The sequence below is a fragment of the Frankia sp. QA3 genome, from assembly GCF_000262465.1.
In the GTDB taxonomy this organism is placed as follows: domain Bacteria; phylum Actinomycetota; class Actinomycetes; order Frankiales; family Frankiaceae; genus Frankia.
Genome location: NZ_CM001489.1, coordinates 6986540 through 7101882, shown reverse-complemented (window position 1 = coordinate 7101882; position 115343 = coordinate 6986540). Strand labels below are relative to the sequence as shown.

At 73.3% G+C, this 115343-nt stretch carries 94 protein-coding genes and 4 pseudogenes (1 of these 98 cut by a window edge); 64 read left to right on the top strand and 34 right to left on the bottom strand.

Translation table 11 applies throughout. From position 1 onward, the window contains the following. The 7 genes from FRAQA3DRAFT_RS29000 to FRAQA3DRAFT_RS28970 all read left to right on the top strand — a co-directional run. Positions 1 to 1045, top strand: partial view of an ABC transporter substrate-binding protein gene (locus FRAQA3DRAFT_RS29000; protein WP_009742622.1) — the 3' portion only. The gene continues 623 nt to the left of window position 1, outside the view; the window shows 1045 of its 1668 coding nt (coding positions 624-1668); its start codon lies off the left edge, out of view; its stop codon occupies positions 1043 to 1045. Between the two features lie 6 nt (positions 1046 to 1051). Beyond that, positions 1052 to 2008, top strand: a complete 957-nt coding sequence (locus FRAQA3DRAFT_RS28995) for an ABC transporter permease (RefSeq protein ID WP_009742621.1) — start codon at positions 1052 to 1054, stop codon at positions 2006 to 2008. Continuing rightward, positions 2005 to 2928 carry an ABC transporter permease gene (locus FRAQA3DRAFT_RS28990; RefSeq protein ID WP_009742620.1) on the top strand — a complete coding sequence of 308 codons (924 nt, stop codon included), beginning with the start codon at positions 2005 to 2007 and terminating at the stop codon, positions 2926 to 2928. The genes FRAQA3DRAFT_RS28995 and FRAQA3DRAFT_RS28990 overlap by 4 nt, the downstream gene beginning before the upstream one ends. Beyond that, positions 2925 to 5027, top strand: coding sequence for an ABC transporter ATP-binding protein (locus FRAQA3DRAFT_RS28985; RefSeq protein WP_009742619.1), 2103 nt, complete (start codon positions 2925 to 2927; stop codon positions 5025 to 5027). The genes FRAQA3DRAFT_RS28990 and FRAQA3DRAFT_RS28985 overlap by 4 nt, the downstream gene beginning before the upstream one ends. After that, the gene (locus FRAQA3DRAFT_RS28980; protein ID WP_009742618.1) at positions 5027 to 6028 is read left to right on the top strand and encodes an alpha/beta fold hydrolase; all 1002 of its coding nucleotides are present in this window, start codon (positions 5027 to 5029) and stop codon (positions 6026 to 6028) included. The genes FRAQA3DRAFT_RS28985 and FRAQA3DRAFT_RS28980 overlap by 1 nt, the downstream gene beginning before the upstream one ends. 12 nt (positions 6029 to 6040) lie before the next feature. Further along, entirely contained in the window at positions 6041 to 6868 is an 828-nt protein-coding gene (locus tag FRAQA3DRAFT_RS28975) for a DUF427 domain-containing protein (RefSeq protein ID WP_009742617.1), read from the top strand. Positions 6869 to 6941: 73 nt separating this feature from the next. Beyond that, entirely contained in the window at positions 6942 to 7973 is a 1032-nt protein-coding gene (locus tag FRAQA3DRAFT_RS28970) for a 2-oxoglutarate and iron-dependent oxygenase domain-containing protein (RefSeq protein ID WP_009742616.1), read from the top strand. A gap of 75 nt (positions 7974 to 8048) precedes the next feature. On the opposite strand, the gene FRAQA3DRAFT_RS28965 is transcribed toward FRAQA3DRAFT_RS28970, so the two are convergent. After that, a complete protein-coding gene (locus FRAQA3DRAFT_RS28965) occupies positions 8049 to 9227 on the bottom strand; it encodes a nucleotidyltransferase family protein (protein ID WP_157467739.1) in 1179 nt (392 codons plus the stop codon). Positions 9228 to 9347: 120 nt separating this feature from the next. Between FRAQA3DRAFT_RS28965 and FRAQA3DRAFT_RS28960 the strand changes: the two genes are divergently transcribed. The 7 genes from FRAQA3DRAFT_RS28960 to FRAQA3DRAFT_RS28935 all read left to right on the top strand — a co-directional run bounded on the left by FRAQA3DRAFT_RS28960 (position 9348) and on the right by FRAQA3DRAFT_RS28935 (position 15991). After that, the gene (locus FRAQA3DRAFT_RS28960) at positions 9348 to 9626 is read left to right on the top strand and encodes a PqqD family protein (RefSeq protein WP_009742614.1); all 279 of its coding nucleotides are present in this window, start codon (positions 9348 to 9350) and stop codon (positions 9624 to 9626) included. Beyond that, entirely contained in the window at positions 9623 to 10159 is a 537-nt protein-coding gene (locus FRAQA3DRAFT_RS28955; protein ID WP_009742613.1) for a lasso peptide biosynthesis B2 protein, read from the top strand. Before FRAQA3DRAFT_RS28960 ends, FRAQA3DRAFT_RS28955 begins: the two co-directional genes overlap by 4 nt. After that, positions 10156 to 11988 (top strand): asparagine synthetase B family protein, encoded by a 1833-nt coding sequence (locus FRAQA3DRAFT_RS28950; protein WP_009742612.1) that lies wholly within the window; start codon positions 10156 to 10158, stop codon positions 11986 to 11988. Before FRAQA3DRAFT_RS28955 ends, FRAQA3DRAFT_RS28950 begins: the two co-directional genes overlap by 4 nt. Before the next feature lie 92 nt (positions 11989 to 12080). Beyond that, a complete protein-coding gene (locus tag FRAQA3DRAFT_RS35535; protein ID WP_009742611.1) occupies positions 12081 to 12242 on the top strand; it encodes a hypothetical protein in 162 nt (53 codons plus the stop codon). Positions 12243 to 12268: 26 nt separating this feature from the next. Then, on the top strand, positions 12269 to 13354 hold the full coding sequence (locus tag FRAQA3DRAFT_RS28945) for a hypothetical protein (RefSeq protein WP_009742610.1): 1086 nt from the start codon (positions 12269 to 12271) through the stop codon (positions 13352 to 13354). A gap of 167 nt (positions 13355 to 13521) precedes the next feature. After that, positions 13522 to 15249 (top strand): hypothetical protein, encoded by a 1728-nt coding sequence (locus FRAQA3DRAFT_RS28940; RefSeq protein ID WP_198286988.1) that lies wholly within the window; start codon positions 13522 to 13524, stop codon positions 15247 to 15249. Between the two features lie 115 nt (positions 15250 to 15364). Continuing rightward, positions 15365 to 15991, top strand: coding sequence for a malonic semialdehyde reductase (locus tag FRAQA3DRAFT_RS28935; protein WP_009742608.1), 627 nt, complete (start codon positions 15365 to 15367; stop codon positions 15989 to 15991). Here the strand turns inward: FRAQA3DRAFT_RS28935 and FRAQA3DRAFT_RS28930 are convergent. Further along, complete coding sequence (locus FRAQA3DRAFT_RS28930; RefSeq protein ID WP_009742607.1) at positions 15975 to 19133, bottom strand: BTAD domain-containing putative transcriptional regulator; 3159 nt, start codon at positions 19131 to 19133, stop codon at positions 15975 to 15977. The two genes, FRAQA3DRAFT_RS28935 and FRAQA3DRAFT_RS28930, sit on opposite strands and share 17 nt — an antisense overlap. Positions 19134 to 19502: 369 nt before the next feature. On the opposite strand from FRAQA3DRAFT_RS28930, the gene FRAQA3DRAFT_RS32175 reads away from it, so the two are divergent. Then, a complete protein-coding gene (locus FRAQA3DRAFT_RS32175) occupies positions 19503 to 20258 on the top strand; it encodes an IclR family transcriptional regulator (protein WP_063820822.1) in 756 nt (251 codons plus the stop codon). Between the two features lie 17 nt (positions 20259 to 20275). Here the strand turns inward: FRAQA3DRAFT_RS32175 and FRAQA3DRAFT_RS28920 are convergent, their stop codons facing one another. Next, positions 20276 to 21118 (bottom strand): metal-dependent hydrolase, encoded by an 843-nt coding sequence (locus tag FRAQA3DRAFT_RS28920; protein WP_009742605.1) that lies wholly within the window; start codon positions 21116 to 21118, stop codon positions 20276 to 20278. A gap of 573 nt (positions 21119 to 21691) precedes the next feature. Here FRAQA3DRAFT_RS28920 and FRAQA3DRAFT_RS28915 point away from each other — a divergent pair. Beyond that, positions 21692 to 22432, top strand: coding sequence for a hypothetical protein (locus FRAQA3DRAFT_RS28915; RefSeq protein ID WP_009742604.1), 741 nt, complete (start codon positions 21692 to 21694; stop codon positions 22430 to 22432). 254 nt (positions 22433 to 22686) lie between these two features. Here the strand turns inward: FRAQA3DRAFT_RS28915 and FRAQA3DRAFT_RS28910 are convergent, their stop codons facing one another. Next, entirely contained in the window at positions 22687 to 23235 is a 549-nt protein-coding gene (locus FRAQA3DRAFT_RS28910; protein WP_198286987.1) for a hypothetical protein, read from the bottom strand. Positions 23236 to 23343: 108 nt separating this feature from the next. Beyond that, positions 23344 to 24111 carry a helix-turn-helix domain-containing protein gene (locus FRAQA3DRAFT_RS28905; RefSeq protein WP_009742602.1) on the bottom strand — a complete coding sequence of 256 codons (768 nt, stop codon included), beginning with the start codon at positions 24109 to 24111 and terminating at the stop codon, positions 23344 to 23346. A gap of 79 nt (positions 24112 to 24190) precedes the next feature. Here FRAQA3DRAFT_RS28905 and FRAQA3DRAFT_RS28900 point away from each other — a divergent pair, with 79 nt between their 5' ends. Then, the gene (locus tag FRAQA3DRAFT_RS28900) at positions 24191 to 25195 is read left to right on the top strand and encodes an LLM class flavin-dependent oxidoreductase (RefSeq protein ID WP_009742601.1); all 1005 of its coding nucleotides are present in this window, start codon (positions 24191 to 24193) and stop codon (positions 25193 to 25195) included. A 56-nt stretch (positions 25196 to 25251) separates the two neighbouring features. Here FRAQA3DRAFT_RS28900 and FRAQA3DRAFT_RS28895 read toward each other — a convergent pair whose 3' ends face one another. Beyond that, complete coding sequence (locus FRAQA3DRAFT_RS28895; RefSeq protein ID WP_009742600.1) at positions 25252 to 25776, bottom strand: CGNR zinc finger domain-containing protein; 525 nt, start codon at positions 25774 to 25776, stop codon at positions 25252 to 25254. A 14-nt stretch (positions 25777 to 25790) separates the two neighbouring features. Here FRAQA3DRAFT_RS28895 and FRAQA3DRAFT_RS36390 point away from each other — a divergent pair, with 14 nt between their 5' ends. Next, on the top strand, positions 25791 to 25988 hold the full coding sequence (locus tag FRAQA3DRAFT_RS36390) for a hypothetical protein (RefSeq protein ID WP_198286986.1): 198 nt from the start codon (positions 25791 to 25793) through the stop codon (positions 25986 to 25988). A gap of 66 nt (positions 25989 to 26054) precedes the next feature. On the opposite strand, the gene FRAQA3DRAFT_RS28890 is transcribed toward FRAQA3DRAFT_RS36390, so the two are convergent. Next, the gene (locus FRAQA3DRAFT_RS28890) at positions 26055 to 26810 is read right to left on the bottom strand and encodes an IclR family transcriptional regulator (protein ID WP_009742599.1); all 756 of its coding nucleotides are present in this window, start codon (positions 26808 to 26810) and stop codon (positions 26055 to 26057) included. A gap of 277 nt (positions 26811 to 27087) precedes the next feature. Between FRAQA3DRAFT_RS28890 and FRAQA3DRAFT_RS28885 the strand changes: the two genes are divergently transcribed. The 4 genes from FRAQA3DRAFT_RS28885 (at position 27088) to FRAQA3DRAFT_RS28870 (ending at position 32866) form a co-directional block, all read left to right on the top strand. After that, complete coding sequence (locus tag FRAQA3DRAFT_RS28885; RefSeq protein WP_035923713.1) at positions 27088 to 28452, top strand: FAD-linked oxidase C-terminal domain-containing protein; 1365 nt, start codon at positions 27088 to 27090, stop codon at positions 28450 to 28452. A gap of 100 nt (positions 28453 to 28552) precedes the next feature. Continuing rightward, entirely contained in the window at positions 28553 to 30730 is a 2178-nt protein-coding gene (locus tag FRAQA3DRAFT_RS28880) for a malate synthase G (RefSeq protein WP_009742597.1), read from the top strand. A 64-nt stretch (positions 30731 to 30794) separates the two neighbouring features. Then, positions 30795 to 31943, top strand: coding sequence for an acetyl-CoA C-acyltransferase (locus FRAQA3DRAFT_RS28875; protein WP_009742596.1), 1149 nt, complete (start codon positions 30795 to 30797; stop codon positions 31941 to 31943). A 134-nt stretch (positions 31944 to 32077) separates the two neighbouring features. Beyond that, positions 32078 to 32866, top strand: a complete 789-nt coding sequence (locus tag FRAQA3DRAFT_RS28870) for an enoyl-CoA hydratase/isomerase family protein (RefSeq protein WP_009742595.1) — start codon at positions 32078 to 32080, stop codon at positions 32864 to 32866. Between the two features lie 186 nt (positions 32867 to 33052). Here the strand turns inward: FRAQA3DRAFT_RS28870 and FRAQA3DRAFT_RS28865 are convergent, their stop codons facing one another. After that, complete coding sequence (locus FRAQA3DRAFT_RS28865; RefSeq protein WP_009742594.1) at positions 33053 to 33634, bottom strand: TetR/AcrR family transcriptional regulator; 582 nt, start codon at positions 33632 to 33634, stop codon at positions 33053 to 33055. A gap of 117 nt (positions 33635 to 33751) precedes the next feature. On the opposite strand from FRAQA3DRAFT_RS28865, the gene FRAQA3DRAFT_RS28860 reads away from it, so the two are divergent. From FRAQA3DRAFT_RS28860 to FRAQA3DRAFT_RS28840, 5 genes are all read left to right on the top strand, one after another. Further along, a complete protein-coding gene (locus tag FRAQA3DRAFT_RS28860) occupies positions 33752 to 35023 on the top strand; it encodes a cytochrome P450 (protein ID WP_009742593.1) in 1272 nt (423 codons plus the stop codon). Between the two features lie 182 nt (positions 35024 to 35205). Then, positions 35206 to 35649 (top strand): nuclear transport factor 2 family protein, encoded by a 444-nt coding sequence (locus FRAQA3DRAFT_RS28855; protein ID WP_009742592.1) that lies wholly within the window; start codon positions 35206 to 35208, stop codon positions 35647 to 35649. Then, positions 35646 to 36719, top strand: a complete 1074-nt coding sequence (locus FRAQA3DRAFT_RS28850) for a ResA-like WAxxUGC motif-containing protein (protein WP_009742591.1) — start codon at positions 35646 to 35648, stop codon at positions 36717 to 36719. Before FRAQA3DRAFT_RS28855 ends, FRAQA3DRAFT_RS28850 begins: the two co-directional genes overlap by 4 nt. Beyond that, complete coding sequence (locus tag FRAQA3DRAFT_RS28845; RefSeq protein ID WP_009742590.1) at positions 36716 to 38173, top strand: phosphotransferase family protein; 1458 nt, start codon at positions 36716 to 36718, stop codon at positions 38171 to 38173. The genes FRAQA3DRAFT_RS28850 and FRAQA3DRAFT_RS28845 overlap by 4 nt, the downstream gene beginning before the upstream one ends. A gap of 51 nt (positions 38174 to 38224) precedes the next feature. Then, positions 38225 to 39364 carry a ResA-like WAxxUGC motif-containing protein gene (locus FRAQA3DRAFT_RS28840; protein WP_009742589.1) on the top strand — a complete coding sequence of 380 codons (1140 nt, stop codon included), beginning with the start codon at positions 38225 to 38227 and terminating at the stop codon, positions 39362 to 39364. Positions 39365 to 39540: 176 nt separating this feature from the next. On the opposite strand, the gene FRAQA3DRAFT_RS28835 is transcribed toward FRAQA3DRAFT_RS28840, so the two are convergent. Continuing rightward, positions 39541 to 39783, bottom strand: coding sequence for a hypothetical protein (locus FRAQA3DRAFT_RS28835; protein WP_009742588.1), 243 nt, complete (start codon positions 39781 to 39783; stop codon positions 39541 to 39543). A 336-nt stretch (positions 39784 to 40119) separates the two neighbouring features. On the opposite strand from FRAQA3DRAFT_RS28835, the gene FRAQA3DRAFT_RS28830 reads away from it, so the two are divergent. Beyond that, a complete protein-coding gene (locus FRAQA3DRAFT_RS28830; protein WP_009742587.1) occupies positions 40120 to 41136 on the top strand; it encodes a glycosyltransferase family 4 protein in 1017 nt (338 codons plus the stop codon). Beyond that, entirely contained in the window at positions 41133 to 43298 is a 2166-nt protein-coding gene (locus FRAQA3DRAFT_RS28825) for a glycogen debranching N-terminal domain-containing protein (RefSeq protein ID WP_009742586.1), read from the top strand. The genes FRAQA3DRAFT_RS28830 and FRAQA3DRAFT_RS28825 overlap by 4 nt, the downstream gene beginning before the upstream one ends. 49 nt (positions 43299 to 43347) lie before the next feature. Here the strand turns inward: FRAQA3DRAFT_RS28825 and FRAQA3DRAFT_RS28820 are convergent, their stop codons facing one another. Together FRAQA3DRAFT_RS28820 and FRAQA3DRAFT_RS28815 are read right to left on the bottom strand one after the other, a co-directional pair. Beyond that, on the bottom strand, positions 43348 to 43920 hold the full coding sequence (locus tag FRAQA3DRAFT_RS28820; protein ID WP_009742585.1) for a flavoprotein: 573 nt from the start codon (positions 43918 to 43920) through the stop codon (positions 43348 to 43350). 33 nt (positions 43921 to 43953) lie between these two features. Continuing rightward, positions 43954 to 46413: a serine/threonine-protein kinase gene (locus FRAQA3DRAFT_RS28815; protein WP_009742584.1), complete on the bottom strand. Its 2460-nt coding sequence runs from the start codon at positions 46411 to 46413 to the stop codon at positions 43954 to 43956. Positions 46414 to 46986: 573 nt separating this feature from the next. Here FRAQA3DRAFT_RS28815 and FRAQA3DRAFT_RS28810 point away from each other — a divergent pair. The 7 genes from FRAQA3DRAFT_RS28810 to FRAQA3DRAFT_RS28780 all read left to right on the top strand — a co-directional run bounded on the left by FRAQA3DRAFT_RS28810 (position 46987) and on the right by FRAQA3DRAFT_RS28780 (position 56608). Further along, entirely contained in the window at positions 46987 to 48951 is a 1965-nt protein-coding gene (locus FRAQA3DRAFT_RS28810) for a TIR domain-containing protein (RefSeq protein ID WP_035921670.1), read from the top strand. A 3-nt stretch (positions 48952 to 48954) separates the two neighbouring features. Then, the gene (locus tag FRAQA3DRAFT_RS28805) at positions 48955 to 49893 is read left to right on the top strand and encodes a hypothetical protein (RefSeq protein ID WP_009742582.1); all 939 of its coding nucleotides are present in this window, start codon (positions 48955 to 48957) and stop codon (positions 49891 to 49893) included. Continuing rightward, positions 49890 to 53156: a helicase HerA domain-containing protein gene (locus tag FRAQA3DRAFT_RS28800; protein ID WP_009742581.1), complete on the top strand. Its 3267-nt coding sequence runs from the start codon at positions 49890 to 49892 to the stop codon at positions 53154 to 53156. Before FRAQA3DRAFT_RS28805 ends, FRAQA3DRAFT_RS28800 begins: the two co-directional genes overlap by 4 nt. Positions 53157 to 53348: 192 nt before the next feature. Next, positions 53349 to 54278, top strand: a complete 930-nt coding sequence (locus FRAQA3DRAFT_RS28795) for a ParA family protein (RefSeq protein WP_009742580.1) — start codon at positions 53349 to 53351, stop codon at positions 54276 to 54278. Continuing rightward, the gene (locus tag FRAQA3DRAFT_RS35530) at positions 54271 to 54807 is read left to right on the top strand and encodes a hypothetical protein (protein WP_009742579.1); all 537 of its coding nucleotides are present in this window, start codon (positions 54271 to 54273) and stop codon (positions 54805 to 54807) included. The genes FRAQA3DRAFT_RS28795 and FRAQA3DRAFT_RS35530 overlap by 8 nt, the downstream gene beginning before the upstream one ends. Positions 54808 to 54941: 134 nt before the next feature. Then, positions 54942 to 56153, top strand: coding sequence for a PIN-like domain-containing protein (locus tag FRAQA3DRAFT_RS28785; protein ID WP_009742578.1), 1212 nt, complete (start codon positions 54942 to 54944; stop codon positions 56151 to 56153). A gap of 41 nt (positions 56154 to 56194) precedes the next feature. Continuing rightward, complete coding sequence (locus FRAQA3DRAFT_RS28780; RefSeq protein WP_232291815.1) at positions 56195 to 56608, top strand: NUDIX domain-containing protein; 414 nt, start codon at positions 56195 to 56197, stop codon at positions 56606 to 56608. Here the strand turns inward: FRAQA3DRAFT_RS28780 and FRAQA3DRAFT_RS28775 are convergent. After that, positions 56546 to 57496 (bottom strand): NmrA/HSCARG family protein, encoded by a 951-nt coding sequence (locus FRAQA3DRAFT_RS28775; protein ID WP_009742576.1) that lies wholly within the window; start codon positions 57494 to 57496, stop codon positions 56546 to 56548. The two genes, FRAQA3DRAFT_RS28780 and FRAQA3DRAFT_RS28775, sit on opposite strands and share 63 nt — an antisense overlap. 104 nt (positions 57497 to 57600) lie before the next feature. Between FRAQA3DRAFT_RS28775 and FRAQA3DRAFT_RS28770 the strand changes: the two genes are divergently transcribed. From FRAQA3DRAFT_RS28770 to FRAQA3DRAFT_RS28755, 4 genes are all read left to right on the top strand, one after another. Continuing rightward, positions 57601 to 58656: a GlxA family transcriptional regulator gene (locus tag FRAQA3DRAFT_RS28770; protein WP_009742575.1), complete on the top strand. Its 1056-nt coding sequence runs from the start codon at positions 57601 to 57603 to the stop codon at positions 58654 to 58656. Positions 58657 to 58660: 4 nt separating this feature from the next. Further along, positions 58661 to 59815, top strand: a complete 1155-nt coding sequence (locus tag FRAQA3DRAFT_RS28765; RefSeq protein WP_009742574.1) for an esterase-like activity of phytase family protein — start codon at positions 58661 to 58663, stop codon at positions 59813 to 59815. A gap of 524 nt (positions 59816 to 60339) precedes the next feature. Then, a complete protein-coding gene (locus FRAQA3DRAFT_RS28760) occupies positions 60340 to 61683 on the top strand; it encodes an ATP-binding protein (RefSeq protein WP_009742573.1) in 1344 nt (447 codons plus the stop codon). A 157-nt stretch (positions 61684 to 61840) separates the two neighbouring features. Next, positions 61841 to 62395, top strand: a complete 555-nt coding sequence (locus tag FRAQA3DRAFT_RS28755) for a flavoprotein (RefSeq protein ID WP_035923706.1) — start codon at positions 61841 to 61843, stop codon at positions 62393 to 62395. 54 nt (positions 62396 to 62449) lie between these two features. On the opposite strand, the gene FRAQA3DRAFT_RS28750 is transcribed toward FRAQA3DRAFT_RS28755, so the two are convergent. The 4 genes from FRAQA3DRAFT_RS28750 to FRAQA3DRAFT_RS28735 all read right to left on the bottom strand — a co-directional run bounded on the left by FRAQA3DRAFT_RS28750 (position 62450) and on the right by FRAQA3DRAFT_RS28735 (position 67702). Next, positions 62450 to 63559 carry a hypothetical protein gene (locus FRAQA3DRAFT_RS28750; protein ID WP_009742571.1) on the bottom strand — a complete coding sequence of 370 codons (1110 nt, stop codon included), beginning with the start codon at positions 63557 to 63559 and terminating at the stop codon, positions 62450 to 62452. A gap of 336 nt (positions 63560 to 63895) precedes the next feature. Next, entirely contained in the window at positions 63896 to 65296 is a 1401-nt protein-coding gene (locus FRAQA3DRAFT_RS28745; RefSeq protein ID WP_232291814.1) for a sensor histidine kinase, read from the bottom strand. Positions 65297 to 65586: 290 nt separating this feature from the next. Further along, on the bottom strand, positions 65587 to 66429 hold the full coding sequence (locus tag FRAQA3DRAFT_RS28740) for a CoA ester lyase (protein ID WP_051054673.1): 843 nt from the start codon (positions 66427 to 66429) through the stop codon (positions 65587 to 65589). Positions 66430 to 66850: 421 nt separating this feature from the next. Beyond that, on the bottom strand, positions 66851 to 67702 hold the full coding sequence (locus tag FRAQA3DRAFT_RS28735) for a glucose 1-dehydrogenase (RefSeq protein ID WP_009742568.1): 852 nt from the start codon (positions 67700 to 67702) through the stop codon (positions 66851 to 66853). 45 nt (positions 67703 to 67747) lie between these two features. Between FRAQA3DRAFT_RS28735 and FRAQA3DRAFT_RS28730 the strand changes: the two genes are divergently transcribed. Both FRAQA3DRAFT_RS28730 and FRAQA3DRAFT_RS28725 read left to right on the top strand, forming a co-directional pair. Continuing rightward, complete coding sequence (locus FRAQA3DRAFT_RS28730; protein WP_009742567.1) at positions 67748 to 68170, top strand: MerR family transcriptional regulator; 423 nt, start codon at positions 67748 to 67750, stop codon at positions 68168 to 68170. 86 nt (positions 68171 to 68256) lie between these two features. Next, positions 68257 to 69300, top strand: a complete 1044-nt coding sequence (locus FRAQA3DRAFT_RS28725; protein ID WP_232291812.1) for an alpha/beta fold hydrolase — start codon at positions 68257 to 68259, stop codon at positions 69298 to 69300. 104 nt (positions 69301 to 69404) lie between these two features. Here the strand turns inward: FRAQA3DRAFT_RS28725 and FRAQA3DRAFT_RS28720 are convergent, their stop codons facing one another. Further along, on the bottom strand, positions 69405 to 70088 hold the full coding sequence (locus tag FRAQA3DRAFT_RS28720; RefSeq protein ID WP_232291811.1) for a M50 family metallopeptidase: 684 nt from the start codon (positions 70086 to 70088) through the stop codon (positions 69405 to 69407). 251 nt (positions 70089 to 70339) lie between these two features. Beyond that, positions 70340 to 71671 (bottom strand): annotated as a pseudogene (locus tag FRAQA3DRAFT_RS28715) (AMP-binding protein). A gap of 385 nt (positions 71672 to 72056) precedes the next feature. Between FRAQA3DRAFT_RS28715 and FRAQA3DRAFT_RS28710 the strand changes: the two are divergent. From FRAQA3DRAFT_RS28710 to FRAQA3DRAFT_RS28700, 3 genes are all read left to right on the top strand, one after another. After that, positions 72057 to 73103: an aldo/keto reductase gene (locus FRAQA3DRAFT_RS28710; protein ID WP_009742564.1), complete on the top strand. Its 1047-nt coding sequence runs from the start codon at positions 72057 to 72059 to the stop codon at positions 73101 to 73103. Positions 73104 to 73384: 281 nt separating this feature from the next. Continuing rightward, entirely contained in the window at positions 73385 to 74443 is a 1059-nt protein-coding gene (locus tag FRAQA3DRAFT_RS28705) for an ATP-binding cassette domain-containing protein (RefSeq protein ID WP_083873699.1), read from the top strand. Positions 74444 to 74449: 6 nt separating this feature from the next. Further along, positions 74450 to 75292, top strand: a complete 843-nt coding sequence (locus FRAQA3DRAFT_RS28700; RefSeq protein WP_009742562.1) for an ABC transporter permease — start codon at positions 74450 to 74452, stop codon at positions 75290 to 75292. A 47-nt stretch (positions 75293 to 75339) separates the two neighbouring features. On the opposite strand, the gene FRAQA3DRAFT_RS31900 is transcribed toward FRAQA3DRAFT_RS28700, so the two are convergent. Further along, entirely contained in the window at positions 75340 to 78795 is a 3456-nt protein-coding gene (locus tag FRAQA3DRAFT_RS31900; protein WP_083873698.1) for a BTAD domain-containing putative transcriptional regulator, read from the bottom strand. A 190-nt stretch (positions 78796 to 78985) separates the two neighbouring features. Between FRAQA3DRAFT_RS31900 and FRAQA3DRAFT_RS28690 the strand changes: the two genes are divergently transcribed. The 3 genes from FRAQA3DRAFT_RS28690 (at position 78986) to FRAQA3DRAFT_RS28680 (ending at position 80422) form a co-directional block, all read left to right on the top strand. Then, positions 78986 to 79501 (top strand): DUF664 domain-containing protein, encoded by a 516-nt coding sequence (locus tag FRAQA3DRAFT_RS28690; protein ID WP_009742560.1) that lies wholly within the window; start codon positions 78986 to 78988, stop codon positions 79499 to 79501. Between the two features lie 85 nt (positions 79502 to 79586). Next, positions 79587 to 79775, top strand: a complete 189-nt coding sequence (locus tag FRAQA3DRAFT_RS28685; protein ID WP_009742559.1) for a hypothetical protein — start codon at positions 79587 to 79589, stop codon at positions 79773 to 79775. Between the two features lie 74 nt (positions 79776 to 79849). After that, positions 79850 to 80422 (top strand): GNAT family N-acetyltransferase, encoded by a 573-nt coding sequence (locus FRAQA3DRAFT_RS28680; RefSeq protein WP_009742558.1) that lies wholly within the window; start codon positions 79850 to 79852, stop codon positions 80420 to 80422. Between the two features lie 37 nt (positions 80423 to 80459). On the opposite strand, the gene FRAQA3DRAFT_RS28675 is transcribed toward FRAQA3DRAFT_RS28680, so the two are convergent. Both FRAQA3DRAFT_RS28675 and FRAQA3DRAFT_RS28670 read right to left on the bottom strand, forming a co-directional pair. Beyond that, positions 80460 to 80897: an SsgA family sporulation/cell division regulator gene (locus FRAQA3DRAFT_RS28675; RefSeq protein ID WP_009742557.1), complete on the bottom strand. Its 438-nt coding sequence runs from the start codon at positions 80895 to 80897 to the stop codon at positions 80460 to 80462. 166 nt (positions 80898 to 81063) lie between these two features. Beyond that, on the bottom strand, positions 81064 to 81942 hold the full coding sequence (locus tag FRAQA3DRAFT_RS28670; RefSeq protein WP_009742556.1) for a DUF3710 domain-containing protein: 879 nt from the start codon (positions 81940 to 81942) through the stop codon (positions 81064 to 81066). Positions 81943 to 82232: 290 nt separating this feature from the next. On the opposite strand from FRAQA3DRAFT_RS28670, the gene FRAQA3DRAFT_RS28665 reads away from it, so the two are divergent. The 4 genes from FRAQA3DRAFT_RS28665 (at position 82233) to FRAQA3DRAFT_RS28650 (ending at position 85555) form a co-directional block, all read left to right on the top strand. Further along, positions 82233 to 83147, top strand: a complete 915-nt coding sequence (locus FRAQA3DRAFT_RS28665) for a mechanosensitive ion channel family protein (RefSeq protein ID WP_009742555.1) — start codon at positions 82233 to 82235, stop codon at positions 83145 to 83147. 31 nt (positions 83148 to 83178) lie between these two features. Next, positions 83179 to 83652 carry a hypothetical protein gene (locus tag FRAQA3DRAFT_RS28660; protein ID WP_009742554.1) on the top strand — a complete coding sequence of 158 codons (474 nt, stop codon included), beginning with the start codon at positions 83179 to 83181 and terminating at the stop codon, positions 83650 to 83652. 438 nt (positions 83653 to 84090) lie between these two features. Beyond that, positions 84091 to 84411, top strand: a complete 321-nt coding sequence (locus FRAQA3DRAFT_RS37820; RefSeq protein ID WP_232291810.1) for a lipopolysaccharide assembly LapA domain-containing protein — start codon at positions 84091 to 84093, stop codon at positions 84409 to 84411. 136 nt (positions 84412 to 84547) lie between these two features. Then, positions 84548 to 85555 (top strand): YihY/virulence factor BrkB family protein, encoded by a 1008-nt coding sequence (locus tag FRAQA3DRAFT_RS28650; protein WP_009742552.1) that lies wholly within the window; start codon positions 84548 to 84550, stop codon positions 85553 to 85555. Positions 85556 to 85673: 118 nt separating this feature from the next. Here the strand turns inward: FRAQA3DRAFT_RS28650 and FRAQA3DRAFT_RS31895 are convergent, their stop codons facing one another. The 5 genes from FRAQA3DRAFT_RS31895 to FRAQA3DRAFT_RS28625 all read right to left on the bottom strand — a co-directional run bounded on the left by FRAQA3DRAFT_RS31895 (position 85674) and on the right by FRAQA3DRAFT_RS28625 (position 91159). Further along, complete coding sequence (locus FRAQA3DRAFT_RS31895; protein ID WP_009742551.1) at positions 85674 to 86075, bottom strand: hypothetical protein; 402 nt, start codon at positions 86073 to 86075, stop codon at positions 85674 to 85676. 441 nt (positions 86076 to 86516) lie between these two features. Continuing rightward, positions 86517 to 87023, bottom strand: a complete 507-nt coding sequence (locus tag FRAQA3DRAFT_RS28640; protein ID WP_232291808.1) for a universal stress protein — start codon at positions 87021 to 87023, stop codon at positions 86517 to 86519. A 90-nt stretch (positions 87024 to 87113) separates the two neighbouring features. Further along, complete coding sequence (locus FRAQA3DRAFT_RS28635; protein ID WP_009742549.1) at positions 87114 to 87446, bottom strand: hypothetical protein; 333 nt, start codon at positions 87444 to 87446, stop codon at positions 87114 to 87116. A gap of 109 nt (positions 87447 to 87555) precedes the next feature. After that, positions 87556 to 90381, bottom strand: a complete 2826-nt coding sequence (locus FRAQA3DRAFT_RS28630; RefSeq protein WP_232291807.1) for a WD40 repeat domain-containing serine/threonine protein kinase — start codon at positions 90379 to 90381, stop codon at positions 87556 to 87558. Positions 90382 to 90445: 64 nt separating this feature from the next. Continuing rightward, the gene (locus FRAQA3DRAFT_RS28625; RefSeq protein WP_232291806.1) at positions 90446 to 91159 is read right to left on the bottom strand and encodes a hypothetical protein; all 714 of its coding nucleotides are present in this window, start codon (positions 91157 to 91159) and stop codon (positions 90446 to 90448) included. A gap of 16 nt (positions 91160 to 91175) precedes the next feature. Between FRAQA3DRAFT_RS28625 and FRAQA3DRAFT_RS37815 the strand changes: the two genes are divergently transcribed. The 3 genes from FRAQA3DRAFT_RS37815 to FRAQA3DRAFT_RS28610 all read left to right on the top strand — a co-directional run bounded on the left by FRAQA3DRAFT_RS37815 (position 91176) and on the right by FRAQA3DRAFT_RS28610 (position 94486). Beyond that, positions 91176 to 91775, top strand: coding sequence for a hypothetical protein (locus FRAQA3DRAFT_RS37815; protein WP_232291805.1), 600 nt, complete (start codon positions 91176 to 91178; stop codon positions 91773 to 91775). Between the two features lie 772 nt (positions 91776 to 92547). After that, positions 92548 to 93183, top strand: a complete 636-nt coding sequence (locus FRAQA3DRAFT_RS28615; protein ID WP_009742545.1) for a hypothetical protein — start codon at positions 92548 to 92550, stop codon at positions 93181 to 93183. A 235-nt stretch (positions 93184 to 93418) separates the two neighbouring features. Then, entirely contained in the window at positions 93419 to 94486 is a 1068-nt protein-coding gene (locus FRAQA3DRAFT_RS28610; RefSeq protein ID WP_232291804.1) for an HAF repeat-containing protein, read from the top strand. Between the two features lie 43 nt (positions 94487 to 94529). Here FRAQA3DRAFT_RS28610 and FRAQA3DRAFT_RS28605 read toward each other — a convergent pair whose 3' ends face one another. Then, a complete protein-coding gene (locus FRAQA3DRAFT_RS28605; RefSeq protein WP_009742543.1) occupies positions 94530 to 95423 on the bottom strand; it encodes a class I SAM-dependent methyltransferase in 894 nt (297 codons plus the stop codon). Between the two features lie 471 nt (positions 95424 to 95894). Here FRAQA3DRAFT_RS28605 and FRAQA3DRAFT_RS28600 point away from each other — a divergent pair. Further along, positions 95895 to 96675: pseudogene (locus FRAQA3DRAFT_RS28600) on the top strand (enoyl-CoA hydratase/isomerase family protein). A gap of 27 nt (positions 96676 to 96702) precedes the next feature. On the opposite strand, the gene FRAQA3DRAFT_RS28595 reads toward FRAQA3DRAFT_RS28600, so the two are convergent. Next, positions 96703 to 97191, bottom strand: a complete 489-nt coding sequence (locus FRAQA3DRAFT_RS28595) for a hypothetical protein (protein WP_009742542.1) — start codon at positions 97189 to 97191, stop codon at positions 96703 to 96705. Continuing rightward, positions 97188 to 97634, bottom strand: coding sequence for an AAA family ATPase (locus tag FRAQA3DRAFT_RS28590; protein WP_035921661.1), 447 nt, complete (start codon positions 97632 to 97634; stop codon positions 97188 to 97190). Before FRAQA3DRAFT_RS28590 ends, FRAQA3DRAFT_RS28595 begins: the two co-directional genes overlap by 4 nt. A gap of 1239 nt (positions 97635 to 98873) precedes the next feature. Here FRAQA3DRAFT_RS28590 and FRAQA3DRAFT_RS28585 point away from each other — a divergent pair. After that, a complete protein-coding gene (locus tag FRAQA3DRAFT_RS28585) occupies positions 98874 to 99716 on the top strand; it encodes an LLM class F420-dependent oxidoreductase (protein ID WP_035921660.1) in 843 nt (280 codons plus the stop codon). Positions 99717 to 99786: 70 nt separating this feature from the next. Here FRAQA3DRAFT_RS28585 and FRAQA3DRAFT_RS28580 read toward each other — a convergent pair whose 3' ends face one another. Beyond that, positions 99787 to 102306, bottom strand: coding sequence for a diguanylate cyclase domain-containing protein (locus tag FRAQA3DRAFT_RS28580; RefSeq protein WP_009742540.1), 2520 nt, complete (start codon positions 102304 to 102306; stop codon positions 99787 to 99789). Between the two features lie 233 nt (positions 102307 to 102539). Further along, positions 102540 to 103976, bottom strand: coding sequence for a PLP-dependent aminotransferase family protein (locus tag FRAQA3DRAFT_RS28575; RefSeq protein WP_009742539.1), 1437 nt, complete (start codon positions 103974 to 103976; stop codon positions 102540 to 102542). A 49-nt stretch (positions 103977 to 104025) separates the two neighbouring features. On the opposite strand from FRAQA3DRAFT_RS28575, the gene FRAQA3DRAFT_RS28570 reads away from it, so the two are divergent. Continuing rightward, entirely contained in the window at positions 104026 to 104904 is an 879-nt protein-coding gene (locus tag FRAQA3DRAFT_RS28570) for a DMT family transporter (RefSeq protein WP_009742538.1), read from the top strand. A 654-nt stretch (positions 104905 to 105558) separates the two neighbouring features. Continuing rightward, positions 105559 to 106824 (top strand): ABC transporter substrate-binding protein, encoded by a 1266-nt coding sequence (locus tag FRAQA3DRAFT_RS28565; RefSeq protein WP_009742536.1) that lies wholly within the window; start codon positions 105559 to 105561, stop codon positions 106822 to 106824. A gap of 120 nt (positions 106825 to 106944) precedes the next feature. On the opposite strand, the gene FRAQA3DRAFT_RS28560 is transcribed toward FRAQA3DRAFT_RS28565, so the two are convergent. Continuing rightward, on the bottom strand, positions 106945 to 107274 hold the full coding sequence (locus tag FRAQA3DRAFT_RS28560; protein WP_157467728.1) for a hypothetical protein: 330 nt from the start codon (positions 107272 to 107274) through the stop codon (positions 106945 to 106947). Between the two features lie 483 nt (positions 107275 to 107757). Between FRAQA3DRAFT_RS28560 and FRAQA3DRAFT_RS39010 the strand changes: the two are divergent. After that, a pseudogene (locus tag FRAQA3DRAFT_RS39010) lies at positions 107758 to 107805 on the top strand (hypothetical protein); the annotation flags it as partial. A gap of 126 nt (positions 107806 to 107931) precedes the next feature. Here the strand turns inward: FRAQA3DRAFT_RS39010 and fabG are convergent. Beyond that, positions 107932 to 108714, bottom strand: coding sequence for a 3-oxoacyl-ACP reductase FabG (gene fabG / locus FRAQA3DRAFT_RS28555; protein ID WP_009742534.1), 783 nt, complete (start codon positions 108712 to 108714; stop codon positions 107932 to 107934). 129 nt (positions 108715 to 108843) lie between these two features. Beyond that, positions 108844 to 110046 (bottom strand): phosphotransferase enzyme family protein, encoded by a 1203-nt coding sequence (locus FRAQA3DRAFT_RS28550; RefSeq protein WP_009742533.1) that lies wholly within the window; start codon positions 110044 to 110046, stop codon positions 108844 to 108846. Between the two features lie 122 nt (positions 110047 to 110168). Here FRAQA3DRAFT_RS28550 and FRAQA3DRAFT_RS28545 point away from each other — a divergent pair, with 122 nt between their 5' ends. The 4 genes and pseudogenes from FRAQA3DRAFT_RS28545 (at position 110169) to FRAQA3DRAFT_RS37800 (ending at position 115323) form a co-directional block, all read left to right on the top strand. Beyond that, on the top strand, positions 110169 to 110651 hold the full coding sequence (locus FRAQA3DRAFT_RS28545) for a hypothetical protein (RefSeq protein ID WP_035921657.1): 483 nt from the start codon (positions 110169 to 110171) through the stop codon (positions 110649 to 110651). A gap of 319 nt (positions 110652 to 110970) precedes the next feature. Next, positions 110971 to 111444, top strand: a complete 474-nt coding sequence (locus FRAQA3DRAFT_RS28540) for a toll/interleukin-1 receptor domain-containing protein (RefSeq protein ID WP_009742532.1) — start codon at positions 110971 to 110973, stop codon at positions 111442 to 111444. After that, positions 111444 to 114935 (top strand): annotated as a pseudogene (locus tag FRAQA3DRAFT_RS39005) (pentapeptide repeat-containing protein); the annotation flags it as partial. The gene FRAQA3DRAFT_RS28540 and the pseudogene FRAQA3DRAFT_RS39005, both read left to right, overlap by 1 nt. A 97-nt stretch (positions 114936 to 115032) precedes the next feature. Beyond that, complete coding sequence (locus FRAQA3DRAFT_RS37800) at positions 115033 to 115323, top strand: WD40 repeat domain-containing protein (RefSeq protein WP_232292179.1); 291 nt, start codon at positions 115033 to 115035, stop codon at positions 115321 to 115323. Positions 115324 to 115343 lie beyond the last annotated feature (20 nt).

Below are 115343 nucleotides of genomic sequence, written 5' to 3'. Positions count from 1 at the left end.
GTCCGCGGGCAACTACAACTCGGCCGTCCTCAAGGCGGACTACAAGGTCGGCACGTTCCCGCAGAAGCCGATCGGCACCGGCCCGTTCCTGCTGACCTCCTACAACGTCGGTACCGGCGCGTCGTTCACCCGCAACCCGAAGTACTGGGATGCCGGCAAGCCCTACCTCGAGGGCGTGAAGGTGACGTTCCGCAAGGACGCTCAGGCCGACCTGCTCGCGTTGCAGAGCGGCGCCATCGACGGGCAGATCCTGTCCCAGGCCGACCTCGTCATACCGCTCGCCGGCAGCAACTCGATCGCCGTCGACAAGGTCGGCGGCACCGGTGTGACCGTGCTCACCCTGCGTGTCGACAAGCCGCCGTTCACCAGGAAGGAGGTCCGGCAGGCGGTCGCGTACGCGCTGGACCGGCCGGGCGTTCTCACCTCGGTCTACAACGGGATCGGCGTCCTGGGCAACGACCACCTCATCGCGCCGGCGTTCCCGGCCGCCCCCACGGACCTCCCGCAACGCGCCAAGGACGCGGCGAAGGTCACCAGTCTGCTGTCGGCCGCGGGCATCGACCACCTGCGTTTCACCCTCAGCTTCGACGTGCCGAACAAGTCCTACGCGCTGGTGATCCAGGATCAGCTCAAGCGGGTGGGCATCACAGTGGACCTCGACCAGCAGCCATCCGACAAGTTCTACGGCGGCAACCAGGACACCGACACACCCTGGCTGTTCACCACCGCGAACCTCGTCGGCTGGGCGGGCCGCCCGACGCCGAGCCAGTTCATCATCCCGATGGTGAAAAGCCACGGCGTGTGGAATGGATCGAAGTACGCCAACCCCGCGCTCGACGCGGCCGCGAACGCCTACGACGCGGCGACCGACCCGGCCGAGCGGAAGAAACAGGCCGGGATCATCGCGCGAGCCCTCAACGAGGACGTGCCGATCATCGTCAACGTGTGGAACGGGGCGGCCCGGGCCTACCGGTCCGACCGGATCAAGGGGCTGCGCTCCCACCCGTCGGGGTTCCTCGACCTGACGACCGTGACCAGGGCCTGAGCCGGCGTGGCGAGCTTCCTGACCCGGCGGCTGCTGACCATCCCCGCCACCCTGCTGGCGGTCAGCTTCCTGGTCTTCATCGCCACCGAGCTGATCCCTGGCGACGTGGCGCGGGTGGTGCTGGGCCGGGAGGCAAGCCAGGCGTCCGTCGACGCGCTGCGCCACCAGCTTCGCCTCGACGAGCCGCTGCCGAGCCGCTATCTGCACTGGCTGGGCGGGTTCGTCACCGGCGACTGGGGGCACTCCTACACGCTCGGGGTCGCCGTCCGGCCGCTGGTGATGAGCCGGCTGCTGGAAAGCGCGCTGCTGGCGCTGCTCGCCTTCGTCCTGCTCGTGCCGTTCGCGCTGGCCCTCGGTCTCGCGTCGGGACTACGGGAGGGGAAACCAGCCGATCGGGTACTCAGCGTGACCGGCCTGGTCCTCGGCGCCATTCCGGAGTTCGTCACGGGCGTCGTGCTCCTGGTGGTCTTCACCGTGCAGCTGCACTGGCTGCCGTCCTCGGCGCAGGCCCCGTCCGGGGCGGGGTTGGTGACCCGGGTGCAGCATCTGCTGCTGCCCGCGGTGACCCTGGTCCTGCTCTGCACCGGGTACGTCGCGAGGCACGTGCGGGCGAGCACGGTCGCCACCCTGACGAGCCCCTTCATCCGGGCGATGCGGATACGCGGCATGTCCGAGGCGCAGCTGGTGCGCCGGCACGTGTTGCGCAACTCCCTGGTGCCGGCGACGAGCGCGCTCGCGGTGCAGCTGCAGTTCCTGCTCGCCGGGCTGGTGACCGTCGAGCTGCTGTTCGGCTACCAGGGCATCGGTGACCTGCTGCTGTCCTCGGCGACCAGCAAGGACGTGCCGACCCTGCAGGCGACCGCCGTCGTCCTCGGGGCGGTCGGGATGCTCGTCTACCTCGTCGCGGACGTGGTGTACGCGCTGCTCGACCCGCGGGTCCGGGTGGGCAGGGCGCGCCGGTGAAGGTCACCGACCTCAAGGGCGCGGTGACCGCCGCCCCGCCCGAGCGGGGCGGCGAGCCCGCGGCGGGCACGCTGGCCGACCCGGTTCGCCGGGCCCGCGGGCCGCTCGACCCGCGGCGGCTGGCCCGCCACCTCTCGTTCGCGGTGGGCGGGTTCCTGCTGGTCGGCTGGATCGTCGTCGCGTTGTTCTGGCCCCACCTGGCGCCCGCGGACCCGATGGCACAGCATCCGGACCTGCGGATGCGCGCGCCGGGTGCGGGGCACCTGCTCGGCACCGACCAGTTCGGCCGGGACGTCCTGTCGCGGGTGCTGGCCGGCGCCCGCCCGGTCCTGGAGGTCGCTCCGCTCGCGACCGCGCTCGGGGTCGGCGTCGGGAGCCTGCTCGGGCTCGTGTGCGGCGTGCGGCGCGGCCTGTTCGACGAGATCGCGATGCGTGTCCTCGACGTACTCGCCGTGTTCCCGAGCCTGATCGGGGCCGTCGTGGTGGTGGCACTCGCGGGCCGCTCGACGACCACCCTCGTCCTCGTGATCGGGACGTTCTTCGTCCCGATCGTGGCGCGCAGCGTACGGGCCGCCGCGCTGACGGAACGCGAGAAGCCCTACGTCGAGGCCGCCCGGCTGCGCGGCGAACCGTTCTGGTCGTTGCTGTGGCGGGAGGTGCTGCCCAACATCGCCGGAACCGTGCTGGTGGAGGCGACGTCGCGGCTGGGTGACGCGGTCTTCGCCGCCTCGACCCTGTCCTTCCTCGGGCTCGGCCAACCGCCGGGTTCCCCGGAGTGGGGTGCGTCCGTGGCCGACAACCGGGTCTTCCTTCAGCAGGGCTGGTGGACGGTGCTCTTCCCGGCGCTGGCCGTCGGCAGCCTCGTCGTCGGCGTCGCGCTGGTCGCCGACAATCTGCGCGAAAGGGTGGCGGCGCGATGACCGGCGGCGGGAAGACAGGTGGCGGGGAGAGCGGGGAGACAGGTGGCGGGGAGACAGGTGGCGGGGAGACAGCAGTACCGGCGGGGGGCGGCGGCGGGCTCGTCCTCGAAGGGCTGACCGTCAGCTACCCCGCGTCCGCGACACGGGCCGTCGCCGTCGACGGCGTGAGCCTGCGGGTACCGCCGGGGCAGATCTACGGCCTGGTCGGGGAGTCGGGCTGCGGCAAGAGCACGCTCGCCGCGGCGCTCGCGGGCGTGCTGCCCGGCGGCGGGACGATCGACGGCGGACGCATCCTGCTCGACGGGGTCGACGTTCGTGGTCTGCCCGCGCGCGACCGCCGGCGGTGGCGGGCCAGCGCCTTCGCCATGGTCCACCAGGGCACGAGCAGCAGCCTGGATCCCACGGTCCGCGTCGGCGCACAGGTCGCGGAGGCATGCCGCCTGGCCGGCCTGTCCCGCGCCGAGGCTCGTTCCCGGGCCGTCGAACTGCTCGAAGCCGTGCGGCTGCCGGAGCCCGCGCTGATCGCCCGGCGCTGGCCGCACCAGCTGTCCGGCGGCCAGCAGCAACGGGTCGGCATCGCCGCGGCGCTCGCCGGCAGACCCCGCCTGCTCGTCCTCGACGAACCGACCACCGGGCTGGACGCCAGCGTCGAACGGGAGGTCCTCGACCTGATCGAGGCGCTGCGGCGGGAGATCGACGCCGCCATCCTGCTCGTCAGTCACGACCTCGCGCTGGTGGCGCGCCACTGCGACCGGGTCGGCGTGCTGTACGCGGGCCGCCTGGTCGAGCAGGGGGCGGCGGCCGACCTGCTCACCACGCCCCGGCATCCCTACACCGCCGCCCTCGTCGCGGCCGCCCCGTCGATCGGGGTCAGCAGGCGTGAGCGCAGGCTGCTGGCGGTACCCGGGCAACCACCGCCGCCCACCGACCGACCGGCCGGCTGCACATTCGCCGACCGGTGCCCGCTTGCCGACGAGGCCTGTCGTGCGTCGGAGCCACCACTCGCCCCGGCAACCGGCGCCCCGGACGGGCACACGGTGCGCTGCCATCACCATGACCGTCTCGAACCGCCGCACCGTCACCTGCCGCAGCGTCCCGGGCAGCCCGTCGGCGCGGGCGCGGTCCAGGCGGACGCCCGTCCGGGGCTGCTGACCGTGCGGGGGCTTTACCGCGCCTACGGCCGCACGCCGGTGCTCGCCGACGTCGACCTCGACATCGCGTACGGGGAGGTGCTCGGTCTCGTCGGCGAATCCGGCAGCGGCAAGACGACTCTCGCCCGAGCCGTGGTCGGTCTCGGGCCGGACGGTCCCGGCGAGATCCGGCTCGCCGGGCGCCCCCTGCCGGCGAAGCTGTCGCGCCGCTGCGCGGACGACCGCCGGCGGGTGCAGATGGTCTTCCAGGATCCCGACACCACCCTCAACCCGCGGCACACGGTCGCCGGCGTGCTGGGCCGGGCGCTGGTGACCCTTCGCGGCAAGGGGACGGTCGCCGATCTCGCCCGCCGCGTCCAGGTCGACCCGCGGCTGCTGCCGACGCGCACCCCACGGCTGTCCGGCGGCCAGAAGCAGCGCGTCGCGATCGGCAGGGCGTTCGCCGGCGAGCCGGAGCTGGTCGTCTGCGACGAGCCCGTATCGGCGCTGGACGTCAGCGTGCAGGCCGCGGTGCTCGAGCTGCTCGCCACCGCACGGGACACCGACAAGGCGTCCTACCTGTTCGTCTCTCACGACCTGGCGGTCGTCGGTTACCTCGCCGACCGGGTCGCTGTCCTGCACCGGGGCCGGATCGTGGAGGTCGGCCCCGCCACAGCCGTGCTGGCCGGCCCTCATCACCCGTATACCCACACGCTGACCACGGCGGCGGCCCCGCCACCACCGCGGCATCCGTCCGCGGGCGTCCGGGGCTGCGGGTTCGCCGCCAGCTGCCCCCACCGCCTGGAAGACCGCTGCGACACCCTCGACCCCCCCGTCCGTCTGCTGGCAGGGCCCGCGGGAACGGCTCCGCACAGCGTGCGCTGCCACCTCGATCCGGCGCAGCTTCCCGTGGTCGCGCCGCCCCCGCTGCCGGGCGCCGGCGCGCCGGCGGAGAAGGAGACCGTCTGATGTCGAACAAACCCCCGGTCGTCGACCACGACCGCCCCGACGCCGTCCCGCTGGACGACGTCACGCTGGACGACGTCACGCTGGACGACGTCACGCTGGAAAACGAGTTCGCGCTGCTGGCGGACGCGGCCACGGACGCGGGGCTCGACCGGCACGCGCTGCCGCCGGTCGGGCGCCGCTGGGTCAACCCGACCGTCGGCGGGCATCTGAGCGCCGTGGTGTGGGGACAGGGCTCGCCCGAGGTGGTCTTCCTCCACGACGCCGGCCGCGGGGCGCGTCAGTGGGATGCCGCGATCATCGCCCTGGGCCGCTCGGCAGCCGCGCTGGACCTGCCCGGTCACGGCCGCTCGAACTGGCGGCGGGACGGCCGGTACGAGCCGGCCCGCCTCGCGCCCGCCGTGGCCGAGGCGATCGCGTCCTTCGCGCCGCGGGCCCGCCTCGTGGTGGGTAGCGGCCTGGGCGCCCTCACCGCGCTGGCCGTCGCCGCCCGCCGGCCCGACCTCGCCGGTCAGCTCGTGCTCCTCGACACGCTGCCCGGGGCAGGGCGCGCCGGGCGACCGGTGGTCGGCGGCGTCCCGGCGTCCCGCGCCGACGCGGTCCGCCTGCTGGCGGGAACGCTCCCCCCGGCCGGGCTTCCCAGGGGGGCGCTGCTGCGCGAGGTGCTCTACGGCACGGCGCGCGAGCCCGACGGGTCATGGGCGTGGCGGCACGACCCCGCCCTCTGCGCGGCCTCCGCCGGCCCGGCGCCCGCCCTCGCGGCCGACCAGGCGCCCCTGTGGGACCAGCTGGCGGCCGTCCCCGCCGCCGTGTCCGTCGTGCACGGTGGGCGGTCGCTGTCCGCCGACGACCTCGGCCTGCTGGCCCGGCGGGCGCCGGGAGTTCGGGTGGTGGCCACCGACGGAACCGACTCCGACGTGGAGACCGCACGGCCCATGGCGCTCGCTCGGATTCTCGACCACGTTCTCGACGCCGCTCGCGCTCGGCGCGGAGACGAACACTAAGGAGAGCCAGTCTTGACCAGCTCACCATCACTCGATGCCGGCACCGCGGGTCCGACCGAGCGGGACCCCTTCTCGCCACTGCCTCGCGACACCCGCCCGGTGCGGACAGAGCCCAACGACCGGCGGGTGCGGGTGTTCTTCGACGGCGAGGTGATCGCGGACAGCGCCAGGACGTTGTACGTCTTCGAAACCGGGCACCTGCCCGTGTACTACTTCCCGCGCGCGGACGTCCGGTTCGAGCTGCTGACGCCCACCGACCACCACACCCACTGCCCCCGCAAAGGCGACGCCTCCTACTACACCGTCGCGGTCGGAGAGCGGCAGGCGCAGAACGCGGTCTGGGCCTACCCCCGGCCGCTCCCCGAAGTAGCGGAACTGGCCGACCACGTCGCCTTCTACTGGGACAGGGTCGACGCCTGGTACGAGGAGGACGAGGAGGTCTTCGTCCACCCTCGCGATCCCTACAAGCGGGTCGACGCGTTGCCCTCGTCCCGGCACGTCGAAATACGGCTCGGCGACACGCTGCTCGCCGACACCCACCGCCCCACCCTGCTCTTCGAGACCGGCCTGCCAACCCGTTACTACCTGCCGAAGCTGGATATCCGGTGGGACCGGCTGATCCCCTCGGCGACCCGTACCCGGTGCCCGTACAAGGGCGAGGCCCGCTACTGGTCCTACGTCGGGCCGGACGGTACCCGCATCGACGACCTCGCGTGGAGCTACCCCGAAGCCATTCCGGAAATTCCGAAGATCGCCGGCCTGGTCGCGTTCTACAACGAGCGGGTGGACATCGTCGTCGACGGGGTGCCACGGGAACGTCCCGTCACGCCCTGGTCCTGACCTCCAACGCCCCATGCCGCCAACGCCCCATGCCGCCAACACCCCGTATCCGTCGCACCGAAAGGACATGGCCATGACCGACGAGATCCCCGTCATCGACCTGGAAGCGGCCCTCGCCGAGGACGATCCCCAGGACCTGCTGTCGCGGGTGCGCGAGGCGGCCGAGCGCATCGGCCTGATCCAGGTGGTCAACCACGGCGTCCCACTGGAGCTGATCGACGACTTCGAGCGCCGCATCGAGCGGATCCTGCGCCTGCCGCGCGCGGAGAAGGCGAAGCTGGCCAGCCCCACCGGCCACCCCTACCGGGGCTGGCGGCAGTGGCCCGACGACTTCGGGCGCCTCGAACTCGAGCGTTACAGCATTTCCCAGTTCGACAACCCGGCCGACGCCGCGGCCGCGGGTGTGTCCCCCCGATGGCTCGGCCTCTACGAGGACGCCAACGTCTGGCCGCCGCAGGACCCCGGCCTGCGCGCGGTCGTCTTCGCCTACGCCGACGCGGCCGCCGCCCTGGCCCAGCGGGTCCTCGGGCTGTACGAGCGAATCCTCGGGCTGCCCGCCGGCAGCTTCCCGCACGGCGAGCCGTACCACACCTCCTTCGTCGTCAACGACTATCCGACCTGGACCTACCCGGACAGCGCGGCCGACGAGGACAAGCTCCTGCTGCTGGAACACGCGGACGGCTCGGCCGTGACAGTCCTGCACCAGCGCGGCGACTACCCCGGCCTGCAGGCGCAACGGCCCGACGGGACGTGGATTCCGGTACCCGTCGTGCCCGGAGCGTTGCAGGTGTTCTCGGGCACGATCCTCACGCGGTGGACCAACGGGCTGCTGCGTCCCGCCCGCCACCGAGTCGTGGCCGGCGGCAGCGTGACCAGGCAGTCGACCGGAATCTTCTACCACCCGAGCCTCGACACCGTGCTGGAACCGCTGCCGGCCTTCGTCGGCGAGAACGGCACCGACTTCGAACCGGTCGTGCTGGGCGAGCTGACCGAAAACGCGGTGGAGGACTACCTGAAGGTCTTCGGCCGCCCCGATCAGGTGGCCGCCCGGCGGGAAGGGCGCCCGTACATCTCGGAGTTGGCGGAAACCTCCGCCGGCCGCTGACCCACCGGTCGGGCTGGCCACCGCCGGCCAACCAGACCGGCCCCGCCAACCGTCTGCAACCCTCGCGACGATGCCTCAATCAGGCTGCTGGTCCGGCGGATCGGCGTAGCAGGTGTGCGACGGGTGGACAGGGGCGCTGAATAGCCGTGACCTGGATGCGCTGATGTCGAGGGCGCGGACCGCGTGGGGGGCGAGTCGGGTGATCTGCCCTGCGCGGAAGAGCATCAGCCGCAGGCTGGGGGGCCAGCCGGCCGGGGTGGTTCCGGCGATCTCGGGGCGGAGCACATACGCGGCGATCTCCGCCCGGGTCGGGGTGAGCCAGCGACGCAGCAGCACCCGGCGGTGTGACCCGGGGACCAGGCGCAGGAGCCTGGCGGCGCCGTACAGGGCACCGGTGGAGTCTTCTCTGATCCGGAGCTGTTCGGTGAACCGGATGCGGCGTGGCAGGCCGAGAACGTCGGCGAGCGTGTCGGCCTTCGGCGAGGTGGACCGTAGCGCGGTCGTCAGGGGGGTCTCGGCCCCGATCAGTCGAGCCACCTCCAGCGCCGCGGCCCAGACGGGAAGGGGGAAAAAGGTGACGGCGCGTTCGAGGTCCTGCCGCGCCGTGTGTCCCTTCCGGGGGTTCTGGACGGCGTGGATGGCAAGGTGACAGGCGTGGGCGGGCACGTCGACCGTCTCCACGGCGTGTCCGTGGAGGTCGAAGCCGACGATGTGCGGTTGTAGGCGTGCCCATATCGCTGCGGGCGAGGCGGCTGTGAGTGGCAGCGTCCAGTGCAGGTCGACTGTTTCGGCGCCATCGCGGACGAAGGTGTGGGCGTGGGGCGCGGGATCGAGTCGGCGAAAGCCCTGGCCGATGAGGAGCTGCGCGGCGTCGGCGAAGCGCGCCGGGTCGATGAGCAGGTCGGTGTCGCGCCACACCCGTGGGAGGTCGGGGTAGAGGCGGCGTGCGGTCACCGGCCCCTTGAGCAGGACAGGTCGGATGCCCGCCTCGGTGAGGGTGCCGATGACCGCGGCTGCCCTGCGGTTCAGCAGCAGCGCCAGCGCGACGGTCGCGGTGCGCCGGGCGTGCTCCGGGTCCGTCACCGGGTCCGTCACCGGGTCCGTCACCGGGTCCGTCACCGGGTCCGTCACCGGGTCGGGGTGGGTACGAGCGCCGGCCGGCGTCGCCGCCGCCGGTGCCGGTACGCCGACGTCAGCGGGGCCGACGCCAGCGGGGCCGACGTCAGCGGGGCCGACGTCAGTGGGTTGGTACACCACATCGCATCCCAAGCATCCGGGGGCCACGTCCGCGACACACCCACCCTGCCACGCAGTGAGGAGACTAGCACCTAGAGTAATCTGCTCATCCCGTGGAGCCAAGGAGGGGGTGGAGAGGTGATCCAGGTGCGGGCGGGTGTCCTCGCCGCGGACCTCGGTGAGGAAATCGTCCTGCTCCACCCGGACGACGGCGCCTACTTCTCGCTGAACGAGACCGGTACGCAGCTGTGGCGGCTGCTGTGCGCCGGCCCGGTCGCCGAGAACACGCTGATCGGCGCGGTCGCGGACCAGCTGGCCGCCGGCTGGATGGTCGAGCGCCGCACCGCCGAGAGCGACGCGCGGGCACTTCTCGCGGAGCTCGCCGAGTGCGGCCTTGTGACCGGCGCCGAGCCGTGACCTCTACGGTCGGGTTGCTGGCCCGGTCCCGGCGGCTGGCCCGGTCCCGGCGGCTGGCCCGCGCCGCGGCGCAAGCCGCGGTCGGCGTGCAGCTGTGGCTTGCCGCCGCCGCGGTCGAAGCCGGGCTGCGGGTCCGGCCGCTACCGGCCCTGCTCGCCGCGTGGGCGTGGGCGGCGAGGTCGCCTGCGCTGCGGTGGTTCCCGGCCGGCAGGGCGCACCTCGGCGACGCCCGGCTCGACCGCCTCGCCGTGGCGGCGAGCCGGCGGTGGCGCGGCGAGCAGGCGTGTCTTCCCCTGGCGTTGCTGCGCTGCTGGCTCGCCGCGAGCGCCGGCCACCACACAGCCGTCGTCCTCGGTGTCCGACGCACGGTAGCCACCCCGTTCACCGCTCATGCCTGGGTCGAGGTCGACGGCGAGATCCACGGCGAGCCCGTGGACCCGCACCACGGGTTCCACCGCATCGCCCGCTTCCCGCTGACACCACCGGCAGGACAGCGGCTGGCAGGAGCGCAGCCGGCCGGAGCGCGCCCATGACGTTCTGCGGAGTGTTCCGGCTCGACGGCCAGCCGGCGGCGCCGAAGGTGGCGGACGCGATGCTCGCCGCTTCGGTCGTGCCGGTGAACCAGGCATCGGTGCGCAGGTATGCCCACGGGCCGTTGGCGCTCGCGGCCGCCCCCGAGCCCGCGCACGGCCCGGACCCCACCCTCGCCGCCTCCACCGCGGGGCCGCTCGCCGTCATCGACGGGTGGACCCCACAGCACGGGACAGCCGGGGCGGACCGTGGCCGGGTGGGCGCGGCGGCCCGGCTCGCTGCCGCCTTCGCCGCGCGGGGCACGGCCTGCCTGGATGAGCTGCCCGGCGACTGGGTGGCGCTGCTGTGGGACCCGCACGTGGCACGGCTGGTACTGGCCCGTGCGGTGCTCGGCTGGCGCCGGGTGGCGGTCTACCGCGACGACACCCGGCTGATGTTCGGCACCGAACTCGGCCAGCTGCGCGCCGCCGGCATCCCGCTGCGGGTGGACGACGCCGCCGTGGCCGAGGCCCTGACACTCACCCAGACAACCGTTCACCAGACATTGATGCGGGGGGTGGAACGGATCGGCGACGGGAGCCTGCTCGACGTCCAGGGGGGCCGGGCGCCGGCGCGGCGCGCGTTCACCTCGCTCACCTCGATCGTGCCGCCGAGGCGCCAGACGAGCGTCGAAACGTCAGCCCGCCTCCTACGCGCCGCCCTGGAAACGGCTGTGGACGGCGCCGTCCCCCACACCGGTGCGGCCGTGCAGCTCTCCGGTGGCGTGGACTCCAGCATGGTGACCGGCCTGGCACACCAGCTCGTCGCCCGCCGCCGGACGGGGCGACTGCTCCCGGTCAGCATGATCTTCCCCGGCCAGCCACACGACGAGTCACCCTGGATCGAGGCGGTGGAGGCCCACCTCGGTATCACCTCGCTACGGGTGACACCGGGACCGTACGACTGGGACCGCTGGCGGGCCTGGACCGCGGCCACCGGCGAGGTGCCGCCCCGGCCGAACGCAGCCCTGCTCAGCCACGTGCTGGAGGCCGTGCGGGCCGAGGGACTCACGGTGGCGCTCAGTGGAGAGGGCGGGGACGACTGGTACGCGGGGTGGCGCCACCACTGGCCCGACCTGCTGCGCGCCGGTCACCTGGCGCCGCTGTGGCGGGAAAGCGGGTCGGGGCACCACCCGCGGGCCCTGGCCCGCCGGCTGCGCCTGATCCGCCGTAGCGCCTGGGGCCCCCTGCGGACGCCGGGAGTCCGACCGGTCCTCCCCTGCTGGATCCGCCCGCAACGGCTGCGCGGTCTCGACCTCGACGAACGCCAGATCCTGGTCCGGGCGGCCGACGCAGCCGGTTTCGCCTCCCACGACCACCGGCAGCGGTGGGCGCTGGCGGCGAGACGGATGGGCGCCTCGCTCCTGGACTCGATCCAGCTCGCCGCCACCGCCGCCGGTATCGACTGGCGCCACCCCCTGCACGACCCGCGAGCGGTGCGCTGCGCCCTGACCACCGCCGGTGGAACCCTGTACTCCCCGGGGCTCACCAAACGCGTGCTGCGCGCCGCGGCCGGCGACGCGCTGCCGCCGGCGGTGCACACCCGCCGCGACAAGGCACGGTTCGACCTGGAGATCGTCCACGCAGTGGACGCCGCCGGAGGTCTGCGGATGCTCGCCGCCGGGCCGCTGGTCACCGGCGGCTGGATCGACCTCACCGCGGCCGAGAACGCCTGGGCCGATGCGGCCGCCCTGGCCCGCCGTGGCCGCACCCCCACGGTGCCCCAGCACAGCCTGCCCTATCTCTGGCAGCTCATCGAGCTCGACACCTGGCTGACGCACGCCGGCGGGTAGGAGCAGACCGTACAAAACTGCTAATTTCCGCAATTACTAATCAATATAAGTTACTAATTGGTGTGAACATTGGTATGAACTCGGAGGTACACATGACCGCCGCAGGAGATACCGGCACCGAGACGGCTGTTTCGCCCGCACGCAGGCCGTACGAGACGCCGAGCCTCACCCACCACGGCAGCGTGGCCGTGCAGACCGCGGACAATTCGGGACCTCCTACGACCGACGCCAACTTCTTCTCCAACGTCTCGTAGCCGACCGACCGCCTCGTAGCCGACCGATGAACGCTTCGGACACCGAGCTGGCAGGTGAGGAGAAAGAGGGCGACACACCTGTGATCCGACCGGCCTCGACGGCGCCGGACCGGTACCGGTTCGGCGCCGTCGAGGTCTGCTCGGACGTCGGGCTCACCGGATACGAGCGGTACCGGGCTACCGTGAACAGACCGCTGCTTTCCGTCACCGTGCGCCGCGGCGCCCACCCCCCGAGCACGGGCCGGCTCCTGGGTCGCGGCCACGGCCGCCGCGGCCCGCTGGAGATCCGCGCCAGCCCCGACGGCGGGCGGACGATCGCGGCCGAGGGACTCGCCCCGTGCACGCTCGGCCCCAACACCACGGTGACCTGGCACCTCACCGGCGAACCGACCGCCGACGACACCGACTTCCTGGTGTCCACGATCGTGCCCTGGACATTGACGACGGCACCGGGGACGGCCGTCCTGCACGCTGCCAGCCTCGTCGGTCCACGCGGCGCCGTGCTGCTCTGCGGACCGTCCGGCGCGGGGAAGTCCACGCTGTCCACGGCACTGCACCACCACCGTGGATGGCGCCTGTTCGGGGACGACGCCGCCGTGATCCGCATCGACGACCGCCGGCCGGTCGTCCTGTCCTGCAGCCGCGAGGTCCGGCTGTGGGCGGACGCCGCCGACCTGCTCGGGATGGGCGCGGGGATTCCCCTGCCGCGCTACAGCGCGAAAAGCCGCCACCCGGTGGCGGAACCCGCGACCGAGCCGGCCCAGGTGGTGGCCGTCGTCCAGCTCGTCGACCCGGTCGCCACCCCACCCGTCACGCTCACGGATCGTTCCCCCGCCGTCTGGTCCAGCCCGCATACCGGGGTCTCCCTCAGCCGGCTACGCGCGGCCGACGGCATCGCCGCGCTTCGCGGACACCTCATGCGCCTGGCCCTGATGAGCGTTCCGGAAGCGGCGGCCGAGTTCGCGTTCCTCACCAGTTGGCACCGCACGGTGACATGTGCGGCACTGCACTACCCGCATATCCCCGAGGCCCTTCCCGAGGCCGTAACCGCCTTGTCCGAATTTGTGGGATCCGCACCCCGCAACACGCACCCCGCATCACCCACACACTAAGAAACATCAAAACTACTCTGTGCAATGTTCGGGTGTGAGTGGTGGCGCGTCCACCGGCACGGGGAGCGGGAATGTCTGATCGACGATGCCGAGCAGCGGTCTGGGCGACGGTGTTGACCGCCATCGGCGTAGTGCTTCTGCCGCCGGCGGCGTTCGGGTCCCCGGTCGTGTCCAGGACGCAGGCGCCGGCCGCCGCCGCCGCGCGGCTACCCGCCCTCGCCGGCGGTGATCGCACCGGGTATTCGCTGCGGTCCAATGGCACCGTCTGGGCCTGGGGGCTCGGCTCCTTCGGGCAGCTGGGTAACGGCGCCACCGCCGACAGCTCCGTGCCGGTGCAGGTCTCCGGCCTGACCAGGATCACCGCGGTCGCCGCCGGCCAGGACATGGCGTATGTGCTGCGGTCCGACGGCACTGTGTGGGCCTGGGGGCGCGGGCTGGATGGCGCGCTGGGCAACGGCGTCAATGCCAACAGCTCGGTGCCGGTGCAGGTCTCCAACCTGACCGGGGTCACCGCGATCGCCGCCGGCGGGTTCACCGGGTACGCGCTGCTTGGTGACGGCACCGTGCGGGCCTGGGGACGCGGGCTCGCCGGTGCGCTGGGCAACGGCGGCACCGCCAACAGTTCGGTCCCGGTGACGGTGACCGGGCTGAGCGGGGTCACCGCGATCGCCGCCGGCGACAACCTCGCCGCGTATGCGCTGCTCGGTAATGGCACCGTACGGGCCTGGGGACAGGGCAACTTCGGTGCACTGGGCAACGGCGGCACGGCCGACAGCTCCGTGCCGGTGACGGTGACCGGGCTGACCGGGGTCGCCGCGATCGCCGCCGGCAACAACACCGGGTATGCGCTGCTCGGTGTCGGCACCGTGCGGGCCTGGGGACAGGGCGGCGTCGGGCAGCTGGGCAACGGCGGCACCGCCAACAGCTCCGTGCCGGTGACGGTGACCGGGCTGAGCGGCGTCGCCGCGATCGCCGCCGGCCTGGACACCGGGTATGCGCTGCTCGGCAACGGCACCGTGCGGGCCTGGGGGCGCGGCAACTCCGGTGCGCTGGGCAACGCAACCACCACCGACAGCGCGGTGTCGGTGCAGGTGCAGCTCCCCGCCCTCACCGGGGTCACCGCCATCGCCGCCGGCACGTACACCGGATACGGGTTGCGCTCGGACGGCACCCTGCGGGCCTGGGGCCGCAACAACTACGGCCAGCTCGGCACCGGCACCCTCCTCGACAGCGCCGTGCCCGTACAGGTCTCCGGCCTGACCGGGATCGCCGCGATCACCGCCAACGCCGGTGCCTACGCCGGGTACGCGCTGCGCTCCGACGGCACCGTGTGGGCCTGGGGCAACAACTACGCCGGCCAGCTGGGCGACGGCACCACCACCAACCGCCCGACACCGGTGCAGATCTCCGCCCTGAGCGGCTCGAACCAGGTCAGCGCCATCACCGCCAGCGGACTCACCGGGTATGCGCTGCGCTCCGACGGCGCCGCACGGGCCTGGGGCTACAACCGCGCCGGCCAGCTGGGCAACGGCACCACCACCAACAGCCCGCTACCGGTGACGGTCTCCGGTCTGGCCGGGGTCAGCGCCCTCGCCGCCCGCGCGGACGGCGCCAGCGGATACGCGCTGCGCTCCGACGGCACCGCCTGGGCCTGGGGTTACAACCGCGACGGCGAGCTGGGTAACAACTCCATCATCAACAGCACCGTGCCGGTACCGGTCTCCACCGCCACCGGCCTCAGCGGGGTCAGCGCCATCGCCGGCGGTGGGCGCAGCGGGTATGCACTGCGCTCGGATGGCACCGCGTGGGCCTGGGGCGACAACCTCTACGGCCAGTTGGGTACCAACAACACCCCCACCGACAGCCTCGTGCCAGTGCAGGTCAACGGGGCTTGACGTGCGTCCGCGGTGGCGATGTGGCGCAGCGGACAGCGGGCGGGACGCGCGGGATGGGCTGACTAGAGTTACGGGCGTAGTACGGGGGGCCCACACATACTCAGGGAGCTCATGCATGACCTCTGCCGTGGAGAGCACCGAGGCGCCGGCGGTTCCCGGCCTCGACGAGGCGGGCCGCGCCCTGCTGTTCACCGAGGCGCGGACGGCGAACGCCTTCGCCGACACCCCGGTCAGCGACGAGCAGCTCGCCGCCATCTGGGAACTCACCCGATGGGCGCCGACCGGCGGCAACCTGCAGCCACTGCGGGTGACCTTCGTGCGCACGCCCGAGGGCCGGGAGCGGCTGCTGCCGCTGATGAACGAGGGCAACCGGGCCAAGACCGCCTCCGCGCCCGTCACCGCCATCCTCGCCGTCGACTCGCGCTTCCACGAGTACGCGCCGACGGTACTGCCGATCCGGCCGCAGATGAAGGACGCCCTCGAGGCGGACGAGGCCGGGCGCAGCGCCATCGGCCAGCTCAACGGGCCACTGCAGGCGGGCTACTTCATCCTCGCCATCCGCGCCCAGGGCCTCGTCGCCGGGCCGATGGCCGGCTTCGACGCCGCGGGGATCGACGCCGAGTTCTTCCCGGACGGCCGCTGGAAGTCCCTGCTCGTCATCAACATCGGCCATCCCGGGGAGAACCCGTGGTTCGCGCGACTCCCCCGGCTCGACCCCACCGACGTCATCCGCTGGGCCTGACCGCCAGCCCCGTCCCTGAGCCGGCCGCCGGAAGAACCGCTGCCACCCCGGCGGTCGGCTCGGCCGGGCCACCGGTGAGCCGGGCCAGGGCTTCCTTCGTGGCGGTCACCGCCTCGTCGGAATCCCCCAGAACCGCCAGTTGGTCGGTGAGGACGGCCTGGAGGTCCTCGGCCGCCTGGTGCTGGCGACCCATCCGTTCGTACACGCAGGCGAGCTCGTAGCGCCGGTGGAGCGTGTCGGGATGCCTCGGCCCGGCCAGCTGGGACATTCCCTTGATCACCTCGTCGAGTTCCGCGGCGGCTCCGGCGAAGTCCTCGAGGTCGACGAGCACCTGGCTGAGACCGTGGCGGGTGGCGACGGTGTCGCGGTGGTAAAGGCCGTGGGACTTCATGCGCTCGGTGACCAGGTCCTGGAGGACGGCGGCGGCCGCGACCCCGTCGCCGGCCTTCCACTGATGCATCGCCAGGTTGTTGCGCAGAACCGACACGTCGCGGTGTTGCGGACCGAGCACCCGCAGCATGTCATCGAGGACCTGCTGCATCTCCAGGACCGACTGGGCGTAGCCGACGGTCTGCGCGCGGATGGTGGCCAGCAGGCCGCGCAGGTCGAAGGTGTCCCGATGTTCGGGGCCGTGAATCCTCGTCGCGAGCTGTACCAGGGATTCGAGCTCGGCCACCGCGCCGGCGGTGTCTCCGGTCTTCGATCGCCAGTACACAAGTTGGCTGCCGATGGTGAGCACCGCCGGGTGCTCGGGACCGAGCACGCGCACCTGGTCGGCCAGCACCGTCGTCAGCTCGGCCACGGCCTGCGCCGGATAGCCTGCCTGACCCCACTGATAACCGAGATTGCGCCGAGCGGCGGTGGTCGTCGGATGATCGCGGCCGAAGACGGCGACCATATCCGGAATCAGCGATCCGAGGCTGGTGATCGCCTCCTGCGTCTGCCCCGCGTCACCCAGCCACATGGCGAGCTGGTCGCGCAGGATCAGGGTGTCGGGGTGGCGCGGCCCGAAGTACTCGACGGCCTGCTGGCTGAGCTGTCGACACAGCCGTATCGCCTCCTCGAGTTGCACTGCCGTTCCGAGGCTTTCGATGGTCCGCATCATGATTTTGTGTATGCCGTGGTCCGGATTCCAGATCGCGGCCGCCCAGTTGTCCTGGAGGGCCATCGCATTGGCCCGTAGGAGCTGACCCCTGTCCTCGTTGTTGTCGTCGGGCGGCCAGATCTCCAGCAGAGCGTCGGCGGACGTCCGGGCGACCTCGGTTGACCGGACCTCACCGAGATCCTCCCGCACGGCTCGTTGCACGAGCGCATGGACCCGGATCATGCCCGACTGATGCGTCACCAGGTGGAAGCGGTGCAGGCCACGCAGCCCGTCGTGGATGTCGTCCGCGGTAGGTTGCCTGGGCACTCGCCCGGCGAGGTACCTCTGCGCGGTCGGTGCCTTCGTCAGCACCCCGTCCGGGATACCGTTGGGGTTCAGCGAGCTGACGATCTCCAGCAGTGGCCGGGCGAGCCCGACGGGAGGTAGCCGGTTCGCGGCCTCGATGGACAGGGCCCAGGTCGTGGCGACGGTGTGGGAATACCCGTCATAGACGGTGTCCAGCGTCGGAAACAGCTCCGTCAGCCGCCGTCGGCGGTCGGCGAACCGCCCTCGGTAGAGGCTGCAGGGCAGATCCAGGTCGATCATGTAGGCGGCGGCATGGCCGAGCGCCAGCGGCAGCCCACCCAGATCGGTCACGACACCACGGACCGCCTCCTCGGTGTCGGCCAGATGCGGGTGGTCCCGAAACTTCCGGTAAAGGTACTCGACTGCCTCAGCCACGGTGAACACGTCGAGTTCGACGAGATTCCGGCCGGCGAGGAGATCGGCGTCGCGTCGCCGGGTGGTGACGACGGTGCGCCCGTTGGGTCGATCCGGGGGCCACAGGTCGCGGATGTCGGCTGGTCCCGCCAGGTCGTCCAGGACGATCAGCCAACGCCGCCGAGTTCTTGCCAGCCACGTGAGCAACCGGGCTGCGGTGCGTTCCGGCGCCTCGTTCTCCGGCCCGAGCGCGAGATCTGTTCCCGCCCGCACGAGCTCTGTTCCCGCCTGCACATAGTCGGATACCACCGAGTCGCGGCTGAGCGCCGACACCCAGAGCATCAGGTCCAGTTCTCCGGCGTCCCACAGCTGGCGGGCGAACTCGGCCGCCAGCTGTGTCTTGCCGACCCCGCCCAGGCCGGCGACCACCTGGGTGAGCACTGTGGTCTGCCCTGGCCCGGTGGCGCCGTGCAGTTTCCTGAATTCGGCGCGATCCTGAAAGCTGTCCGCTCGCGGAGGAAGGTTGCCCACCATCAGCGGCGTGCTCGGCGCCTGTCCTCGCGACGTGGTGGGCGCGCGGTGCTGCGGAGCCTGCACGTCGAGATCGCCACGGAGGATCCCGACCTGTACCCGCATCATCTCGGGGTCGAGCTCCAGGCCCTCGTTCTTGACGATCTGGTCGTACGCCGACTGGTACAGAGCCTGAGCCTCGCGTGACCTGCCGGTCGCGTACAGGCCTCGCATCAGTACGGTGACCAGACGCTGGTGGTGGAGATCGTCATAGGCGAGCTCCCGGAGCGGCTCGATCACGGCCGGCGCGTTCCCCGCGCTCAGTTCGGCGGACGCCCAGGCCACGACCACGTCCCTGCGTTCCTCCCAGCAGCTTTGCCGGATCCGGTCGACCCACGACGACGCCAGCCCTGCCAGCGGTTCGCCACGCCAGAGCCGCACGGCCTCGCGGAGCAGGGGCAGCCGTGCGTCGTCACCAGCCGCGGCCCTGGCCTGTTCCAGCAGCCCGCGCATGCGGATGAGATCAACCTGCTGGCTATCGAGATCAAGGACGTAGCCCTCGACCCGGCGCACGATCCGCACCGTGCGCTGCTCGTCCGAGTGCCGTTCGAGCAGCCGGCGAAGCCGACTGACATGAGCGTGCAGGCTGCGGCGGGCGTGATCGGGCCCGTCGTCGCCCCACACCCGCTGGATCAACGTCTCGGTGGATACGGGCCTGCCCGCATCGGCCGCCAACGCCGCGAGCACCAGACAGCGCTGCGGCCGTCCCACGTCGACGACCAGCCCCGATCTCAGGAGCTGTACCGGACCAAGCAGTCGGATGTCCACAGTGTTCTGCCCCGAATCAGATCACAACCTGCCGCGATCCCGCTCCGATCAGCATAACCAGCGCTGATTCGAACCGAGCAGATCGGCAGCCACCTCCGCCCGTGGGACGAGACCGCCAGCGCGAGGATCCCGACGCCCCGCACAGCCCCTGACCAGGGCGACAACATTGTGGCAACGTTCCGCACTACCCGCCTGTGGGAGGTTGCCAGGAAACGGCACGCGGATCGACACCCGCGGCACGCCACCGAGCGGCGCATTCACCCAGCCATTTCCTGAGTCCGAAAGAAAGTATTAGCCCGAGGAGACCCCCCGGTGTTCCACTCTTCACCATCCTCACGTTCTCCGGATCCGGTCGGCTCGCCCCGACAGATGGCCACGAGAAATGGTCTCGCCGGGCCGCGGCCCGACAGCTCGGGCCGGACTGTTCTGGAAGGTGCCTTCAAACTTCTGGAGGCGCTGTCCGGGGTGGAAAACGCCGGGCTTTCTCAACTGGCCCGCCTGGCCGACCTCCCCAAGGCTACGGCGCACCGCCTGCTCACGCAGCTCGCCGCTCTCGGGATCGTCGAACAGAAGGGTGTCACGTATCGCATCGGTAGCGGTCTGCGACGGCTGGCGAGTCCGGTACGGCCTTTCCGGTGGTTGCTCATTGCGGGGAGGAAGCCCTGTCATGCGCTGGCCGTCGCCTCCGGAGCGGACGTGTCCCTGTCGGTACTCCGCGACGGGGAGGCGTTGACCGTGCTGACCGAGAGTGTGACCCGCGGCCTGGTGTTCCCCGAGCCGACCGCGTTGCCGTTGGCCACGGCGGCCGGGCAGATCCTCCTCGCCGAGCTTCCGGACCTGGGCCCGCCGGCGGGATTTTCGGATCACGAATGGCGCCGGCGCCGGGCCGCGATCCGCCAGCATGGCATCGCCTTCGACCGACACGAAGTGATCAACGGGATGTGCTGCGTCGCCGTGCCGGTGCGGGCGTCCGACGGTCGGGTGGTGGCGGCTCTCGCCGCCCGGGTGTCGGCCGGTTCCCTTCCTCGCGGGCTGCCGGACACCGTTCGTCGTAGCGCCGTGGCGATCAGCCGCCACCTGCCGGAACCACCGCTGCCAGTCCAGGATCGACGCTGCGCCCACTGACGCGGCGGCTTCGCCGATCACGCGCTTTTCGACCGTCCGGCGGGCACGGGATAGCGGTTTAGGGTGGCCTGCAGGCCCGCGGGCGGGGGCGTTCTCGCCGGGTCGTAGAACGGCGAGAAGGTGCGGACGAGCCGGCGGAGGTTCGCGGCGCCGAGTTTCCTGGCCGTGGCCGACTCCCGCTCCTCGGACAGTCGGCGCTGCTCGTCCGTCATCCCGCGCCGGTCCACGTCCAGCAGGTACCTCCGTAACGCGGCGGTGCGCCGGTTCAGGTGCCGGGAAGCGGTGATGATGCCGTGGGCCCGGTACAGCCACGCGAACAGCCGGGGTCGGCCGTAGAGACGGTGGTAGACGCGGTTCACGACGGTCCGGTGTTCGTACTCCTCGGCCAGATGCCATTTCCACAGCTCGACCGCGGGCGACGGCGCGGCGCCGAGTTCGGTCTCCATCTGGCCGTCGACCCACAGCTCGGCGCCGGTGGAGCCGATGCTCTCGAAGCCCTCGCAGTAGGCGAGCAGCCAGCGCAGCGACCTGGTCCGCAGGAAGTGCTCGTAGTCCTGTTCGAAGACGGCCTCGTGGTCGGCCATGTCCGGGTAGCCGCCGTCGCGGACCATCGCGTTGAACGCCCGGTGCAGCCGGTAGTGCTGGCCTTCCTGGCGGTTGAACAGGTCGATGTCGCGCAGCAGCTCGGCGTCGGCCAGCGGATCCAGCTCCTCGGCCGCGCGGCGCATGACCTTGATGAGGAACGGTTCGATGTAGGCCGGGATCATGCCCTGCGCGTTGACGAGATGGACGGCCTCCAGGTTCGATCCCCAGCGCGGCGAGACGTCGGTGAAGTCGAATTCCGGCGAACGGACACGCATAACCGCATCAGACCTTTCCAAGCGCGGACGGTACGGCCCAGGGGCGGCAGTGATCTCGGCAGCCACTCCGCCGACAGTGATCCAACGCCACCGGGCCGCAGGAGAGCGATCACGGTACGCCGGCCCGTCCGCGTACGCGACCCTCGTCGGGGCCTGGCCGCCGGCGCCGACCGGAAGGTGGCTCTGCGCCTACCAGCCTCCACCCGGCCTCCCCTCGGTGGGCCCACGAGGGCATCCCGGCCCTGGAGCAGCCTTCCCGCCGGTCGGAAAGCGGAACCAGGCACCACGCCACCGGACGTGACCCTCGGCGTCGGTGACGTACGCGCCCCACGCCGTCTGCGGACCGGCCGAGCTCACCGGCTCCGGGCGTCCACCGGTCGGGGAAACCAGCCCCTGTCAACACGGGTACCGCCGGGCCCTCCCTCAGGGCGACGCCCCAGCCACGCCTCGCCGCCCTGGGGCGCGGCCGAGAATCTGGCGCCTCTTTGGACCGGTTCGCCGAAACCGGCCGCCGCGATGGCAGCGGCTGCTAGTTTCGGCTCCCGGACGACGGCGGGGACCTTGGGGGCTGACATGGCGGAGACGAATCTGGAGCAGTTCAGCTGGCCGGAGACCATACGGCGGGTGAACGAGGCGATAAAAATTTCGGTGCTGGGGGCCAACAGTTATATCCAGAACGCCTTCCCGGCGGTGTTGGAGAAGGCACCGGAGGGCCATCGGCGGACCCGGGAGCAGTTGAAGGCGCCCGGCTGGAAAAGCCTCAAGCCGCCGGCGATGGACACCTGCCAGTACCTGCCGGCGTCGATCGCCCCCGGTGGCAACGCCCGAGCCAGGTACCTCGCCGAGGGCCTGGCCAAGTTCGAGAAGAACCCGAAAGACCAGTTCTTCTACGGCGTGTGCAACGACTTCGCGTGGGCAGTGAACGGAGCGCTCGTCGCGACCACCTTCAAGCGGCCGGAGCTGAAGGTGTACGCGCCGCTGCTGCCCGCGGGCACCAGGGTCGAGCTCTACGGCATCGTGGGGCTACACGAGGACAAGCACCTGTTCACCGTCGTGAACCGGCCGGCCGACAGCTCCCCCACCGATTTTCGGACCTGGGGTCGCGGCTGCTTCGTGGTCGACCAGTGGTATGGCCTGCAGACCACGACACCGGCCGTGAAATCGTTCGACCCGCACGACGACCTGCCCGGCGAGGGTTTCCACGACCTCACGTTCATCGGGTGGTGGAACGAGGTCCTCGCCAAGGTACAGCCGAAGTCGGGGATTGGAAACAAACTCGCCCCCCAGGCGGAGTTCTCCGCCGGCGGAGAATAGCGCGCACACCCAGGCCGGTCCAGGCCCGGCCAGGTCCGCCAGGCCGGCGGCGGACCTGGCCGGGGTAGCACCCGCGCCGCCCTGCTGTTTAGCGGCGCCCGATCGCCCGCTGATATTCCTTCATCAGCTTCTCGCGACCACGTCCGGTCGCGACCACTGGCCACTGGAACGGGCCCGGCCCCGCGCGGTCGCGGTCTCGCGCACATGACCGAACGCGAGCATTCTCGTATCGAGATCGCTCCGGTACCAGTCGACTACCAGTCGACGAACGGCTGGTAGAGCTCGGACTCTCGGCGGACCAGCTGTCCAGGGCCCGCCGGGGTGAGGCTCACGTCATTCACCGACGGTTCAGAAACCTCGGCGTCCGGCCCTTGGACCGTCTCGTCCACACGGGCGACCGTGCCGCCTCGCCCCCGCCCGAGTCGAACGAGACCGGCGGCCTTGAGCTCGTCCACGGCTGACCGATACCGGTCATTGCCGAGCCTGACCAGACTGCGCAGCCGCAGACCACCGATGGTGCTGCCATCGGGCGGAAGCCAGTCGAAGATCTGCCTGGCGTCGGCGGATATCTTCAGCCGATCCTGGGCGCTGCCGGCCGTCACGCGGCGAAGAAGCCGCCCCTCCAGAAGCACCAGCCCGGCCGCGACAAGCTCCTCCACGGCCTCGGCGAATCGCTCCTCCCGCATACCGACGCGTGATTGCAGTGGACCGCGGTTGGACCAGCCAGTGCCAATCTCCGTGTACAGCCGCTCCGCAGCTCGAGAAACACCCATCGGCCCCCCACCGTCCATCGGACTCGCCACCCGGATAGATCCGGCGCGTCAGACAGGACACGGATCCCGGCCTGTTCCTCATCGAGGGGGGCGTCTCCCTGGAGAAGTGGGCCACGGCAACCAGGAGTTTGCCCACCGCTACCGGGGTGCCGAGCGGCGCAGGAGGGCGGCGGTGGGCTGGTCGGCGGGGAGGAAGGCTTCGAGCTTCAGTTCGGCGACGGTGACGTCGACGGCGGTGGCGAACGTGGTGATCGTGCTGATGAGCCGTAGTTCCCCGTCGGCCGAGCGCAGGTGCAGGGGAACCGCGAAACCAAGGTGATCCGGCCTGAGCGGGCCGTCCGGCACGTACCGGCGGAGTTCGGCGTGGAGATCGGAGAGGCGGTCGTCGGGATTGCGCAGGATCTCGGCGTGAATGCCGTCGAGGATGTGCCGGGACCATTCGGCGAGGTTCACGATGCGCGGCGCCAGGCCCGCGGGATGCAGCGCGAGGCGGTAGACGTTGGCGCCGGGCCCGAGCAGTTCTGGCGCCGCGCCGTCGGTGAGGAGAGCGAACGCGTCGTTGGCGGCGACCAGGTCGCCGTGGCGGTCGACGACGATCGCCGGGTAGGGCTGGTGCCCGGTCAGGATGTGCGTCAGCGCGGCGCGCACCGGGGCCAGTGGCGGGTCGTCCAGGGAGGTCCGCGGGTAGGCGGGGGCGTAGCCCGCGGCGAGCAGCAGACCGTTGCGCTCCCGCAGCGGCAGGTCGAGGGATTCCGCCAGCCGGACGACCATGGCCCGGCCCGGCTCCGACCGGCCGTTCTCCAGAAAACTGACGTGCCGCTGGGTGGTCCCCGCGCGCTCGGCCAGTTCGAGCTGGCTGAGCCGCCGGCGGAGCCGACGCTCGCGCAGAGCCTGTGGGAAGTCCACGCGCCCCGTTGTACCGCCCGGGATCGACCGCCGGCCATTCCTCCCGGGGAATTGCCGCCCTTCCCCGGCCGCCGCCACGATGCGGCGCATGAACGATGACATCCGCCTCGGCGTGCTCGTACCGATCGGAAAAGCCCAGTGGGGCGCGGGAACCGACCCCCGCGAGCTCGTCGACTTCGCGGTCCGGGCCGAGAACCTCGGCTACGACTCGTTGTGGGTCAACGACTCGCTGCTCGGCCCGCGCATCGAGGCGCTGACCATGCTCGCCGCCATGGCACCGGTCACCGATCATGTCGCTCTCGGCACGGCGACGCTTCTGCCGGTACTTCGCCGGCCCGTGCAGGCGGCGCAGACCCTCGCCTCCCTCGACCTGCTGTCCGGCGGACGCCTGACCGTAGCCGTGGGCGCGGCCTTTCCCGGCCGTTTCGGCCGGCCCCTGCACGACCTGTCCGAGGTTGCCTGGGCCGACCGGTTCACCCGGCTCGACGAGACCGTCGCCCTGTGGCGCCACCTGTGGACCGACGACGGTCCGACCTCCTTCCACGGCGACCTCCTGCACTTCGACGAGATCCCGCCGGCCACGGCGCCCAGCCGGGCAGGTGGCCCACCGATCTGGCTCGGCGGCGCCGCCCCCGCGGCGCTCACCCGCACCGGTCGCCGCTACGACGGGTGGCTGCCCTACCCGCCCGACCCGGCGGACTACCGCAGCGGTCTGGCTCAGGTACGGCAGGCAGCCGCCGACGCGGGCCGCGTCCCGGACACGATCACGCCTGCCCTGTTCGTGTCGGTGCTGATCGCCGACACCGTGGAGAGCGGGCGCCGCGCCCTGGAGGACTACAGCCGGGCCAACTACGGACTCGCGCTGCGGGACCTCGAAGCCATCCAGGCCGTGATCACCGGGCCGTCGGCACAGGTGGCCGCGCATCTGGCGCGCTACGTCGCCGCCGGCGCGCGCCACCTCGTCTGCCGAATCGGCACCGTCGATCTCAGGTCCGCCCGCAACCAGCTCGAACAGCTCGCCGAAATCCTCCCGTTCATCCGCCACGCACGACCTGCCGCACCGTCAGGAAGCCGCAGTGGATGATGCGGGTCGCTGGGCCGAAAGGCACGGACGCCATGCCAAGATCGCGCAGAGTCCCTTCAGCGGGGGCCGATCCGCTGCCGATACGTCCGGGTCTTGTGCCGATTGCCACACGCCTGCATCGAGCACCAGCGCCCGGTACGCGGTTTGGAGCCGTCGTAGAAGATCACCCGGCAATCGGGGGCGGCGCACATCTTGACCCGCCGCCAGGTTCCCTCGACGGACGCGGTGATCGCCACGGCGACGATCCTGGCGAGCGCTTCTGTCGTCGCGGTGCCGGTCGCCGGCTCGAGGCCGAGCTGTCCGTCCGGATTCATGCTGGCGCGTAGCGGAAGGTGCGCCGCCAGGTCGGCGAGGTCCGGTGCGCAGTCGCCGTCGCCACGGTTCGCCGCGGCGGCCCACCGCAGCGCTTCCCGTAGTCGCAGGGCAAGTGTGAGCTCAGTATCGCTCGCCGTCGTCCCTTCGCCGACCAGGCCGTGCGCCACAAGCCAGCTCGCCAGCGCCGCGGGGCCGGTCAGCTCGTCACTCGTCCGATGCGAGCCGAACGCCCGCTCATCGACGGAGTTGACGAACGAGCCCAACACGTACAGCTCCGGCGGTGTGCCGATCGCCGAGTGGATGGCCTTCGACCTACCCCGACCCGCGGATCGTCCCGCCACCCGCCGACTTCGTCGCGCGTTCCCGCAACCTCGTCCGCTGCTGCGAACCACCGCGTGGCGGCCATTTCCCCGCCCTCGAGGTGCCCGATCTCCTCATCGAGGACCTCGCCGAGTTCATCGTCAGCACGCCGCGCTAGACCCGGTTGCGGGGACGCCGAGCGCCGCGGCTGCCCTCAACCCCCGGGCTGGGCGCGGACGGCGGTTCAGGTGAGGATGGTGGCGAGGGCGGCGCAGGCGCGTGACAGTGCCGGCGCCGCGCGGCCGGTGAGATCGTCGCTCATGCGCACCGCGGGTCCTGACACGGACAGCGCCATCGGCGACATGCCGGGCACGGACACCGGCATCGCGACGCAGCGCACCCCGACCTCCATCTCGCCCTCGTCGAGGGCGTAGCCGCGGGCGCGGATGCCGGCGAGTTCGTCGAGCAGCGCGTCGACCTCGACGATGGTCGTGGCGGTGTGGGTGGACAGCGTCGAGCGTTTGAGGATCGAGCGGGCCTCGTCGTCCCCGAGCGTCGACAGCAGCGCCTTGCCGACGCCGGTGCAGTGCAGGGGGACCCGCCGGCCCACCTCGGTGAAGGTGCGCATCGAGTGCAGGCCCGGCGCCTGGGCGACGTACTCGGCGCGCTCGCCGGCCAGGACCGCGAGATTGGCCGACTCGCCGAGCCCGTCGGCGAGCTCGCGCAGGATCGGGGCGGCTCGCTCGCCGAGCAGCGCGTTCGCGCCGGCGCCCAGCGGGACCAGCCGGGAACCCAGGCAGTACCGACGGTCGGGCAGGCGGCGTAGGTAGCCGCGGGTGGTGAGGGTCTGGACCAGCCGGTGGATCGTCGGCAGCGGCAGGCCGGTCGCCGCGGCCATCGCGCTGATCGAACAGCCGCCGCCCGCCGCCTCGACCACCTCGAGGAGGTCCAGGGCACGCTGGACCGACTGCACTCCCGCCGCGCGCTGTTCGACCGGCATCCCGCACGCCTTCCTCTCATCTCGGGGCGGGCATCGGCCCAGGGCACCCGCGCCCGGCCCGCACTCCGCCACCCGCGACCCACCCGCGGCCCGCACTCCGCCTGCACATCGACTGCACATCGGCGTTCGCCTTGACCGAGGCGGCGGTCCCGCCCTACGTTCGTCTCACGATACAGATTTCTTTTTCCGTATGGTGGAAGCCGGCAGGGTCGCCAGCGACGTCGTGCGGACCCTCCCCCCGGAAAGGCTGGCCCCTTTGACCGTGGAGGACGTCACCATCGCCCCCATCGCCGAGCTGGTCGACGCGCTGCCCGCCGGAGTGGTCGTCACCGATCCGGACCTGCTCGAGAAGTACCGCCGCGACCGCGCGGCAGACCCGCTGGCCGGGCAGCCGCTCGCGGCGGTGCGCGCCGAGTCGACCGAACACGTCCAGATCGCCGTGCGGTGGGCGGCGCGGCATCACGTCGCGGTGGTGCCGCGGGGGGCGGGTACCGGGCTGTCCGGCGGCTCCACCGCCGTCACCGGGGGCATCGTGCTGTCGACGGAGCGGATGCGCGCGATCCGCGTCGACCCGCTCACCCGGATGGCCGTCGTGCAGCCGGGTCTGCTCAACGCGGAGGTCAAGGCCGCGGCCGCGGCCCACGGGCTGTGGTATCCGCCGGACCCGTCGTCGTTCGAGATCTGTTCCATCGGGGGCAACGTCGCGACGAACGCCGGCGGCCTGTGCTGCGTGAAGTACGGCGTCACGACCGACTACGTGCTCGGGCTCGAGGTCGTGCTCGGCGACGGGCGGGCGGTGCGCCTCGGCGGCCCGCGGCTCAAGGACGTCGCCGGGCTGTCGCTGACCAAGCTGTTCGTCGGCAGCGAGGGAACGCTCGGCATCATCACCGAGGCCACCCTGCGGCTCATCCCGGCCCAGCCGCCGTCGAGCACGCTGGTGGCCACCTTCCCCACCACCGAGGCGGCCACCGCGGCCATCCTGGCGATCACGTCCGCCATCCGGCCCGCGATGCTGGAGTTCATGGACCAGACGTCGATCAACGCCGTCGAGGACGTCCTGCACATGGGGCTCGACCGCGACGCGGCCGCGCTGCTCGTGGCCCGCTCCGACAGCCAGCACCTCGCCGCCGAGTGCGAGATGAAGATCATGCGCGGCGCCTGCGTGGCCAGCGGCGCCACCGAGACGCTGGCCACCGACGACCCGGACGAGGGCGAGGCGTTCGTCGCCGCGCGCCGCGCGGCCATCCCCGCGGTGGAACGGCGCGGCGCCCTGCTGCTCGAGGATGTCGGCGTCCCGTTACCGCGGCTGCCGGAACTCGTCCGGGGCATCGAGACGATCGCGGCCGACCGCGCCCTGACGATCGCGCTGATCGCGCACGCCGGGGACGGCAACACCCATCCGCTCGTCGTCTTCGACCCGGCGGACGCGGCCATGGCCCGGCGGGCCGAACTCGCCTTCGGCGAGGTGATGGACCTCGCCATCAGGCTCGACGGCACGATCACCGGCGAGCACGGCGTCGGCCGGCTCAAGAAGGCCTGGCTGCCCGACCAGCTCGGCCCGGAGGTGATGGAGCTGTCGGCGCGCATCAAGCAGGCGCTCGACCCCCTGGGCATCCTCAACCCCGGGGCGATCTTCCCCTGACGGCCGAAGGCCACCGGCGGACCGACCGCCCCGCACATCCCCCGCCCCGCACATCCCGACCGCCCCGCTCGGCACCGCAACCACACGACAAGGACAGACGATGACCGAACGGATCCAGATCGGCACCCTGCAGGTGGCGGCGAGCCTGCACGAGTTCGTGCAGACCGCCGCCCTGCCCGGCACGGGAATCGAGCCCGCGGCCTTCTGGCGTGGCGTCGAGGAGATCGTCACCGCGCTCACGCCCGTCAACCGGGCCCTGCTCGCCGAGCGCGACGAGCTGCAGCGGCAGATCGACGACTGGCACCGCGCCCGCGCCGGCGAAGCGCACGACGCGCAGGCCTACCACGACTTCCTCGTCGAGATCGGCTACCTGCGGCCCGAGCCCGAGCCGTTCGCGATCTCGACCGAGAACGTCGACGACGAGATCGCGCTGACCGCCGGCCCGCAGCTCGTCGTGCCGGTCCTCAACGCCCGGTACGCGCTCAACGCCGCGAACGCGCGCTGGGGCTCGCTGTACGACGCGCTCTACGGCACCGACGCCATCGCCGAGGACGACGGCGCGCACCGCGACGGGCCCTACAACCCGGTCCGCGGCGCGAAGGTCATCGCCTACGCGCGGGCGCTGCTCGACGAGATCGCGCCGCTGCGCGAGGGCGGCCACGCCGACGCGGCGCACTACGCCGTGGTCGGCGGCGAGCTGGTCGTCACGCTGACCGCCGGCACCAAGACCGGCCTCGCCGACCCCTCGGCACTGCGCGGGTACACGGGCGACGCGGCGTCGCCCAGCGGGATCCTGCTGGTCCACCACGGCCTGCACGTGGAGATCCGCATCGACCGCGCGGGGGCGATCGGCGCCGGCGACCCCGCCGGGGTGCAGGACGTCGTCCTCGAGTCCGCGATCACCACGATCGTCGACTTCGAGGACTCCATCGCCGCCGTCGACGCCGAGGACAAGGTCGCGGCCTACGCCAACTGGCTGGCGTTGAACCAGGGCACCCTGACCGCGAAGGTGACCAAGGGCGGGTCGTCGTTCGACCGGGCGCTGGCCGCCGACCGGACGTTCACCGCGCCGGGCGGCGGGCAGGTCGTGCTGCCGGGGCGGGCGCTGCTGCTGGTCCGCAACGTCGGGCACCTGATGACCACCGACGCGATCCTCGACGCCGACGGCGAGGAGGTGTTCGAGGGCATCCTCGACGCGATCATCACCTCCCTGGCGGCGCTGCCGAGCCTGCGCGCGGACGCGGCCCGGCGCAACAGCCGCACCGGCTCGATCTACATCGTCAAGCCGAAGATGCACGGCCCGGCCGAGGCGGCCCTCACCGTCGAGCTGTTCGCCCGGGTCGAGACGCTGCTCGGCCTGCCGGCCGACACCCTCAAGATCGGAATCATGGACGAGGAGCGCCGCACCACGGTGAACCTCGCCGCGTCGATCGAGGCGGCGCGCCGGCGGGTGGTGTTCATCAACACCGGCTTCCTGGACCGGTCGGGCGACGAGATCCACACCTCCTTCGAGGCCGGGCCGATGGTGCGCAAGGCCGACATGAAGACGCAGACCTGGATCACCACCTACGAGGACAACAACGTCGACCAGGGGCTGGCGGCCGGGCTGTCGGGCCGCGCCCAGATCGGCAAGGGCATGTGGGCGATGCCCGACCTGATGGCCGACATGCTGACCCAGAAGATCGGCCAGCTGCGGGCCGGCGCGACGACGGCCTGGGTGCCCTCGCCCACCGCGGCGACTCTGCACGCGCTGCACTACCACCGGGTCGACGTGTTCGCCCGCCAGCGCGAGCTGGCCGACCGGCCCCGCGCGGACCTGCGCGCCATCCTGCGCATCCCGCTCGGCGACCCGAGCGCGTGGAGCGCCGAGGACCGTCAGCAGGAGATCGACAACAACGCGCAGTCGATCCTGGGCTACGTCGTGCGCTGGATCGACCAGGGCATCGGCTGCTCGAAGGTCCCGGACATCCACGACGTCGCGCTGATGGAGGACCGGGCCACCCTGCGGATCTCCAGCCAGCTCATGGCCAACTGGCTGCGCCACGGCGTCGTCACCCCGGAGCAGGTGCACGCCAGTCTGCAGCGGATGGCCGCCATCGTCGACAAGCAGAACGCCGACGACCCGGCCTACCGGCCGATGGCCCCGGACTTCGACGGCGTCGCCTTCCGCTGCGCCACCAGCCTCGTCTTCGACGGCGCCCGGCAGCCCAACGGCTACACCGAGCCGATCCTGCACGCCCATCGCCGGGAGGCGAAGGCGCTGGCCGCGAGCCTGTGACGCCCCGACATGTGACGCTGGCCGGTAAGGAGAAACGGACGACTATGGGCAAGGTGGTGGGGTCATGCGGGACGCAGTGATCGTCGAAGCGGTACGGACGCCGGTGGGCAAGCGGAACGGGGCGCTCGCCGGGGTCCATCCCGGCGACCTGTCGGCGCACGTGCTGACGGAGCTGGCCGCCCGCAGCGGGATCGACCCCGGCCTCGTCGACGACGTCGTGTGGGGGGTCGTCTCGCAGGTCGGCGAGCAGGCCCTCGACGTCGCCCGCACCGCGGTGATCACCGCTGGCTGGCCGGAGCACGTGCCCGGGACGACCGTCGACCGGCAGTGCGGCTCGTCGCAGCAGGCGGTCCACTTCGCCGCCGCCGGGCTCATCGCCGGGCACTACGACGTGGTCGTCGCGGGCGGCGTCGAGTCGATGACCCGGGTGCCGATGGGTTCCGCGGTCGGCGACGCCAAGCCGCATCCCGCCCGGTTCATCGAGTACTGCGGCGGAGTGCGCCCGAACCAGGGCGTCGGCGCCGAGCTGATCGCCGAGAAGTGGGGCTTCTCGCGGACCGACTGCGACGAGTTCTCCCTCGCCAGCCACGAGCGGGCGGCGGCGGCCCAGGACGGCGGCCGGTTCGAGGCGCAGATCGCCCCGCTCGACCTGCCCGGCGGCGGCGTGTTCACCGCCGACGAGGGCATCCGCCGCGGCGGCACGGTCGAGACCCTCGGCAAGCTGAAGACCGTCTTCCGCCCGGACGGCGGGGTCGTCACGGCCGGCAACGCCTCGCAGATCTCCGACGGTTCCGCCGCCCTGCTGCTGACGACCGGCGAGAAGGCGGCCGAGCTCGGGCTCACCCCGATCGCCCGCGTGCACACCGCGGTCGTCGTCGGCTCCGACCCCGTCATGATGCTGACCGGCCCCATCCCGGCCACCCACAAGGCGCTGGCCCGCAGCGGCCTGTCCCTCGGCGACATCGGCGCGTTCGAGGTCAACGAGGCGTTCGCGCCGGTCCCGCTGGCCTGGCTGGCCGAGTTCGGCGCCGACCCCGCGACGGTCAACCCCAACGGCGGCGCGATCGCGCTCGGCCACCCCCTCGGCGGCTCGGGGGCGCGGATCATGACCACGCTCGTCCACCACATGCGGGACAACGGCATCCGCTACGGCCTGCAGACCATGTGCGAGGGCGGCGGCCAGGCCAACGCCACCATCCTGGAGCTGCTCTGATCCTGGAGCTGCTCTGATCCTGGAGCTGCTCTGATCCTGGAGCTGCTCTGATCCTGGAGCTGCACCGACCCTGCGGGCGGCCACGGCCAGCTCCGATCCTCACCCTTCCGTCCTCACGAAGTGGACCAACCCCAGTGGTAGACGACGCCCACGACCTGCTGCGTTACGAGTCGGTCGGCCCGATCCGGGTCATCACGCTCAACGACCCCGACAAGCTCAACCCGATGACCGACGCGCTGCACGAGGCGCTCACCGACGTGTGGGTGAAGGTCATGCGCGACCGCGAGGTGCGCGCTGTCGTACTCACCGGCGCCGGGCGTGCCTTCTCCGCCGGCGGCGACGTGCCGGGCTTCCTGGCCTGTGTCGAGGACCTCGACCACCGCCGGTCCAACATGCGCACCGCCCGGCTACTGGTCGACCACATCCTCGGCTGCCACGTGCCGGTGATCGCCGCGGTGAACGGCCCGGCGGTCGGCCTCGGCTGCAGCATCGCGGTGTCCTGCGACATCGTGCTGATGTCGGAGAAGGCCTACCTGGCCGACACCCACGTCAACGTCGGCCTCGTCGCCGGTGACGGCGGCGTGGTGACGTGGCCGTTCATGATGAGCCTGCTCAAGGCCAAGGAGTACCTGTTCACCGGCGAGCGGATCCCGGCCGCGACCGCCGTCGAGCTGGGCCTGGCCAACCGGGTCGTCCCGCACGACAAGCTGCTGGACGAGGCGATGGCCCTGGCGGAGAAGCTGGCCGGGCAGCCGGCCCAGGCGCTGCAGGAGACCAAGCGCTCCCTCAACCTGCACCTGCAGCACGCCGCCCTGAAGGTGCTGCCCTACGCCCTGTCGACCGAAAGCGAGTCGTTCTCCTCGCCGGAGGTCGCCGAGCGGGCCCGCGCGTTCGCGGCCCGTTCCAGCAACGGCAAGGGCTGATCGGTCCGAACCCCCGACGGGCGGGTTCCTGAAGCGGCCGCGGCCAGCACAGGACTCCGCCCGTCGACGTACGCCTGCACCGACACCGGCCGGGTGTGCTGCGCGGGAAGCCAGGTGCGGTGCGATGTGCCCGGTCCGCAGGCTCAGACCGGGCAGAACGTGCCGCGCTCGGCCCCAGGTTCGGCCCTACTCGCCTGGCTGGGACGGGGGGCCGAGGGCGGCGTCGACGATGCGGTCGGCGAAGGCGCGGTCGACGGGGGCACGTTGAATCGTCACCCGGAAGATCAGCGGGCCGAGGATCTGGGCGAGCAGCTCGTCGTTGTCGCGCTCCGCCACCGTCTCGCCGGCGGCGACCGCCCGGTCGATCGCGCCGCGCAGCAGCGACGAGATGCGCCGCAGGAGATCGTCCCGGAGTTTGGCCACGGCGGGGTTCTGGTCGGCGGTGGCGATGACGGTGGTGAGGAACTGCCGCGCGACCGGCTGAGCGAGATCGGCCCCGGACCGGATCAGCTCGCGGCTGAGCCATTCCCGCAGGGGGCCTTCGCCGGCGCGCAGCAGCGGCTGTTCGGTGATCTTCATAGCTTCGGTGATCAGGTCGACCTGGCGTGGCCAGTGCCGGTAGATCGTCGCGCGGCCCACCTCGGCCCGCTGCGCCACGCGCTGGTGCGTCAGCGCCGCGGGCCCCTCCTCCTCGAACAGGGATCGCACGGCCTCGCGCACCGCGGCGCGCGTGCGGGCGATTCGGGCGTCCTCGACCGCCGTCTCCACGGCTCGAAATTCTATGAGACACCTTGACTCACATTAGAGATATGAGACACTCTGCCCCACATACCCGGGATGAGTCGTGGGTCACACGGCGCCGGTGGACGAGTCGAGGGGACAGCGATGAGTGACGACCTCAACAGCGGGAAAATCACGCTCGACGATCTTCCGATCTCGAGGGATCGGGACGCGGCCTGGCGCCAGCTGCGCGAGCACGGCCGCACGGTGCTCCTCGACGGCGGCCTCGCGGCGACCGACGTCGACACCGTCGAGGCCGTGTTACGGCAGCCGACAATCTTCTCGTCGAAGAAGGCGTTCGACGTCCTCGGCAGCCCGCTGCCGCTTGTGCCCATCGCGTTCGACCCGCCCGACCAGACCCGTTACCGGCGTATTCTTCAACCGTTCTTCAGCCCGCGGGCCATCCGACCGCTCGAGGAGGAGCTGCGCCGGCAGATCATCGAGATCATCGAGCCGTTGGTACAACGCGGGTCCTGCGAATACGTCTCCGAGGTGGCGGGAATCTTCCCGGTCCAGGTGTTCCTCACGCTGTTCGGTTTGCCGCTGGAGATGCGCGACCAGTTCATCGAGTGGAAGGACGCCATCCTCGGGCTCAGCGACCCCTCCGGCAACACCGCCCTCGACGAGGCCGCGACCGAGGCCGCCATGGCCACGGCGCTGGGGCTGTTCGGCTACCTGTCCGACCTGGTCCCGACGCGTCGCGGCGTCGCGGGCGACGACGTCCTGAGCCAGCTTCTCTGCTTGGCGGGCGAGGAGGCGCTGACGGACGAGGAGGCCGTCGGCCTGTGCTTCCTGTTCGTCCTGGCGGGCCTGGACACCGTGGTGGACGCGCTCTCGTTCGGCATGGACCGGTTGATCCGCAACCCGGACCGACGCCGCGAGATCGTCGACGATCCCGCGCTCATCCCGGCCGCGATCGAGGAACTCCTGCGGCTCGACCCGCCGGCGCCGTTCGTGCCCCGGGTGACCACCGAAGAGACGGTGCTGGACGGGCGGACGCTGCCCGCGGGCACCCGGGTCACCACCAACCTCGCCGCCGCGAACCGGGACGAGACCCGCCATCCCGACCCCTACACGGTGAACTTCCACCGCGGCGAGAGCCCGCACCTGAGCTTCGGCGCCGGGGTGCACCGCTGCCTGGGATCGCACCTGGCGCGGTTGGAGATGCGGCTGGTGTTCGAGGAATGGCACCGGCTGATTCCCGACTACGACCTCGCCCCGGGCGCGTCGCCGCAGGTGAAATGGCCGCGCGGCACGCTCGGGCTGGACGTTCTGCCGCTGGTCTTCCCCGCGTCCGCCGGGTCCGCCGGGTCCGCCGGGTCCGAGGCTTCCGCCAGGTCGGGGGCGTCCGCCGGGCCGGAGGCGTCCGCGTCATGAGATAGGCCGAAGAGTTCATTTATCAACCTGATCCTTGCGGATCGTCAGGGGCGGCGGTTACGGTTCACCCGGGCCTGCCCGGAGGATCCCGCTGCCCCCGGACACCTCGCCGGATACCTGGCGTGCGGCCCTGCAGGAGCCGACCCAGCGGGCCGACCCGACACCGAGGAGGGCTCCCCGCCATGGGCATACGGCAGGAAGCACCCGTCCGAGAACTCCTGCGCCTGTTCGACGAGGGCGACTTCGTCGGCAACATGGACCGGCTGCTGGCCCAGTTCACCGAGGACGCGACCTACCAGATGAGCGTGCCCGGCCGGGAGGCGCTGCGCGGGCGGGAACTCATCGCCAAAGAGCTCGCCCGGCAGGCGGGCGACTACTCCGACTGCGTCTGCGAGATCCTCACCGTGGTCAGCGACGACCGCCACGTCGTCACCGAGCGGATCGACCACGTGACGATGCTGCACGACGGCACGCGGGTGTCGAACCCCCTGCTCGCCATCTTCGAGGTCAACGACGACGGCCGCATCGTCGCGTGGCGCGAGTACTGGGATGCCCTGTCGCTGTCGCACCGCATGGGCGTCGATCCGGGGACCATGCTCGGCCTGATGGGGCTGGAGACGGCGTGATCCTCGACGATCTCACCGTGGACCCGGCCGGCTTCCAGGCCGGCACCGGTTGGGCGATCAAGCCGCAGGGCGCCTGCAAGGGCGACGTGTGCGTGCCGTTACCGGGCTCCGTGCGCCGCCCCGACGGCCGGCTCGACGTGACCGGGCTCGCCGAGCGCCTCGGCATGGGCCTGGTTGCGGACGAGGCGCACGGCGTGTGGGCGCTGGGCCCGGAGTCCGCCGTCACCGGCCGGGCGCTGACCACCGCGCAGGCGCCGCCGCTCGAACTGCCCCGGCTGGACGGGACGCCGTTTCGGCTGGACAGCCTGCGCGGGCAGAAGGTCGTCCTCGTCGCCTGGGCCTCCTGGTGCGGCTGCCGGGAGGACCTGCGGCTGTGGAGCGCGCTGCGCGAACAGCTGCACCCGCTCGGCCTCGAGGTCGTCACGGTCGCGCTGGACACCGGCGGTCCCGACGCCGCCCGGCCGTGGATCGAGAAGGCCGGGCCGAAACATCCCGCGCTGATCGACGCCCGGCACGAACTCGGGGCGAAGTTCGGCGTCGTCAACGTGCCCAACGGGCTGTGGATCGACGAGGACGGCGTCATCGTCCGGCCGGCGGAACCGGCGTGGATCGAGGATCCGCACGCCAGCTCCGAGGTTGCCGCGCAGTCGCTCGACGAGCTGCCCGCCGACCACCGCGACGTCCGCGCCGAGATCGCGAAAATGGCCATCGACCCGGCGGTGTACCCGGCGATGATCCGGGACTGGGTGACGAACGGCCGCGCCAGCCGGTACGCGCTCGAACCGCACGAGGTGCTCGAACGCGCCCGGCCGCGCGACGGCGCCGCCAGCCAGGCGGCCGCCCGCTTCGAGCTCGGCGAACACCTGCACCGCGCCGGCGACCACGCCGCCGCCGTCGCCCACTGGCGCGAGGCGCACCGCCTGCAACCCGACAACTGGACGTACAAGCGCCAGGCCTGGAACCTCGCCGACCCCGAATCCGTGCGCACGATCGACGCGTACGGCACCGGCTGGCTCGACGACGTCCGCGCCCTCGGCGCCGAGAACTACTACCCCGAGATCAAGCCGTGACCGGGGCCGGGGCAGCCGACGCCACCGAGGACGCTGCCACCGACGCCACCAGGGGCACCGACGCCACCAGGGGCACCGACGCCACCGGGGGCACCGACGGTCCGGTGCCCGCCGCCCGCACCGCGGAGGAGGACCGCCTCGTCGCCCGGGTGGAGGAGCTGGTCGGGGGCAGGGTCACCGCGATCGAGCGCCAGCCGCGCTGGCGCAAGGCCTGGTACCTCACCGTCGACCGGGACGGCGCCGAGCTGGCGCTGTACGTCCGCGGGGACAAGCAGATCGACGCCGAGCCCTACCCGGGGCTGGACCGCGAGGCCGCGATCCTGCGGATCCTGGAGCGCAACGGCGTCCCGGTCCCCCACGTCCACGGCATGAGCAGCGATCCGATCGGCATCATCATGGACCGGGTGCCCGGGACCCGCGACGTCGCCGAGGCGGCGGACGACGCCCAGCGCCGGGGCATCGCCGAGCAGTACATGGAGATCCTCGCCCGGATGCACAGCATCGACGTGGCCGAGTTCGCCGCCGCCGGCATCGAGGTTCCGACCACACCCGAGGGCGCGCAGCTCGCGTTCGTCGACGCCAACGAGCGGCTGTACCGGCGGACGAAGAAGGCTCCCGAGCCGCTCGTCGAGTGGGCGCTGCGCTGGGCGCGTCGCCGGCTGCCCACCGCCGGCAACCGGGCCCGGTTCATCCACGGCGACACCGGCCAGTTCCTGTTCGTCGACGGCCGGATCACCTGCGTCTACGACTTCGAGGCGTCGCACATCGGCGACCCGCTGTCCGACCTCGCCGGGCTGCGCACCCGGGCCGGCACCGAGCCGCTCGGCGCCGACATCGAGCACATGATCCGCCACTACCAGCGGGTGGCCGGCACGACCATCGACCCCTCGGCGCTGTCGTTCTACACGGCCACCTACATGCTCACCGCGGTGATGGCGCTCAGCGGGCCGCTGACCGAGCTGCGCCCCGCTGATCAGCAGGCCGAGTACCTGACCTGGGATCTGATGGTGCGCCGGGCGATGCTGTGGGCGATCGCCGAGGTCGAGGGCGTCAAGATCGAGCCCGCGCCGCCGGTGACCCTCCCGACGGGCTATCCCGCCCGCGTCACCACGGTGCTCGAGGGCACCGTGCGGCGGATGGTGCCGGCGACCGGAGTCGACGAGGCCAACCAGAGTGCGGCGCTTGCCCTGGCCCAGTGGGCGGGGGCGATGGTCGCCGTGGGGATGGCGAACGTCGAGCGCGACCTCGACCGGGCCGCCGTCCTGCTCGGCCACCGCCCCGCAGACCAGGCCGCGGCCGACGCCGAGCTGGAACGGTTCGTGCTGGCCGCCGGTCCCGAGCACGACCTCGCCCTGCTGGAGTACTTCGCCGCCCAGACCGAGGCGCGGGTCGCCGAGGCCGTACCGATGCGGACGCGGCTCGAGCAGTACGCGCTCCCGAAGGTCGTCCTCTGAGGCAAGCATCCCCTGACCCCAGGGAGCATCCCCTGACCCGAGGAGGAACGAATGCTGGTGAGCACGGACACCGTGGACCCGGCGGTCTTCGCCGCGGGAACCGGATGGTCGATCAAGCCGCAGGGCGCCTGCAAGGGCGAGCACTGCGTGCCCCTGCCGGCCGAGGCCCGGGACGCGGCCGGTGACGTCGTCGTCGAGGTGGTCGCCGGCCGGCTCGGGATGCCGCTCGTCGTCGACGCCGAGCACGGGCTGACGGCGGTCGGGCCCGAGGCCGCCGTCACCGGGCGGATGCTGTCCACCGCCGAGGCGCCGGAGCTGACGCTGCCGACGTTCGACGGCGCGACGTTCCAGCTCGCGCGGCTGCGCGGCACGAAGGTGCTGCTCGTCGCCTGGGCATCGTGGTGCGGCTGCGCCCATGACCTGCCGCTGTGGGCCGAGCTGCGGGAACGGCTGCGCGGGAGCAACCTGGAGATCGTCACGGTGGCGATGGACGTCGCGGGGCCCGAGGCCGGCCGGCAGTTCGTGGAGCGGGCGGCGCCGCGGCACCCCGCGGCGATCGACGCCGAGCACAGCCTCGGCCGGCTGTTCGGCGTCGTCAACGTGCCGAGCGGGGTGTGGATCGACGAGGCGGGAATGATCGTGCGCCCCGCCGAGCCGGCCTTCCCCGGCCGGGTCGTCATCTTCGACGAGCTGCGCAGGGCCGACCTGGAACGCGAGGCCGCCGCGAGCGCCGGCACGCTGGACCGGATGCGCGAGGTGCTGCGCAGCGACGAGGGGCTGTCCGACTCGACCGTCTCGCTGGTCGAGATGACCCGGATCATCGCCGACAACGCCGAACCGGAGCTGTACCTGCGGATGCTGCTCGACTGGGCGGAGAAGGGTTCGGCCAGCGAGTACGTCCTGGCGCCGGACCAGGTCGTCGAACGCTCGGCTCCCCGCCCGCCCGACGTCGCGACGGCGGCGGCCCACTTCGAGCTCGGCCAGCACCTCGAACGCCACGGCCACCACCTCGCCGCGGTCGGGCACTGGCGGCGGGCGCACGAGCTGCAACCGCTGAACTGGACCTACAAGCGCCAGGCGTGGCGCTTCGAGTACGGCCCCGACGGCCAGCCGGACCGCTACGACGGCTCGATGGAACACGATCTACGCGCCGTCGGCCCGGAGAACTACTACCCCAGACTGCGGCCCTGACCGGCGCCGAGAGGGCGGCGGGAACAGACGTGGCAGGCCGCCAGATCGTTCCACGCCGGACGATCCCAGGTGAGCCCGGCGGGGACGCGGCCGCGAGCGCCCGCCGCGCTACTCGGCCTCGACGATGGCGATGATGACCGCGTCCTCGTCCGGGAAGATCCCGTCCGGCAGCCGGGTCACGTGACGGCGGGACCGGCGGCCGGTGTGCCCGAAAGGTGGGCGAGGTACCGGTGGCAGGCCCTCGCCCGCTCGGAGTCCTCCTTCATCACGGTGCGGAAGAAATCGGCGATCTCCCGCTGGTCGGCGTTCTCCGCGTCGCGGACGTACTGGCCGTAGTCGTGGCCGGCCTTCAGCGCGTGGTACTGCACCGAGATCAGGTCGTAGACGATGTCGCTGAACCCGGTCTCACCAGTCGCCATGGGATGCCTCCTTCCCGGGGTCCCGGGAGGTTGCAGGGAACATCCTCGGCGTTCCGCGGCGGCGCGGCCGCCAAACCTCCGGCCACCGGCCCCGCCGCCGGCTGGCCGGACGTCGGCGGTCGGTGCCCGCGTTTGCCTGCCGGGCGCCGGCCGGCGCCGCCGGGTGCGCGCCCCGGACAGGTGTGAGACGCTCGCGAGGCGACGATGACGCAGGGTGATCACCAGCAGCGTCAGGTGCCCGGCGTCCCTGTGCCGCCCAGGCGGAAGGGCCTTGAGGCAGTCGCCCTCGCCGCCGCGTTCGGCGGGTCGCTCTTTCTCCCGGGACGGGGGTGACTGATGCGGATCGGGCTGCTCGCCCCGCCGTGGATGCCGGTACCACCCGGGTCCTACGGCGGTACGGAGGGGGTCGTCGACCAGCTCGCCCGCGGCCTCGCCGCGACGGGGCAGCAGGTACGGCTCTACGCCCTGGAAGGCAGCTCGACGCCGGTCCCCACGATCTGCCCGCCGGCGATCGGCGGGATGCCGCAGATGGGCAACGGGCCGGTGGAGCTGCGCCACGTGATCGACGGGTACGACGCACTGGCCGACTGCGACCTGATCCACGATCACACCATCACCGGGCCGGCCTGGGCCCTCGCCTGCCGGCGCCACCCGGTCGTCGTGACCTGCCACGGGCCGATCGCAGGCGCCCTGCACGACATCTACCGGGCCTACGGGAGGCGGCTGCCGCTGATCGCGATCTCCCACGACCAGACCGCCCGGGCCCCGGACGTGCGGATCGCCCGGGTGATTCACCATGGGCTCGACCCCGTCCACTTCACCGCCGGGCGGGGGGACGGCCACTACCTGCTCTTCCTGGGTCGGATGACCCCGGAGAAGGGCGTCCGGGAGGCCGTCGAGGTGGCCCGCCGGGCCCGGTGTCCGCTGAAGGTGGCCGCGAAGATGCGCGAACCCCGCGAGCTCGCCTACTTCGCCGAGCAGGTCGAACCCCTGCTCGGCGACGACATCGAGTACCTCGGCGAGGTGGACGACCCGGCCCGGCTGCGGCTGCTCGGCGAGGCGCTCGCCCTGCTCAACCCCATCCGCTGGGCCGAACCGTTCGGCCTGGTCATGATCGAGGCGCTGGCCTGCGGCACGCCCGTCATCACCCGGTCGGCCGGAGCGGCCCCGGAGATCGTGCAGGACGGGGTCACCGGTTTCCTGTGCGCCGACGACGACGCGCTCGTCGACGCCGTGAGGCACGTCGGGGAGCTGGACCGCACCAGGTGCCGGGCCGCCGTCCGGGACAACTTCACGACCGACCGGATGGTGGACGACCACCTTCGGCTGTACGAGGAGATGCTGGCAGCATGACCCATCCCGCAGGCGGCAACCCGGGCAACCAGGGCAACCCCGGGCACGCGGGCGCGTGGGCGTCCGGCTCGGCGCCGCCCGTCCTGCCGTCCGAAGGCGGCACGGTCACGGTGCTGGAGGGCTCCGTGTTCTGCCTGTCGTCGACCGTCGGCGACGTCCACGCCGGCCGCCCGCACGGGCTGTTCGTCGCGGACACCCGCGTGCTGTCCCAGTGGCATCTGCAGCTCGACGGTGTCGACGTCGAACCGCTGGCCACGCTCACCTCGGAGCCGTACACCGCGACGTTCGTCGGACGCTCCCCGCCGCGGCCGGGATCCGCCGACAGCGCCCTGCTGGTCGTGCGCACCCGCGTGATCAGCGACGGCATGCGGGAGGACATCGCCGTGCGCAACCTCGGGCGGGAGGCCGCGGCCGTCGTCGTCACCCTCACCGTGGACGTCGACTTCGCCGACCTGTTCCAGGTCAAGGAAAACCGGGTGCCGCCCATGCCCGCCGTGGACGCCGACACCGGCACGGACACGATGACGTTCACCCACTCCACCCCCGCCGACACCCGCACGGCGCAGCTCACCGTGACCGGCGAGGCCGAGCTGGACCCGCGCACCATCACCTTCCGGGAGATCATCCCCGGCCGTTCGGAATGGTCCACCCGCCTGTCGGTGCAGGCGGCGATGCCCGGCCGGGCGGCACTGCCGCGCTACCGCAGCGGCGAGGAGCTGGTCCCCGCGCGCCGCCGGCAGGCCTGGCGGCTGGCCAACCCCGTCGTGCGCACGGGAAGCACCCAGTTCATTCGCACGCTGCGCCGCAGCAGCCAGGACCTCGGAGCCCTGCAGGTCCACGACCCGATGAATCCCGACCGCCGCGTCGTCGCGGCCGGCGCCCCCTGGTTCATGACGCTGTTCGGACGGGACTCGCTGCTCGCCGGCTGGATGGCGCTCCCGCTCGACCAGCAGCTCGCGGCCGGCACCCTGCAGACCCTCGCCCGCTACCAGGGCGACAAGATCGACCCGCTCACCGAGGAGGAGCCCGGCCGCATCCTGCACGAGATCAGGCTCGGCCAGGAGGCCACCCTCGCGCTCGGCCACGGCCAGGTGTACTACGGCACCGCCGACGCCACGCCCCTGTTCGTCGCCCTGCTCGGCGAGCTGCACCGGTGGGGCCTGTCCCGGGCTGAGATCCACAGCCTGCTGCCCGCCGCCGACCGGGCGCTGCGCTGGATCGACGAGTACGGCGACCGCGACGGCGACGGCTTCGTCGAGTACCACCGCGCCACCGACCGCGGCCTGTTCAACCAGGGCTGGAAGGACTCCTTCGACGGCGTCAACGACAGCGCCGGCCGGCTCGCCGAGCCCCCGATCGCCCTGGCCGAGGTACAGGCGTATGTCTACGCCGCGTTCCTGGCCCGGGCGGACATCGCCGCGGCGGACGGCGACGACGGCCTCGCCGCGCGCCACCGCACCCGGGCGGCGGCGCTCAAGGAGGCGTTCAACGACCGGTTCTGGCTGCCCGAGAAGGGTTGGTACGCCATCGGCCTGGACCGGTACAAGCGCCCGATCGACTCCCTCACCTCGAACATGGGGCACTGCCTGTGGTGCGGCATCGTCGACCGGGACAAGGCGGCGGCCGTGGCCCGCCACCTCGTCGACGCCCCCCTGTGGACCGGGTTCGGCGTGCGCACCCTCGCCGCTTCGATGGGCGCCTACAACCCGGTCAGCTACCACAACGGCTCGGTGTGGCCGCACGACACCGCCATCGCCGCGACGGGCCTGATGCGCTACGGGTTCGTCGCCGAGGCGCAGCGGATCGCCCTCGGCCTGTTCGACGCGGCCGACCGGTTCCTCGGCCGTCTGCCCGAGCTGTTCTGCGGCTTCGACCGGGCCGACTTCCCACGCCCCATCCCCTACCCCACGTCCTGCTCGCCGCAGGCATGGGCGGCGGCCGCCCCCGTGCAGCTCGCCCGCACGCTGCTGCGCTTCGAGCCCGACCTCCCCGCCGGGCGGCTCACCGTCGCCCCGGTCGTGCCCGAGCGTCTCCTCCCGCTGCGGGTGGAGCACCTGCCCCTCGCCGACGCACGGCTGACCATCGCCGTCGACGCCGACGGCGTCACCGTCGACGGCCTGCCGGCAGGCATCACCCCCGTCACCACGCCGCCACCCCACTGAACGCGGCGGGCGCGGCGGGCGCGGCGGTCCGTTGGCCGGGGGTGGGTAGCTAGCGGATCCCTTGCTCGCGCCGCGGCGGGAGCGCGGCGAGCGCGGCGCGCAGGTCGTTCCAGGGGAAGGCGGTGTTCTCCCGGCCGGGCTGGTCGGCGCCGGCGCGCGGATCGCCGGGCCGGCCGAGGACGAGGCGCACCCCCCAGGAGCGCAGCGTCTCGATGCTCGCGGCGAACGCGGGGTGGCCGGCCAGCGCGCTGTTCGGGTAGGGCGCCATGATGATCGGCAGCCCGGCGCCGAGACCCTCGTTGAGCAGGCCCAGCGCCAGGGTGTCCGAGATGCCCACGACGATCTTGTTGACGGTGTTGAACGTGGCCGGGGCCACGACGAAGGCATCGGCCGGCGGCAGCACGTCGGGCTCCCCCGGACGCTTGTACTCCGAACGGACCGGATGGCCGGTGAGCTCGGTGAGCTCGGCGAGCCGCGCGGCGTCGAGGAACCTCGTCCCCGCCGGGGTGGCGATCACGCACACGTCCCAGCCGGCGGACCGGGCGTGCTCGACGAACGCCGGCAGGTCTGCCGCGGGATACCCGCCGCAGGCGACGACGTAGAGCACCCGGCCATCGACCATCACGAACACCCTCTCCGGGACGCGGTCAAGCGGTCAGTACAGCAGGCGCTGGCCCGGACCGGACCCGCCGGCGGCGAGCGCACGCGCGGACATCCGGTAGAGCGACGCCTGGCTGGCGTCGTTGCAGGTGTAGTACAGGTCGCCGCTGCGGTCGGCGAGGATGCCGAACAGCCGCTCGGTGTCCCCCACGCAGGCCTCCCGCAGGACGGGACGCGCGGCGCCGGTGCCGGTGCCGGCCGGCCGGTCTCCCACCTGCCAGACCGTCCCGTGCCGGGCGTCCGTGAACAGCACGCCCCCGCCACCCGGGGCCGGCGTGAGGCTGGTGATGCCGGCGTCGTCGAGCTCGCGGTCGACGACGGTCCTGATCCTGCCGTCCTCGACGGCGTGGATGCGGGCGTGCCCGTCCGCGTAGGACAGGACGAACACCCGGCCGGCGGCGTCGACCGCGACGCTGTAGGCGTTGTCCAACGGGACCTCGGTCGCCCGGTCGGTGCCGTCGTCGTACCGGCGTTCGCGGGCCGCCCGGTGGCCGCGCGCGGCGGCGGCGCCGTTCCCGGCGACGAGCTGGGCCGCGGTCGTGCGGTAGTCACCCGACCCGGCGGCGGGATCGATCTTCCAGACCTGGCCGGCGTAGCCGGTGGTGAAGTACAGGGCCCCGGTCGGGCTCACCGCGACGCCGGTCGGCGTGCCGATCTGCGCGCCGACGTTCTTCGGCCCGTCCGGGCCGCCCGCCGGGCAGATCGTCGCCGGCGCCACGGTCGCACCGCGGTCCGCCGCCCCGGCCAGCACCCGGTCCACCGCCTCCGTCGACGGACGCCCCGCGACGGTCTCGACCCGCCACGGCTGCCCCGCGGGGCGGTGGACCCGGCGGACGACGCAGTTCCACTCGTCCGCGACGAAGACGGACCCGCCGCCGGCGGCGATGCCGGCCGGGCGGCGCAGCGCGGCGACCGCGGCGGGTTCGTCCCGGGCCGGCCCCGGCTGGCCGCTGCGGTCGGCGCCGGCCCGCCCGACGACGGTGCTGGCCGTCCCCCGCGCGAACATCGTCAGCGCGTGCTGGCTGGAGTCGGCGAGCAGGATGCCGCCGCTGCCGTCCGCCGCCAGGCTGACCAGGCCGCGCAGCGGCAGCGGCGCGCTCACCGGGTACGCCGGCGGGGCGCTCGAGTGGGCGGGCTCCGGCCCGGGACCGGCGGTGTTCGCCGGCCCGACGCGCAGGACTCCCGTGGCGAGCAGCACGGCGACGGCGAGGACGACCGCGGTCAGGGCCGCCGCGGGCCAGCCGCGGGACCCGGCCCGGTCCCGCGCGGACCGCAGGAACCCGGCGTACCGGGAGCCGGACGCGTCGCCGCCGGCAGCGGAGCCCCGGCCCGCCCCGTTCCCGCCGGCCAACCCATCGCCGGTCAGGCCATCGCCCGTCGGCCCGTCGTCGGCCTGCCTGCCGTCGGCCAGCCCACCGTCGGGCAGTCCACCGTCGGGCAGTCCATCTCCGCCCAACCCGCCCCCGGCCAGCCCACCGCCGAGCGGTCCAGCACCGTCCTGCCTGCTGCCGGTCGGGACGTCCGTGCCCGCCAGTCGATAGCGCCGCGTCGGCGGCAGCGATCGGCGGCCGCGGCGGCGCAGGTCCTGCTCGCCGCGGAAGCTGATCCCGGTGCCCGCCAGCCAGTCCGCTCCGAACGCCTGCCCGGCGGCGGCGATCAGGTCCTCGGCGAAGCCGAGCGCGCTCGGCTGGCGGTCGGCCGGATCCTTCGCCAGCGCGCGCAGGGTGACGGCCGCGAGCTCCGCGGGGATCCGCGGCAGCGGGAGGGGCACGGCGCGGCGGTGCCGTTCGGCCATGACGTGCGGCCGCGGGTCGGCCCCGAACGGGGGCGAGCCCGCCAGCAGCTCGTACAGCACCGCGCCGAGGGCGTAGACGTCGGCGGCCACCCCGGCGGCGGCGAGGTCGAACTGCTCGGGCGCCAGGTACGGCGTCGAGCCGACCACGCTCGTCGGCGTGGCGGTACCCGTCACCTCCAGCAGCCGCGCGATGCCGAAGTCGGTGAGCTTGGGCGCCCCGTCCGCGGCGAACAGGATGTTCGACGGCTTGATGTCGCGGTGCAGCAGGCCCTCGCGGTGCACCCGGTCGAGGGCGACGGCGACCGCCGCGACGGTGGCGCAGGCGGCCGGCGGCGCGAGCCCCGCCCGCGCGCGGCGCGCCAGCGTCCCGCCGGGCAGCAGCTCCATGACGATGAGCGCCATGTCCGCGTCGCGCACGTAGTCGAAGACCCGGACGATGTGCGGATGGTCGAGGCTGGCGACGATCCGCGCCTCGGCGTCGACGCCGTCGACGCCGTCGGCGGGCAGGTCCGGCGCGGGCACCGCCAGCGCCTTGACCGCCACGTCCCGGTCGAGGCGGCGATGCCGAGCGGCGAACACGCGGCCGAACCCGCCGCGGCCGAGCTCGGCCCCGATCTGATAGTCCGGCAGCACCGCTTGGACGTGCCCCTGCACGATCACGCGCTACTCCGCGTCCGCCGCGTTCCCCCGCCACCCCGGCCCGCCACCAGGCCGGGATCATCCGTGAGCCGACTATAACCGAGCGCCTGCGGCCGATCCGCCACCGAGCCGCTCAGGGCGCCGAAGCGCGGTCAGGGTGCCGGGGCGAGGACGACGATCGGGACGGTGACGGTGTCGACGAGCCGTCCGCCCGGCAACGGCCGGCCGACGTGCAGGGTGTAGGCGCCGGGCGTAAGACCGCCGGCGTCCTATCCGCACGGTCCTCGACGCGGGCGGTGTGCGTTCGGCGGAACGGCCGCGCGGTGCGGGAAGACTCTCCCGCGGTTGTTCTCCCAGCAAACACCCCGGGTTTTTCACACCGGAGGTCGGCGGATTTCCGGGAACACCGCATCGGTCGGGTCGCGGGAAAAGGCGCTGCGTAAGCGCGGGCCGTTCGACGGCCGGCGGCGGGTGGCTGGCTGCGGGCTGCGGGCGGGCCCGCGGGAACCGGAACCACCGGCCGTCAGGGGCCTCGCGGACCGGTGGCACAATCGACGCCGAGTCCGAAACGGGGGTGAGGACGGCGTGTCGGCCATGGGACGATGGGACTTCTTCCTTTCGTATGCGGCCGAAGATCTTCAGTGGGCCGAGTGGCTCGCCTGGCAGCTGGAGTCCGCGCATTACCGGGTGCTCATCCGAGCCTGGGACTTCGTCCCCGGATCGAACTGGAGCCGGCATATCCAGCAGGGCGTCGTCGGCGCGGAACGCACGATCGTCGTGCTGTCCTCGGCATATCTGCGGTCTGTCGACGATGCCCCGGAGTGGCAGGCGGCGTTCGCCGCCGACCCGTCCGGGGCCGGCCGCCGGCTGCTACCCGTCCGCGTCGAGGACTGCGAGCTGCCCGGCCTGCTCAAGCAGCTCACCTCCATCGACCTGTTCGATCAGCCCGTCGATGCCGCCCGCGACACGCTGATCGCCCTCGTCCGGCAGGCGATCGACGGACGCGCGAAACCCACCGTCGAACCGGCCTTCCCGGCGCGGGCGGGAACCCGGCAGGCCGAACCCGCCTTCCCCGCCGCCCCACCGGCCGAACGAGCACCGGCGCCGGCCAGAACGGGCGACCGACCAGCCGCGGCGGCAACCGATACGGCGGCGACCAGCGCGGCGGCAACCGCGTGCCGGCGGGGAAAGGCACGCCGAGCGGACGGCCCGCACCGCCCGGCGCCACCCTCGTCGGCCGGTGCGGGCGGGGCTGCGAAGCCGCGGCTCGCGACGATGCTGGCGGCCCGCCCCACGGCCGGCGGGCATGAGTCGCCGCCGTCCGCCACGGGCCCGGCACTGGCGGACCCGCCCCACCGCCAAGGCCGGCCGGCGCCGACAGCACCGAACGGGCCAGCAGCGCCGGATAGGCCGGATAGGCCGGGCGAATCCTGGGCTGCGCTGCCCACGGACCGGCTGATCCGGCTGGCGAGGACCGTCGAGCCGGCGGTGCGGGCCGCGCTCGACCCGCTGCCCGCGGATGCGCCCGCCGTCATCGGCTACCGCCCGGCCGGGCGGCCTACGCTCGCCGCCTGCCAGCTCGCACTGCTCACCGATTTGGAGTCGGTCGCGGTGACGCTGTTCCCCGACTGGCTGCCCGGCGCCGAGGTGATCGAGTCGGCGGGCGGGGCCGGCGTGGCCGCGGTCCGGGCCCTCGCTAGCCGAGCCGCCGCCACGATCGAGGTCTTCGGGCCGTACCTGGCGGACCTGGCCGAACGGGCGCTGCGCGGGGCGCCGACGGGCACGCGGTTCACCCCCGAGGTGCGGGCCGCGGGCGTCGCGAGGGTCATCGCCGCCGGGCTCGGCCGCGACCGGCTGGCGCTGCTCGTCGATCCGGCGGCGCCCGGCGGGCGGCCCCGCGACCAGCGGACCGCGCTCGACGCGCTCGCATGGTTCGCCTACACGGCACGCGCCGGGGTGTGGTTGACCCGACTCCCCGACGGCCCGGACGCCGATCGCATCAGGACCTTGCCCTGCCCCGCGAGCGGCCACCCGGACCCCGCTGGCCAGGCATCCGAGTCAACGTCATCCCCACCGCCGTCGACCCCACTGCCGCAGGAACCTGCGACGCCGGCCCACGAGGAGCCGAGGCCGACGCGGACCGCCGGGACACCGCCGACGGGTGGCGGTGACCGGCCGGACCGGGTGGTGCTGCCCGGGGTCGTCGGCCGGCCGCATCCGGCGAGTCGGGCGGAGAAGCGGCTCGAAGGCGCGTTGCGCGCCCGGGAATGGGCGCACGGCCGGGCGTGGAACCAGCCCTACCGCTCGGGCCCGCTGACCGGGCTGCACTACCTCGACCTCATGTGGGCGGCCGAGCGGGTGGTCATCGAGGTGGACGGCCCGGAACACCGCGGGGTGGCGCACTACGAATCCGACCGCCGCCGCGACGCCGAACTCGTTCTCGACGGCTTCGCCGTTTTGCGGTTCACCAACGACCAGGTGCTCGACGACGTGGACGCCGTCGCGAGCCAGATCGAACGATGCGTCGAGGCGCGACGGAAGACTCCGAAAGGGGCATAGGACATGACCCCCGACAACTCTGCGACCCGCCCCAGCCCCACGACCCGCAAAGGCTCGGCGCCCCGCGACCGCTCGGCCCTGACCGCCCGGGAGGCGGCGATCCTGCTGGCCCTGCTCGCCCAGGACCGGCCGATCTCCAACGAGGAGCTGCGCGAGCGGTTCCGGTTCACCCTCGTCGGCGCCGAGCGCCGCCGGCTCAACGAGCTCCGGCTCGTCGAGAGTGCGAAGGTGCCCGGCCACGGCAACTTCCTGTTCCATCAGGTCACCGACACCGGCTGGGCTCGGGGCCGTCAGGAGCTGGCGCCGCGTCCGATCGAGACGGGCACCCTGCCCGCCGGGGTCTTCTTCGCCGTCGCCGAGGGCCTGCACCGGTTCCTGGAGCGGGAGCGGATCACCATCGGGGAGATGTTCCGCGCCGACCCGTCCGACCCGGCCGATTCCCCGCCGGCGCGTGCCGCGACACCGGCACCGCCCGACCCGGGCACGGAGCCGGCCGCGGGCACTGCGACGGCCCCACCGACAGCGACCGAGACGGCGACGGCAACCGCGGAGAACGCTGAGGCGGAGAAGGCCGCGACCGGGGCGGCGGCGAAGGCGACTCGGACAACGCCAGCCCAGGCTGTCGGACCCGCGGACGCCACCGGGCCCGCCGATGGCGCGGTCGACGAGGACGGCGGCGTGGACGTCGAGGCGGCGATCCGGGCGGCGTATGTCAGCCTCGCCGCCGGGCCGTACGACTGGGTGCGGCTGGCGAAGGTCCGCCCGCTGCTCGGCGGCACCGCGAAAGCGCAGGTCGACCGGGCGTTGCGGCGGATGGCGCGCCAGCCGGACGTGCGGGTCGTGCCGGACGAGGACCAGAAGTCGCTGACCGCCGCCGACCGCGCGGCGGCCGTCCGGATCGGCGAGCACGACAACCACCTGCTGCTGATCGGACCGGCGTGATCACCGATCTGGACGCCCTGGCCGCCATCAGGCTCGACTGGGTGCACGCGCTGGAGGACGTCTGGCGCACCTCCCCCGTCCACGTCGACGGCCTGCACACGGGGCCACGGCGGCGCATCCTCGCCGCCCTGATGGAGGCCGACACCCGCAAGCCGCTCGGCGTCGTCGTGCAGGGCCATGCCGGCACGGGCAAGACGCACCTGCTCGGCTGGGTCCGCCAGCAGGTCCAGGACCTCGGCGGGTACTTCTTCCTGGTCGGGCACGTCAGCAGCAACGCGTTCCACGACAGCGTCGTCGGGTCGATGCTGACGGACCTGTTCCGGCTGGTCGACGGGGAGAGCCAGCTTCAGCGGTTCCTGCGGTCGCTGTGCGAGCTGCTGGGCTCGCCCGCGGACCTCACCGCCTCCGTCGTGGGTGAGACGGCGTTGGAACCGGGGCACCTGAAGGACCTCATCGTCGCACTGGGCGACCACGACCGGGCTCTGGCGCGGGAATGCCAGCACACCCTGCGGGCCCTGGCGCTGTACAACTCCGAGGACTACGACGAGCAGACCATCGGCGAGACCTACCTGCGCTCGATGGACGAGCAGGAGCCCGGTGAGCGGGCCCGGCGTGGCATCCGGCCCGCGACCCGCCGCCCGGCCGACATCGTGCACGAGCTGTCCCGGCTGCTGGCCCTGACCGGACCGAGCGTGATCGCGGTCGACCAGGTCGACACGGTCGTGGCCGAGGCGGCGGTCCGTGACGACGATCCGGATGGGCGGCGCGGCGGGTCGGTGGCGTTCAACGTGCTCGCCGACGGGCTGCTCATGCTGCACGAGCGGACCGAGCGGACGCTGTGCCTGCTGGCCTGCCTGCCAACGAGCTGGATCCTGTTCCGGGAGAACGCGGTCACCTCCGTCCGCGACCGTTTTCACGAGATCATGCCGCTGAACCGGCTGGAGGATCCGGCGATCACCGTCCGGATCATCGAGCAACGGTTCCGGGAGGACTTCGACCGGATCGGCTTCACCCCGCCGTACCCGACGTGGCCGGTGACCCGCGCGGCGTTCGACCGCGCCCCGCAGTACACCCCGCGTGAGCTGCTGCAACGCATCGACCGGCACCTGGAGACCTGCCTGTCCGCCGGGGCCGTCCGCGAGCTGGACGACTTCGCCGCGGAGCCCTCCTCCTCCGCCCGACCGGCCGGCCACGCCCCCACTCGTCACACCCGACCCGCCGGATCCGCCGAACCCGCCGGACCCATTCCGGGAGGGCCCACCCAGGCCGACACCGAAGCGGGGGCCGGTCCCACGCCGGGCGAGGAACGGGCCGGCTTGGCACCGGAGCCGGACGAGAGCTCGACCGATCCAGCCCCGAGCGTGGTGACGCCGCAGGTGGCCGGGCCGTTCCTGGCGGAGCTTGACGCGCTGTTCGCCGAGCTGGTGGCGACCGTGCCCAGCGTGACGCCGGCCAACGAGGACATCCTGATGCCGGAGCTGCTGAACGCGGGACTCACCGCGTGGATCACCGAGAACGGCGGGACGAGCCGCGGCTTCAGCCTCGAACCGAGCCCGAGCACCCGCCCGCCGCTGCACGCCCGGCTGTCCCACACCCTCAACTCCGAGACCGGTGAGCAGGCGCAGTGGTCGTTCCGGGCGATCACTTCCGGCCACGGCCGCGCGATCCTGCCCCGCATCACCAGCGCCTGCGTGATGGCCGGGATCGCCGTCGGCAACCCGCGTCGGCGGTTGTTCCTGCTGCGTAACACCGACTGGGGCCACGGCGCGAAGACGCACGAGGCGCTCGCCGCCTTCACCGCCGCGGGCGGCGTCCTGCACCGTCTCGACCGCGACGACCTGGCCACCTTCGCGGCGCTGCGGGCGCTGTTCGAACGCCAGCATCCCCACCTGCGCGAATGGCTGACCGCGCGGCGCCCCGCCAGCGGGACGTCCCTGCTGCGCACCGCCCTCGGCGACGCCGCCACCGGACCGCCCGACGGCACCGAAGCAGCCCTCCCCGCCTGCGGCACAGAACCGGTTGTGCCGGCGGAGCCGTCAAGCTTCGTCCTCGGCAGCTCGCTGGCATCGGCGGCGCCGGCCCGGCTCGACCTGGCCGTCCTGCGCCGGCACATTGCGATCTTCGCCGGGTCCGGGTCGGGCAAGACCGTGCTGATCCGGCGGCTGGTCGAGGAGGCGGCGCTGCGCGGCGTGTCCTCGATCGTGCTGGACCCGAACAACGACCTGGCCCGCCTGGGCGAGGCGTGGCCGAGCCCGCCGGCCGGCTGGCGGGATGGGGACAAGAGCCTCGCCGACGACTACCTCGCCGGCACCGACGTGGTGATCTGGACGCCGCGGCGCGACGGCGGCCGGCCGGTGAGCTTCCAGCCGCTGCCCGACTTCGCCGGCCTGCGCGACGACCCGGACGAGTTCGCCGCGGCGGTCGACGCGGCCGTGGCCACGCTCGCGGCCCGCGCGGGCGTGACCGGCGCGACGTCCCGGGCGAGCATCGGCCGGGCGATCCTGACCGCCGCCCTGCGCCACTTCGCCCGGGGGAACCGGTCGGGCCTGACCGCGTTCGTGGAGCTGCTCGCGGAGCTGCCGGACGGGGTGACCGACCTCGACCCCGCCGACAAGCTCGCGAAGGGCCTGGCGCAGACGCTGCGCGCGGCGATGGTGAACGACCCGCTGTTCGGCGGCCAGGGCGAGCCGGTCGACCCGGGGGTGCTGCTGCGCCCGGCGCCGGGACGCCGCGCCCGCGTCTCGGTGATCAGCCTGATCGGGCTGCCCCAGGACGAGCAGCGCCAGAGCTTCGTCAACCAGCTCCAGCTCGCCCTGTTCGCCTGGGTGAAGCGCAACCCCGCGGGCGAGCGTCCCCTCGGCGGGCTGTTCGTCATGGACGAGGCGCAGACGTTCGCCCCGTCCGGGCCGACCACCGCCTGCACCGCCAGCACGCTGGCGCTCGCCGCCCAGGCGCGCAAGTACGGCCTCGGGCTGGTGTTCGCCACCCAGGCGCCGAAGAACCTGCACAACGGCATCCCCGGGAACGCGACCACGCAGCTTTTCGGCCGGCTCAACAGCCCGACCCAGATCGACGCGGCCCGGCTGATGGCGCGCGCCAGCGGGGGCGACGCGGCGGACATCGGCCGGCTCGGCGTCGGCGAGTTCTACGCCACGAGCGAGGCGCTGACGTTCGAGAAGATCCGCACCCCGCTGTGCCTGACCCATCACCCCGCCTCCCCCCTGACCGACGAGGAGGTCATCGACCACGCGAAGAGCGACTGAGCCGGCAGGACCCGCTACCAGCGACGGAACCGCTGCATACATCCACCAAGCCTTCAAAGCACACATATCGGGGCTGAGCGGGCACCCGATGACGCCGATGTCCGGGATGTTCCGAACGGCAGGCGGAGTCGGCCCCGCCGATTAGCGTTCGGCCCGTGGCCCGCTGTGGGGGCGGCACAGCCGGAGGCGGACATGCGCGTTGTCACCGTCGTCAACTACAAGGGCGGCGTCGGCAAGACCACCGTGACCGCGAACCTCGGCGCCCAGCTCGCCCGCGAGGGCCGCAGGGTCCTGCTCATCGACCTCGACCCGCAGTCCAGCCTCACGCTGTCCTTCTATCCGCCCGAGCACTGGGGCGACCGCCTACGGCCGAACCGGACCATCGCGCACTGGCTGGGGGCGTGGCGATCCCGAGGCGACCCGCCCAGCCTGGCCGACGTCGTAGTGACGCCGGAGCAGGCCAACTTCTACCTTGACGGCGGACGGCTCGATCTCGTCGCCGCCGATCTCCAGCTCAGCGACGCCGAGGAGCGGCTCGTCTATGAACTGGGCAGCCCGACGCCCCCGCGCACGCCATTCCTACGGGTCTACGGACGTCTTGTCGCCGCTGTGGCATCAGTGCGGGCGGAAGGCTACGACCTCGTGCTCCTCGACTGCGCGCCGAACTTCGGCGTTCTGACTCGCGCGGCGGTTGTCGCCAGCGACGGCCTGGTGGTGCCGGCCCGGCCAGACGAGTTGTCGAGGCTCGCAATCGGCCATCTCCGGGAGCGCCTCGGATTCTTCCAGGCTCGGTATAACGCGATGGGTGGCGGCGCGGCCGCCCGCCGTGGAATGCCCACGCGGCTGCTGCCGCGAATCCTCGGCGTGGTCTTCACGATGGCCCGCCGCCAACGGGGGAACGAGGTGTCCGCATCGCTGCGGACCTTCATCCATATGGTGCGTGAGGAGTACCCCACTTTCGAGTCTGTCATCTTCGACAACCCGGTCCCGTACGCGAAGGCGGCCGCGGACAATGTGCCGCTCGTCCTCGCCGACCCGCCGCCAGCCGGCGATCTCCTCGCACAGTGGCAGGGACTGGGCACGGAGTTCACCAAACGACTGGAGGCCCTGGGCCATGCCTGACGATCGGCCAGCGGCGTTCGCGGCGATCCTGCATCGGCTAGCCGTCCTCGTCGAGGGTCTCGACGAGGACGGCCTGCACGACCTCGTCTCCGGACGACGCGCCCTGATCCTCGACGCGCCGCCGACACCGCCGCAGGCCCGGCCGGCTGGCTCGGGCAGCGGGCACGTGTTCCTCGGCCCCGCCCCACCAGCCCGTGCCGCCCCGGCGCAGTCACCGCATCAAGCGAGACGACCGGGGCCCACGAGCCGCTCGGCCACTGGTCGTCGGCCCACCGCCCCCGTCTCGGCAGCGGAGGCAACCGAGGTCCGGGGCGTGCTGCTGGCCATGGCGAGCCGCGCCGAGGCGCACGACCATCTTGACCGGTTCGGCACCATACCCAGGCTGACCTCCCTGGCCGACGCCCTACGTATCCCGCATCTTGCCAAGGAGAACCGGGAGCGGCTCATCCGCAAGATAATCGACGCGACCGTGGGCGCCCGGCTGAGTGACCGAGCAATGCAGGGGGACTCCCCGCTGTTGTCTTCCTAGCAACATTCTAGACTGTCGGCATGGGGGAATCAATAACGGCTTCGGAAGGCTCGGCACCGAGGACGCCACAAAAGCGCGGGCTGTTTGATGGGTTCGAGGCATACCGTACGCCCTCAGCCGAGGACTATCGGCGGGTGCTCACCACCGGCATGGTCGTGCCGGACACGAACGTCCTGCTCAACCTGTACCGTTATCACCCGGAGGCGCGCGACAACCAGTTGGACGTGCTCACCGGGCTCGGGGAGCGGGTCTGGGCGCCACATCAGGTCATTGCGGAGTTCTGGACCCAGCGCAACAACGTGCTGCGCGACCCGCGGGGCACGACGGCGACCCAGAACGAGCTGCACAAGCTGCACGACCAGGCCGAGAAGGTGATCCGCACCTGGACCAACCGACTCTCCCTCGACAGTGCGGAGGCAACCGACCTGCACAAGGCCCTCGCTGCCGGATTCAACCACGTGTCGGAGCAGATCGCGGCCGCCCACGACCGGGGAATGGCGCGGTATTCCATCGATTCCAATCTGGACCCGGTGGTGCAGCGGCTGGGGGCCATCCTTGACGGGCGGGTCGGCCCCGCGCTGCCGCCCGACGAGCATCAGGCGGCGCTCAAGGAGGGACTGCGCCGAGTCGAGCAGCAGATCCCGCCCGGTTACAAGGACGGCGCGAAGAAGGGCACCGCTCCCGCCGGCGACTACGTGCTGTGGAAGCAGATACAGGTGGAGGCCGCGGCGCGGCGCTGCGCCGTCCTGTTCGTCACCGGGGACGTCAAGGAGGACTGGTGGCGCCTCGACCAGGGGCTCCCCATCGGCCCGCGGCCCGAACTCGTCCGTGAGCTGCTCGACACGGCCGGGTGCGCGCTGTTCATGGTCCGGCCCGACGAGCTGCTGCGGCTGGCCGGCGAGGTGCTCAGCGTCGAGGTTCCCGCCGCCGCCCTGGCCGACGTCGGTCGCGTCCAGCAGCTCCAGCAGGAGCAGGACGATCGGGACGACGAGTCTGAGGAGCAGGAGCCCGGCTGGACCGCCGCGGCGGTCGACGCGGTCCTCAATCGGCTGCGCCAGGAGGCGGCGGTGCAGGCGCGGGCGATCGAACGGGCCGCCGAGTCCGACGGTTTCATCAGCCGCGACGAGGTGTACCGGATCGCCGGTTACGGCGCCGACCGCAGCCTACGCGGGTTCACCCGTCCTGTGCGCCGCATTGTCGCCTACTTCCAGGGCCGGGGGCGCATCCCGCTCGACGCCGAGCCGCTGCTGGACGCCGTCTACGACGACCAGTCCGGCCAGGCCATCGGCTTCCGGATCCCCGCCTCCGTGGCCGCCCTGCTCAGCTCCCCGGCCGATGAGGACTGAATCCGGGCGGCCCCGGGCGTGCAATGACCTACACGATTCCTGTGGACGTTTTCCTGCTCCTGGTCCGCGACGACCAGGTGCTGCTCGCCCTGCGCGCGGGAACCGGATTCGCCGACGGCTGGTGGAACCTGCCGAGCGGGAAGCTCGAACAGGACGAGGACGCCGCCTCCGCGCTCGTGCGCGAGGCCCGAGAGGAGACCGGCCTCGTCCTCGACCGGGCCCGGCTCACCCTTACCGCCACGGTCCACTCCCGCAATCACCGCGGCATCGCGCGCCTGGGCCTGTTCTTCCGGCCCGCGAGCTGGCCGGGCGAACCGGTCAACGCCGAACCGCACAAGTGCGCCGGGATCGCCTGGTTCCCCCTCGGCGCGCTGCCGGCGCGGACGTACGCCTCATCCCGCACCGGCATCGAGCTGTTCCGACGCGGCGAGAACTTCGCCGCCGTGGGCTGGTAGGCGACCGCTGGCGAAGAACCCGGCGAGCCTGGCTCGGCCGTGGCGATCGAGCCAGGTGTCGAAGTCCATCAGACCGGGGTGCAGCTTGCGGGCCTCGGGGATGCTGACACCGTACCCGCCCCCGGCGTTGAGGAATTCCAGCGCGTCCGCAGAGTCCGAGGACTGGCTTCGGACAGCTTCGACCGGAATCTGCGTGTACGGGATTTCACGCCCGACGGCCTGTCCAAGCGCGGCCGCCAGTTGCGGCGGTGTCAGCTCGTCGCCCGCCAGCGCGATCGTCCGGCCCAGGTGTTCATCCGGTTCCCCGAACGCGAGCGCGGTGAAGGTCCCGATGTCCTCCAGCGCGATGAGCTGTTCGGGTGTGTCGGGGTGCAGCGCGGTCGCCAGCGTCCCGCTCTGGACGCCGAACGCGGGGTTCACGTAGTTCTCCATGAACGACGCCGGTCGCAGGATGGTGAACGGGACACCGATCTCCCTGATGTGCTCCTCGATCTGCCACTTCGCCTGGAAGGCACGCAGGTGGCGACTGCGTTCGATCCCGGCCACCGATGCGTACACCAGATGCTCGACGCCGGCGGCGCGTGCGGCGTCGGCGACGTTGCGTCCCCACCGGGCCTCCTCCTGCGGGGTCACCGGGTCCGGGGCCAGCGGGCTCGGTTGCACGCTGAACACGCCATGGACGCCGGCGACGGCGCCGTCCAGGAACGCTCGGTCGGCCGGACCCCCGGCGATGATCTCGGCGCCCGCGATCGCCAGCGCGGTCGCGGCGGGCCCGGCCGGAGCCCGGGTGAGGGCCCGGACCCGCCAGCCGTCGGCGAGCAGTCGCAGCGCTGCCGCACCGCCCTGGTTCCCGGTCGCGCCGGTGACCAGAATGATCTTCTCGGTCATGGAGATCCTTCCTGTCGTCTCGGGTACGAGCCTCGCCGGCCGCCGCCGATCACAACAGTGGCCGTGCAGCCACGCATCGCAGTTTTCGTGCCAGGATGTGGCGCATGGCCTTCCGCACGGTCGCCGCGTACGCGCCGCAGGGCGTCACCGCGTTCAGCCTCGGCGTCGTGGGAGCGCTGTTCAGCCCGCGTTCCGACCTGCCGGGTTTCGAGCCCGTGGTCTGCGCGCACCGCCCTGGCCCGGTACACACAGACCTCGGTCTCCCGCTGGAGGTGGCGCACGGACTGGAACCCCTGGCCACCGCCGATCTGGTGTTCCTGCTGCCGGGGACGCAGTTCCGCACCGACTTCTCCACGACGCTGCGCGACGCGCTGTGGGCGGCGTACGAGCGCGGCGCGATCGTGGCCGCGCACTGCGTCGGGGTTTTCCTCCTGGCGGAGGCGGGACTGCTCGACGGCCGCACTGCGACCACGCACTGGCAGTACGCGGCCGAGTTCGCCGCCCGCTACCCCGCGGTGACCGTGCGCGCCGACGCGCTCTACTGCGACCAGGGGAACATCCTCACCGGCGCCGGCGCGGTCTCCGGCATCGACCTGGGCCTGCACCTGATCCGCCGGGAGCACGGCGCCACCGTCGCCGGGGAAATCGCCCGTGCCCTGGTCACCCCCCTTCATCGAGACGGGGGCCAGGTCCAGTACATCAGCGCTGCGGTTCCGTCCCATCCGGACGACCAGAGGCTCCGCGAGGTGCTGACCTGGGCTCAGGCGAACCTCGACCGCCGGCTGACAGTGGCTGATCTCGCCGAGCGGGCCCTGATGAGCCGCCGCTCCTTCGCGCGCCGCTTCACCGCCGCCACGGGAACCACCCCGCACGCCTGGCTGATCGCGCACCGACTCAACCGGGCCGAGGAACTGCTGGAGGCGACAGACCTGCCCGTCGAGGAGATCGCCCGCAGGGTCGGCTACGGCGGCGCGGCCCTGCTCCGGGAGCAGTTCATCCTCCGCCGTGGTGTCCCGCCACGCGACTACCGACGCACATTTGCCACCGGCCCCACCCGAGAGCAGGGGCCCCACCCGAGAGCAGGAGAGCCCGTGAGCGTCTGTTCGGACGCCGTTCACCCGGCAGGCCTTCCGCCGGTCACCCCCGCCCGGGAAGTGTGACGCTATGGCGCCGACCCGTCGCATCGTCCTGGCCACCGCCGCGGCGGCGGCACTGGCGTGTTCCGCCGTCTCGACGGCAGCCGCATCGACGACCACCTCCACTCCCGCAGTGGCCGGTGCCGCCACGGCGTCGGCGTCGGTGCCGGGCGGCCCGCGGGAGAGGGCCTGCCCGCCGGGGGCGGTCGCGGTGGGGTTCAGCGACGCGCTGGACAAGGCGTCGATCGACGGCGTGGCGGTCGGGGGGCTGTCGGGGCTCGCCGCGGATCGGCGCGGCGGCGGGTACGTGGCGGTCCAGGACCACAGCGGGACGGAGCCGGCGCGGCTGTTCTTCGTCCGCGACCCGCGCCACCCCGAGCTGACCGGCACGCTCACCCTGCGCCGCCCGGACGGCACCCCCTACGACGCGACGAGCTTCGACGGCGAGGGCGTCGCCGTCCTGCCGGACGGGCGGTTCCTGGTCAGCTCGGAGACGGAGCCGTCGGTGCGGGTGTTCGGGCGGGACGGCCGGCAGGCCGGGGAGCTGCCCGTGCCGGCCCGGTTCGCGGTCGCACCGGCCGGCGAGGCGAAGGCGAACGCCACCCTGGAGGGCCTGTCGGTCGCGCCGTCGGGCCGGTTCGTCTACGCGGCGATGGAGGGCACGCTCGCCGGGGACGCCCCGACCGGGGGCGGGCAGGCCCGATTCCGCCGAATCCTCGTCTACGCCGCCGACTCCGGCGCGCCCGGCGGGTTCCGGCTGGTCCGCCAGCTCGGCTATCAGGTCGACCCGGGCAACCGGATCGCCGAGGCGACGGCCTACGGCGACGGGCGGCTGGTCGTGCTGGAGGCGTCGTTCACGCCGAACGTCGGCAACACCGCCACCCTCTACGCCGTCACCGGCGCCGACCGGGCCCCGGACGTCAGCGGCGTCGCCGACCTCGCCACCGCGCCGGCCGCCGACATCGTGGGCAAGCGACCGGTCGCCGACCTCGTCCGCTGCCCGGCCCTCGGCGCGACCAGCCGGGAACCGCAGCTCAACCCGCTGCTCGACAACTACGAGGGCCTCGCCGTCGCCGCGCCGCCCGCCGGCCGCGGACCGGCCACGCTCACCCTGATCAGCGACGACAACCTCGCCCCCGCCCAGATCACCCGGGTGCTCACCCTCGCCGCGCCGCTGCCCTGACTGCCCCCGCCGACCTCGCAGACGCCGACCTCGCAGACGCGGACCTCGCAGACGCGGACGCGACGCTCGGCGCGCACCGCGGCGAACTCCCCACCCCACGCCGACGCCGATCCCCCGGCGATCCCCCGCCGGACATCCGTCGATCACCCGTCGATCCCACCCATCCGGGGGCGCCAGGAAGGAATGGTCTCCCCCGGACGGGCGTGGCGGGGTCCACGATGCGGGCGCCCGAAGGAGCGTCGCCGGCCCGCCCGTCGAAGGTGCCTGGCGAGCAGCGTCACCACCACGCGGCGCCGCGCGTCCACCAGCGTCTGCGCAGCCGGCCGGGCGGTTTCTCCGGCCGCCGACCAGCGCCGCGGCGACCCTGCCCGGGGGAGCACCCTCGGGCACACAGACTGCCTTCGTCAACGGGTGCCGGTCCCAAGGTCCCCCCACAAAGCTCCATCAGTCCTGGCGGGTTCGCCGCAAACGCCAAGGCAGAGTCGTCTCGACGATCCGTCGGTGACCGACCTGAAGGAGCCAGCGTGCCCATCTGGCACATCCGTCCCTACGAGACCGTCGACTACGCGGCGACCGTGCGGCTGCTCGAGGAGGTGCGCAGCACGCCGGGCGGACCGCCGATCAACCTGACCGACACCGTGCTGGCGCTGCGGCACGAGCCGCCCGACACCGAGTCCCCGGCGGTGGTCGCCGTCGCGGGCGAGCACATCGTGGGGGCCGCGGTCGGGCGCAAGGAGGGCGGCGCGGGTCGGGTCCTCACGGTCGCCATCGCGCCGGCCTGGCGCCACCACGGCATCGGCTCCGGCCTGCTGCAGAGCGTGGAGAACCTGCTCCTGCACACCGGCTGCCGGCGGATCACCACGCTGATCACCCCCGGCCAGTCCGGGGAGGAGGCGTTCCTCAACCGTGGCTTCGTCGCCACCGGGCAGGTGCTCTACGACAAGCAGATCCCGCTGCGCCCGGCGGACGTGTCGACCGTCGAGCGCTGGGGTGGGGCGCTGCTGAGCACATCCGAGTGGTCCAACCTCGCGGGCATGGAGGATGAGCGCCAGCTCATCGAGCAGCGGCTGCTGCTGCCGGTGCGGGAGCGGGAGCTGGCCGAGGCCTACGGCGTGGTCATCCCCACGGCGATGCTGCTGTTCGGGCCGCCCGGGACCGGCAAGACGTCGTTCGCCCGCGCGGTCGCCGCGCGGCTGGAGTGGCCGTTCGTCGAGCTGCTGCCGTCGCGGCTGGCCTCGGGGGCGGCCGGGCTCGCCGCGGAGCTGCGCTCGGCGATCAACGACCTGATGGGCGTCGAACGCGTCGTCGTGTTCATCGACGAGGTCGACGAGATCGCCCAGTCCCGCGAGACGCGGCCGGAGAACCAGTCGGTCGTCAACGAGCTGCTCAAGGCGATCCCGCTGTTCCGCGGGGTGCAGGGCCGGCTGCTGATCTGCGCGACGAACGCGGTGTCGGCGCTGGACCCGGCGTTCGTCCGGCCCGGCCGGTTCGACCTGGTGCTCCCGGTCGGGCCGCCCGACGCCACCGGGCGCCGCGTGCTGCTGAAGGGGCTGCTGGAACGGGTCGCCAACAAGGCGGAGATCGACCTGGACGCGGTGGTGGCCGCGACCGACCTGTTCACCCCGGCAGACCTCTCCGCGGTCGTGCAGCGCTCGGCCGCGGCGGCCTTCCACCGGGCCGCGGACAGCAGCTGGCTGCACGGCAAGTCCGGCTCGGACGCGGCCGGCCCGGAAGGTGGCCAGAGCCCCGCCGCCACCCCGCTGGGCACCACGGACCTGCTCGACGCCGCCCGGCAGGCCCGCCCGACGATCAGCCTGACCGAGCTCGACCGCTTCCGCCGCGACGCGGAGGCGTTCACCCGGATCTGACCGCACCCCTGCCGGTAGCCGGGTGCGGCGGGACCTTCGGACCATCCGCACCCGACGTTCGGCAGCCCCGCCCGGAAAGCGGCCGAACCGGCGGGAGAATGGCGGCTGGAACGAATACTTCCAGTTTCTCCGTGGCCTCGAGATGGGTTTCTTCGCCATGACTGTCGGAAATCGCGCGCTCTACATCGTCGTCTGCGGTGGCGGGTATCCCGCCGACGACCTCCCCGTCTTCGTCAAACAGGCGCAGGCCACCGGCTGGGACATCCGGGTCGTCGCCACCCCGTCGTCGCTGAAGTTCATCGACACCGGGCTGCTCGCCGGTCTCACCGGCCACGGGGTACGCAGCGAGTACGCGCTGGTGGAGGACGACAACGAGGAACGTCCGGTACCCGATGCCATCGTGGTGGCACCGGCCACCTTCAACACGGTGAACAAGTTCGCGGGCGGGATCTCGGACACCCTCGCGCTGAGCCTGCTCAACGAGACCATCTGCTCGGGAATCCCCATCATCATCGGGCTGCCGCCGAACCCGACCCACGCGAAGCATCCCGCGTTCCTCGCGAACATCGCGACCCTGCGGTCCTGGGGCGTGCAGGTGATCTTCGAATACGAGGGCATCGTGCTGGAGAACATCCCCGACATCGAGGGGTGGAAGGCCCTGTTCCCCTGGCAGAAGCTCCTCGACGCCCTCGAGGCCGCGAAGAGCTCCTGACGAACGGGCGGCGGCCACGTGATCGGGTGACCGTGCGAGAGATCTTCCGTACGGTCACCCGGATGTCGGTGGCTGGCCGGTCGTCGGCGCCGTCGCGGCGGCCCCGGTCCGCAGGCCGGTGCGGAAGGCCGCACCGGCCAGGAGCAGCAGTCCGACGCCGGCCCAGACCACGAGGCAGACGACGCCCGAGGCGATGCCGCGGCCGTCGAAGTACTGGACGCCGCGCAGCACCGACAGGCCGCCGCCATGGGGGAAGTACGGGGTCAGCGCGGCGTAGAAGTCGTTGAGCAACGGCCGACCCACCGGCCCGCCCGCGCTGGGGTTGCCGAGAATCGTCAGCGTCAACGTGAGCACGATGGAAGCCAGCGTTCCGAAACGCGACGCAACGCCCGTGCAGGCCAGGCAGATCGCCGTCGTGTATCCCCAGAGCACTCCGAACAGCGGTACGGGATGGCCGGCCAGCGCGCCGTACACGCCGTCGACGAACACCGTGGCCGCCAGGCTGAGCAGGCCGGTGAAGAACATCAGGAATCCGACCCGCCACCCCATGTGCCGGAGATTGCGCACGGTCCCCAGGACGCGCCCCAGCACCGTGGCGCCGAGCGCGCTCCCGATCGCCAGGAAGACGATGGCGTAGAACTCGATCGTTCCGCTGGGATTGCCCGACGAGGTCGGGGCCAGGTCCGTGACGGTCAACGTCGTCCCGCTCGCGGCGGCGAACCGCTGGCCCACCTGGACCAGCGCCGTCTGGACGGAACGCGAGCCACCGCTCGCGACCAGCAGTGTGGCCGAGTCCGCATTGGTGAACGCCAGCGCTCCGTACACATCGCGATGCTCGACCGCCCGTCGGGCCGCGGCCAGGTCGTCGACCTGACGGACATCGAGTGCGGGTGAGGCGTCGAGCTGATCGGCGACCGCCTGCGGTGCCGCCACCGCGAAGCTGATGTCGTGCGGGGAGACCTTCCCGAAGGCACTTGCGTAGCTGCACATCAAAATCATGACGACGGCGATCAGGGCGAGGGAGGCGATGAGGCCGTTACGCAGCGGCTCGAGGGAGCCCGGACCCTCCTCCTGCAGCGGGCCGCCGGCAATGGTCTCGGCGGCGGCATGACGCTGCGCCGGCGCCGGCGTTCCCTCGAGGACCTCGCGCTGTCCGTCAGCCATGCAATCCCATCCCGTCCATTTGTCGAAAATCACAATCGGTACGATCACCGGTGCCGGTCACCGGCTCGGAACAGCTACGACCCTAATCCCGCCGCCCGCGGCGGGCGCGGGCGAGCACCGGGCCGGTCCATTCCGCCGCGCAGCGCACCGGAGACCATCCGAGAGCCGTGCGTCAAGGCGATCTCCGGCGCTGCTGGGCGCGACGAAAACCGGCTCGTCATCGACACCCGTCGATTCATCGGGAATCTTTGAAGACCCCGAAGAAGTCGGATCTCCGCGAACTACGGCGTCAAGGCGCCGGTTCCCCGGGGGCGGATGCCAACGGCAGTGAACCGCTCACGCGTGCAGCGGCAGGTCGAGGGTCACGGTGGTCGGGCCGCCGGCCGGGCTGGTGAGGCTGAGCCAGCCGTCCACGGTGTGGACGCGTTCCACCAGACCCGCGAGCCCCCCGGTGCCCCCGGGAGCGATGCGCGCGCCGCCGGCACCGTCGTCGCCGACGGCGACGCGCACCCGCTTGGCCCGCCCGATGATGCTGACGTACGCCTGGCTGGCGTGGCTGTGCTTGGCGGCGTTGGCCAGCAGCTCGGCGACGCAGAAGTAGGCGATCGTCTCGATCGCCGCCGACGGGCGGTCCGGCAGGTCGACGCTCACCCGCACCGGCAGGGCACTGCTCGCGGTGAGGCTCGCGAGCGCGGCGTCAAGGCCCCGGTCGAGGATCGGCGGGTGGATCCCGCGGGCGAGGTTGCGCAGTTCGACGAGGGCTTCCTTGACATCGCGGTGGGCCGCGTCGACCAGCGTGCGGGTGGTGTCCAGATCGACGGCGTCCCCGTCGGCGGCGAGGTGCTCGCGGGCGACGCCGAGGTTCATCGCCATCGCCACCAGCCGGGCCTGCGCCCCGTCGTGCAGGTCACGTTCGATGCGGCGCAGCGCCGCGGCCGAGTCGTCGACGGCAGCGGCGCGGGTGCGTTCCAGGTCGCGCACCCGCTGCGCCGTGAGGGATCGCCGGGTCGGGCCGAGCAGGCCCCGGATCAGCAGCAGGTCCAGGTGCACCAGCCCGCGCACCGACCAGCGGGCGACGGCCAGCAGGAGCAGCCCGGTCACGGTCACCGCGGTGACGAGGGGGGCGGTGTCGAGGAAGAAGTCGGTGCCGAACGAGGCGCCGCGGTGCCCGTGACCATCGCCGTCGTGCTGCAACGGCAGGAACGGCCGCCACACCGGATAGCTGACCGCGCCCAGCGCATAGCTCCACAGCGCGGTCGAGACGATCCCGCTGATCAGCGACAGCGGGAACTTCAGCAGCAGGTAGGGCAGGGCCCGCCAGCCGACCGTGTCGCCCAGCCCGGCCCGGATCCAGCCGAGCGCGCCGGGGCGTCGCGGCCGGAACGGGCGCGGGGCGGCAACGCCCGCGCCGAGCAGCCCGGTGGCCAGCCGCCGGTTCACCTCGCCGAGCCGGCGGGCGCCGACGAGCAGGGCCGCCAGCAGCGGCAGGCCGACGACGGTGGCGGCGAGGCTGGCGCCGGCGGAGATCGCGACGACCGCGTAGACGAAGCCGAGGACGCCCAGCGGCAGGCCGACCAGGGTGTAGGCGAACTCCCGGTGCCCCCGCCAGCGCCGCGGACGTCCGCCCGGCGGCAGACCGCCCCCGTGCCCATCGTCCGGCGGCAGGCCACCGGCGGCCCCCGGCCAGTGCGGCGGTCCAGGCTCCCGCGAGGGGACGGGAGGCGGTGGGGTGGTCATGGTCATCGGCGCCTTCGGAAGCAGTGTGTCACGGCTCGGTCGCCCACGAACACGGTTCCGCGGAACACCCGGTCCCCGTGGGGACGCCTCCCAGCCTGCCGCCGTGCCCGCGGCGTTCCCAGCCGGTACGCCCACCACTCGGCTTCGGGTTATCCCGACCCACCCCCGCCCCGCTCAGAGCGCCGAGGCCAGCCGGCGCACGGGAAACTCGGGGGCGGGCAGGTACGAGCCACCGCACGAAGGTCCGCGGCGGGCGGCCGAGCAGCGCGCCTCGACGGCGAGCCTCGCCGCTAGCGGGCGGCGGTGAGCTCGGCGATGGCGGCGTCGACGGCGAGCAGCCGGCGGGCGTTGTCCACGTGCAGGTTCTCGATCATTCGACCGTTGACGGTGACGACGCCCCGGCCCGCGGCCGCCGCGTCCTCCCAGGCCCGCACGATCTGCGCGGCCTCGGCGAGCTGCTCGTCGGACGGCGAGAACGCCTGGTTGCAGGGCTCCACCTGGCCGGGATGGATCAGGGTCTTGCCGTCGAAGCCCAACTCACGGCCCTGCCGGCACTCGGCGGCGAACCCCTCGGCGTCGCGAACGTCGTTGTAGACGCCGTCGAGGATCGCCTTACCGCTGGCCCGCGCCGCCAGCAGGCACAGCCCCAGGCCGGTCAGCAGCGGCGCCCGGCCGGGCACATGCTCGGCGCGCAGCTCGTTGGCCAGGTCGTTGGTGCCCATGACGAGCACGGCCAGCCGCGGCGAGGACCGGGCGATCTCCAGGGCGCGCAGCATCGCGATCGGCGTCTCGACCATCGCCCAGATCAGGGTGTGGTCCGGCGCCCCGGCGGCGACCAGGTCCCGCTCGACGGCGTGCACGTCCTCGGGCGAGCCGATCTTCGGCACGACGACGGCGTCCGGCCCCGCCTGGGCGGCGGCGCGCAGGTCGTCGGCGTGCCAGGGGGTGTCACGGCCGTTGATCCGGATCGCCACCTCGCGGCGGCCGTAGGCGCCGGCGGCCACGGCGGCACAGACCCGCTCGCGCGCGTCCTGCTTGGCGCTTGGAGCGACGGCGTCCTCCAGGTCGAGGATGAGCGCGTCGGCCGGCAGGCCCTTCGCCTTCTCCAGCGCCCGCTCGTTCGCCCCCGGCATGTACAGCACCGACCGGCGCGGCCGGTAGTCCGCCGGCGCTGTGGTCCCCTCGGCTGTCACCGCGTCCCTCCCGTCCCGCGCCCGGTCCCGTCCGAACCCGGTCGACGCTCCGACGACCGGCGAACCCGGTCGACGCTCCGACGACCGGCGAACCCGGTCCCCGACTCGGCCACACCGGTGGATTCCGGTCGAGGACACGGCGGCCTCACCCTACTGGCCCGGGAGCCGGGACGGCGGGCCACGACCCCGGACCGGGCCACTCCTCATCGGGCCTCGCCGCGTTGTCGGGCCTCGCCGCGCTGTCGGGCCTCGCCGCGTTGTCGGGCCTCGCCGCGTTGTCGGGCCTCGCCGCGTTGTCGGGCCTCGCCGCGTTGTCGGGCCTCGCCGCGTTGTCGGGCCTCGCCGCGCTCCGGACCCACGCTCAGACGAGGCCGCCCGCGGCGACGATGGCCTGTCCCGTCACCCACCGGGCGTCGTCCCCTGCCAGGAAGGCCACGACGTCGGCGATGTCCCGGGCCTCGCCGATCCGGCCGAGCGGCGTCGCGGCGACGAACGCGTCGAGGTTCGCCCGGACGTCGGCGGACAGACCGTCGGTGTCGACGAGCCCGGGCAGCACCGTGTTGACGGTGATCCGGCGCGGGCCGAGTTCCCGGGACAGCGACCGCGCCATCTGCTCGACGGCCGCCTTCGTCCCGGCGTAGACGCCGACGTTCGGGTAGGTGGCCAGGGTGTAGCCGGTGGAGATGTTGACGATGCGGCCGCCGTCACGCAGGCGGCGGGCGGCCAGGCGCAGGGCGAGGAACGTGCCCCGGACGTTGACGGCGAACAGCCGGTCGAAGGTGTCCTCGTCGAGGTCGGCTGTCGGGGCGACCGCCGTGATGCCCGCGTTGTTGACGAGGATGTCCACCCCGCCGAACGTCTCCTCGGCTGCGGTGAACAACGCCTCGGGGCCGCCGCGGTCGCCCAGGTCGGCGCGGACGGCCACGGCCCGGCCACCGGCGTCGGCAATGCCCGCGACCACTTCACGGGCCGCGGTGGCGCTGGTGTGCCAGTTGACGACGACGGCGGCACCGTCGGCCGCGAGCCGGCGCGCCACGGCCCGCCCGATGCCGCGCGAGGCGGCCGTGACCACGGCGACCTTCCCGACCAGCGGGTATGCACACGGGCCGCGGTCCGCCGGCGTCAGCGGCGGCTGTTCGGTGGGCGGCATGGACGCCGAGTCGGCGGATTCGCTCAATGAGCTGCTCATGGTCGCGACGGTAAAGTCTGACATCAATGTGAAAGTCAAGGCCGCCCGGGTCGAGGGAAGAGGATCAGGATGCGCATCGGTGAGCTGGCCCGGCGGACGGCCGTGAGCGAGCGGCTGCTGCGCTACTACGAGGAGCAGGGGCTGCTGCACCCGGCGCGCCTGGCCAGCGGCTACCGGGTGTACGCCGAGTCGGATGTGGACCAGGTCCGCCGGATCCGCACGCTGCTGTCCGCCGGCCTGCCCACCACGCTGATCGCCCAGGTGCTGCCGTGCGTGCGGGAGGACGGGGGCCGCCTGGTACCGTGCGCCGGCCTGGTCGCGGACCTCACCCGGGAGCGGGCCCGGATCGACGCGAGAATCGACGATCTCGCCGCGTCCCGCCGGGTCCTCAACACGGTGATCATTGCCGGCGAGACCGAGCCTTACGACGTCGAGCCGCCGCCCGGCCGCGGGAGCGCCCGGCCCGCCGGGAGGCCGACCTCGACGGGGTGAGGCCGACCCCGCCCAGTGAGACCGACCCTGCCCAGTGAGGCCGACCCTGCCCAGTGAGGCCGACCCCGCCCAGTGAAGATGTGCGGGTGGTCAGTGCGAGCGGGTGGCGGCTGCCGGTGGCGGCGGGACTGGATCTGCACGTCGAGGACGTGCGGCCGGACGACGGCCCGCCCGGTGCGTGGCCACCCGAAGACCCGCGGCCCGGCGAGACGCTGCCGCCCGGCGAGAAGCCGCCGTCCGGCGAGAAGCTGCCGCCCAGCGGACCACAACCGCCCCGCGAGACGCGTCCGGTCGGCGCCCCGCGCGCCGGGGTCGGCGCCGACGGCAGCCCGGTCGTGCTGGTCCACGGCATCGCCGGCAGCACCGCGGACTGGGCGGCGGTGGCAGCCGACCTGGCGACGTCGCGCCGCGTGATCGCCTATGACCATCGGGGGCACGGCGCAAGCGGCCGGGCGCCCGGCGGGCGGGCGGGCTACTCCTTCGGCCTGCTCCTCGCCGACCTCACCGCCCTGATCGCGACGCTCGGGCCGGCCGGGGTCCATCTCGTCGGCCATTCGCTGGGCGGGGTGATCGCGTTGCGGTACGCGCTGGATCATCCGGGCCGCGTGCGCTCCCTCGTGCTCGTCGACACCGCGGCCGCCCCGGCCACCGGGCCGGTCGCGAAGCGGATCGTGGCCGCGGTGCTGGAGGGGGTGGCGGCGATCGCGTCGGGCACCGGCCCCGCCCATGCCGACGGCCGCAGTGGTGGCACCGCGGACGGGCCGGTGGGCGCGGCGGAGGTCAGTGGCAGCGTGGGCGCGGTCCACGACCATCGCAGTCCCGCACAGCGCCAGGTGGAGGGGCTCGGTCAGGCGGACCCGGATGCGCTCGCCGCGCTGGGCCGGGAACTCGGCGACTATCCCTCGCTCGTCCCCCGGCTCGGCGAGATCACCGTGCCGACGACCGTCATCGTCGGCGAGCACGACTCCACGTTGCGCGCGGGCGCGCGGACCCTGGCGCACGGCATCCCGGCCGCCCATCTCGCCGTGATCGCCGGCGCCGACCACAGCCCCCAGGTCAGCCGTCCGCTCGCGTGGCTGGCCGCCGTCGACGACCACTTCGCCCGCGTCGAGGCGGCCGCGGCCGGCTGATGGGGCCCTGTCCCTCTGCTGATCCGGAGGCTTTCGTGCCCGTTTCGTCCCTCTGGATAGCTGGATATGCGGGCTGGTGAGGCAGGAAGGCCGGGACGGGGAGGTCAGGCGAGCAGGAGGGTCGCGCCCTTCAGGGCGCACCACAGGCTGACCGCGGCGAAGGCGAGGACCCAGAGCAGGGCGGGGAGGTGGGTGCTCGCCGCCAGTTTGTCGGCGTCCGAGCCGACCGCGCCGCGCCGGCGGGCCCGGTGCAGGTCCAGCACCGACCGCGGGCCGGAGAACAGCAGCAGCCAGGTGAGCAGGTAGGCGTACCAGGTCTGGACCCAGCCCGGGGCGTACCGGCCGGCGAGGATCAGCGAGGCGCCGACCGCGACGACGACCAGTTCCCCGAAGCCGTTGCGCATCACGAGCAGCAACGCGGCGAGCGCCACCACCGCCAGGATGAGCACGGCCGTGACCTTGCCCGCCGCCAGCAGCCGCGCCGAGCAGACTCCGATCAGGGAGGGGAAGACGTAACCCGCCGCCCGCGTCGCGAACAACCCGACGCCGCGACGCCGGCCGAACGAATACGTCAGACCACTGCCGTCGGACTCCACCCAGACGCCACCCACCCGCCGGCCAGCGAGAAAGGCCGCGAGGGCATGACCGCCCTCGTGGACCGCGGTGTCGAGATGCTCCGGCCACCTGCTGACCAGCACCGCCAGCAGCGCGAGCAGCCCGGTCAGGACGGCGACCGACCGCGGCGCCGCCGCACCGTCCAGCACGACGGCAACGGTGCCGCCCGCCACCCCGCCCACCATGCCCCCGAACGCCGCGCCGAATCTCCGGGCCGGCGCGGGCGCGTCGCCCCGAGCCCGGGGGCACCCGCCGCCGTGCCTGGTGCCCCTGACGCGGATGCGCCCGGCCACTGGTGCGCGGCCACCGCTCCCGCGTCCGGTCACGATCGTCCCGGCCCGATCCGGCCGATTCCCCGCCTTTTCCCGGTATCGCCGGAGTTCCGCGGCCGATGGGGCGTCTGGTGAACCCGCCCGCTCACGGATCAGACGGCGTTGAGGTACTGGTCGCGGAGCTGGCGCTTGACCAGCTTGCCGGTGGGAGTGCGCGGCAGGTCGTCGACGAAGTCGACCGTACGGGGGATCTTGAAGCCGGCGAGGCGGGGGCGCAGGAAGTCCAGCAGCTCGGCGGCGAGCTCGGGGCCCGGGGTGGCGGCCGGGGCGGGCTGGACGACGGCGACGACCCGCTCCCCCATCTCCTCGTCGGGCAGGCCGATGACCGCGACGTCGAGCACCTTGGGAAGAAGATCGTGCCGACCTGGCCGGTGGGCAGCTCGGCGCCGTCGTCACCGCAGATCCGGGCGATCCCCATCCCGGGGCGGCGGACCAAGCCGGGCTTGCGCAGCCATTCCTCGGTCGTGATGAACGTGGCGCCGGCCTTCTCCGTCGACGAGTAGTACTGGTAGATGATCGGCCCTCACCAGTCGATCATCGCCCGTTTCACCTCGGGCGGGCAGGGCGCCGCCGCGTGGACGGCGACCCGGTGACTGGACAGGTCGTACCTCGCCCGAACGGCCGGGGCGAGTTTGAGCATGCGGACGAACATCGTCGGCACCCACTGGCTGTGGGTGATGCGGTGGCGCTCGATCGCGGCGAGCGCGCCCTCGGCGTCGAAGCGGTCCATCAGCACGACCGTCCCGCCGTGGCGGTGCACCCAGCCGCCGAACCGCAGCGGCGCGGCGTGGTAGATCGGCGCAGGCGAGAGGTAGACGGTGTCGGGGCCGAAGGCGTACCTCGACCCGAACAGGGTGACCAGCGGATCGCCGGGTTCGTGGACCTCGCGGTCGGGCAGGTCGTCCCGAATCCCCTTGGGCCGGCCGGTGGTGCCGGACGAGTACAGCATGTCCGCGCCGCACGGCTGGTGGGGCAGCGGGCCGGCAGGCACCGAGGCCAGTGCCTCGTCGTACGAGCCGTACGTACTCGACGCACCCGCGTCCGCGCCGTAGACCAGCCGGAGCCCGACGCGGGGGGTCGCCTCGACGATCTGCTCGGCCACGTCGAGCATGGCGGCCGAGACGACGAGGCCGCGCGCCGCAGTCGTCGATGATGTAGGCGATCTCGCCCGCGACGAGGTGCCGGTTGACGGCCGTGATGTACAGGCCCGAGCGCAGCGCCGCCCAGAAGACCTCGAACGCCCGTGGGTCGTTGTCGGTGAGCAGAGCGAGATGGTCCCCGCGGCGCAGACCGGCCTCGTGCAGGCGGCGGGCGAGTCGGCTCGAGGCCTCCTCCAGCCTGCCGTAGGTGAGCACGGCACCCGTGCCGGCGACGATCACGGCCGGCTTGTCGGGGAACTGGTCGGCGAATGCCCCCGGGTACATGCGCTCTCCCTGATGCCGATACGGCGTGGCTGTTCGAGCGGCCCCCCTGCCAAGGTGGCAACCGTCACACCAGGGTCTCCATCACGCTATGTCAACACACTTCAACGCATAGACGCCGGGCGCAGCCCCCTGGGCCGGACCTCGCCACCCGGGGTTGACTTCGAGCGCACTCTCATCGTTACGGTCGGGTGCGGGGCGACGATCCCTGCTTGTCCGGAGCCCTCGGTGTCCGATTAATCCCGCGAGACAGCTGGATAGCTGGGATAACTGGGATAACGGGGATAGGCAGTGCGGGGAATAGGCAGTGCGGGGGGACGGGCGCGGCCGCGCGGGATCGGCGACGACACATGCAGGGTCAGCGACGACAGTGCAGGAGGCTCCATCCATGCGGTATCGCAAGCTCGCCCGGACCGGCGTCGAGGTCAGCACGCAGTGCCTGGGCGCCATGATGTTCGGTGCCTTCGGCAACACCGACCATGACGAGTGCGAACGCATCATCGGCCGCGCGCTCGACGCGGGCATCAACTTCATCGACACCGCCGACGTCTACTCGCAGGGCGAGAGCGAGCAGGTCGTCGGCAAGGCCATCAAGGGCCGCCGGGACGACATCGTCCTGGCCACCAAGTGCTTCAACCCGATGGGCGACGAGCGCAACCACCGCGGCGGCTCCCGGCGGTGGATCATCCGGGCCGTCGAGGACAGCCTGCGCCGTCTCGACACCGACTACATCGACCTGTACCAGGTGCACCGCCACGACTGGGACGTCGACCTGGAGGAGACCCTCGGCGCCCTGACCGACCTCGTCCACCAGGGCAAGGTCCGCTACCTGGGCTCGTCGTCGTTCCCCGCCGACTGGATCGTCGAGGCGCAGTGGGCCGCGCGCCGCCGCAACAGCGAGCGGTTCGTCTGCGAGCAGCCGCAGTACTCGATCTTCGCCCGGTCGATCGAGGAGGCCGTGCTGCCCGCGACGCTGCGCCACGACGTGGGCGTCATCCCGTGGAGCCCGCTGGCCGGTGGCTGGCTGACCGGCAAGTACCGGCGGGACACCGAGATCCCGACGGGCTCGCGCTACGGGTCGGAGGGTGTGTTCGCCCGCCGCCGCGGCGGTGCCGGGCTGGCCGAGGACCCGAGCACGCCCGCCCGGTACGACGCGGTGGAGGGGCTCGCCACCATCGCCGAGCAGGCCGGGATCTCGCTGACCCACCTGGCGCTGGCGTTCGTGGACAGCCACCCGGCGGTGACGTCGACGATCATCGGGCCGAAGACGCTGGCGCAGCTCGACGACGTGCTCGCCGGCGCCGACGTCACCCTCGACGCGACCACGCTCGACGCGATCGACAAGGTCGTCCCCCCGGGCACCGACATCGCCGGCGTCGAGCACTACAGCGGGAACCCGTCCCTGCGCCCCAAGGCCCGCCGCCGCACCGGCTGACCCCGCGCCGCGACCCTTGCCTTTCCACGGGGACACAACGGACGCGAAACCCTGTGGAAGGGCAAGGAAGGCGGGACCCCGGCAGGAACCGGGCCCGGCGCCGGGCCGGCGGGTCGGTGCCGGGGCCGGCGCCGGGCCGGCGGGTCGGTGCCGGGGCCGGCGGGTCGGTGCCGGGGCCGGCGGGTCGGTGTCAGCGAGCTGTCAGCGCGACGGCCGTGACACCCCCGCCGGCTCAACGGCGTCTCGCCAAACTGTCAGTGGCAGCCTGCAAGCTGATCGGCATGACGGTCAGACACGAACACTCCACTCCCGCGATCGTCGCCGAGGGGCTGGTCAAGCGCTACGGCGCGACGACGGCGCTCGCGGGCGTCGACCTGACCGTGCCGGCCGGCACGGTCTTCGGCCTGCTCGGCCCCAACGGTGCCGGCAAGACCACCGCGGTCCGCGTGCTGGCGACCCTGATCCGGCCGGACGCCGGGCGGGCGCTGGTCGGCGGGTACGACGTGCGCCACGACAGCCACCGGGTCCGCCAGCTCGTCGGGCTCACCGGGCAGTACGCGTCGGTGGACGAGATGCTCACCGGCCGCGAGAACCTGCTGATGATCGGCCGGTTGCTCGGGCTGTCCCGGTCCGCCGCGAAGGCCCGGGCCCGCGAGCTGCTCGCCGACTTCCGGCTCACCGAGTCCGCGGACCGGGCGGCGAGGACCTACTCCGGCGGCATGCGCCGGCGCCTCGACCTCGCCGCGAGCCTGGTCGGCCGCCCGCGGCTGCTGTTCCTCGACGAGCCGACCACCGGCCTGGACCCCCGCAGCCGCAACGAGATGTGGGACGTCGTGCGCGACCTGGTCGGCGGCCACGGCGTCACCGTGCTGCTCACGACGCAGTACCTCGAGGAGGCCGACCAGCTCGCCGACGACATCGCGGTCGTCGACCACGGGCGGATCATCGCCCACGGCTCGCCGGAGGCGTTGAAGAAGCAGACCGGCGCGCAGACCCTGGCGGTCCGCCCGGGGGACGCCGCCAACACGCCGCTGGTGGCGGCGACGGTGGCCGAGCTGGTCGGGGTGGCGCCGGACGTCGCGGGCAGCCTCGTCAGCGCCCGTGTCACCGACCCGGCCGTGCTACCGGCGCTCGTTCGCCGCCTCGACGACGCCGGCGTGACCGTCGGGGAGATCACCCTGCGCAGCTCCAGCCTGGACGAGGTGTTCCTCGCGCTGACCGGCCACCCGGCCACGGCCGGCTCGAACCCCACCGAGCCGACCTCCCCCACCGACGTGAACGGCGGCGAGCCGGCCGTCGACGACCCGGCCGCGCGAATTCCCGCGGCGACGAGGAGCTGACCCGCCGTGACCGCCCTCACCACAACCCTGCCGAGCCAGACCCCCGGGACGACCGGGGGCGCGGAGCCGGTCGGCTCCGCGCGGGTCACCCCGCTCGACGCGCTTCGCCACACCGCCACGCTGGCCTGGCGCACCCTCGTGCAGGTCCGGCACAACCCGATGGAGCTGCTCGACTTCAGCGTCCAGCCGCTGATGTTCCTGCTGCTGTTCACCTACGTGTTCGGCGGGGCGATCTCCGGCTCGACCGGCGACTACCTGACGTTCGCGCTGCCCGGCATCATCGTCCAGAACACCCTGTTCACGACGCTCAACACCGGCACCGGGCTGAACACCGACCTCACCAAGGGGGTGTTCGACCGGCTGCGCTCGCTGCCGATCGCCCGCTGCGCGCCGCTGGCCGGGCGGATCCTCGCCGACATGACCAAGCAGCTGTGGGCCATCGCCATGCTGCTCGGCCTCGGCTACATCCTCGGCTTCCGGGTCCAGACCGGCCCGCTGCAGGCGCTGGCCGCCTGCGGCCTGGTGGTGCTGTTCGCGCTGGCGGCGTCGTGGATCTCCGTGCTCGTCGGCATGCTGGTGTCCGAACCGGAAAAGGTGATGATCTTTGGCTTCACGCTGATCTTCCCGTTGACGTTCGTCAGCAACGCCTTCGTCCAGACGTCGACCATGCCCGGCTGGCTGCAGGCGTTCGTCAAGGTCAACCCGGTGACGGCACTCGCCGACGCCACCCGCGGCCTGCTCGTCTCCGGCCCGGTCTGGACCCCGACGTGGCACGCGCTGCTGTGGGCCGCGGGCCTGGCCGCGGTGTTCGCGCCGCTGGCGGTGGTCGCGTTCAAGCGGCGGGTCTGACGCCGCACCGCCGCCCGGCGGCGCTCGCGACCACGGTGGCGGCTGGCCTAGCCCGTCTCGGTGAGCTCGGGCAACCGGGGTGGCCAGGCCACCGGCGGGAGGCGCGCGAGGTCCAGCGAGGCGGACAGCGGGACGGCCCGGCCGCGCCCAGCCGCCACGGCGAACTCCGCCTCGCCCAGCGCCGCCCGCGCCGCACGCTCGACCCGGATGTAGTCACGGTCGCCGGACCGGCTGATCAGGGTGGCGGCGCCGAGCAGCTCCGCGGCACGCTCCGGTTCGTCGTCGTGCAGGGCCAGGTCGGCCACGGCGATGAGCACCCGGGCCGTCACCGGGGCGTCGGTGGAGCGGACGGCCTCGTCCAGCGCCGCGGCGAGGATCTCCCGGGCGACGTCGAGGCGACCGCCGGCGAGCTCGATGAAGGCCACCGAGGTGGCGGCCATCGACCGGAACTGGGGGACCACCGAGCGGTGCCAGATGCCGGCGGCCCCGCTGATGGCCAGCTCCCGGGCCCGGGGTAGGTCGCCCTCCAGCCGGGCGAGCTCCGCCTCGGTGAGGTCGACGCCGGCGAGCAGCTCCGGCGTGCCGACGAGCTGCGCGCTGCGGCGGGCGGCGGCGAGCGCGGCGCGGGCCTGCGGGATGTCCCCCAGCGCCACCGCGGCTCCCACCAGGTTCAGCTGGAACTGGCCGACGTCCTCGGTGGAGTCGAGCTCCGCGGTGAGCCGGGTGGCGCGGCGGAAGAACGCCACCGCCGCGGCGTGCTCGCCGCGCAGACCGGCGAGCTCTCCCAGGGCGCCGTTGGCGAACGCCATGCCCCAGCGCTCGTCGAGGCCCTCGAAGTCCGCCAGCGCCGCCCTGGCCCCCTCGTCCGCCTCGTCGAGATGGTCACCCAGGTTCATCGTCAGGTAGGCGAACAGGATGCGGGCCGTCGCCCGGGCCCAGGTGTCCGGCAGGTCGAAGCACTCCCGGAAGGCGTCGATCGGCGCCTCCCCGAGGCCGCCCTCCAGCATCAGCCGGAAGCCCTTGAGCAACGGCAGCATGGGATGGTCGCCGACGAGGTCGCCGCCGTCGCGCACCGCCGCCCGCAGCAGTAGCAGCGCGCTGTCCATGTCCTGGAACCCGTCGAAGGCGTTGAGGGCGGCCAGCGTGCCGGCCATCGCCCGCGCCTGCGGCGACGACTCCCCCGGCAGGTCGAGCGCCGCGGCGGCGAGCTGGAAGCCCTCCAGCTTGTGCCCGCGCAGCCACCAGTACCAGCCCAGCGCCGAGGACATCCGCACCGCGGTCATCGCGTCGCCGACGGCGATCGCACCGCGCAGCGCGGCGTGCAGGTTGTCCTGCTCGACGGTCAGCCGGCGCAGCCACCGCAGCTGGTCCAGGCCCCGCAGCTCGGGTTCGGCGGTCTCGGCCAGGTGCAGGAAGTGCGCCGCGTGGGCCGCGCGCAGGGGTTCGCGCTCCCCCGCCGCGGCGAGCCGTTGCAGGCCGTACTCCCGGATCGTCTCCAGTTGCCGGTAGCGCGGCGCGGTGGTGCCGTCGCCGCGATCGCTCGCGTCGCTGACCAGCAGCGACTTCTCGACCAGGGCGGTGAGCAGGTCGGGGATGTCGTCCGGGTCGAGCAGGCCGGCCGCGGTGACGCCCGCCGCGGCGAGCGCATCCGCGCAGACCGCCCGGGCGCTGGCCGGAGTCACCCCGCCGGGGAAGATCGCCAGCCGGCGCCACAGCACCCGCTCGGGCTCGTCGAGCAGGTCCCAGCTCCAGTCGACCACGGCCGCGAGCGTCCGGTGCCGTGGCAGGGCGGTCCGGCTGCCCGACGTCAGCAGCCGGAACCGGTCGTCCAGGCGGGCGGCGACCTGCTCGGGGGTCATCGCCCGCAACCGGGCGGCGGCCAGCTCGATGGCCAGGGGCATCCCGTCCAGCGCCCGGCAGATCCGCACCACCGCCGCCGTCTGGCCGTCCACCGACACCCCGTCCAGCCCCGAGGCAGTGCCCAGCCCCGAGTCGACACCCACCGACGCACCGTCCGCCGGGATGACGCCCGCCGGGATGACGCCCACCGAGGAAACATCCGCCGAGGAGACGCCGAGCCGGAACCCGGGCCGGACGGAGACGGCCCGATCGGTGAACAGCCGCACCGCCGGGTAGCGGGCGATCGCAGCCGGGTCGGCCGCGGGATCGAGCTCCGCCGGCGGCAGCGCGAGCGGCCCGACCGGCCAGAGGGTCTCCCCGGTGATCGCCAGCGGCTCCCGGCTGGTCGCCAGGATCCGCACCTGCGGGCAGGCCCCGAGCAGCTCCTCGACCAGGGTGGCGGCCGGGTCGAGCAGGTGCTCGCAGTTGTCCAGGACGAGCAGCAGCCGGCGGCCGGCGAGCGCGGCGGTGAGCCGCTGCACCGGGTCGCTGTCGGCCATGCCGCGCATCCGCAGCGCGTTCATCACCACCTGCTCGCGCAGCCCGAGCGCGGCGAACACCGCCGGTAGCAGGTCGGCCGCGGCCGTCACCGGGGCGAGCTCGACCAGCCAGGCACCGTCCGGCAGGAACCGGGCCGGCTCACCGGCGCCGTCGAGCAGCAGGCGGGCGGTCTCGACGGCCAGCCGCGTCTTGCCCGCCCCGCCCGGTCCGACGAGCGTGACGAGCCGGGCGCCGCGAACCAGCTCTCGGACCCGGTCCGCCTCATGCGAGCGTCCGACGAAACTGGTCAGCGCGGCGCGCAGGTTGGTGCGCGACCCACCCGGCGGGGTGCCCATGCCCGACGAAGCGGCGCCGCCCACGGGATCGGAACCGCGCAGGACGGTCGCGTGCAGGTCGCGCAGCTCGCCCGAGGGGTCCGCGCCGACATCGTCGGCCAGCCGGGCGCGCAGCCGTTCGTAGGCGTCGAGGGCGGCACCGGGCCGGCCGGCCGCGCAGAGGGCCCGCATCAGCGCCGCCGTCAGCGACTCCCGCGTGGGATGGGCGGACACGAGCTCGGCCAGCTCCGGCACCAGCTCGGCCCCGGCGCCCAGGCGCAGATCGGCTTCGACCCGGCCCTCGATCGCGGCAAGGCGGCGTTCGTCGAGCCGCGCGGCGGCGGCGCGGGCGAAGGGGGCGTCGGCGACGTCGGCGAGCGGCGGGCCACGCCACAGCTCGAGCGCCGCCCGCAGCAGCGTGGCCGCCCGCGCCGCGTCCCCGGCCCGCAGCGTCTGGCGGCCGTCGGCGACGAGACGCTCGAAGCGCACCGCGTCGACGGCGTCGGCGGGCAGGGCCAGGCGGTAGCCGGTGGCTCGGAACTCCACCGGCAGGCCCGGCACGGTCCGCCGCAGCCGGGAGACCAGGGCCTGCAGGGCGTTGCCCGCGGCGGCCGGCGGCTCGTCGGCCCACAGCCCGGACACCAGCCGCTGGGTTGTCACGGTCCGGCCGGGATCGAGGGCGAGCAGGATGAGCAGCGTGCGCAGGCGAGCGCCGCCGACGTCGACCGTCGCCGCGGAGACCCCGGATCCGGTCCGGACCTCCAGCGGGCCCAGCACGCAGATCTGCACGCCCCGATTCTGCCCGGCCGTGATCCCGGCGGTCGACGTCGTTGTCGACGTCGTTGTCGACGTCGTTACCGCGGGCCCCGACGGCCAGGCCGAGCCGCACATGCCGGAACCGGGCCGGCGTGGTCACCCTAAGATCGGGCCCGACGCCGCCGGCGTTGCACCGACCGACCACGTGAGGGGAGCCCGCGCGATGAACGGTTCCGATCTTCTCGCCGACGCCTTCGGGCGGATTCGGGACGAGGTGCGCGATGCCGTCACCGGCCTCGACGCGGAGCAGCTCGCCCTCCGGATCGACGGGACGTCCAACTCCATCGGCTGGCTGGTCTGGCACCTGACCCGGATTCAGGACGACCACGTCGCCGACGTCGCCGGGCTCGAGCAGGTCTGGACCGCGGGGGGCTTCGCGGATCGGTTCGCGCTGCCGCTGCCCGCCGCGTCGGTCGGCTACGGGCACACGGCCGAGGAGGTCGACGCGGTCCGCGTGGCCGACCCGGCGCCACTCGTCGACTACCACGAGGCCGTCCACGACCAGACCGTCCGCTACCTCGACACGCTCACCGACGGCGACTTCGACCGCGTGGTGGACGAAAGGTGGGAGCCCCCTGTCACCCTTGGGGTCCGCCTGATCAGCGTCGTTTCGGATGACCTCCAGCATGTCGGCCAGGCGGCGTTCCTGCGGGGCATCATCGAGCGACAGCAGTCGTGACGATGCCGGGACGGGCCACCGGCCGCCCGGACGTTTCGTCACCACGGCCGGGAACCCATTGCATTTTCGGCAAAAGGTAGGCGTCGTGCCCCATCGTTTCGTTGCCGGCGACGGTCAGCTCATCGTGCTCGACGTCTGGCGGCCCACCGAGGCCTTCCATCAGCTCTTCATCGACCCGCCCGCGATCGGCACCCTCATGCGGGACGCCGGCGTCGCCGATCCGCCCGAGATCCCCGTCTGGCAGCCGACCGAGGGCGCCCCCGACACCCCCTGACCCACCCACCGACATCCCACGCCCACCAGCCACGCCGGGCGCGCCTGGTCCGCGCGGCTGCGAGGATTACCGTCGTGCCCGACGCCGGATCACGCTCCGTTCCAGATCCGCGCCCCGCCGCCGCGGCGGCGATCCCGGCTCCGCCACCGGACGACGGGATCGTCCTGGCGGCAGCCCGCGGCGAGGACGCGGATCAGATCGTCAAGCTGCAGTATCTCTGTTACCAGTCCGAGGCCGAGTTGTACGGCGACCATTCCATCGCGCCGCTGACCGAGAGCGTCGCCGAGCTGCGCGGCATCCTCACCGAAGGCGGTGACGGGTGGCGGGACGGCGCGACGCTTGTCCTCGTCGCACGGCGCGGCTGGGAGGTGGTGGCGGCGGTGCGCGGGCGGCTCGACGGCGACACCTGCCGGGTCGGTCGGCTCGTCACCCATCCGCGGCTGCGCCGCCGGGGGCTCGCCAGCCGGCTGCTGGCTGAGATCGAGCTCCGCTGCCCCACCGCGGCGCGCTTCGAGCTGTTCACGGGCGCCCGCAGTGCCGACAACATCCGCCTCTACACCCGCTGCGGGTACCGGGAGACCAGGCGGGCCGTCGACGGCGGCATCGAGATGATGTTCCTCGCGAAGCCGGCCGGGGCGCCTGCCTGAGCGGGCGGGCCGTCAGGGGTTGCGGGTGCTCGGGCCGTCAGGGGTTGCGGGTGCGCAGGAGGGTGCGCAGCTCCGCGTTCCAGTCGATGCCCTCGCTCTCCCGGCCCGCCGGCACCTTCTCCTCGATCTCGGCGAGGAACCGGGTGACGATCGAGCGGGGCAGTTCGAGGTCGGCGTGCCCGGACGGGCTGGACAGGGAGACGGTGACGACCGCGCGCCCCTCCGACCGGGTCGGCCGGATCCGCACGTCCCCGGTGCCGGTGGGGCCCTGCGTCCCCTCCGCCAGCAGCGTGCGCGCGAAGATCCAGGTGATGGACTCCCGGCCGGGACGCAGGATGAGCTCCACCGCGAACGGATCCGCCGGGTCGTAGCGCAACGTGCCCGCGACGGAGGCGCGCGCACCGTCCTCCGTGACGAAGTCGGCGGAGAGATCGCGCACCACGACATGCGCGGGCGTCGAACTGTGACGGAGCATCGCTGCCTCCCAACACGGCCGGATCCGACCCTGTCAGCATCGCTGCCGCCACGCTCCGGATCAGCCGCCCGAGGGGCCCCTGTGTACAGGCGGAACAACCCGACGCCCACGGGCCGATCAGCAGGAGCGGCCGCGGACGGCGACGGCCACCCGCGACGCTCGGACCTCAGCCCCAGGTGGTGAGGTTGCGGCTGAGACCGCCGACCGGGGCGCCGATCACCTCGCGGTTGATCCCCCGGGTGTCCAGGACGATGGCGCCGGACGGGCGGATCCGACCGAACTCGCCGTCGAGGTCGCCGTCCGGGTTGTCGTCGCGGCCGTCGTCACGGCCGTCGTCACGGCCGTCGTCGGGGGCGCCGTGGCGGGCGACGGCGGGAACGCCGGGCGGCTCGCCGGCCCGGTCGGTGGGCTGGCGCAGCGGCAGGGCGGCCCCGCGCGGGGCCGCCCGCCCGCCGCGCAGCACGATCACCCCGCGCAGCACGTCGTCGACGAGGACGTCGGCGTCGGCCGACGCCGCGACCGGCACCGCGACCGTCGCCCGGAGGAACCAGCGCGGCCCGTCGAAGCCGAGCACGCGCACCAGCCAGGCCTCCCCGCGGGGCGGCGTCTCGGCCGTGAACCGAAGCTCCACCCCGCACTCGCCGACCGTCTCCTCGACCGGGCCACACGTCCTCGGCCCGGTCCAGGAGGTGAGGCCCGCGAGCAGCTCGGCGGGCGATCCGCGCAGCTCGGCGCGGGTCTCGTCCCACAGGCCGTGGCTTTTCGGCGCGGCGTAGGCGGCAAGCGTCATCGCCGCCCGACCGGCGCTCGCCTCGACGGCGAGGCCGCGGCCGGTGTCCGGATCCGCCCGGAGGTCGACGGCGACGCCGTCCGGCACCGGGACGACGAGCGAGCCCAGGTCCAGCCGGCGGACCCGATCGTTCGGCGCGTCGGCGAGGTCGTAGGGCCCCGGTGCCGGCTCGCGGCGGCTCGCGGGAGGGCCCGCGGGGTAGTCCGGCCGGTCATCGGCGGCCCCGAATCGGCCTCGGCCGAACCTCCCGAACATCCTGACCCCCTCCACCAGGCAACTCGTTCAGGATCCCCGATCTCCCGGCCGATGTCGACGCGGACCGCAACCGTGCCGGGGGCGGGGAGCGCCCAGGTGGCCCCGGTCCGATGTGAACCCGTTGGGTAGACCGAGGGTAGGTTTGCGGGGGTGAGCGGACTTCGACAGCCCCGGCCGGCGCCGCCGGCGACGACCCGTCCGCGGCCGCCCGCCCGGGGGTGTCGCCCGGACGGACCGTCGCCCGCGCGCGAGACCCGCCCGCGCGGCCCGCGCCCGTCCCGTCGGACCGCATGATCAGCGCTTCCGGCGCGTCCACGCCCGTGATAACGGCGTCCGCCCCGCTGAGCGACATCGGTCACTGGGCCCGCGGCAGCGGCCTGGAGATCGTGCTGCTGGTGACGGGGGCGGCGCTGCTCACCCGGCTGGCGACCTGGCTCGGCGACCGGGTCACCAGCCGGATCGACGTGCCGGCCACGGGGACCGACCGGGTAGCGCGCACGGAGGCGGCCAAGCACCGGCACGCCGTGGCCCAGGTCCTCACCTGGACCGTGCTGGTCATCGTCTACTGCCTGGCGGCGGTGCTGGTCCTGCAGCGCTTCGGCGTTCCCCTGACCGGCTTCGTCGCGCCGGCGACGATCGTCGGTGTCGCCCTCGGCTTCGGCGCGCAGCGGATCGTGCAGGACATCCTCGCCGGGTTCTTCATCATCGCCGAGCGCCAGTACGGGTTCGGCGATCTGGTCCGCCTGATGGTCGCCGGCGGGCCGTCGACCGGGTCGACCGGCACGGTGGAGGAGGTCACGCTGCGCATCACCCGGATCCGGACGTCCAGCGGCGAGGTCGTCACCACGCCCAACGGGCAGATCGTCCAGGTGATCAACCTGTCCCGGGACTGGGCCCGCGCCATCGTCGACGTGCCCATCCCGGCGACCGCGGACCTCACCACCGTCAGCGACCTGCTCAACCGGGTCGGCGCCGAGGCGTACGCGGACGAGACCTTGCACGACCTGCTCCTCGACGCCCCGACGGTGATGGGGGTGGAGAGCATGGACCTCGACGAATTCAAGATCAGGGTGGTGGCCCGCACCCAGCCGGGCCGGCAGTTCGAGGTCGGCCGAACCCTGCGGGCGCGCATCGGCACCGCCCTGCTGCGGGAGGGCATCATCGTGCCCACGGATCTCGACACCGCAGCCCCCACCTCATCATGACCGGCCCCGACCCGACCAGGCGGTCTCGCGCATGACGTCGCTGTCCTCGCTGCGGACGGTCCAGTTCCTGCAGTCGATCCACATGCGCCGCTCCACCATCGCCCTGGTGGTGTTCTTCCTGCTGACGGTGACGCTGTACCTGCTGGTCCGGCCGCTACCCGAGCGCGTCGCGCAGAACCGCCGCTCGGCGCAGACCACGCAGTCGACCGCGGACGACAAGTCGGACGCGAACTCCGTGGCGACCAAGCCCACGCCACGGCACGCCACCGCGACGCCGACCGGCACCGCGACACCCACGCCGGCCCCGACGCCGACCGGCACCGGAGATCCGTCGGCCACGGCGACCCCCACCGCGCCGCCGTCGGCGCCGCTCTCCCCGACCGCGACCGCCGACACCGGCTCGGGCCTGCGTTCGGACGGCACCGCGGCAACGCCGGGCGCGACCGTGCCGGCGCCCGCCCCCACCACCGGCCTCGACTCGTCGGGCACCACCACTCAGCCGTGACGTGACCGCCCGCAGCGGCCTGCCGTCAGACCACAGACAGACTACGTACGGCCACCCTAAAGGTGGGATATGGTCCGGGCGGTTGGGTAGAGAGCGGCCATGACCACACCGCCCACCCCCGCACCGCCCGAGAGCGGTGCCCCGCGAGCCGGGAGCGGCCCTGCGGGCTCGCCGGTGTCGACCACCGAGCCCATCCCCGCCCCGCAGCTAGCGACCGGTACGCCGCCCCCGGCCGCCGCGTTCCCGGCGCCGCCGGCGTCCGGCGCTCCCCCGTACGGCCAGGTGCCTCCACCCGGCGACCCGGCCGCCGCGGCGCCGGGGCAGTACCCGACGCCGACCACTGCGCCGAGGTCGACGACCCCGCCGACCGCCGCGCCGGGCGAGCCACGGCGGCCGGGTCGGGGGCGGGGCGGCCGCGGCGAGCGGACGCCTATCCCGGTGACGCGCACCAGCCGCGTCTGGACGACGCTGCTGCTGTTCGCGCTCGTCCTCATCCTTCTGCTGATCTTCATCCTGCAGAACCAGGACGACGTGAAGCTGTCCTTCCTCGGTGCGCACGGGTCGCTCCCGCTCGCCGTCGCGATGCTGTTCTCGGCGGTCGCCGGCGCGCTCCTCGTCGCGATCCCCGGTGTCGGCCGCATGATCCAGCTCCGCAAGGTGGCCCGGCGCGGCACCGCGGCCACCCCGGCCGATCGGCCGGTCTCCGCGGATCCGCCGGCCGGCAAGCCCGCCAAGACGCTGCACCGCCCGGCCCGGTGACAGGCCCGCGATGAGACGGCGTCGCCGGGACGGCCGGCCCACCGGCCAGCGAGCCGCTGCCGCACCGGGCACTGATGCCGGTGACGGGGCCGGTGCCGGCCCGGATGCCGGAACCGCGCGGGCACCGGGAGCGGTGGTGGTGCCGGACCAGGCGACGCTGCGGGATCAGGCGGTGGCGGCCGTGCGGGCGGCCGACGGGCCGGGGCACGCCACCGAGCTGCCGCGGCGCTCCTGGTTCGGGGTGCTGCGCCGCACGGTCCGCGAGTTCATGGACGACGACCTCCCCGACCGGGCGGCCGCGCTGACCTACTACGGGGTGCTGGCCGTCTTCCCCGCGCTGCTCGTGCTGGTGTCGCTGGTCGGGGTCCTCGGCAGGTCGGCGACGGACCGCATCCTCGGCAACATCGAGCAGCTCACGCCGGGCGCCGCGCGCGACATCCTGCACGACGCCGTGAACGGGCTGCGCGACAGCGCCGGGTCCGGCGGGGTCGTCGCGCTCCTCGGCGTGGCCGGCGCGCTGTGGTCCGCCTCGGGGTACATCGCCGCGTTCATCCGCGCCGCGAACGCGGTCTACGACATGCCGGAGGGCCGGCCCGTCTGGAAGATCGCCCCCCTGCGGCTGCTCATCACGATCGTCCTGGTGGTGATGCTCGCGGTCAGCTCGGTGATCGTCGTGTTCAGCGGCGGGCTCGCCGAGCAGGCGGGCACCGCGATCGGCCTGGGCCACGAGGCGATCACCGCCTGGTCGATCGCGAAGTGGCCGGTGCTCGTGCTCATCATCACGACGATGATCGCGTTGTTGTACTGGAGCACGCCCAACGTGCGCCCGCACGGCTTTCGCTGGCTGACGCCGGGCAGCGTGCTGGCCGTCGCGATCTGGCTGGTCGCGTCGGGGGCGTTCGCCGTCTACGTGGCCACGTTCGGGTCCTACAACAAGACCTACGGGACGCTCGCCGGCGTCATCGTGTTCCTGGTGTGGCTGTGGCTGTCGAACCTGGCGATCCTGCTCGGCCTGGAGTTCGACGCCGAGATCGCCCGGGCGCGGGCCATGGCCGCGGGCCTCGACGAGGGCGTCGAACCGTACGTGGAACCGCGCGACACCCGCGCCTGGCCGCGCCCGCGTCCGCGGACCGCCCGGCACTGAGCCGCCGGGGAAACCGCCGCGCGGTCGGGAACCGGAGCCGGAGTTCCACCGGGCCGCCCGTTATCGCGCCGGCGCTGTTGCGGCACCGCGCAGCGGATTCACTCCGCGGCTCGGACGGTCACAGCGGCATGCCGTCCGTCAGGTAGACGCCGCCGACCCCGACCCCCTCCAGTACCTTGAAGTTGACGGTGTGCCTCTTGTCCACGCCAGCCCACGACAGGAAGAGCTGATTTCCGCTGAAACCGAGCGACGGACTGGTGAAGGAACGCTCGGCGACGCCGTTCGTCTCAATCCGCTGCCGCCGCGCCGGGTCGGCCAGCTCCTCGATGTTGTCATACAGACAATAGGAGGCCCAGAGGTATCCGGCCTGGTCCACCCAGGCGAGGTAGAGCCGATTCGGGGAGAACATGCCGGGATCGGCCCCCAGCGCGGGCGCGGTGATGCTCTTCCACGGCAGCAGCGCCCGCTTGCGCCCGGGAACGATGACGTTCAGGCGCCCGTCCGGCGGACCCCCGCCCAACCCCCCGCCTCCGGTCCACGCGATCACGTCGCCCCCACTTGTTATGCGCGAGCGCGGGGCCACCGAGGGCGGTATCGTTCCACCCACGTCTCGTACTTGCCGAAACTCACGCCGTCCCACGAGATGGCAAAGTTGAGCCGGTGCGCGGGGTCGTTCCCCGTCCAGGCCAGGGAGAGGTACCTCCCGCTCGGCCCGGCGCTCCAGGCGAGCGCGATGGCGTCATTGCTCCATTCGGACATGATGGTGGGATGCGCGAGATCGTCGCCGCGCGCAATATTGATTCGAAGCGTTCCCATTACGCCCCCGTCGGCGGCTGCGCATGCGTGACGTCCGGATATCAGACTCGCACGCCCGCCCTGGGGAGAAACAGAGCCGCCGGGGAAGACAGAACTGCCCGATCGCCGGCACGAACCACCCTCGTCTGGAGACGGCCGACGGAGGCTACGGGACGACGGTCACCGGCCACAGGCCGCTGCGGACCAGCCGGCTCGCCAGGGAGCCGATGAGCCGGTGCCCGGCGCTCTCGGACGCGCCGACGACGACCATGTCGGCCTGCACCTCGGCGGCGCTGCGCTTGATCCCGTCGAGCGGGTCACCGGCGCGGACGAGGAACCGGATCGGTACGCCGAGCTCCTCGGAGCGCTCCTGGATCGACGAGCGCACCTCGGCGGCGATCGAGTCGATGACCTGCTGGACCGCCTCCCCGGCCGGAGCCGGGGACAGCGCCGCCCAGACCGACGGCGACGCCACGTACACGACGACGAGCCGGGACGACTGTCGGCGGGCGAGACCCGCGGCGAACGCCGCCGCGCGCATCGCCGTGCGGGAGCCGTCGACGCCGGCGAGGATCGCCCGCGGGCCATCCGTACCGAGTTCGAACCGCCCCGGCTCCCAGGCCGGCCCGAAGTCCTCGACCCTCAGCACCGAGGGCCCTACCTCACCGTTCACACCTGCAGTCTTTCTCACCCCGACGCGTCTGACACCGGCTGGGCGGTCCTACCGCGCCCGTACCGGCGGCCCACGCCGCGGCGGTGACCGTCAGCCAATGATCAGATGACCCTGGGTGCCCTCCACGATGCGGCCCTCGCAGGCGGGGTCGCGCGAGGCGAAGTGATCATTCTGGCCGGTGTGGCACCGGTAGAGCACCGCCGTGGCGGGCGTCGCCGGCCGCGCGCCGTAGACCCACCCGAGTACCCCGACCACCTGCCGGCCTTCGCAGTCCGCGAGCAGCGAGGGGAAGGAGTCGGCACCGATCAGGCAGGAATACAGCGGACGGGTACCCGGCACGCCGTTGGTCCGGTACACCGAGCCGAGCGCGCCCTCCCGGCTGTAGCCCGCGGGCGGCGGGCCGTCGGTGAGCGGCGCGAGCATCCAACCTCCTCGCCGGACGGGATCCCTACCGCCGAGGCTAGTGTGGCCACCGCCGGTGACCGGCTACGGGGTCGCGCGGGGGCCGAAGATCACTCCGGGAGCGGTCGTGTCAGGAGCAGGGGGGTCGGTAGGGCATCGACGCGAACGCGTTGGTCCACTCCGCCGACGTGATCCGATTCGCCGGGTCCGCGCAGGCGGCGCGGGCGAGCCGGCCCGGCTCGGCCTCCCACAGCCGCAGCGTGCCGTCGTGCCCGGCGGACAGCACGATCCCGGTGCCGGCGACGAACGTGACCCTGCTGATCGGGCGGGTGTGCCCGTGCCACTGCGTCAGCGTGACGGGCGCGGCGGGGTCGGTGACGTCGAACAGGCGCACGGTCTCGTCGTCGCCGCCGGACGCCACGACCGCGGGGTCGGCGCCGTGGGCCACACTCGCGACCGCGCCGAGCTGCCCGGGGATGACCGCTTGCGGGACGGGATGCCCGGGGTCACGCACGTCCCACAGCCGGATGGTGGCGTCGACGCCGCCGCTGACGAGCAGGGCGCCGTTGCCGGTGAAGGTCACGGCGCGTACCGCGCGGGTGTGCCCCCGCAGGACCGCGCCCGGCGTGGGGCGGGCCGCGTCGCGGATGTTCCACAGCCGCACCGTGCCGTCCTCCCCGGCGAGGGCCAGAGTGCGGCCGTCGGGGGCGAACGCGACGGCGTACACCCCGCCGGTCGCCGTGTCGGCACGGGAGCGCTGCGTCGGGTCGGCGGGGTCGGTGACGTTCCACAGCGCGAGGACGCCGTCGGCCCCGGCGGAGGCGAGGGTGTTGCTGTCCGGGCTGAAGGCGACGGTGCGCACGGCGTCGGTGTGCAGCCTGGCGACGGACCAGCGGCGGATGTGGGCCGGGTCGTGTACGTTCCACAGCCGCACCGCGCCGTCGGTGCCGCCGGAGGCGAGCAGGTCGCCGCCGCCGTTGAAGGCGAGCGTCCCGATCCAGCCGGTACTCGTCACGGAGCCGAGCCGGACGAGTTTGGTCCGCCCGCTGACCTCCCACACGGTGATGACGCCGTCCGTCCCGCCGGTGGCGACCCGGCGCCCGTCCCGGCTGACCGCCGCCGACAGCACGGCGCCGGGTCCGGCGTCGACGGTGCTGGGGACGACCTCGGCGCCGAACAGGGCGATCATCGCGGTGCGGGTGGCGGGCGAGCCCGGCGCGGCGGTGTAGGCGGCCAGGGCGAGGCGGCGGGCGAGCCCGCTGTCCTCGTCCTGCAGCGTGATCGCGCGGGCGGCGACCGCGTCGGGCACGCTCGTCGCGGCCGGCCCGTTCCCGCCGCGGCCGGCGAGCACCACGATCAGGCCCGCGGCGACGGCGATGACGGCGACGGCCGCGGCGATCAGCCACGGCCGGCCCGAGCGACGCCGCCCGCGGTCCGCCGCCCGCGGTCCGGCCCCGGCGCCCGCCCCGGAGGCACCGTCGGCGGGCCACCCCGCGACATCCCCACCGCCGGTACCCGCCCCGGCTCTCGCTTCGGCCGCGGCTCCCGCTCCCGCTGCGGCTCCCGCTCCCGCTGCGGCTCCGGCCGCGGGGTGCGAACCGGGAGCGACGCCCCCCGACACCCCGCCGGCACCATCGCCCGGCGACTGCTCGCCGACGCTGCCGCGGCCGCGGGACCCGATCTCGGTCCAGACCGTGACCAGCCCGTCGGCGGAGTCCGGCGGGCTGGTCCGCCACCGGTCGGCCGGCTGCCAGACGGGATGCTGACCCGACGGGGACGCCTCGCCGACCAGTCCGGACGGCCCGCGCCCGGCGTCCGCGGCCGGCGGGCCGGAGCCGTCCGCGGGGTCCGCGGGCGGCAGCGGGCCCGAAACGCCGTCGCGTGCGGGCGTCACCGGGAACGCGGGCGGCAGCCCGACAGGCTGATGACCCGTGACGGGGGTGATGGGGCCCCTGGCGTCCGCGGGCGCCTCCCCGGCCGGGGTGGCGGGCGGCCGGGCCCCGGGCGGGGTGGTGTTCAGCGGCCGGATGAGCGCGGTCACCTCGGACAGTGACAGCGGCAGCTGCGGGACCGCGACCGGGGCATCGGCGCGCAGGTCGAGCAGGCGGGCGTAGAGCTCCTCGGCGCGGGGCCGGTCCGCGGCGACCTTGCGCATCGCCTCCTCGACGAGCGGGCGCAGGCTGTCCTCGAACCCGTCGAGCGCGGGCGGTTCGTTCACGGTCCGGAACAGCAGCCCCGCCGTCGGCCCTGCGCCGAACGGGTAGCGGCCGGTCCCGGCGTAGATGAGGACCCCGCCCCAGGCGAAGACGTCCGCCGCGGAGGTGACCTGATCGCCCCGGGCCTGCTCGGGTGCCATGAAGGCCGGCGTCCCGAGCTGACGGTCCGGGCGGAGGCGATCGTGATCGAGCCTGGGAGCGGTGTCCAGGGCGCGGGCGATGCCGAAGTCGATGACCTTGGGGCCGAGCCGGGACAGCAGGATGTTGGACGGCTTGAGGTCGCGGTGCACGATGCCGGCCCGGTGGATGGCCATCAGCGCGGTCGTCATGCTCACCGCGAGCTGGTGCAGCTCCGCCGGGCTCAGCGGGCCACGCCCCACCACCGCCTCGGCCAGCGTCGGACCGTCGACGTACTCGGTGATCAGGTACGGCTGCTCGGCGGTGATGTCGACGTCGAGAACCGCGGCGGTGCAGAACCGGGCCACCCGGCGGGCGTTGTCGGCCTCCTGCTTCAGCCGCGACCGGAACTCGGCGAGGCGGGCGAGGTCCGGCCGGATCAGCTTGACGGCCACCCGCCCGCCGGCGGGATTCTCCCCCAGGTAGACCGTGCCCATCCCGCCCGCCCCGAGCCGGCGCAGCAGCCGGTAGGGGCCGACCTGGGTCGGCTCCGCGGACCCAGGTCCGGGACGACGGTCGGCCCCGCCGTCGGTGGTGGCGTCCTGACCGGATGGGTGGGACATCGGTGCGTCACTCCCGCCCTGGTCGTCGAGGAAGCCGGACATCGCTCTGTCCGGCGGCTGGTGGCTAGCGGCGCTGCGCCCTGGCCCGGCGCCGCCCCCGAGCCGCCAGCTGGTAGTGCACGGCCAGGAAGGACAGCGCGAGGAACAGCGGGAGCAGCACCGAGGGTGCGGTCGCGCTGGTGTCCGCGGAGACGAGCACCATGTCGATGCCGGCGTTGAGGTCCTCGCCGCACTCCGCCTTGACCGGACGGTAACCTGGCCGGAAGCTGGCGAACTGGACGACGGTCTCGAACGTCCCGGCCTGGTCGGCGACGGCCCGCCCGACGAGCTCGCCGCCGGCCGTGAGCACGGCCTGCGCCCCGGGTCGGCAGCCGGCGCCGCGGGCGAACAGGGTGTCCCCGGCGGTGACGATCGTCCGGTCGAACAGCAGCTCCCCGGGTTGCGCCTCCCGGGCCACCGGGGTGCCGACGGGCGGTTGCGGGGCCTCGGCGGGGCGCACCGGGGTGCACTCGCCGAGCACGCGGACCGTGCCCTTGGCGCAGCGCACAGGCGCCGGGGCGGCGCACTGCTCGTCGAGCGGCACCGCGATGCCGCCCGGGCACAGCCGCCGCCCGTCCGGGCAGTCCAGCGTCGCCGCCCGCACCGAGCCGTCCCAACAGACGACCGGGACCGGCGGTGACGGCCGCGGCGCCGGGCACGCCTCGCCCACCGGCACGCCGACCGGCGAGCCGGGGCAGAACCGCTGGGGCAGCGGGCACTGGTCGGCGGCGGCGCGCACCGACCCGTCCGCGCAGGTGACCGAGGCGGCGTGCGGCGACTGCGAGCCGCCGTCCGGCGTGGGCGCGCCGTGGTCGGTCCGCGTGGCGGTCGGCCCCGGGCAGGGCGTGCCGGTCACCGCCCGGCCGTGGGCGCGTGCGGGGGCCGCGCTCTCGCAGGACTGCTGCTGGGGGTCGCACCCCGGCGCGGGCGACGATCCGGCGGGGCACGCCGTGGTGCACGTACCACCGGGCGACTTGGCCACGACGACGGCCGAACCCGCGGGCGCAGACGCCGCGCCGCAGGTCGGCGACGGCGTGGGGCACTGCCCCGCGGGGGCGCCGGAGGGCGCCGGGGAGCAGGCCGAGGGGCTGGGTTCGCACGCCCCGCCGGCGCCGGCGGTCGTCTCGGTGGGGCAGGCGGACGGACTGTTCGTCGGGCTGTCGGAGGGGCTGGGCGAGTCCGAGGACCCCTGGCCGCCACTCGGCGACGGGATGGGCCCGCCGTCGGGGGTCGGCGACACGGGCGGCGCAGTTGTCGGCTCGGGCGGCGGCGGCGCGGGATCCGGCGACGGGGGCGGAGGGGGGGCCGAGGTCTGGCCGCCGGAACCCGGCGGCGTGTCGCCCGGCGGGGACTGATCGCCCGACGAGCCACCGCCCGACGAGGCACCGCCCGACGAGCCACCGCCGGAGGAGGTGCCCCCGGACCCGCCGCCGGTGGCTTCGCCCTCAGACGGACCGCCGCCCGTGGAACCGCCGCCCGCACCCGGACCGCCTACGGAGGAGTCACCCGGGGACGACCCGTCGGCCGAACCCGCGCCGGCCGCGGAGCCTCCCGACGAACCGGCACCCGACACGGCACCGGAGTCCGCCGGCGCACCGGAGTCTGACGGAGCAGCGGAGTCCGCCGGAACGACCGAGTCCTGCGCGCCACCGGAATGAGGCGGGGTGGCGGCGTCCGTCACCGCGGCGTCAACCAGCCGGGGTGGCCCGACCAGGCCGGCGGCCACACCCGCTCCCGTGCAAAGAAGCAGAACGCTCAGAAAGACCGTCGACACGACGCCGCGCCGTGACCGCTGCATGAACCGGTCAGCCGCTGGATGGCCAGACACCAGTGCGCCCCCCCGGGTGCGACCGGCAACACGTTTGAGACCGGCCCGTCCCCACGACCCGCGAAAACACGTGATGCACGTTTGGCGGAAGTCCCACCATACGACGATCGATAGAGTAACAGCCGACCGGCCGGAGATCCCGGCTGCGGGGGGAAGTAGTGAAAATCGCATTGCCGGCCGCACGGTCGGCTCGGGAAAGAATTCTTATCACTGTTTGCCTGGCGGCGTGCCTCGGTTGGCTCATGTTGTCCTCGCCCCCCGCTGCCCGTGCGGCACCGGGGGGCGGCGTGGAGCTGACCGTGACCGTCGACGGGCAGCCGCTCGGCCGGGGCGATCTCGTCCTCGACGCCGGCGCGGTAGCCCGAGTGGTGGTCGGCGTGCAGAACCTCAGCCGATCGAACGTCGACGTCGACTCGGTGCGGCTGAGCGGCTCCGTGCTGGGCCTGACGTTCTTCGACTACGACACCCGCGTGCGCACGACGGTGCCGGCCCGCGGCTCGGCGAACTGGACGGTCGATCTCGACATCCGGGACCTGGACGGGCGGGCGACCGGGCTGATGCCGGTCGAGGTGGCGATCCGGGACACGGATCTGCACACGGTGGCGCGGGTGACCGGAACCGCGAGCGTGCACGGCTCGCTGCTGTCCATCTACGGCCTGTTCGGGCTCGGCCTGCTGGTCCTGATGGGGCTGCTGTGGGCGGTGGCACTGCTCCCACTCGGCCGGCACGCCGCACCGGCCACCTGGTGGCAGCGGGGGCTGCGGTTCCTGCCCGCCGGCTGCGCGGTCGGCCTGTTCGGCGTCTTCGCCCTCTCCGCGACCCGCCTGCTGTCACCCACCACCGCCGTCGACGTCGCCCTCACGCTCATCTCGGCCGCCGTCTGCTTCGCGGTGGGAGCCCTGTTGCCCCGGCTGACCGGCACGCGTCCCGCCTGAGCCGGGGTGTGTCGCACATTGACGGCATCGCAACATAGCGCCACCATCCAACTTCATAGGGTAGTCGTTTGGTGGAGAACGCCAGGTCCTCCGCCGGGCGGAGAGGGAAGGCGGCACCCGTGCCGAACGACCGCAGGACACTCATCCGTCTCGCCGCGCTGGCCGGTGCCACCGCGCCGTTCGCGCTCGGCGCGGTCCCGCCCGCCGCGGCGGCGCCCGTCCCGCCCCGGTGCCCGTGCCGCGGCCCCCGATCGGGCGCGGCGCGGTGCTCGTCCCCGGCCCGGACGCCTACAGCCCCGGCCGGCTCACCGCCGGGAACGCCGCCGGGCTGCTCGTCGGCCACTGGAACACCTCCCCGTACGGCGCCACCGGCGGCATCTGGCGCGGCGGCACCACGCGCTACCTCGACGGCAGCAACGAGCCGACGGCGGTGAACGACGCCGGCATCGTGGTCGGCGACGCGGTGAGCCACTACGACCGCCAGGCGTTCCGCTGGGTCAACGGGACCTACCAGCTCCTGGGCTTCCTCGGCGGCACGGACGGCCTCGGCGGGCGGCGCAGCAGCGCGAGCGCCATCAACCGCGCCGGGGCCATCGTGGGATTCAGCAGTACCGACAGCGGTGCGGAGCACGCCGCGCTGTGGTGGGGGCCCCGGCCGCGGGACCTCGGCACGCTCGGCGGGCCGAGCAGCCACGCCGTCGCCGTGAGCGCCGCGGGCCGCATCGTCGGCTCCAGCATCACCGCCGGGGGGCAGACGCACGCCTTCGTCTGGTCCGCGGGGACCCTTCACGACCTCGGCACGCTCGGCGGCCCGTCGAGCACCGCCGTCGCCGTCAACGAGCGCGGGCAGGTCGTCGGCTCCAGCGACACCGCAACCGGCGCCAGGCATGCCGTGCTGTGGGAGCGGGGCCGGACGATCGACCTGGGCACCCTGCCCGGGGACAGCGCGTCCAGCGCGGTCGCGATCAACAGCGCCGGCCAGGTGCTCGTCAGCTCATCTGGCGCGGCCAACGGCGCCTTCCTCTGGCAGGCCGGGCGACGCATCCCGCTGCAGGTGCCGGGCGGCGACCTCGACGCGGTCGGCCTCAACGACCAGGGCGTGGTCTGCGGCACCGTGACGGTGCCGCGCATCAGCGGCACCGCCCACGCGTTCCGCTGGCGGGCCGGTCGGCTGACCGATCTCGGCACCCTCGGCGGTGCCTTCAGCAGCGCCTGGGCCATCACCCCCACCGGCATCGTCCTCGGCTCGGCCACCACCACGGCCTCGGTCCCGAAGGCGGTCTTCTGGCCCGCCGACCACTGAGGCGGCCGTCGCCGGGGCCCGGCGACGGCCCGGGAAAATGCCGTCAGGCGGCCGGCTCGGCCAGCACGAGGAGATATTCGAACTCGTATCGGCCGGGACCGCCGAGCGGGCCGAGATACTCGCCGGCGGCGAATCGCAGCAGGTCGTCGTCGAGCGCGGCGAGGAGTTTCGGATCCGTGCCGAGACGCTCGTATGTCTCGACGACCGGGGCGAAACACGCCCGGTAGAGCGCGCACCATTCCGCCGGCGACCCGGTGAAGTCCAGGCGGGCCGTGCGCCGGTGCGTTTCCAGCCGGGCGACCCGGTCACCGAACAGGGCGCGCACATGGTCCGGGTCGCCCCAGTCCGTCGGCGCGAGCGCACCCTCCGGGCGGGTGGGGGCGTACCGCTCCAGCAGTGCGAACAGCCGTCCCATCGCCCCGCCTGCGGTCCAGTTCGCCAGCGCCACCGTGCCGCCCGGGCGGCACACCCGCAGCAACTCCCGCGCCACCGCCGCCTGGTCGGGGGCGAACATCGCGCCGATGCAGGAGAGCACCACGTCGAAGTCATCGTCGGGGAAGGGCAGCAGCTCCGCGTCCGCCTGCAGCCATTCCATGCTGACGCCGCGGGCGGCCGCCTCCCGCCGGCCCCGCTCGATCAGCTTGGGAGTGAGGTCCGAGGCGGTCACGTCCGCGTCCAGCTCCGCGGCCGCGATGGCCGCGTTGCCGCTGCCGGCGGCGACGTCGAGCACCCGGTGGACGGGGGTGACCCCCGCGGCCCGGACGAGGTCGCCGCCGAGACCGACGAGCAGGCGGGCGATCACGGAGTAGTCCCCGCGGGCCCAGGTGCGTCCGTCCGGGGCGGGCTCACCCGTCGCCTCGGGCGCGGCGGTTGCGGCGGTTGCGGCGGTTGCCAGCCGCCCGGCCAGCGCCTTCGCATCGAGATCGTCAACAGTCATGATCTTCCTTTCCCCGGCACGGGTTCACGGATTTCACCGGGCCGATCCACCCCATCACGAAAAACCCCAGGTGGATCGCCGACAAACAGCGGGGAGCACCCAGGGAAGGGCACACCACGCCCGACCCCGAGGCCGCGAAATATCCTCGGAAGCCGGCTGGAACTATTCTTAGTGATCGGCCGGTGACACGCCAGCGATACGGATAGCCGGCGAATTCCAGTGCTCCCCGCCCGGCAATGCGGCGGATGCGGTATAAGCCCTCGGCCGGACGGCGGGCCGGGGTGACCCGGTATCGGCTGGCCGGTACGGCGCGCCCCAGGACGGCGGATCGGCCAGGATGTCCCACGGGGCGTTTGGCCCCTGGCAACCGCTGGCCCCACACGCGTGCGAGCGCAGGCCCGAGGCGTGCCGGGCACCGACCGACAAGGGCACGATCAGCAAGGGCACCGATCAGCACAACGGAGGATCACCATGAGCGAGTCCGGCGACGTCGCCGTCCAGACCCGGCCCGACCACGTCGCGGTCGTCGAGATCCGCCGGCCGCCGCACAACTACTTCGACGTGCACCTCGTCGAGGAGCTCGCCGACACCTACGACAAGCTCGCGGCCGGCTCCGAGGTCCGCGCGATCGTCCTCGCCGCGCAGGGCAAGCACTTCTGCGCGGGCGCCGACTTCGCCGGCGCCAGCACGGCGGCGGCGGTCACGGCCGAGGAGGGGGCGCCGGCCCTCTACCGGGCGGCGCTGCGGCTGTTCGCCGCCCCGATCCCGGTGGTGGCCGCGGTGCAGGGCAGCGCGATCGGCGGCGGGGTGGGGCTCGCCCTGTCCGCGGACTTCCGAGTGGCGAGCCCCGAGACCCGGTTCGTGGCGAACTTCTCCCGGCTTGGCCTGCACCAGGGCTTCGGCCTGTCGGTGACGCTGCCGGCGGTCGTCGGCCGCCAGAAGGCGCTGGACCTGCTCTACACCGGCCGCCGGGTCGGCGGGCAGGAGGCGTTCGAGATCGGCCTGGCCGACCGGCTCGCCGCGGCGGAGGGTCTGCGCGACGCGGCGCTCGCGCTCGCCGCCGAGATCGCCGCCGCCGCGCCCCTGGCGGCGCAGCATCCGGCAGACGATGTGGGCGGACCTCGTGCCGGCGATCCAGGCCGCCACCGAGCGGGAGGCCTCCGAGCAGGCCATCCTGCGGGCCACCACCGACTTCGCCGAGGGCGTGCGGGCCACCGCCGAGCGCCGCGACCCCCGCTTCACCGGCCGCTGAGCGTCCGCACTCTCCCGGGCCGGACGATCAGCTCGCTCCCCCGGCCCGGGACAACAGCGTCTCCAACGAGTCCCCGCAGCCGATCTTCAGAACACCGGTCCGCCGCCCGCGGAAGGTGATGCGCCGGCTGCGGAGAACCGTCAGGTCGACGCTGCGCACGCTGTTGCTGGCCAGTACCGCGGCAAAGTGGACGCCGGATTGGCCGGCGCAGATGCGCTCGGCGACGAGCACGCCGTTCTGGAGCTGCCCGAGCACGACGTCGACCTCGACACGCCCGCCCTTCATCTCCACCGCGAACACGTAGTCCTCGGCCGGTCGCTCCCGCGACCAGAAGACCAGGCCGTCGGCGAGGCGCTGCGGGTGCCCGTGGTTCGCCTGGTAGGGAGTCCCCCCGAGGCAGTGGACCTGGCCGTCGGCCGGTAATCGGACGCTGCACCTGCCCTCGCGCAGGACCCGGGTGGCGCAGCAGGTGCAGTGCGAACGCGCCGTGGCCGCCAGCCGGGGCCGGGGCGTCACTCGGTCGTCTCCCGGTCCAGTTTGATCGACTGGTTGTAGAGCACCTCCGCGACGTCGATGAAACTCGCCTCGGACACGCCGGACTGCCGGCTGACCGGAAGCTCCTCGACGACCCTGCCCTGCGTCCCCGGATCCATCCGGAACAGGTACACGCCCACCTTCTCGGGCGCGAGCACGGCCTCCGGCGGGAGGCCCACCCGTTCCACCGCCTCCGCGCCGACCTGAGAGGCGACGATCAGGTTGCTGATCTGCTGGATGAAGAACTCGCTGTGGGTGGTGATCGCGACGCCGAGCCGGGCGTTCACGAGCTTGCAGAGGATCTCGGCGAGCGCGGTCTGCGAGGCCGGATGCAGGTGCGCCTCCGGCTCCTCGATGATCAGGAGATCCTCCGGCTCGACGATGTGACGGAGATACAACACGATCGGCGCAACCTCGGACACCATCGAGGACGTCCGATGCAGTGGGAAATCGGCGCCGGAGGTGTACTCGCCACCTCGATCGCCCCGCGTAGAACGCACTCCTCCAGTTCGGTCGCCTCCTCGGCGAAGACGCTGTCTTCTTGTTCCTCAAGCGCGACCATCTCGCCCAGGAAATCCGTGATGACGCCGGAGAGCGCAGGGATCCGCCTATTCTCAATGCCGGCCAGGGAGGACCGTCGGATCAGCGACGCCGACAGTACTCGGTGACTTTACAGGAGTCCGGACCGCACAGCCGGAAGGTATCGCGACCGGAGCGGGAAATCGCGGAAACATCGTTGCACCATGCCGTACGCCAGCCGATTGAGGTCGGCCAGATCCCGAATCGGTGGAGACAGTCTGCGTTCCCGCTTCGGGGTAGACCGGATAAAGTTGCAGAGTAGCTCCCCCATATCCGGCGGGATCCATTTGATGGATGTACGCCGCGCCCCGATGGAAACGGTAAAGCCCCAGGCCGGAGAGGCGCTGTTGATGGAGATACGGCTTCACACCCTTCCAGGGTGCACCCTCCGCAGTTCCGAGATCTTCGTTCCGAAGCAACGTTCGAGCTCGGCTAGAAACCCTTCCGCATACACCGCGAGCTGACCTTCAACCATCGACGAAAGCACTTCAAGGGTTTCAGGATTAACCGAGAAGTCTGCGGCATCCTCCGGCCACTCGACCGGCAGCGAAGAAAAAAGGTCGTCGTGTTCGACGAGGCACTATGGGACTGATACGGCGAGATAGACCGAACCGCCCCTGGATCATACATTTCTCGAGGGCGGCGTAGACAAGGGCGGCGAGGACGGATGTGCCGGCGTTGTTGGGACCGACGAAGATCGTCATTGGTTTCAGTTCGAACGAGGCCGAGCGCAGTGGGCCGAAGTCCGTCACCGAGATCGTGACCGCCATCCCGCCTCCCCTCGGGTCCGCCACCGGAGCCCCGCGCCGGTCCGGCCGAGGTGCCGTCCGCCGGGTCGCTCCTAGCCCGAGGACAGCCCGGCTCATCGGCCTGGCGAGCAGGTCCCCCCGAATTCCCTGATCATATCCGGCGCACCACCCATCTCAGCGGGTCGAGGAGGCGGTCACTCCCGTCCGACCCAGGAACGCCGTGTCCTCGTGTCCGCGGGCCCTGTGTCCGCCGACACCGGAGCTGGTCCCGTGGGGGCGCGCGGGGGGTTGCTCGACAGGGGCTTGCGAGCTCGGGCGGGGATAGCATGCCGCAGCGTGGACCTTGGCCTGGCGTACTTTCCCACGGACTACTCGATGCCCGTCGGCGATCTCGCGGCCGCGGCGGAGGAGCGCGGGTTCGAATCGCTGTTCCTGTGCGAGCACACCCACATCCCGGTCTCGCGGCGCTCGCCCTACCCGCAGGGCGGCGAGCTGCCCCGGGAGTACTCGCACACGCTCGACCCGTTCGTGGCGTTCGGCGCCATCGCCGCCCGCACCCGCCGGCTGCGCTTCGGCCCCGGCATCTGCCTGGTCACCCAGCGGGATCCGATCGTCACCGCCAAGGAGGTGGCGTCGGTGGACCACCTCTCGGACGGCCGGTTCCTGTTCGGGGTCGGCGCAGGGTGGAACACCGAGGAGATGATCGACCACGGCACGGACCCGGCGCGGCGCTGGGCGGTGACCCGCGAGCGCGTCCTGGCGATGCGGACGATCTGGACGCAGGAGGTGGCGGAGTTCCACGGGAGGTTCGTCGACTTCCCGCCGATGTGGTCCTGGCCGAAGCCGGTCCAGGCCGGGGGACCGCCGGTGCTCGTCGGCAGCGCGGGGCCCCGGGCCCTCAACCGGGTGCTCGACTACGGCGACGGCTGGTTCCCGATCTACGGCGCGATCCGGTCGGACGCCGGCGAGCGGATCGCCGAGCTGCGGACCCGGGCCGCCGACCTCGGCCGGCCCACCCCGTCGGTGACCGTCTTCGGCGTGCCGCCGAAGACGGAGCGGATCGAACAGTCAGCCGCCGCCGGGGTGGACCGGGTGCTGTTGCTGGTCCCGTCGGTGCCGGCGGCGCAGGCACTCGAGACGCTCGACCGGTTCGCCGGCCTGAACCCCGCGCCGGCCTGAACCGCACGCCGGCCTGAACCGCACGCCGGTCTCACCCGGCCTGCCCGCTGCCCGCGCCGGATGGTCGGGTTCACGCGCGGGCGGCGGTCGCGGGCGGCGGGGAACGGTTGTCGACTATGTCGCCGGTCGCGAGGTGACAGCCGCGTTCGAGCAGGCGGCGTGCCGTCCACCTGCTGTCGACACCGCAGGCGATCACCTCGATCCCGAGGTCGAGCACGGTGGCGAGGAATCGGTCGGTGAGGATGCGCAGCCGGTCCGGCGTCGACCGGTCGACCCACAGCGCCGTGTAGGCCGGATGCAGCGTGATCATGTCGACCGGCAGCAGCCGCAGGCTGTCCACGGTGGTGCTCGCCGAGCCGACCTCGGCCAGGGCGATCCGCACACCGGTGCGGTGCAGCCGCGCCAGGACGCGGGCGGTCGCGTCGAGGTCGCGGTCCCCGCTCGTCCCGCGGATGTCGAGGACGAGCGCGCCAGCCGGCAGCCCGGCGTCGGCCAGCGCCGAGGAGATCTCCGCCGGCAGGCCCTCGCGGGCCGCCCGTTCGGCGAGCAGCGGCACGTGCACCGCCGCCGGACGCGCACCGGGCGGCGTCCGGCGGGCGATCCACGCCAGCGCGTGGCGCAGCAGGAACCGGTCCAGGTCCGGGCCGACGCCGGCGGAGTCGCCGAGGGCGGCCAGCCGGTGCGGGCGGAACACGCCCAGCCGGGGATGGTGCCATTCCAACCGGGCCTGGTAGGCGGGCACCTCCCCGGTCGCCAGATCGACGACGGGCCGCAGGGACACGCCGAGCCGGCCGCCGCTCGGGTCGTCGCGGGCGGCCTCGGCGAGGGCGGCGTGCAGGGCGGGGACGGTGTCCGGCGCGGCGAGGTCGGCGTCGTAGACCGTGAGGAGTCCGCCCTTGCCGGACTTGGCCGAGTACATCGCCAGGTCCGCCTGGTGCAGCAGGGTCTCGGCCGTGATCGCGGTGTCGGCGGGGCCGACGACGACGAGCCCGAAACTGGCCGCGACGGCATAGGTGGTGTCGGCGAGCCGGACCGGGACGCGGACCGCCTCGGCGAGCCGGTGCCCGATCGCCACCGGGTCGTCGGCGTCGCCCACCGGCCGGTCGGGGCCGGCCCGCGCGCTGTTGCCGGCCGCGGCCGCGGTTGCGGGTGGGCCCGGGGCTGAGCCTGGGCCTGGGGCTGGACCTGGACCTGGACCTGGGGCTGGGGCTGGGGCGGATTCGAGCAGGATGGCGAACTCGTCCCCGCCGAAGCGGGCCACGGTGTCGGTGGCCCGCACCGATCCGGTGAGCCGGCGGGCGGTGACGCGGAGCAGCTCGTCGCCGGCCGCGTGCCCGAGCGCGTCGTTGACCTGCTTGAAGTCGTCGAGATCGCAGAAGACCACGGCGACGGGATGCGGCACCCGGGCGTGGCGGGCCAGCGCCTGGTCGAGCCGGTCGGCGAACAGCGCCCTGTTGGCCAGGCCCGTCAGCGGATCGTGGAAGGCGAGCCGGCGAAGCTCCGCCTGGTTGTCCTCCAGGCGCTCCAGCAGCCGCACGTTGTCGGCCATCGTCGTCATCTGCCGGATGAGAGCCAACACGAGCAGGAACATCAACGCCCAGATCTCCTCCTGCCCGGCCAGGTCGGTCCCCACCAGCCGGACGATCGCGACGGCGCCGGCGACGAGCAGCGGCAGGTAGGGCAGCATGACGTGCCACCAGCGCCGCCGGTACCGGGCGGCGGTCCACTGCGCCGCCAGGACGACTCCGGTGGGCGGCTCGGCCGGCGACAGCAGCGCGGCGAGGCCCACCAGCAGCGGGCCGGCCACGAAGCCCATGTCCAGGATGCGCGGGAGGTCGGCGCGCTCCCGGGTCGTCGCGTACAGATAGATCATGATGGCCAGCGCGAAGACCATCAGCCCCGAGCCCAGCAGGCTGAGCCCGAGCAGGGACCGCGGCCGGCGGAACGTGGCGATCAGGATGATCGTCACGGCGGTGACGAGCGCGGCGGCGGTCACGACGAGGGCGGGCAGGAGGTCGTAGACGGGATGGTCACCGTCGGTGATGCCGTTCTCCAGCACCGTCACCCAGGCGAGCAGCGCGACCGCGCCGGTCACGATGACGCTGTCGAGCACCGTGATCAGGTACCAGCGCCGTTCCCGGGTGGTCCCGTGCGCAAGGGTGTCGAACGGATCGGTCGGGTAGCGCAGCACCCCGGCCAGGCCGCACAGCCACGGCAGCAGCAGCGCCAGCATGGGCAGGCTGATGTGCGGCACGGGTTGTCCGCCGCCGAGGACGTCGTGCAGCGAGGCGAGCGCCGTCCCCGCCAGCGCCAGCACCATCACGCCGACGAGCAGGCGCCAGGTGCGTTCCGCGCCCTCGCGCCGGGCCGCGGTCACGAAGCAGGCCAGCGCGCCGGCCGTCGTCGACGCCAGCCCGGCGGCCCGCACCACGATCAGTGCGGCCCGCTCGGGCAGCGTCAGCGTGGCCACCGCCACCGCGACGACGACCACGGCGACACCGAGCGCCGTCCACCGCCACCAACGGGCGACGGGTGGTCCCCCGAACCCGGGTGAGCGGGCCCGCGCGGGCGCGCGCGCTTCCTCCCCCATGCGACCGTCACCGTCCAACATGCGACCGTCACCGTCCAACATGCGACCGTCACCGTCCAACCCGGCCGAGCGCGGCGATACCGCGGCGGTGGCGCCCCTCGGCACCCGATACCTATGCCCGTCCGGCGGCCCAGACCCGACCGAACCGGCCCGACCGCTGCGCAGCGTGACCCCCGGTCGGAGGTCTCCACCGTGCAACCGAGTCGGGGACGGCCGGGACGCCCGAGCCGGGTTCACCCGTCGCTGAGCACCGCGGCGAGCCGGTCGACCGCGGCGACGAGGCCCTCGCCAGGGGTGCGGCTGTAGGTCAGGCGCAGATGGGGGGCGACGGCCTCACCCACGGTGTAGGCGCTGCCGGGGCCGACGGCGACGCCCGCCCGCCGGGCGGCCGCGGTGACGAGCCGGTCGTCGGCGCCGGGCGGCAGCGGCAGCCAGACGTGCACACCCCCGCTGGGCGGCTGCGGCGGGGCGAGGGTGGGCAGGGCCCGCGCGATCGCGGCGAGCAGCGCCGCCCGGCGGGCCAGCAGCACCCGGCGCAGCGACGCCAGGTGTCGGCGCCAGCCCGGGGTACTGAGCAGCTCCACCGCGGTCTGCTGGAGCACCGGGGCGACGAAGAGGTCGTCGGTGATCCGCACCCGGGCCAGCCGGGCCGCGACCGGGCCGCGGGCGCTGACCGCCGCGATCCGCAGGCCGGGGGACACGCTTTTCGACAGCGACAGCACGTGCACGACGTGGCCGTCCGGGTCGGCGGCGGCCAGCGGCGGCGGGCTGACCGCGGTGAGGTCCAGCGGCGCCACCCAGTCGTCCTCGACGCAGAACGCCCGGTGGTCCCGCAGGGCGGCCAGTACCGCCGGCCGACGGTCCGGGGCGAGCACCGCCCCGGTGGGGTTGGCGTGCCGCGGCTGGAGGTAGACCAGCCGGGCCCCGCTGCGGCCGAGCACGTCGGCGAGATCGTCGGGGCGCACCCCGGCGGCGTCCGCCGGCACCGGGACCGGGACGAGCCCCGCCGCCCGCGCGGCGGCCAGGGCCCCCGGGTAGGTGGTGTGCTCGACCGCGAGTGCCTCGCCGGGCCGGCCGAGGGCGCGGAAGACCAGCGCGAGCGCCGCCTGCCCGCCGCTGGTGACGAGCACGTCGGACGCGGTGTGGGACGGGCTGACCAGGCCGGCGATCAGCCCGCGCAGGTCGGGCAGGCCGGCCACCGGGGTGCGATCCCAGGCGCCGGGCCGGCGGGCGGCGCGGGCGGCGGCCGCCGCGAGCAGGCCGACCGGCTGGGCCGCCGGGTCCAGATAGGCCGAGGCGAGGTCGAGCACGCCGTCGGGGACGGGCGAGTAGAGCTCGGTCATGTCGTGGGGCAGGTCGTCGCGGGCGCCGAGCACGGCGGTCTGCCAGCTCAGATCGGTCGACCGGGACGCCGGCGGCCTGGCGACGACGCTGCCGCGGCCGGGCATGGTGACGAGCAGCCCGCGGGTGGCCACCGCCGCGAGAGCCCGCTGCACGGTCAGCGCGCTCGCCCGATGCCGGCGCTGGAGCTCCCGGGTGCTCGGCAGCGCCGAGCCCGCGGGCAGGCGGGCGCACAGTGCGGTCAGCTCGTCGACGATCCCCGCCTGCCCTCCCCCACGGCCCCGCGCGACCTCCGACCCGTCAGCGCTTTCGCCGATATCGTTGTGCATGAGGGACAAGGAAAGCGCATTCGTTGGGAGCAGGGAAGCGCGAGGGCTGGTGTCGGGCGCCGCGGGGGTGGTCGCGTTCAGCCTCACGCTGGTCGCGACGGGGGCCGCGGAGCCCGCCTTCGGCGCGCTCACCGTCGGCGCCGGCCGCGCCGTACTGGCCGCGGGCCTCGCCGCGGCCCTGCTGCGCCGCCGCGGCCTGCCCCTGCGCCCCCCGGACGGGCGCGCGGCGACGATCGTCATCGCCGCGACCGTGGTCGTCGGGTTCCCGCTGCTGACCTCGTGGGCGCTCGCGGACGTCCCGGTGGCGCACGCCGCCGTCGTGGTGGGCCTGGCGCCGGCGGCGACGGCCGGGTTCGCGGTGGTCCTGGCCGGGGAGCGGCCCACCCCGCCGTACTGGGCGGCCCTGGGTCTCGGGCTCGCCGCGATGCTGGCCTTCGCCGCGGTCCAGGGCGCGGGCCGGCCGCGGACGGCCGACCTGCTGGTGCTCGCCGCGGTCGTGCTCGTCGGTCTCGGTTACGCCGAGGGCGGGGTTCTCGCGCGGCGCTTCGACGGGGCGGCGGTGATCTGCTGGGCGCTGCTGGCGGCGCTGCCGGTCACGGTGCCGCTGGCCGCGGCCGGCCTCGTCATGCACCCGCCGCGCCAGGTGACGGCCGGGGCCGCCGTCGGTCTGGCCTACGTCAGCGTCGTGAGCATGTTCCTCGGCTTCGTCGTCTGGTATCGGGGGCTCGCCCTCGGCGGGGTGGCGCGGGTCGGGCGGCTCCAGCTCGCCCAACCGGTGCTGACCCTGGCATGGGCGGCGCTGCTGCTCGGTGAGTCACTGACCCCGGTCGGCGTCGGGACGGCGATGATCGTCATTGCCTCGGTCGTCCTCGGCCGCCGGGCTCCCGCGCGCCCTGAGCAGACCGACGGAGCTCCCCACCGGGCATGACCCAGGTCACCTCCGCCGACGCGGAGTGGGCCGGGGGCGGCGCGGGGGACCGGTGCCCGGTGCCCGTCGGCCGGCCGGTGGGCACCGCGCGCCGCGCGGTGCCCACCGAGGGTGGGGGCGGGTTTGCCGCGCCGGCCGACAGCCGATATGCATGAAAGTTTACCCGAATGCGATTTTGATGAATCGGAACCCAGAATGCGGCCGTAGCGGCGGCTTTCAGCCCGCATCCGCGCGTCCCCAAGGTCCCTGGAATACCGTGCGTCCTCAGGCCGGATCGGCATCACCGCGTCCCCCATACCGGTGATCCGGCCGGGCCGATGGCACCGATCGGGGGCGGCCGTAATCGGCGCTTAATGAGCCGCCTCACTCCTTCACCCCGGTAGGAGCGCCCACCGCCGCGGACGGATCATCCCGACGGACGCCGCGCCGCCGGGCGGCCCCCGAAATGCGCAGCGCTGACGCTCGGACCAGGACACGCCGAATTCCGTCTTTGTGCCGCCCTATACCTTGTGCTGCCCCTCGCCCGGCTGCCCTGGTCTGACCGGGCACCGGCCCGACCACCACCCATGGGCCGGCATATGGGCTCGAAGGGGCCCGTCCCCGCATTGGTGGACGGCCACGCGCAGGCCCGGACAGGCACAGAGACGGTGAGGAATGAGAAGAAGCCTGCGTTCGTTCGCCGCGGCGGGTGCCGCGGTCGCCGGCATGGTCTTCGGCATGACCGCGTGCGGCGGGGACGGCGGCGACGTCCTGAGCCAGGCCCGCCACGGTGGGGCGGACCCGTGCGTGCCGACGCCCGGCGTCGACCGCAACAAGATCAGCCTCGGCATGCTGTACTCCGGCTCGCGGTACGACGGCGACCCCAGCGCGCTGTTCCGGGCGGGGGTGGATGCCCGCCTCGGCGAGCAGAACGCGAAGGGCGGGATCTACGGTCGCCAGCTCTCCTACAGCATCGAGGACGACGAGGCGACCCCCGAGCTGAACGCCGTCGCCGGGCGCGCCCTGGTGCAGCGCGACGAGGCGCTCGGCATCCTCCAGTTCAGCGTGGCGGCCTCCGGGTCCGCGAAGCTGCTGGAGAACAGCGGGGTGCCCGTCGTCGACGGGCAGATCACCGATCCGTCGGTGACGCCACGCTCGAACGTGTTCAGCTACTCCCGGCCGACGGTGGAGGAACCCGCCTCCAGCGGCTGGGGCGAGTTCCTCGCCGGCCGGGACGCGCAGCGCGCGGTCACGGTCTCCATCGAGCTGTCCTCGGCCACCCAGTCGATGGCCCACGCCGCCGGGAAGAGCGTGCTCGCCGCCGGCCTGGAGGTCGCGGGCAACCTCCAGGTGCCGAGCGGGCCCTTCGACGCCGACCGGTTCGCCGACCAGGTCCGGGACTCCGGCGCCGACAGCCTCATCGCCTTCGTCCCGGCGCCGAACTTCTACCAGATCGTCGCCGCGGTGCAGGACGCCGACCTCGACCTCAAGGCGATCCTGGGCAACCCGACCAGCTACGACCGCAGCCAGCTCGCCCGGGTGGGGGACAAGGCCGCGGGCGCGTATGCGTTCCTCGACTACACGCCGTTCGAGCTCAACACCCCGACGCACCGGCGGTTCCTCGCGGCGATGGCCGCCTACGCGCCGCAGGCCGCCGCGCTGCCGGACGGCACCGCGCTGATCGGCTGGATCAGCGCGGACCTGATGGTGCGGGGGATCGCCGCGGCCGGCGTCTGTCCGACCCGCGCGGGCGTGCTGGCCGGCCTGCACCGCCAGACCCGCTTCGATGCCGACGGGCTGCTACCGGCGCCGATCAATCTGAGCAAGGGCGTATCCGACATCGCGCCCTGCTACGACTACGTACAGGTCACGCAGGACGGCAAGAAGTTCGCCCCGGTACCCGGCAAGCCGCGGTGCGGGCGGATCCTGCGGGCCAGGTGACCGCGCCCGCACGAACGGCCGGGTTCCCGCCGCCGCCCCAGGTCGGGCCGGCGGCGAGAACCCGGCGCGCCGCGGCATCACACCACGGTCAGCCAGTCGGACAACCACCGGTAATACGGCTCACCACCGGCCCCAGTAGCAGTAGCCGGGGTGCCACTCCTTGGGCTGCCACTTCTTCGGGAACCAGTGGTGGTGCCACCAGAAACCGGGAATCCAGTAGCCGGGCTCCCAGTATCCCGGACGGCAGATCCAGTGCTGCCCCTTCTTATCCTTGGGGCCGTCGTGCGGCTTTTCCACCTCCTTCGGGGGTGGCGACGTGGGCGCGGCGGTAGCCGGGCCGGCGCCTGCCGGCGGCGGTGGAGCCGCGCCGGCAGGCACGGCCGTCAGGAATGCGGCGCAGGCGAGGACGACAGCCAGGACCAGATATCTGAAACCCTTGAGGATTTTCATGGCCATCCCTTCGGAGATGCGCCGCCACGACATCCCGACCATCAGATTTCCGTCGGGAAGCCTTCCCCGGCGCACCCTCTAGATACCCCAACCACGCTCCGCACAATCCCCGGTACACCAAGCCACACCAATACCTGAACCCCGGATTGGAAACCCGACTCCCGACCGTTCCTTTCGCCCGGATCCGGATATCCGAATCCGACAGACGCCTTTCCGGGTGCCCTCGACCGACCGGGGTGACCCAGACCGGGCCGGACCGGACGTACCCGTTGGGCCAGCCCCCGGGCAGGCCGGTCCGCGCCGGCCGGGTGGAGCCGCGCCGCGCCCGGCCATCGGCACGCCGACCGCCGTCGTCTCCGGTTCGAGGTGGCCCACGCCGATCCCCAGGTGCAGCCGGCCGCCGCCGAGCACGTCGAGGGCGGCTCAGGACACCGCGCGGCCCCGGTAGCCGCCGAGCCGGCGGTCGGCTGCGAGGTGGGCGCGATGGCCAACAGCCTGGTGTTCGTCACGGACGCCGCGCAGCCGGTGCTGGTGATGACCAGCGGCAGCCACCGCGTCGACACCGGCGCCCTCGCGGCCCGGCTCGGGTCGCCACGCTCGCCCGGGCCAGCGCCACGCAGGTGCGGGAGGCGACGGGGCAGGCGATCGCGCGCAGGGTCACCGACCCTGCAGGGCGGCCGGCGCCTCGGGGAGGATCTGCCCGCCGTCGACCACCAGCGCCTGCCCGGTGATGTAGGAGGCCTCGTCCGAGGCGAGGAACAGTGCCGCGTGGCCGATCTCGTCGACTTCGCCGAGCCGGCGCATCGGGATCGCGGCCTCCATCGAATGCAGGTAGTCCTCGCCGAGCTCGGCGAGCCCCTCGGTGCGGACGTTGCCCGGGAGCACGGCGTTCACCGTCACCCGATCCTGGGCGAGCTCGACCGCGGCGGTGCGCATGAACCCGAGCATCGCCGCCTTGGACGCCCCGTAGTGCGACCAGCCGGGATAGCCGGTGACCGGCCCGGTGATCGACGAGGTGAGGATCACCCGGCCGCGGCCGGAGGCGACCAGCGCCGGCAGGAACGCCTGCACGGTGAGGATGGTGCCCTTGACGTTCGTGTCCAGTACCTCGTCCAGGTCCGCCTCCGTCATCGTCGCCAGCGGCGCGGACGGGAAGATCCCGGCGTTGGCGCAGACGACGTCCACTCCGCCGTGTCGCTCGGCGACGGTGCGGGCCAGCCGCGCGTTGTCCTCGGCGCTGGCCACGTCGGCGAGCACGAAGCTGACGGCGCCGCCGCCGAGGTCGCCGAGCTCCTGGGCCGTGCTGGCCGCGGCGACCACGTCCCGGCCGCTGATCACGACGTTCGCCCCCGCCGTCGCGAAGACCCGGGCGATGCCCTTGCCGATCCCCTTGCTCCCGCCGGTGACCACGACGGTCCGACCCGCGACCGAGGTGAACATGAGGCACGCCCTTTCGTCGATGCGGGGTGATGTCCGCGTTGTCCCCGGCGGGCGGGACGTTCAAGCGGTCCGGCTCACCGTCCGGCCACGCTCACCGTCCGGCCCGGCTTCTCGTCGGCCCGGCCGTGGTCAGCCGGCGAGCAGGCGCCCGGCCAAGTACGTCTCGGCGAGGTCGCAGCTCTCCCGGGCATACGCCGGGATGCTGGGCACCGCGTCGGAGTGCGGATGGGTGCCGAGCCAGGCGACGAGCAGCAGCCGGCGCAGCAGCACGAAGGTCGGGATCATCGCCACGTCGACGGCGGTCAGCGGAAGCCGCCGCTGGTAGGCGGCGAGCCACACGGCGACGAGATCGCCGGCCTCGTCGAGGTGCTCGATGAACGACAGCGACGCCGCGAGGTCCCACAGGTACCAGCCGAAACCGCAGTCGTCGAAGTCGATGACGCAGACCTCACCCGCCTCCGCCGCGCCCGCGCCTGGCGCGGCGATGGGCCCCGCGCCGTCGGGGACGAGGAGGTTCGCCATGCGCATGTCCGCGTGGATGAGCCCGAACCGGTCCGGCCCCCTGCCGAAGGCCGACAGCCGCCCCTCGGCGACGGCGGCGGCCCGGCCCAGCAGTTCCACCGCCTCGCGCGCCGCGGCGTCCCGCGATCCCGGGCCGTCCACGCCCACGGCTGCGTCCGCACCGATGACGACCGCCTCGTCCAGCGCGGTGCGCAGGCCGGACGTCCAGCTCCCCCACCGGCCGGCGGCGCCCAGGGTGCTCTCCCAGGTCCAGGCGAAGCGGGCGAACGACGGCGGGCGGGCCCAGCTCCGGGCATGCCGATGCAGCCGGGCGGTGATGTCGCCGAGCTGGGTGAACGCCGCTCGCAGCGCGGCGGGTTCCAGCGCCTCGGGCGAGCGGCCGTCAACCCATTCGAACAGCACGGCATGCCGCTCGGTGCCGCCGCCTCCGTCGCCTCCACCACCCGCGCCACCGCTCGGGGCGCCGCTCGGGGCACCCTGCGGCCGGGCGGTCGCGGTCGCCACGAGGGCGCCCCTGCGGGTCGGGACGACGGGCGGGGTCCGCACGACCTCGTCGGCGCGCAGGGCGGCCACCCAGGCGAGCTCGCCGTGGATCTCGGCGAGGCTGTGGTAACCGGGCCGGTGCAGCCGCAGGGCCCAGCGACGCCCGCCAACCGGGTCGTCCACCCGGTAGGTGGTGTTCTCCGAGACGTGCAGCAGGGTGGCCCGCGGCTCGGGACCGAGGTCGTAGGCGGCCAGCACCTCGTCGACGGCGTCGTCCAGCCCGACGGTGTCCGTCTGCTCGCCCGCGCCTGCTGTCACGACGAGCACGGTAGTACGCCCGGATCATCCAATCGGGTAAAGGTACGTACCGTTTCCACGTACAGAAGCGGCATCCGGAGACGGCGTCGTGGTGGCGCACACTGCTGATCCCGATCCTCGGCGCCGCCGGCATGACCTATGTCGTCTACCTGGTGTTCGACAATCTGGACTTCGCGGCCGGGGCGGCGCCGGGCAGCATCGTGTTCGAGGCGACGCCGTGGATCGTCCTCGCCACGTTCCTGCTCGGCCTCGCGGTCGCGCTCGCCGTCCGGGTCCGCGACCCGGCGCGGTATGCCCGCATCGGCCGGATCGTGATGGCCGCGAGCCACGAACGCGCCGCCCCAGCCGCCGCGGCGGGCGGAGCCATCGCGGTGCCGACCCAGCCCGCCGCCGAGCAGGCCACCCCGAACGCTCCCCGACCCGAAGCGCGACGGTTGCGCGGAACACCACGGCCTCCGGATGCGACGGTTGCGCGGAACACCGGCCCCTCCCCGCGACACACGCCTGCGCGCACCTCCGGTCCCCCACCTCGCGAGGCGGGCCGCGGGCGCCGGCGGCGTCTCGATCAAGGAGCCGGCCGCGCCGCAGACCCTTCCCCCGGCCCACCGTCCTAAGTACCCGACGGCCAGCGGCCACCCCGGACAACTGCTGGAGGTCAATCGCGGTTGAGGCCGGCGGAGGCGCATTCAACCTCCAGCAACCGGTGCACGACAACTGGGCGGACCGGCCGATATCGGTCAAGGCGCCTAGCCGACCTCCAGCACCTGGTGCGACGACCTCGGGGCGACCATCCGACACTCCGACGACGGCGCAAATCGAAGCAAATCGGGAGCTCTAACCACGGAGCTGTCGTCCCGACACCCCGGACGATCAGGACCTCCGATCGTCTTCTATCGTGAAGCCATCCGGAAAAACGTGAACGGAGGCGGCCCGATGGAGCGGCTGACCGAGGCGTCGATCTTCCTGAGCTGGTGCCACGGCGACGCCGCCGCCAAGGAGGCGCTGCTCGGCCAGCTGCACCTGGACGCCCTGGCCGGGGTGCGGATCGCCTGGTGGGAGGACTCGCACCTGATGCTCGGCGAGGACTGGCGCCGGCAGATCCTGGCCCGGCTGGCCGGCTGCGACTACGGGCTGTTGCTGCTGAGCCCCGGGTTCTTCGCCAGCCGCTTCATCCTGGACGAGGAGCTGCCCCGACTGCTCGGCCCGGGCGTCGACAAGGTGCTGCCGGTGATGCTGAAGCGGGTGCCGCTGGATGGCTCGCGGGACCTGCACGGCGTGGACACGCGGCAGATCTTCACCGGCTCCGGGGGGCGCTGTTTCACCGAGACCCGCGGCGCCGGGCGGGAGCGGTTCGCGCTGGACCTCACGTCGGCGATCCGGCACCGCGTGCTGAGCGACGCGGCCTGATGCGGCGGCTGCCCCGGCGGGCGGTGCTGCGGCACCTGGACCGGCTCGCCGACGACCTCACGCCCCGGCAGCTGTCCCGGCTGCGGGCGCTGGCCGACCTGATCGGCGAGGACGGCCGGATCCCGCTGCCGCAGGCGTTGGACGTCGCCACCCCCGGCGGCGGTGACGGCAAGGCGCAGGACACCTTCCGCAAGTTCCGGGCCGCGCTCGACGAGGCGGCGACCGCGGCCGGGGTCGACCTGCGGCTGGTCGGCGATCGGCGCAAGGCCCCGCCGCCCGACCGGTTCTGCTGGTTCGAGGGCGCCGACGTCACCAGCGAGGAGGTGGCCGAGCGTTCCCAGCGGAAGGCGGAGCGCCGGACCGGCGACGAGCCGGTGCCGGCGACGGTGAGCGAGGTGCTGCAGCCGGTCGTGCACGTGGAGACGGCGCCGCAGGCGTCCGACGCGCTCCGGCGCCGCGAGCGGGACTTCGTCGGGCTGCTGACCGAGCAGGTCGCCGCGATCCCCGGCTACCGGGTGACCAGCGCGTTCGACCTCCCCCTCGGCGCGGACGTCGAGGCCGAGCGGCGGCGGCTGCGCCGGACCGCCGACGTCGTGGTGGAGCTCGACAGCGCCGCCGCCCGGCGCCACGAGCCGCCCGGCACGACCGTGCGCCGGCCGATCAGGGCCGCCCTGGAGGGAGTGGCCCCCGGCGCCCCCACCGCCGGGGACGTCGTGCACTGCGCCGACCGACCGTTCAGCCAGTGCCGGGACCGCGCCGCCCGCCTGCATTTCGTCGCGACGATCCTGGCGGTGGTCGGCGACCGCCTGCGGGAGCCGGTCCCGGCCGGCACCGGGCCGCGGGCCTGGCCCCCGTACCGAGCGGGCTCGCAGGCCGGCGCCGAACCGCAGAGGACGGGAGCGCGCTACGAGCCGGAGGCATGGGACCGCGCCGACCGGGAGGCGTGGGCCCGGACGCTGCTGGGCCGGCGGCCCCTGGACGTGACGCCGGTGCCGCCCGTGCTCGGGGAGACCTCGCTCGCCGCCAGCACCCCGGCCGACCCGGTGCCGCGCCGCCTGAGCGAGCCGACGCCGGCGGTGGACCGCCTGCTGGCCTGGGCGCTCGACCCGTCGGCGGGCGCCCGTAACCTGTGCACGCTGCTCGGCGACGTCGGGATGGGCAAGACCACCACCGTCAAGCTGTTCACCGAGGCGCTGCTGGACCGCCGTCGGCACGACCCCACGGTGCCGCTGCCGATCCTGTTCGACCTGCGGGACCTGCCGCCGGCGGTGGCCCGGGAAGGCGGCGGCCTGACGAAGATCGTGCAGGCGTTGCTGGACGCCGGGAGCATCGGCGCGGGCCCCTCGGCCGCGCAGGTGCTGGACCTGGTGGCCGCGGGCGGCTGCGTGCTGGTCTTCGACGGCCTGGACGAGGTGCTGGTGCACCTGGAGCCGCACGCCGGCCAGGTGTTCACCCGGACGCTGTGGCGGGCCACCGAGGACACCTGGCAGTCCCGGACGGCCGAGCGGCGGGGGTCCCGGCCGAGCCGGCTGCTGCTGTCCTGCCGGACCCATTACTTCCGTTCCATCCGGCACGAGACCACCCACTTCACCGGGCAGCACCGCGACGGCCCGGCCGGCGCCGACTACCTGGCGCTGCTGATGCTGCCGTTCGGCGAGGAGCAGGTGCGCGCGTACCTCGCGGCGAACGTGCCCGGTGCCGACGCCGACCGGCTGCTGGAGCTGCTCGACAGCGTGCACAACCTGCGGGAGATCGCGCAGCGGCCGCTGACCCTGCGGATGGTCGCCGAGCAGCTGGAGACGGTGGAGCGGGCGAAGCTCGCCGGCCGCACCGTGCGCGCGGTGGACCTGTACGCGTCGTTCGTCGCCCAGTGGCTGGAACGCGACGACGGCAAGCACTCGCTGCTGCCGGCGCACAAGCAGCTGCTGATGGAGGACCTCGCGGCCCGGCTGTGGCGCTCCGGCCGGGCGACCTGGCAGGTGGACGAGGTCGAGCAGTGGCTGCTGGAGTTCCTCGCCGGCCGCCCGGACCTGGAGCTGCACTACCCGTCCCGGGCCCCGGACCTGTGGAAGGAGGACCTGCGCACGGCGACGTTCCTGGTCCGCCGGGACGACGAGACGTTCGGTTTCGCGCACACGTCGCTGCGCGAGTACTTCCTCGCCCGCCACCTCGGCCGGGCCCTGGAGCTGCCCGCCGACCAGGCGCGGGCCGCCTGGCGGCTCCCGGTGCCGAGCCCGGAGACGCTCGACTTCCTCGGCCAGTGGCTGGCCGGCCGCGACGAGGCGACGCGCGCGCGGTGCACCGCGGCGCTGGCCACGATCGCGGCGCACGCCCCCGACGGCCAGGCGGACGCGGCGGCGGTGCTGGCGTTCGCGTACTGCCTGGCGGCCACCCGCGGCGGCCACCCGAGCCACCCCCCGGCCGGCTCCGTCCTGGCCGGCGCCGACCTGGCCGGCTGGCGGATCGACGGTGGGAGCCGCCGGCTCGACCTGCGCGGGGTGTCGCTCGCCGGGGCCACGCTGACGGACGCCGTGGTGCGCGACGCGGACCTCTCCCGAGCCGACCTGTCCGGCGCGGACCTGACCCGGGCCGAGGTCCATGACAGCGCCCTGAACGGGGCCGACTTCCGCCGCGCGGACCTCGCGGGAACGGTGTTCCGCGGCTGCGACCTGACCAACGCCCGCTGGACCGCCTCCCGCGCCTACGCCACCCAGGCCCTGCTGTGCCGCCCGTCCGACGACACCCGCCGCCGAGGCTGGCTGACGGCGCCGATCACGACCAAACGCCGAGCCGGCCTCCGGCTGTCGTCCTTCACGGGCCACACCGATCCGCCGACCGGCGGGGCGTGGAGCCCCGATGGCACCCGCATCCTCACCACCAGCTGGGACGGCACCGCCCGGATCTGGAACGCCACCACCGGCCACCACCACCTCACCCTCACCGGCCACACCAGCAGCCTGACCAGCGGCGCGTGGAGCCCCGACAACACCCGCATCCTCACCACCAGCGACGACCGCACCGCCCGGATCTGGGACGCCACCACCGGCCACCACCACCTCACCCTCACCGGCCACACCAGCAGCCTGACCAGCGGCGCGTGGAGCCCCGACAACACCCGCATCCTCACCACCAGTTGGGACGGCACCGCCCGGATCTGGGACGCCACCACCGGCCACCACCACCTCACCCTCACCGGCCACACCAGCAGCCTGACCAGCGGCGCGTGGAGCCCCGACAACACCCGCATCCTCACCACCAGCAACGACGGCACCGCCCGGATCTGGGACGCCACCACCGGCCACCACCACCTCACCCTCACCGGCCACACCAGCCCGCTGACCAGCGGCGCGTGGAGCCCCGACAACACCCGCATCCTCACCACCAGCGACGACCGCACCGCCCGGATCTGGGACGCCACCACCGGCCACCACCACCTCACCCTCACCGGCCACACCAGCCCGCTGACCAGCGGCGCGTGGAGCCCCGACAACACCCGCATCCTCACCACCAGCGACGACCGCACCGCCCGGATCTGGGACGCCCACCACCGGCCACCACCACCTCACCCTCACCGGCCACACCAGCCCGCTGACCAGCGGCGCGTGGAGCCCCGACAACACCCGCATCCTCACCACCAGCGACGACCGCACCGCCCGGATCTGGGACGCCACCACCGGCCACCACCACCTCACCCTCACCGGCCACACCAGCGCCCTGTCCGGCGGCGCGTGGAGCCCCGACAACACCCGCATCCTCACCACCAGCTACGACGGCACCGCCCGGATCTGGAACGCCACCACCGGCCACCACCACCTCACCCTCACCGGCCACACCAGCAGCCTGACCAGCGGCGCGTGGACCGAACCCGAACCGGTCTGATCCGGTGACGCGCGCGGGAG

Excerpts from the sequence above, each read along its gene's own strand:
- FRAQA3DRAFT_RS28985 (WP_009742619.1), top strand. The coding sequence starts at position 2,925 with ATGACCGGCGGCGGGAAGACAGGTGGCGGGGAGAGCGGGGAGACAGGT.
- FRAQA3DRAFT_RS28980 (WP_009742618.1), top strand. The coding sequence starts at position 5,027 with ATGTCGAACAAACCCCCGGTCGTCGACCACGACCGCCCCGACGCCGTC.
- FRAQA3DRAFT_RS28970 (WP_009742616.1), top strand. The coding sequence starts at position 6,942 with ATGACCGACGAGATCCCCGTCATCGACCTGGAAGCGGCCCTCGCCGAG.
- FRAQA3DRAFT_RS28950 (WP_009742612.1), top strand. The coding sequence starts at position 10,156 with ATGACGTTCTGCGGAGTGTTCCGGCTCGACGGCCAGCCGGCGGCGCCG.
- FRAQA3DRAFT_RS35535 (WP_009742611.1), top strand. The coding sequence starts at position 12,081 with ATGACCGCCGCAGGAGATACCGGCACCGAGACGGCTGTTTCGCCCGCA.
- FRAQA3DRAFT_RS28945 (WP_009742610.1), top strand. The coding sequence starts at position 12,269 with ATGAACGCTTCGGACACCGAGCTGGCAGGTGAGGAGAAAGAGGGCGAC.
- FRAQA3DRAFT_RS28935 (WP_009742608.1), top strand. The coding sequence starts at position 15,365 with ATGACCTCTGCCGTGGAGAGCACCGAGGCGCCGGCGGTTCCCGGCCTC.
- FRAQA3DRAFT_RS32175 (WP_063820822.1), top strand. The coding sequence starts at position 19,503 with ATGGCCACGAGAAATGGTCTCGCCGGGCCGCGGCCCGACAGCTCGGGC.
- FRAQA3DRAFT_RS28920 (WP_009742605.1), bottom strand. The coding sequence starts at position 21,118 with ATGCGTGTCCGTTCGCCGGAATTCGACTTCACCGACGTCTCGCCGCGC.
- FRAQA3DRAFT_RS28915 (WP_009742604.1), top strand. The coding sequence starts at position 21,692 with ATGGCGGAGACGAATCTGGAGCAGTTCAGCTGGCCGGAGACCATACGG.
- FRAQA3DRAFT_RS28900 (WP_009742601.1), top strand. The coding sequence starts at position 24,191 with ATGCGGCGCATGAACGATGACATCCGCCTCGGCGTGCTCGTACCGATC.
- FRAQA3DRAFT_RS28890 (WP_009742599.1), bottom strand. The coding sequence starts at position 26,810 with ATGCCGGTCGAACAGCGCGCGGCGGGAGTGCAGTCGGTCCAGCGTGCC.
- FRAQA3DRAFT_RS28880 (WP_009742597.1), top strand. The coding sequence starts at position 28,553 with ATGACCGAACGGATCCAGATCGGCACCCTGCAGGTGGCGGCGAGCCTG.
- FRAQA3DRAFT_RS28875 (WP_009742596.1), top strand. The coding sequence starts at position 30,795 with ATGCGGGACGCAGTGATCGTCGAAGCGGTACGGACGCCGGTGGGCAAG.
- FRAQA3DRAFT_RS28860 (WP_009742593.1), top strand. The coding sequence starts at position 33,752 with ATGAGTGACGACCTCAACAGCGGGAAAATCACGCTCGACGATCTTCCG.
- FRAQA3DRAFT_RS28855 (WP_009742592.1), top strand. The coding sequence starts at position 35,206 with ATGGGCATACGGCAGGAAGCACCCGTCCGAGAACTCCTGCGCCTGTTC.
- FRAQA3DRAFT_RS28840 (WP_009742589.1), top strand. The coding sequence starts at position 38,225 with ATGCTGGTGAGCACGGACACCGTGGACCCGGCGGTCTTCGCCGCGGGA.
- FRAQA3DRAFT_RS28835 (WP_009742588.1), bottom strand. The coding sequence starts at position 39,783 with ATGGCGACTGGTGAGACCGGGTTCAGCGACATCGTCTACGACCTGATC.
- FRAQA3DRAFT_RS28830 (WP_009742587.1), top strand. The coding sequence starts at position 40,120 with ATGCGGATCGGGCTGCTCGCCCCGCCGTGGATGCCGGTACCACCCGGG.
- FRAQA3DRAFT_RS28825 (WP_009742586.1), top strand. The coding sequence starts at position 41,133 with ATGACCCATCCCGCAGGCGGCAACCCGGGCAACCAGGGCAACCCCGGG.
- FRAQA3DRAFT_RS28820 (WP_009742585.1), bottom strand. The coding sequence starts at position 43,920 with ATGGTCGATGGCCGGGTGCTCTACGTCGTCGCCTGCGGCGGGTATCCC.
- FRAQA3DRAFT_RS28810 (WP_035921670.1), top strand. The coding sequence starts at position 46,987 with ATGGGACGATGGGACTTCTTCCTTTCGTATGCGGCCGAAGATCTTCAG.
- FRAQA3DRAFT_RS28805 (WP_009742582.1), top strand. The coding sequence starts at position 48,955 with ATGACCCCCGACAACTCTGCGACCCGCCCCAGCCCCACGACCCGCAAA.
- FRAQA3DRAFT_RS28795 (WP_009742580.1), top strand. The coding sequence starts at position 53,349 with ATGCGCGTTGTCACCGTCGTCAACTACAAGGGCGGCGTCGGCAAGACC.
- FRAQA3DRAFT_RS35530 (WP_009742579.1), top strand. The coding sequence starts at position 54,271 with ATGCCTGACGATCGGCCAGCGGCGTTCGCGGCGATCCTGCATCGGCTA.
- FRAQA3DRAFT_RS28775 (WP_009742576.1), bottom strand. The coding sequence starts at position 57,496 with ATGACCGAGAAGATCATTCTGGTCACCGGCGCGACCGGGAACCAGGGC.
- FRAQA3DRAFT_RS28770 (WP_009742575.1), top strand. The coding sequence starts at position 57,601 with ATGGCCTTCCGCACGGTCGCCGCGTACGCGCCGCAGGGCGTCACCGCG.
- FRAQA3DRAFT_RS28765 (WP_009742574.1), top strand. The coding sequence starts at position 58,661 with ATGGCGCCGACCCGTCGCATCGTCCTGGCCACCGCCGCGGCGGCGGCA.
- FRAQA3DRAFT_RS28755 (WP_035923706.1), top strand. The coding sequence starts at position 61,841 with ATGACTGTCGGAAATCGCGCGCTCTACATCGTCGTCTGCGGTGGCGGG.
- FRAQA3DRAFT_RS28750 (WP_009742571.1), bottom strand. The coding sequence starts at position 63,559 with ATGGCTGACGGACAGCGCGAGGTCCTCGAGGGAACGCCGGCGCCGGCG.
- FRAQA3DRAFT_RS28745 (WP_232291814.1), bottom strand. The coding sequence starts at position 65,296 with ATGACCACCCCACCGCCTCCCGTCCCCTCGCGGGAGCCTGGACCGCCG.
- FRAQA3DRAFT_RS28740 (WP_051054673.1), bottom strand. The coding sequence starts at position 66,429 with ATGCCGGGGGCGAACGAGCGGGCGCTGGAGAAGGCGAAGGGCCTGCCG.
- FRAQA3DRAFT_RS28735 (WP_009742568.1), bottom strand. The coding sequence starts at position 67,702 with ATGTCAGACTTTACCGTCGCGACCATGAGCAGCTCATTGAGCGAATCC.
- FRAQA3DRAFT_RS28730 (WP_009742567.1), top strand. The coding sequence starts at position 67,748 with ATGCGCATCGGTGAGCTGGCCCGGCGGACGGCCGTGAGCGAGCGGCTG.
- FRAQA3DRAFT_RS28710 (WP_009742564.1), top strand. The coding sequence starts at position 72,057 with ATGCGGTATCGCAAGCTCGCCCGGACCGGCGTCGAGGTCAGCACGCAG.
- FRAQA3DRAFT_RS28705 (WP_083873699.1), top strand. The coding sequence starts at position 73,385 with ATGACGGTCAGACACGAACACTCCACTCCCGCGATCGTCGCCGAGGGG.
- FRAQA3DRAFT_RS28690 (WP_009742560.1), top strand. The coding sequence starts at position 78,986 with ATGAACGGTTCCGATCTTCTCGCCGACGCCTTCGGGCGGATTCGGGAC.
- FRAQA3DRAFT_RS28675 (WP_009742557.1), bottom strand. The coding sequence starts at position 80,897 with ATGCTCCGTCACAGTTCGACGCCCGCGCATGTCGTGGTGCGCGATCTC.
- FRAQA3DRAFT_RS28670 (WP_009742556.1), bottom strand. The coding sequence starts at position 81,942 with ATGTTCGGGAGGTTCGGCCGAGGCCGATTCGGGGCCGCCGATGACCGG.
- FRAQA3DRAFT_RS28665 (WP_009742555.1), top strand. The coding sequence starts at position 82,233 with ATGATCAGCGCTTCCGGCGCGTCCACGCCCGTGATAACGGCGTCCGCC.
- FRAQA3DRAFT_RS28660 (WP_009742554.1), top strand. The coding sequence starts at position 83,179 with ATGACGTCGCTGTCCTCGCTGCGGACGGTCCAGTTCCTGCAGTCGATC.
- FRAQA3DRAFT_RS28635 (WP_009742549.1), bottom strand. The coding sequence starts at position 87,446 with ATGCTCGCGCCGCTCACCGACGGCCCGCCGCCCGCGGGCTACAGCCGG.
- FRAQA3DRAFT_RS28630 (WP_232291807.1), bottom strand. The coding sequence starts at position 90,381 with ATGTCCCACCCATCCGGTCAGGACGCCACCACCGACGGCGGGGCCGAC.
- FRAQA3DRAFT_RS28605 (WP_009742543.1), bottom strand. The coding sequence starts at position 95,423 with ATGACTGTTGACGATCTCGATGCGAAGGCGCTGGCCGGGCGGCTGGCA.
- FRAQA3DRAFT_RS28590 (WP_035921661.1), bottom strand. The coding sequence starts at position 97,634 with ATGGTGTCCGAGGTTGCGCCGATCGTGTTGTATCTCCGTCACATCGTC.
- FRAQA3DRAFT_RS28580 (WP_009742540.1), bottom strand. The coding sequence starts at position 102,306 with ATGGGGGAGGAAGCGCGCGCGCCCGCGCGGGCCCGCTCACCCGGGTTC.
- FRAQA3DRAFT_RS28575 (WP_009742539.1), bottom strand. The coding sequence starts at position 103,976 with ATGCACAACGATATCGGCGAAAGCGCTGACGGGTCGGAGGTCGCGCGG.
- FRAQA3DRAFT_RS28565 (WP_009742536.1), top strand. The coding sequence starts at position 105,559 with ATGAGAAGAAGCCTGCGTTCGTTCGCCGCGGCGGGTGCCGCGGTCGCC.
- FRAQA3DRAFT_RS28560 (WP_157467728.1), bottom strand. The coding sequence starts at position 107,274 with ATGAAAATCCTCAAGGGTTTCAGATATCTGGTCCTGGCTGTCGTCCTC.
- fabG (WP_009742534.1), bottom strand. The coding sequence starts at position 108,714 with ATGTTCACCTCGGTCGCGGGTCGGACCGTCGTGGTCACCGGCGGGAGC.
- FRAQA3DRAFT_RS28545 (WP_035921657.1), top strand. The coding sequence starts at position 110,169 with ATGACCTATGTCGTCTACCTGGTGTTCGACAATCTGGACTTCGCGGCC.
- FRAQA3DRAFT_RS28540 (WP_009742532.1), top strand. The coding sequence starts at position 110,971 with ATGGAGCGGCTGACCGAGGCGTCGATCTTCCTGAGCTGGTGCCACGGC.